Origin of the sequence: Agrobacterium burrii (assembly GCF_017313405.1) — a bacterium.
Classification (GTDB): domain Bacteria; phylum Pseudomonadota; class Alphaproteobacteria; order Rhizobiales; family Rhizobiaceae; genus Agrobacterium; species Agrobacterium burrii.
Window position 1 is genome coordinate 1 of record NZ_JAFLNA010000018.1, and the last position, 111,970, is coordinate 111,970.

General features: G+C 57.1%; 115 protein-coding genes, 8 pseudogenes and 1 riboswitch. Of the genes and pseudogenes, 61 read left to right on the forward strand and 62 right to left on the reverse strand.

The window, feature by feature from the left end:
• A pseudogene (locus tag JZX89_RS25205) lies at positions 1–1,404 on the forward strand (AAA family ATPase); the annotation flags it as partial.
• Positions 1,405–1,661: 257 nt separating this feature from the next.
• On the opposite strand, the pseudogene JZX89_RS25210 reads toward JZX89_RS25205, so the two are convergent.
• Positions 1,662–2,296 (reverse strand): annotated as a pseudogene (locus tag JZX89_RS25210) (IS110 family RNA-guided transposase); the annotation flags it as partial.
• Positions 2,297–2,595: 299 nt separating this feature from the next.
• Positions 2,596–3,501, reverse strand: coding sequence for a LysR family transcriptional regulator (locus JZX89_RS25215; protein WP_207135707.1), 906 nt, complete (start codon positions 3,499–3,501; stop codon positions 2,596–2,598).
• A 227-nt stretch (positions 3,502–3,728) separates the two neighbouring features.
• On the opposite strand from JZX89_RS25215, the gene JZX89_RS25220 reads away from it, so the two are divergent.
• Genes JZX89_RS25220 through JZX89_RS25250 form a run of 7 tightly spaced genes read left to right on the forward strand, consistent with a single transcriptional unit; the run spans position 3,729 to position 9,047 of the window.
• Positions 3,729–4,910, forward strand: a complete 1,182-nt coding sequence (locus tag JZX89_RS25220; protein ID WP_207135708.1) for a molybdopterin-dependent oxidoreductase — start codon at positions 3,729–3,731, stop codon at positions 4,908–4,910.
• Positions 4,907–5,239 carry a cytochrome c gene (locus JZX89_RS25225; RefSeq protein WP_207135709.1) on the forward strand — a complete coding sequence of 111 codons (333 nt, stop codon included), beginning with the start codon at positions 4,907–4,909 and terminating at the stop codon, positions 5,237–5,239. The genes JZX89_RS25220 and JZX89_RS25225 overlap by 4 nt, the downstream gene beginning before the upstream one ends.
• Positions 5,236–5,757 (forward strand): c-type cytochrome, encoded by a 522-nt coding sequence (locus JZX89_RS25230; protein WP_207135710.1) that lies wholly within the window; start codon positions 5,236–5,238, stop codon positions 5,755–5,757. Before JZX89_RS25225 ends, JZX89_RS25230 begins: the two co-directional genes overlap by 4 nt.
• Complete coding sequence (locus tag JZX89_RS25235; protein ID WP_207135711.1) at positions 5,754–7,211, forward strand: cbb3-type cytochrome c oxidase subunit I; 1,458 nt, start codon at positions 5,754–5,756, stop codon at positions 7,209–7,211. The genes JZX89_RS25230 and JZX89_RS25235 overlap by 4 nt, the downstream gene beginning before the upstream one ends.
• 2 nt (positions 7,212–7,213) lie before the next feature.
• Positions 7,214–8,467, forward strand: coding sequence for a cbb3-type cytochrome c oxidase subunit II (locus JZX89_RS25240; protein ID WP_207135712.1), 1,254 nt, complete (start codon positions 7,214–7,216; stop codon positions 8,465–8,467).
• A 1-nt stretch (position 8,468) separates the two neighbouring features.
• The gene (locus JZX89_RS25245; RefSeq protein ID WP_207135713.1) at positions 8,469–8,615 is read left to right on the forward strand and encodes a hypothetical protein; all 147 of its coding nucleotides are present in this window, start codon (positions 8,469–8,471) and stop codon (positions 8,613–8,615) included.
• Positions 8,616–8,624: 9 nt separating this feature from the next.
• Positions 8,625–9,047, forward strand: a complete 423-nt coding sequence (locus JZX89_RS25250) for an SLAC1 family transporter (protein ID WP_207135714.1) — start codon at positions 8,625–8,627, stop codon at positions 9,045–9,047.
• A gap of 257 nt (positions 9,048–9,304) precedes the next feature.
• On the opposite strand, the pseudogene JZX89_RS28685 reads toward JZX89_RS25250, so the two are convergent.
• A pseudogene (locus JZX89_RS28685) lies at positions 9,305–9,793 on the reverse strand (DsbA family protein).
• A gap of 156 nt (positions 9,794–9,949) precedes the next feature.
• Between JZX89_RS28685 and JZX89_RS25265 the strand changes: the two are divergent.
• Positions 9,950–10,552 (forward strand): annotated as a pseudogene (locus JZX89_RS25265) (Tn3 family transposase); the annotation flags it as partial.
• Here the strand turns inward: JZX89_RS25265 and JZX89_RS25270 are convergent.
• Entirely contained in the window at positions 10,536–10,733 is a 198-nt protein-coding gene (locus JZX89_RS25270; protein WP_369809606.1) for a DUF6429 family protein, read from the reverse strand. The pseudogene JZX89_RS25265 and the gene JZX89_RS25270 overlap by 17 nt on opposite strands.
• Before the next feature lie 263 nt (positions 10,734–10,996).
• On the opposite strand from JZX89_RS25270, the gene JZX89_RS25275 reads away from it, so the two are divergent.
• From JZX89_RS25275 to JZX89_RS25285, 3 genes are read left to right on the forward strand one after another with little or no spacing between them, the layout of a single operon-like run.
• Positions 10,997–11,419 carry a nuclear transport factor 2-like protein gene (locus JZX89_RS25275; protein ID WP_207135715.1) on the forward strand — a complete coding sequence of 141 codons (423 nt, stop codon included), beginning with the start codon at positions 10,997–10,999 and terminating at the stop codon, positions 11,417–11,419.
• A gap of 57 nt (positions 11,420–11,476) precedes the next feature.
• Entirely contained in the window at positions 11,477–11,983 is a 507-nt protein-coding gene (locus JZX89_RS25280; RefSeq protein WP_042617877.1) for a sigma-70 family RNA polymerase sigma factor, read from the forward strand.
• Positions 11,980–12,759 carry an anti-sigma factor family protein gene (locus tag JZX89_RS25285; protein WP_207135716.1) on the forward strand — a complete coding sequence of 260 codons (780 nt, stop codon included), beginning with the start codon at positions 11,980–11,982 and terminating at the stop codon, positions 12,757–12,759. Before JZX89_RS25280 ends, JZX89_RS25285 begins: the two co-directional genes overlap by 4 nt.
• Before the next feature lie 99 nt (positions 12,760–12,858).
• Here JZX89_RS25285 and JZX89_RS25290 read toward each other — a convergent pair whose 3' ends face one another.
• The 6 genes from JZX89_RS25290 to JZX89_RS25315 all read right to left on the reverse strand — a co-directional run bounded on the left by JZX89_RS25290 (position 12,859) and on the right by JZX89_RS25315 (position 18,456).
• A complete protein-coding gene (locus JZX89_RS25290) occupies positions 12,859–14,235 on the reverse strand; it encodes a YncE family protein (RefSeq protein WP_207135717.1) in 1,377 nt (458 codons plus the stop codon).
• Positions 14,232–14,633 (reverse strand): DUF305 domain-containing protein, encoded by a 402-nt coding sequence (locus JZX89_RS25295; RefSeq protein ID WP_062450614.1) that lies wholly within the window; start codon positions 14,631–14,633, stop codon positions 14,232–14,234. The genes JZX89_RS25290 and JZX89_RS25295 overlap by 4 nt, the downstream gene beginning before the upstream one ends.
• Positions 14,634–15,055: 422 nt before the next feature.
• The gene (locus JZX89_RS25300) at positions 15,056–15,676 is read right to left on the reverse strand and encodes a DsbA family protein (RefSeq protein ID WP_207135718.1); all 621 of its coding nucleotides are present in this window, start codon (positions 15,674–15,676) and stop codon (positions 15,056–15,058) included.
• Between the two features lie 63 nt (positions 15,677–15,739).
• Entirely contained in the window at positions 15,740–16,882 is a 1,143-nt protein-coding gene (locus JZX89_RS25305; RefSeq protein ID WP_207135719.1) for a TDT family transporter, read from the reverse strand.
• Between the two features lie 63 nt (positions 16,883–16,945).
• Complete coding sequence (locus JZX89_RS25310) at positions 16,946–17,572, reverse strand: uracil-DNA glycosylase (RefSeq protein ID WP_207135720.1); 627 nt, start codon at positions 17,570–17,572, stop codon at positions 16,946–16,948.
• Between the two features lie 5 nt (positions 17,573–17,577).
• The gene (locus JZX89_RS25315) at positions 17,578–18,456 is read right to left on the reverse strand and encodes a LysR family transcriptional regulator (protein WP_207135721.1); all 879 of its coding nucleotides are present in this window, start codon (positions 18,454–18,456) and stop codon (positions 17,578–17,580) included.
• Positions 18,457–18,583: 127 nt separating this feature from the next.
• Here JZX89_RS25315 and JZX89_RS25320 point away from each other — a divergent pair, with 127 nt between their 5' ends.
• Both JZX89_RS25320 and JZX89_RS25325 read left to right on the forward strand, forming a co-directional pair.
• The gene (locus tag JZX89_RS25320; protein ID WP_207135722.1) at positions 18,584–19,345 is read left to right on the forward strand and encodes a substrate-binding domain-containing protein; all 762 of its coding nucleotides are present in this window, start codon (positions 18,584–18,586) and stop codon (positions 19,343–19,345) included.
• Between the two features lie 24 nt (positions 19,346–19,369).
• The gene (locus JZX89_RS25325) at positions 19,370–20,347 is read left to right on the forward strand and encodes a malate dehydrogenase (RefSeq protein ID WP_246746795.1); all 978 of its coding nucleotides are present in this window, start codon (positions 19,370–19,372) and stop codon (positions 20,345–20,347) included.
• Between the two features lie 924 nt (positions 20,348–21,271).
• Here JZX89_RS25325 and JZX89_RS25330 read toward each other — a convergent pair.
• The 7 genes and pseudogenes from JZX89_RS25330 to JZX89_RS25360 form a co-directional block, all read right to left on the reverse strand.
• Positions 21,272–21,709 (reverse strand): EamA family transporter, encoded by a 438-nt coding sequence (locus JZX89_RS25330; RefSeq protein ID WP_207135723.1) that lies wholly within the window; start codon positions 21,707–21,709, stop codon positions 21,272–21,274.
• The gene (crcB, locus tag JZX89_RS25335; protein ID WP_207135724.1) at positions 21,706–22,095 is read right to left on the reverse strand and encodes a fluoride efflux transporter CrcB; all 390 of its coding nucleotides are present in this window, start codon (positions 22,093–22,095) and stop codon (positions 21,706–21,708) included. The genes JZX89_RS25330 and crcB overlap by 4 nt, the downstream gene beginning before the upstream one ends.
• Before the next feature lie 13 nt (positions 22,096–22,108).
• The gene (locus JZX89_RS25340) at positions 22,109–23,926 is read right to left on the reverse strand and encodes a voltage-gated chloride channel family protein (RefSeq protein WP_207135725.1); all 1,818 of its coding nucleotides are present in this window, start codon (positions 23,924–23,926) and stop codon (positions 22,109–22,111) included.
• Positions 23,927–24,012: 86 nt separating this feature from the next.
• Positions 24,013–24,089: riboswitch (Fluoride riboswitch) on the reverse strand.
• Between the two features lie 187 nt (positions 24,090–24,276).
• Positions 24,277–25,470: a Na+/H+ antiporter NhaA gene (gene nhaA, locus JZX89_RS25345; RefSeq protein ID WP_207135726.1), complete on the reverse strand. Its 1,194-nt coding sequence runs from the start codon at positions 25,468–25,470 to the stop codon at positions 24,277–24,279.
• Positions 25,471–25,556: 86 nt separating this feature from the next.
• Positions 25,557–26,438: a TniQ family protein gene (locus JZX89_RS25350; RefSeq protein ID WP_207135727.1), complete on the reverse strand. Its 882-nt coding sequence runs from the start codon at positions 26,436–26,438 to the stop codon at positions 25,557–25,559.
• On the reverse strand, positions 26,435–27,313 hold the full coding sequence (locus JZX89_RS25355) for a TniB family NTP-binding protein (protein WP_207135728.1): 879 nt from the start codon (positions 27,311–27,313) through the stop codon (positions 26,435–26,437). Before JZX89_RS25355 ends, JZX89_RS25350 begins: the two co-directional genes overlap by 4 nt.
• Before the next feature lie 6 nt (positions 27,314–27,319).
• A pseudogene (locus tag JZX89_RS25360) lies at positions 27,320–28,971 on the reverse strand (TnsB C-terminal domain-containing protein).
• Positions 28,972–29,060: 89 nt separating this feature from the next.
• On the opposite strand from JZX89_RS25360, the gene JZX89_RS25365 reads away from it, so the two are divergent.
• Both JZX89_RS25365 and JZX89_RS25370 read left to right on the forward strand, forming a co-directional pair.
• A complete protein-coding gene (locus JZX89_RS25365; RefSeq protein ID WP_207135790.1) occupies positions 29,061–30,152 on the forward strand; it encodes an RHE_PE00001 family protein in 1,092 nt (363 codons plus the stop codon).
• Between the two features lie 358 nt (positions 30,153–30,510).
• Entirely contained in the window at positions 30,511–31,335 is an 825-nt protein-coding gene (locus JZX89_RS25370) for a hypothetical protein (protein WP_207135729.1), read from the forward strand.
• A 22-nt stretch (positions 31,336–31,357) separates the two neighbouring features.
• On the opposite strand, the gene JZX89_RS25375 is transcribed toward JZX89_RS25370, so the two are convergent.
• Together JZX89_RS25375 and JZX89_RS25380 are read right to left on the reverse strand one after the other, a co-directional pair.
• Positions 31,358–32,218 carry a hypothetical protein gene (locus JZX89_RS25375; RefSeq protein WP_207135730.1) on the reverse strand — a complete coding sequence of 287 codons (861 nt, stop codon included), beginning with the start codon at positions 32,216–32,218 and terminating at the stop codon, positions 31,358–31,360.
• A 146-nt stretch (positions 32,219–32,364) separates the two neighbouring features.
• Entirely contained in the window at positions 32,365–32,622 is a 258-nt protein-coding gene (locus JZX89_RS25380; RefSeq protein ID WP_207135731.1) for a hypothetical protein, read from the reverse strand.
• 113 nt (positions 32,623–32,735) lie between these two features.
• On the opposite strand from JZX89_RS25380, the gene JZX89_RS25385 reads away from it, so the two are divergent.
• From JZX89_RS25385 to JZX89_RS25395, 3 genes are all read left to right on the forward strand, one after another.
• A complete protein-coding gene (locus tag JZX89_RS25385) occupies positions 32,736–35,609 on the forward strand; it encodes an HsdM family class I SAM-dependent methyltransferase (protein WP_207135732.1) in 2,874 nt (957 codons plus the stop codon).
• Between the two features lies 1 nt (position 35,610).
• Positions 35,611–36,327, forward strand: a complete 717-nt coding sequence (locus tag JZX89_RS25390) for a hypothetical protein (protein ID WP_207135733.1) — start codon at positions 35,611–35,613, stop codon at positions 36,325–36,327.
• A 155-nt stretch (positions 36,328–36,482) separates the two neighbouring features.
• A complete protein-coding gene (locus tag JZX89_RS25395) occupies positions 36,483–38,030 on the forward strand; it encodes a hypothetical protein (RefSeq protein ID WP_207135734.1) in 1,548 nt (515 codons plus the stop codon).
• Between the two features lie 456 nt (positions 38,031–38,486).
• Here the strand turns inward: JZX89_RS25395 and JZX89_RS25405 are convergent, their stop codons facing one another.
• The 3 genes from JZX89_RS25405 to JZX89_RS25415 form a co-directional block, all read right to left on the reverse strand.
• Positions 38,487–38,963, reverse strand: a complete 477-nt coding sequence (locus JZX89_RS25405) for a helix-turn-helix transcriptional regulator (RefSeq protein ID WP_207135735.1) — start codon at positions 38,961–38,963, stop codon at positions 38,487–38,489.
• A gap of 619 nt (positions 38,964–39,582) precedes the next feature.
• The gene (locus JZX89_RS28690) at positions 39,583–40,053 is read right to left on the reverse strand and encodes a hypothetical protein (protein ID WP_246746796.1); all 471 of its coding nucleotides are present in this window, start codon (positions 40,051–40,053) and stop codon (positions 39,583–39,585) included.
• Positions 40,054–40,057: 4 nt separating this feature from the next.
• A complete protein-coding gene (locus JZX89_RS25415) occupies positions 40,058–40,759 on the reverse strand; it encodes a ParA family protein (RefSeq protein ID WP_207135736.1) in 702 nt (233 codons plus the stop codon).
• 727 nt (positions 40,760–41,486) lie between these two features.
• On the opposite strand from JZX89_RS25415, the gene JZX89_RS25420 reads away from it, so the two are divergent.
• Positions 41,487–41,888, forward strand: coding sequence for a plasmid mobilization protein (locus JZX89_RS25420; protein WP_207135791.1), 402 nt, complete (start codon positions 41,487–41,489; stop codon positions 41,886–41,888).
• Positions 41,889–41,890: 2 nt separating this feature from the next.
• Complete coding sequence (locus JZX89_RS25425; RefSeq protein WP_207135737.1) at positions 41,891–44,413, forward strand: relaxase/mobilization nuclease domain-containing protein; 2,523 nt, start codon at positions 41,891–41,893, stop codon at positions 44,411–44,413.
• 273 nt (positions 44,414–44,686) lie between these two features.
• On the opposite strand, the gene JZX89_RS25430 is transcribed toward JZX89_RS25425, so the two are convergent.
• Genes JZX89_RS25430 through JZX89_RS25485 form a run of 13 tightly spaced genes read right to left on the reverse strand, consistent with a single transcriptional unit; the run spans position 44,687 to position 57,670 of the window.
• Positions 44,687–46,789 (reverse strand): type IV secretory system conjugative DNA transfer family protein, encoded by a 2,103-nt coding sequence (locus tag JZX89_RS25430; protein WP_207135738.1) that lies wholly within the window; start codon positions 46,787–46,789, stop codon positions 44,687–44,689.
• The gene (gene virB11 / locus JZX89_RS25435) at positions 46,786–47,808 is read right to left on the reverse strand and encodes a P-type DNA transfer ATPase VirB11 (protein ID WP_207135739.1); all 1,023 of its coding nucleotides are present in this window, start codon (positions 47,806–47,808) and stop codon (positions 46,786–46,788) included. The genes JZX89_RS25430 and virB11 overlap by 4 nt, the downstream gene beginning before the upstream one ends.
• On the reverse strand, positions 47,789–49,003 hold the full coding sequence (gene virB10 / locus JZX89_RS25440; protein WP_207135740.1) for a type IV secretion system protein VirB10: 1,215 nt from the start codon (positions 49,001–49,003) through the stop codon (positions 47,789–47,791). The genes virB11 and virB10 overlap by 20 nt, the downstream gene beginning before the upstream one ends.
• Complete coding sequence (locus tag JZX89_RS25445; protein ID WP_207135741.1) at positions 49,003–49,812, reverse strand: TrbG/VirB9 family P-type conjugative transfer protein; 810 nt, start codon at positions 49,810–49,812, stop codon at positions 49,003–49,005. The genes virB10 and JZX89_RS25445 overlap by 1 nt, the downstream gene beginning before the upstream one ends.
• On the reverse strand, positions 49,809–50,501 hold the full coding sequence (locus tag JZX89_RS25450) for a VirB8 family type IV secretion system protein (protein WP_132665713.1): 693 nt from the start codon (positions 50,499–50,501) through the stop codon (positions 49,809–49,811). Before JZX89_RS25450 ends, JZX89_RS25445 begins: the two co-directional genes overlap by 4 nt.
• A 35-nt stretch (positions 50,502–50,536) precedes the next feature.
• On the reverse strand, positions 50,537–51,565 hold the full coding sequence (locus JZX89_RS25455; protein ID WP_174010459.1) for a TrbL/VirB6 family protein: 1,029 nt from the start codon (positions 51,563–51,565) through the stop codon (positions 50,537–50,539).
• A gap of 12 nt (positions 51,566–51,577) precedes the next feature.
• On the reverse strand, positions 51,578–51,805 hold the full coding sequence (locus JZX89_RS28920; protein ID WP_229002349.1) for a hypothetical protein: 228 nt from the start codon (positions 51,803–51,805) through the stop codon (positions 51,578–51,580).
• Positions 51,798–52,496 (reverse strand): type IV secretion system protein, encoded by a 699-nt coding sequence (locus JZX89_RS25460; RefSeq protein ID WP_132665710.1) that lies wholly within the window; start codon positions 52,494–52,496, stop codon positions 51,798–51,800. The genes JZX89_RS28920 and JZX89_RS25460 overlap by 8 nt, the downstream gene beginning before the upstream one ends.
• Positions 52,497–52,508: 12 nt before the next feature.
• Positions 52,509–53,597 carry a lytic transglycosylase domain-containing protein gene (locus tag JZX89_RS25465; RefSeq protein ID WP_207135742.1) on the reverse strand — a complete coding sequence of 363 codons (1,089 nt, stop codon included), beginning with the start codon at positions 53,595–53,597 and terminating at the stop codon, positions 52,509–52,511.
• Positions 53,594–56,053 carry a VirB4 family type IV secretion/conjugal transfer ATPase gene (locus JZX89_RS25470; protein ID WP_174152998.1) on the reverse strand — a complete coding sequence of 820 codons (2,460 nt, stop codon included), beginning with the start codon at positions 56,051–56,053 and terminating at the stop codon, positions 53,594–53,596. Before JZX89_RS25470 ends, JZX89_RS25465 begins: the two co-directional genes overlap by 4 nt.
• 2 nt (positions 56,054–56,055) lie before the next feature.
• Complete coding sequence (locus JZX89_RS25475) at positions 56,056–56,355, reverse strand: VirB3 family type IV secretion system protein (RefSeq protein ID WP_174152999.1); 300 nt, start codon at positions 56,353–56,355, stop codon at positions 56,056–56,058.
• A gap of 1 nt (position 56,356) precedes the next feature.
• Positions 56,357–56,707, reverse strand: a complete 351-nt coding sequence (locus JZX89_RS25480) for a TrbC/VirB2 family type IV secretion system protein (RefSeq protein ID WP_132665707.1) — start codon at positions 56,705–56,707, stop codon at positions 56,357–56,359.
• Positions 56,708–56,719: 12 nt separating this feature from the next.
• Positions 56,720–57,670 (reverse strand): lytic transglycosylase domain-containing protein, encoded by a 951-nt coding sequence (locus tag JZX89_RS25485; protein WP_246746797.1) that lies wholly within the window; start codon positions 57,668–57,670, stop codon positions 56,720–56,722.
• A 175-nt stretch (positions 57,671–57,845) separates the two neighbouring features.
• On the opposite strand from JZX89_RS25485, the gene JZX89_RS25490 reads away from it, so the two are divergent.
• The 5 genes from JZX89_RS25490 to JZX89_RS25510 are packed head-to-tail and all read left to right on the forward strand — an operon-like array spanning position 57,846 to position 60,682.
• Entirely contained in the window at positions 57,846–58,454 is a 609-nt protein-coding gene (locus JZX89_RS25490) for a hypothetical protein (protein ID WP_207135744.1), read from the forward strand.
• The gene (locus JZX89_RS25495; protein ID WP_173994606.1) at positions 58,451–58,990 is read left to right on the forward strand and encodes a thermonuclease family protein; all 540 of its coding nucleotides are present in this window, start codon (positions 58,451–58,453) and stop codon (positions 58,988–58,990) included. Before JZX89_RS25490 ends, JZX89_RS25495 begins: the two co-directional genes overlap by 4 nt.
• Complete coding sequence (locus tag JZX89_RS25500) at positions 58,987–59,691, forward strand: thermonuclease family protein (protein WP_207135745.1); 705 nt, start codon at positions 58,987–58,989, stop codon at positions 59,689–59,691. Before JZX89_RS25495 ends, JZX89_RS25500 begins: the two co-directional genes overlap by 4 nt.
• Positions 59,692–60,072, forward strand: a complete 381-nt coding sequence (locus tag JZX89_RS25505; RefSeq protein ID WP_234900252.1) for a hypothetical protein — start codon at positions 59,692–59,694, stop codon at positions 60,070–60,072.
• A 22-nt stretch (positions 60,073–60,094) separates the two neighbouring features.
• Entirely contained in the window at positions 60,095–60,682 is a 588-nt protein-coding gene (locus tag JZX89_RS25510; RefSeq protein WP_173994605.1) for a hypothetical protein, read from the forward strand.
• A 69-nt stretch (positions 60,683–60,751) separates the two neighbouring features.
• Here the strand turns inward: JZX89_RS25510 and JZX89_RS25515 are convergent, their stop codons facing one another.
• From JZX89_RS25515 to JZX89_RS25530, 4 genes are all read right to left on the reverse strand, one after another.
• Positions 60,752–61,504, reverse strand: coding sequence for a VWA domain-containing protein (locus JZX89_RS25515; protein ID WP_207135746.1), 753 nt, complete (start codon positions 61,502–61,504; stop codon positions 60,752–60,754).
• A 13-nt stretch (positions 61,505–61,517) separates the two neighbouring features.
• Complete coding sequence (locus JZX89_RS25520) at positions 61,518–62,372, reverse strand: hypothetical protein (protein ID WP_236777169.1); 855 nt, start codon at positions 62,370–62,372, stop codon at positions 61,518–61,520.
• Between the two features lie 229 nt (positions 62,373–62,601).
• On the reverse strand, positions 62,602–63,261 hold the full coding sequence (locus JZX89_RS25525) for a TerD family protein (protein ID WP_113493512.1): 660 nt from the start codon (positions 63,259–63,261) through the stop codon (positions 62,602–62,604).
• 63 nt (positions 63,262–63,324) lie between these two features.
• On the reverse strand, positions 63,325–64,500 hold the full coding sequence (locus JZX89_RS25530) for a hypothetical protein (protein ID WP_174153002.1): 1,176 nt from the start codon (positions 64,498–64,500) through the stop codon (positions 63,325–63,327).
• 487 nt (positions 64,501–64,987) lie between these two features.
• Between JZX89_RS25530 and JZX89_RS28975 the strand changes: the two are divergent.
• The 11 genes and pseudogenes from JZX89_RS28975 to JZX89_RS25580 form a co-directional block, all read left to right on the forward strand.
• Positions 64,988–65,162: pseudogene (locus JZX89_RS28975) on the forward strand (TFIIB-type zinc ribbon-containing protein); the annotation flags it as partial.
• A gap of 212 nt (positions 65,163–65,374) precedes the next feature.
• Complete coding sequence (locus JZX89_RS25540) at positions 65,375–66,292, forward strand: cation diffusion facilitator family transporter (RefSeq protein ID WP_113493514.1); 918 nt, start codon at positions 65,375–65,377, stop codon at positions 66,290–66,292.
• 58 nt (positions 66,293–66,350) lie between these two features.
• Complete coding sequence (locus tag JZX89_RS25545; RefSeq protein ID WP_173994602.1) at positions 66,351–66,722, forward strand: hypothetical protein; 372 nt, start codon at positions 66,351–66,353, stop codon at positions 66,720–66,722.
• A gap of 76 nt (positions 66,723–66,798) precedes the next feature.
• On the forward strand, positions 66,799–69,420 hold the full coding sequence (locus tag JZX89_RS25550) for a heavy metal translocating P-type ATPase (RefSeq protein WP_173994601.1): 2,622 nt from the start codon (positions 66,799–66,801) through the stop codon (positions 69,418–69,420).
• Positions 69,421–69,448: 28 nt separating this feature from the next.
• Positions 69,449–70,153 carry a L,D-transpeptidase gene (locus JZX89_RS25555; RefSeq protein ID WP_173994600.1) on the forward strand — a complete coding sequence of 235 codons (705 nt, stop codon included), beginning with the start codon at positions 69,449–69,451 and terminating at the stop codon, positions 70,151–70,153.
• Positions 70,154–70,176: 23 nt separating this feature from the next.
• A pseudogene (locus JZX89_RS28695) lies at positions 70,177–70,281 on the forward strand (ubiquinol oxidase subunit II); the annotation flags it as partial.
• Between the two features lie 181 nt (positions 70,282–70,462).
• Positions 70,463–70,969, forward strand: a complete 507-nt coding sequence (locus tag JZX89_RS25560; RefSeq protein ID WP_207135747.1) for a copper chaperone PCu(A)C — start codon at positions 70,463–70,465, stop codon at positions 70,967–70,969.
• 480 nt (positions 70,970–71,449) lie between these two features.
• Positions 71,450–71,680, forward strand: a complete 231-nt coding sequence (locus tag JZX89_RS28925) for a signal peptidase II (RefSeq protein WP_173994598.1) — start codon at positions 71,450–71,452, stop codon at positions 71,678–71,680.
• Positions 71,681–72,000: 320 nt separating this feature from the next.
• On the forward strand, positions 72,001–73,653 hold the full coding sequence (locus JZX89_RS25570; RefSeq protein ID WP_173994597.1) for a phosphoethanolamine transferase: 1,653 nt from the start codon (positions 72,001–72,003) through the stop codon (positions 73,651–73,653).
• A 730-nt stretch (positions 73,654–74,383) separates the two neighbouring features.
• Positions 74,384–74,668, forward strand: coding sequence for a hypothetical protein (locus JZX89_RS25575; protein ID WP_173994527.1), 285 nt, complete (start codon positions 74,384–74,386; stop codon positions 74,666–74,668).
• A gap of 125 nt (positions 74,669–74,793) precedes the next feature.
• The gene (locus JZX89_RS25580; RefSeq protein WP_173994596.1) at positions 74,794–75,300 is read left to right on the forward strand and encodes a copper chaperone PCu(A)C; all 507 of its coding nucleotides are present in this window, start codon (positions 74,794–74,796) and stop codon (positions 75,298–75,300) included.
• Between the two features lie 270 nt (positions 75,301–75,570).
• Here JZX89_RS25580 and JZX89_RS25585 read toward each other — a convergent pair whose 3' ends face one another.
• The gene (locus tag JZX89_RS25585) at positions 75,571–77,331 is read right to left on the reverse strand and encodes a peptidoglycan D,D-transpeptidase FtsI family protein (RefSeq protein ID WP_173994595.1); all 1,761 of its coding nucleotides are present in this window, start codon (positions 77,329–77,331) and stop codon (positions 75,571–75,573) included.
• 425 nt (positions 77,332–77,756) lie between these two features.
• Here JZX89_RS25585 and JZX89_RS25590 point away from each other — a divergent pair, with 425 nt between their 5' ends.
• Positions 77,757–79,082, forward strand: coding sequence for an Nramp family divalent metal transporter (locus tag JZX89_RS25590; RefSeq protein ID WP_173994594.1), 1,326 nt, complete (start codon positions 77,757–77,759; stop codon positions 79,080–79,082).
• A 71-nt stretch (positions 79,083–79,153) separates the two neighbouring features.
• Here the strand turns inward: JZX89_RS25590 and JZX89_RS25595 are convergent, their stop codons facing one another.
• Together JZX89_RS25595 and JZX89_RS25600 are read right to left on the reverse strand one after the other, a co-directional pair.
• On the reverse strand, positions 79,154–79,570 hold the full coding sequence (locus JZX89_RS25595) for a MerR family transcriptional regulator (RefSeq protein WP_113493521.1): 417 nt from the start codon (positions 79,568–79,570) through the stop codon (positions 79,154–79,156).
• A gap of 129 nt (positions 79,571–79,699) precedes the next feature.
• Positions 79,700–79,924 carry a hypothetical protein gene (locus tag JZX89_RS25600; RefSeq protein ID WP_173994593.1) on the reverse strand — a complete coding sequence of 75 codons (225 nt, stop codon included), beginning with the start codon at positions 79,922–79,924 and terminating at the stop codon, positions 79,700–79,702.
• A gap of 278 nt (positions 79,925–80,202) precedes the next feature.
• Here JZX89_RS25600 and JZX89_RS25605 point away from each other — a divergent pair, with 278 nt between their 5' ends.
• The 3 genes from JZX89_RS25605 to JZX89_RS25615 are packed head-to-tail and all read left to right on the forward strand — an operon-like array spanning position 80,203 to position 82,553.
• Positions 80,203–81,291 (forward strand): L,D-transpeptidase family protein, encoded by a 1,089-nt coding sequence (locus tag JZX89_RS25605; protein ID WP_234900267.1) that lies wholly within the window; start codon positions 80,203–80,205, stop codon positions 81,289–81,291.
• Between the two features lie 2 nt (positions 81,292–81,293).
• Positions 81,294–81,458, forward strand: a complete 165-nt coding sequence (locus tag JZX89_RS25610; protein ID WP_173994592.1) for a hypothetical protein — start codon at positions 81,294–81,296, stop codon at positions 81,456–81,458.
• A gap of 30 nt (positions 81,459–81,488) precedes the next feature.
• Positions 81,489–82,553 (forward strand): flavin-containing monooxygenase, encoded by a 1,065-nt coding sequence (locus tag JZX89_RS25615; RefSeq protein ID WP_207135748.1) that lies wholly within the window; start codon positions 81,489–81,491, stop codon positions 82,551–82,553.
• 4 nt (positions 82,554–82,557) lie between these two features.
• Here the strand turns inward: JZX89_RS25615 and JZX89_RS25620 are convergent, their stop codons facing one another.
• The 3 genes from JZX89_RS25620 to JZX89_RS25630 are packed head-to-tail and all read right to left on the reverse strand — an operon-like array spanning position 82,558 to position 84,618.
• Positions 82,558–83,481: a cation diffusion facilitator family transporter gene (locus JZX89_RS25620; protein WP_174043531.1), complete on the reverse strand. Its 924-nt coding sequence runs from the start codon at positions 83,479–83,481 to the stop codon at positions 82,558–82,560.
• Positions 83,482–83,512: 31 nt separating this feature from the next.
• The gene (locus tag JZX89_RS25625) at positions 83,513–84,181 is read right to left on the reverse strand and encodes a DsbA family protein (protein ID WP_174153005.1); all 669 of its coding nucleotides are present in this window, start codon (positions 84,179–84,181) and stop codon (positions 83,513–83,515) included.
• Positions 84,178–84,618 (reverse strand): disulfide bond formation protein B, encoded by a 441-nt coding sequence (locus JZX89_RS25630; RefSeq protein WP_174153006.1) that lies wholly within the window; start codon positions 84,616–84,618, stop codon positions 84,178–84,180. The genes JZX89_RS25625 and JZX89_RS25630 overlap by 4 nt, the downstream gene beginning before the upstream one ends.
• A 245-nt stretch (positions 84,619–84,863) precedes the next feature.
• On the opposite strand from JZX89_RS25630, the gene JZX89_RS25635 reads away from it, so the two are divergent.
• From JZX89_RS25635 to JZX89_RS28805, 5 genes are all read left to right on the forward strand, one after another.
• Positions 84,864–85,484, forward strand: coding sequence for an SCO family protein (locus JZX89_RS25635; protein WP_174153007.1), 621 nt, complete (start codon positions 84,864–84,866; stop codon positions 85,482–85,484).
• Positions 85,485–85,567: 83 nt separating this feature from the next.
• Positions 85,568–86,236: a L,D-transpeptidase gene (locus tag JZX89_RS25640; RefSeq protein ID WP_173994586.1), complete on the forward strand. Its 669-nt coding sequence runs from the start codon at positions 85,568–85,570 to the stop codon at positions 86,234–86,236.
• Positions 86,237–86,338: 102 nt separating this feature from the next.
• A complete protein-coding gene (locus JZX89_RS25645) occupies positions 86,339–86,719 on the forward strand; it encodes an ArsR/SmtB family transcription factor (protein ID WP_207135792.1) in 381 nt (126 codons plus the stop codon).
• A gap of 4 nt (positions 86,720–86,723) precedes the next feature.
• Entirely contained in the window at positions 86,724–87,698 is a 975-nt protein-coding gene (locus JZX89_RS25650) for an arsenic resistance protein (RefSeq protein WP_246746798.1), read from the forward strand.
• Between the two features lie 3 nt (positions 87,699–87,701).
• Positions 87,702–87,824 (forward strand): hypothetical protein, encoded by a 123-nt coding sequence (locus JZX89_RS28805; protein WP_256438158.1) that lies wholly within the window; start codon positions 87,702–87,704, stop codon positions 87,822–87,824.
• A gap of 53 nt (positions 87,825–87,877) precedes the next feature.
• Here JZX89_RS28805 and arsK read toward each other — a convergent pair whose 3' ends face one another.
• From arsK to JZX89_RS25685, 7 genes and pseudogenes are all read right to left on the reverse strand, one after another.
• A complete protein-coding gene (gene arsK, locus JZX89_RS25660; protein WP_174153009.1) occupies positions 87,878–89,080 on the reverse strand; it encodes an arsenite efflux MFS transporter ArsK in 1,203 nt (400 codons plus the stop codon).
• Positions 89,077–89,820, reverse strand: coding sequence for an arsenical resistance protein ArsH (gene arsH / locus JZX89_RS25665; RefSeq protein ID WP_207135750.1), 744 nt, complete (start codon positions 89,818–89,820; stop codon positions 89,077–89,079). Before arsH ends, arsK begins: the two co-directional genes overlap by 4 nt.
• Positions 89,777–90,205 carry an arsenate reductase (glutaredoxin) gene (gene arsC, locus JZX89_RS25670; protein WP_246746804.1) on the reverse strand — a complete coding sequence of 143 codons (429 nt, stop codon included), beginning with the start codon at positions 90,203–90,205 and terminating at the stop codon, positions 89,777–89,779. The genes arsH and arsC overlap by 44 nt, the downstream gene beginning before the upstream one ends.
• A complete protein-coding gene (arsB, locus tag JZX89_RS25675; protein ID WP_207135752.1) occupies positions 90,202–91,275 on the reverse strand; it encodes an ACR3 family arsenite efflux transporter in 1,074 nt (357 codons plus the stop codon). Before arsB ends, arsC begins: the two co-directional genes overlap by 4 nt.
• Positions 91,276–91,280: 5 nt before the next feature.
• Complete coding sequence (gene arsN2, locus JZX89_RS28700) at positions 91,281–91,739, reverse strand: arsenic resistance N-acetyltransferase ArsN2 (RefSeq protein ID WP_369809615.1); 459 nt, start codon at positions 91,737–91,739, stop codon at positions 91,281–91,283.
• Positions 91,713–92,222, reverse strand: a pseudogene (locus JZX89_RS28705) (arsenate reductase ArsC); the annotation flags it as partial. The gene arsN2 and the pseudogene JZX89_RS28705, both read right to left, overlap by 27 nt.
• Positions 92,219–92,575, reverse strand: coding sequence for an ArsR/SmtB family transcription factor (locus JZX89_RS25685; protein ID WP_207135754.1), 357 nt, complete (start codon positions 92,573–92,575; stop codon positions 92,219–92,221). The pseudogene JZX89_RS28705 and the gene JZX89_RS25685, both read right to left, overlap by 4 nt.
• A 42-nt stretch (positions 92,576–92,617) precedes the next feature.
• On the opposite strand from JZX89_RS25685, the gene JZX89_RS25690 reads away from it, so the two are divergent.
• Positions 92,618–93,139, forward strand: coding sequence for a DUF6428 family protein (locus tag JZX89_RS25690; protein WP_207135755.1), 522 nt, complete (start codon positions 92,618–92,620; stop codon positions 93,137–93,139).
• Positions 93,140–93,290: 151 nt separating this feature from the next.
• Here JZX89_RS25690 and JZX89_RS25695 read toward each other — a convergent pair whose 3' ends face one another.
• Complete coding sequence (locus JZX89_RS25695) at positions 93,291–94,103, reverse strand: sulfite exporter TauE/SafE family protein (protein ID WP_207135756.1); 813 nt, start codon at positions 94,101–94,103, stop codon at positions 93,291–93,293.
• 345 nt (positions 94,104–94,448) lie between these two features.
• On the opposite strand from JZX89_RS25695, the gene JZX89_RS25700 reads away from it, so the two are divergent.
• Positions 94,449–96,890, forward strand: a complete 2,442-nt coding sequence (locus JZX89_RS25700) for an SIR2 family protein (RefSeq protein ID WP_207135757.1) — start codon at positions 94,449–94,451, stop codon at positions 96,888–96,890.
• Between the two features lie 232 nt (positions 96,891–97,122).
• On the opposite strand, the gene JZX89_RS25705 is transcribed toward JZX89_RS25700, so the two are convergent.
• From JZX89_RS25705 to JZX89_RS25720, 4 genes are all read right to left on the reverse strand, one after another.
• Entirely contained in the window at positions 97,123–98,394 is a 1,272-nt protein-coding gene (locus JZX89_RS25705) for a Y-family DNA polymerase (protein ID WP_207135758.1), read from the reverse strand.
• The gene (locus JZX89_RS25710; protein ID WP_207135759.1) at positions 98,391–98,822 is read right to left on the reverse strand and encodes a LexA family protein; all 432 of its coding nucleotides are present in this window, start codon (positions 98,820–98,822) and stop codon (positions 98,391–98,393) included. The genes JZX89_RS25705 and JZX89_RS25710 overlap by 4 nt, the downstream gene beginning before the upstream one ends.
• A gap of 151 nt (positions 98,823–98,973) precedes the next feature.
• On the reverse strand, positions 98,974–99,231 hold the full coding sequence (locus JZX89_RS25715) for a hypothetical protein (protein ID WP_207135760.1): 258 nt from the start codon (positions 99,229–99,231) through the stop codon (positions 98,974–98,976).
• A gap of 278 nt (positions 99,232–99,509) precedes the next feature.
• Positions 99,510–99,986, reverse strand: a complete 477-nt coding sequence (locus JZX89_RS25720) for a helix-turn-helix domain-containing protein (RefSeq protein WP_207135761.1) — start codon at positions 99,984–99,986, stop codon at positions 99,510–99,512.
• Between the two features lie 384 nt (positions 99,987–100,370).
• On the opposite strand from JZX89_RS25720, the gene JZX89_RS25725 reads away from it, so the two are divergent.
• The 6 genes from JZX89_RS25725 to JZX89_RS25750 all read left to right on the forward strand — a co-directional run bounded on the left by JZX89_RS25725 (position 100,371) and on the right by JZX89_RS25750 (position 103,594).
• Positions 100,371–100,934: a hypothetical protein gene (locus tag JZX89_RS25725; RefSeq protein WP_207135762.1), complete on the forward strand. Its 564-nt coding sequence runs from the start codon at positions 100,371–100,373 to the stop codon at positions 100,932–100,934.
• Between the two features lie 28 nt (positions 100,935–100,962).
• Positions 100,963–101,421: a DUF3846 domain-containing protein gene (locus JZX89_RS25730; RefSeq protein ID WP_246746800.1), complete on the forward strand. Its 459-nt coding sequence runs from the start codon at positions 100,963–100,965 to the stop codon at positions 101,419–101,421.
• Positions 101,418–102,434 (forward strand): DUF8626 domain-containing protein, encoded by a 1,017-nt coding sequence (locus JZX89_RS25735; protein WP_246746801.1) that lies wholly within the window; start codon positions 101,418–101,420, stop codon positions 102,432–102,434. Before JZX89_RS25730 ends, JZX89_RS25735 begins: the two co-directional genes overlap by 4 nt.
• 101 nt (positions 102,435–102,535) lie before the next feature.
• Positions 102,536–102,802, forward strand: a complete 267-nt coding sequence (locus JZX89_RS25740) for a hypothetical protein (protein ID WP_207135764.1) — start codon at positions 102,536–102,538, stop codon at positions 102,800–102,802.
• Between the two features lie 102 nt (positions 102,803–102,904).
• Complete coding sequence (locus JZX89_RS25745; protein ID WP_207135765.1) at positions 102,905–103,240, forward strand: hypothetical protein; 336 nt, start codon at positions 102,905–102,907, stop codon at positions 103,238–103,240.
• A gap of 48 nt (positions 103,241–103,288) precedes the next feature.
• On the forward strand, positions 103,289–103,594 hold the full coding sequence (locus tag JZX89_RS25750; RefSeq protein ID WP_207135766.1) for a hypothetical protein: 306 nt from the start codon (positions 103,289–103,291) through the stop codon (positions 103,592–103,594).
• A gap of 147 nt (positions 103,595–103,741) precedes the next feature.
• Here the strand turns inward: JZX89_RS25750 and JZX89_RS25755 are convergent, their stop codons facing one another.
• Positions 103,742–103,924 (reverse strand): hypothetical protein, encoded by a 183-nt coding sequence (locus JZX89_RS25755; RefSeq protein ID WP_207135767.1) that lies wholly within the window; start codon positions 103,922–103,924, stop codon positions 103,742–103,744.
• Between the two features lie 210 nt (positions 103,925–104,134).
• On the opposite strand from JZX89_RS25755, the gene JZX89_RS25760 reads away from it, so the two are divergent.
• The 3 genes from JZX89_RS25760 to JZX89_RS25770 are packed head-to-tail and all read left to right on the forward strand — an operon-like array spanning position 104,135 to position 105,135.
• Positions 104,135–104,374 carry a type II toxin-antitoxin system VapB family antitoxin gene (locus tag JZX89_RS25760; protein WP_207135768.1) on the forward strand — a complete coding sequence of 80 codons (240 nt, stop codon included), beginning with the start codon at positions 104,135–104,137 and terminating at the stop codon, positions 104,372–104,374.
• On the forward strand, positions 104,374–104,808 hold the full coding sequence (locus JZX89_RS25765) for a type II toxin-antitoxin system VapC family toxin (protein ID WP_207135769.1): 435 nt from the start codon (positions 104,374–104,376) through the stop codon (positions 104,806–104,808). Before JZX89_RS25760 ends, JZX89_RS25765 begins: the two co-directional genes overlap by 1 nt.
• Positions 104,809–104,835: 27 nt before the next feature.
• Entirely contained in the window at positions 104,836–105,135 is a 300-nt protein-coding gene (locus JZX89_RS25770) for a hypothetical protein (protein ID WP_207135770.1), read from the forward strand.
• A gap of 2 nt (positions 105,136–105,137) precedes the next feature.
• On the opposite strand, the gene JZX89_RS25775 is transcribed toward JZX89_RS25770, so the two are convergent.
• Positions 105,138–105,488: a hypothetical protein gene (locus JZX89_RS25775; RefSeq protein ID WP_207135771.1), complete on the reverse strand. Its 351-nt coding sequence runs from the start codon at positions 105,486–105,488 to the stop codon at positions 105,138–105,140.
• Between the two features lie 114 nt (positions 105,489–105,602).
• On the opposite strand from JZX89_RS25775, the gene JZX89_RS25780 reads away from it, so the two are divergent.
• Both JZX89_RS25780 and JZX89_RS25785 read left to right on the forward strand, forming a co-directional pair.
• The gene (locus JZX89_RS25780) at positions 105,603–107,192 is read left to right on the forward strand and encodes an RcgA family putative transporter (protein ID WP_207135772.1); all 1,590 of its coding nucleotides are present in this window, start codon (positions 105,603–105,605) and stop codon (positions 107,190–107,192) included.
• A complete protein-coding gene (locus tag JZX89_RS25785) occupies positions 107,182–108,183 on the forward strand; it encodes an alpha/beta fold hydrolase (protein ID WP_207135773.1) in 1,002 nt (333 codons plus the stop codon). The genes JZX89_RS25780 and JZX89_RS25785 overlap by 11 nt, the downstream gene beginning before the upstream one ends.
• A 57-nt stretch (positions 108,184–108,240) precedes the next feature.
• Here the strand turns inward: JZX89_RS25785 and JZX89_RS25790 are convergent, their stop codons facing one another.
• The 3 genes from JZX89_RS25790 to JZX89_RS25800 form a co-directional block, all read right to left on the reverse strand.
• Complete coding sequence (locus JZX89_RS25790) at positions 108,241–108,774, reverse strand: hypothetical protein (RefSeq protein WP_207135774.1); 534 nt, start codon at positions 108,772–108,774, stop codon at positions 108,241–108,243.
• Positions 108,775–108,838: 64 nt separating this feature from the next.
• A complete protein-coding gene (locus JZX89_RS25795) occupies positions 108,839–109,288 on the reverse strand; it encodes a protein NO VEIN domain-containing protein (protein ID WP_071207569.1) in 450 nt (149 codons plus the stop codon).
• Positions 109,289–109,294: 6 nt separating this feature from the next.
• Positions 109,295–109,519, reverse strand: coding sequence for a hypothetical protein (locus JZX89_RS25800; RefSeq protein WP_071207568.1), 225 nt, complete (start codon positions 109,517–109,519; stop codon positions 109,295–109,297).
• 37 nt (positions 109,520–109,556) lie between these two features.
• Here JZX89_RS25800 and ligD point away from each other — a divergent pair, with 37 nt between their 5' ends.
• Both ligD and JZX89_RS25810 read left to right on the forward strand, forming a co-directional pair.
• The gene (ligD, locus tag JZX89_RS25805) at positions 109,557–110,603 is read left to right on the forward strand and encodes a non-homologous end-joining DNA ligase (RefSeq protein ID WP_207135775.1); all 1,047 of its coding nucleotides are present in this window, start codon (positions 109,557–109,559) and stop codon (positions 110,601–110,603) included.
• 236 nt (positions 110,604–110,839) lie between these two features.
• Positions 110,840–111,331: a hypothetical protein gene (locus JZX89_RS25810; protein WP_207135776.1), complete on the forward strand. Its 492-nt coding sequence runs from the start codon at positions 110,840–110,842 to the stop codon at positions 111,329–111,331.
• Positions 111,332–111,970: the final 639 nt, after the last annotated feature.

Sequence of the window (111,970 nt, forward strand, 5' to 3'; positions counted from 1 at the left end):
TGGGCCGATTGGGCCTTGTCGGGCAAGGCGGCCGAGGGGTTGGAGGAACCAGAGCCGCACGCTCGCGTCCTATGAATATCGTTGGCGGAACCCACGTGGTGGGGACCGCTCCAGCACACTCGCCCGCGGTGACGTGTTCGTCATCGACGAGGCGGGCATGATCGAGCCGGCAGCTCTCCCGGTTCGTCAACGAGGCGGAGGCGCGCGGGGCGAAGATCGTCCTTGTCGGTGATCATGAGCAGTTGCAGGCGATCGGGGCCGGCACACCGTTCCGCGCCAATACTGAGCAGATCGGCCATGCCGAGCTTTCCGAGATTCGTCGGCAGCGCGTCGACTGGCAGCGGGAGGCATCCGTCTCCTTCGCCACACATCGCACGGCCGAGGGCCTGGCTGCCTATCGCGAGCATGGCGATATCCGGCTTAGCGAGACGCGGAGGGTGCGCGAGGCGAGCTCATGCGCGATTACCTTGCCGATCGACACGAGCGGCCAGACGGCACGCGCGTTGCAATGGCGTACCGCCGCGCCGATGTCCGCGCCATCAACGACGCGATCAGATCGGCCCTGCAGGACAGCCATCGGCTGGCACGCGGCGAGGAGGGGCACGCCCCCTCGGGCGCGAACTGACATTTCAGACCAATGACGGCAAGCGATCGTTCGCGCCGGGCGACCGGGTCGTGTTTCTGGAGAATGACCGCGATCTTAGCGTTAAGAACGGGATGCTTGGCACGGTCGAGAGCGTCGAGCCTGGTAGGATCGTCGCGCAGCTCGGTGGCCCCGTAGGAAAGGGCAGGGCGACAGCATCAGCGTGCCGACGAGCGACTACGGGCTTTTTTCGACCACGGTTATGCGACGACGATCCACAAGAACCAGGGCGCGACGGTGGACCGCGCCTTTGTAAGGGGGTCGGGCACGATGGACCGGCATCTGACCTATGTCGCCATGACCCGGCATCGCGACGGCGCGCAGCTCTATGCCGGCATGGACGAGTTTGCCGGCCGCAACGCCGACCAAATGTTGGCCCAGGCCGCCTGGTCGAGCACGGGGCCGCGCCTTATCAGAACGACCCGAACAATCGCGACAGCTATTTCGTCACGCTGGAAAACGATCGCGGCCAGAAATATACGGTTTGGGGTGTGGACCTCGAGCGGGCCATGAACGAGGCCGCGCCGGAGATCGGGGACAAGATCGGCCTTGATCATCGCGGATCGGAGACGGTGCGGCTTCCAGATGGCACCACAGCCGAGCGCAATGCGTGGAAGGTGCATGAGGGCGGCGAGCTGGCCTATTCCCAACTTGAAAACCGGCTCAGCCGCTCAGGCGTGAAGGAAACGACGCTCGATTACACCCGCGATTTTGCCGAGCGGCGCGGGATCGCGGAGCAGATGGGGGTTCGCAGCGAGATCCCCGTTTTTGCAAGTGGAAAAAGTAAGGTTCGGTGCGGTCGGGTGCAGCCATGTGTCCGGCCTCGATATGCGGCGCACATATGGCCGCGGGCCTTGATGAAGTCCGCAGATTGGGTCCCAATCACCTCTACGCGCACGAAGCGCTTGGCTCGGAAGGGTTGTCCCAATCCCCGGTTCGACCGGTTCGTCATCAATACTCAGTCCTCATGCAAACCACTTCGAAAAGGCATGCCTCGAATGTGGATAAGCGGTTCCTTCCCGCCGCTGCTATGCGATTTGGGCGTTAAGCCAAGCCAAGCGGCAAATTGGCGCGATGACTTGAAAAGTGTTGCATCCGGAACCGCTGCAACAATCGCGCTGGCAGTTATGGGCCCGATACCCGGGATTGTCGCAAGACGCTGGCTGACTTCATTCGCGCGGTGCCAGTCTTTGATCTTGGTTTCGATCTTATCGATCTCAATCCTAACGCTGTGCAGTTGATCAGCCAGGCCGTTGAGAGCTTGTCCAACAGGTCGCGGACCTTATGGAGCATCAAGACAGCTTGTTGCTCAACGGATTTGACCGCAACAAACCGCATCGTTGGGCGCGTCACTGCTTCCGCGATAGCCTCCGCATCAGCCGCATCCGTTTGGCCGCGTTTGACATACGGCTTAACATAGGCAGGCGGCATGAGCTTTACATTGTGGCCAAGCTTTAACAGCTCACGGCCCCAATAATGGGCAGTGCCACATGCCTCGATACCGATCAGGCACGTCGGAACCCTGGTGAAAAACTTCAAAACTTCGCTTCGTCGAAGCTGGCGTTTAATGATGACAGTCCCGACACCATCGACGCAGTGCACCTGAAAAACGTTCTTCGCCAAATCAAGCCCGATCGTAGCAATCGTTTCCATGGACAGCTCTCCCAATGTGAGCGTTTCAAAACGACCACACTTTGCCACAAAACTCAGGGGGTGGGGCCGTCCACCACATCACCTCTGCTCATCGGTATTTGTTCTCACGTCGGCGTGAGGCGATGGAAAACCCCGCTCAAATCTGCGCTATTTACCCGTACGGCTCATATTTGGACGCCGGGGTAACATCCTCAATATCTCAGTGGTGTCGCAATGCTCAATCCGCTTGCTGGCAAATCGATATCCGCAAGTCTGCATCTTGCGCTGCCGCATCGATTGGTTCGATGGATAGACCAGATTCAGTCAACCTCATCGAGTGAAACCTTGCGGTAGTCCGGTGAACGCTCTGGATCTGAAGCATTGATAGATCCGCATATCGCCGCGATCAACTTGTGCGGTCTTCCAGCATTCCAGACCAGATAGTTGGTCTGCGTTGACGACGGGCTGTCCGGCCATTGCACCATTCGGCTGCCGTTCAGGTCGGCAGTAATCATGGAACGTGGGATCATACCCACACCGATGTCGCACGTAATTGCCGACTTGAGAGACTCGTCCGACGGAAATGTCAGGATCTGGCCGATGCCTTGTCCCATTGCTCCAATCGTCGTTTCGAAAAATTGGCGTGAAGCCGAGCCAGCCTCTCGCACCAGCCAAACCAAAGCGGTTTGCTTGCGGCCGTTGATCCTGTGATATTCATCGGACGACGCGAATATGAATTCTTCCGATCGTGCGAATTCCACTGTGAGGTCGGGGCAATCTGGTTTTTGCTCTGTTACTCCAATATCGATTAGGCCATCCTTGATGCAACGGACGATCTCCGCGTCTTCCTTGAGAGCGAGCTCGATTTCGATGTTCGGGTGACGTTCCTTGAAGCGACAGATTTCGGTCGTAAGCCAGTAATTGCCGATCCGTGGGGCGGCGGCGATCCGAACTCTCGGATTGCCGCCAGCCAGCTCGTTCAGGACGCTTTCAGCCACCTTTGCGCGCGCCGTTACGCTTTTCGCCTCCCGCAGGAAAATTTTGCCAGCGCTCGTCAGTGCGATCCGTCGCTTGAGGCGGTCGAAAAGCTGGACCCCATATCTTTTCTCCAGAGCAGCAACTGCCGCGCTGGTAGCAGACTGGGTCATGTTGAGCTGATCTGCCGCTCGTGTAACGTGCTCAAGCTCGGCAACAGCGATAAAAATTCGCAACTGATCAAGCGTCATCGCCAGACCCTCCAATGGCATTTGCGAGCATTTTACCGGGTGAGATAAATCTCATCCAACGAATAGTATCGCTACTTCCATTCGATATCTTCGATTGATTTGGCGCAACCCAGTCTTTTTGCCGCGGTCAGCGATCCAGTCGATCAAGTCACAGGTATACATCGCTGAAATGTGTTGGACGGCCATTTCGCCCGAACGTAGCCTATTTGGCAGTCACGGAGCCGTTCATGAAAATACCTGTCGACAGACGCGGGCTTCTCAAATGGGGAGCAACCGCCGCGATATCCACGATTCTCCCGCGGATGACGCTTGCAGCCGATACGCGGATGCGATCGCGATTTCCCGAAAAGGCGGATCTCATCCTTTTGACAGATCGGCCGCCGCAGCTCGAAACGCCGCTTCACTATTTCCGTCAGGATCTGACACCAAACGAAGCCTATTTCGTGCGTTGGCATTTGGCCGGGGTGCCGACCCGCGTTGATCTTGGGTCTTTTCGCCTGCGCGTGGACGGTGCCGTCTCGAAACCCTTGTCGCTCTCGATCGACAATTTAAAGAATGACTTCGAGGCCATGGAGCTGGTCGCTCTCAACCAATGTTCCGGCAACTCCCGAAGCTTTTTTGAACCGCGTGTCGCCGGCAGTCAGTGGAAGCACGGAGCAATGGGCAACGCCCGCTGGACGGGCGTAAGGCTGAAAGACATACTGGATCGTGCCGGCCTCAATTCCGGAGCGGCGTGCATCGGTTTGTCCGGTCTCGACAAGTCGCCAATGCCAACACTTCCCGACATGCGCAAGTCGATCGAGGTCGATCATGCGCTTGATGGCAATGTCATGGTGGCCTACCTGATGAACGGCGAGCCTTTGCCGCTTATCAACGGGTTTCCCTGCCGGCTTGTCGTGCCGGGATGGTATGCGACCTACTGGATAAAGTCGCTCGCTCACATCGAGGCCCTTCCGAGCCCGCTCCACGACATCTGGATGGATACGGCATACCGGGTTCCCAACAATCCAACCGCTGTCGAAAGCGAAAAAGATCTGGCAAAGGACACCGTGCCGATCAACCGGTTCAGCATCCATTCCATTTTTGTGCGCCCGGAGCCAGATGAGGTTCTGAAGGTCGGCCAGCCCTATCAGCTTGAGGGCCTCGCCATGGACAGCGGTTACGGCATCAACGGCGTCGACGTCTCGGTCAACGGAGGCGCCTCCTGGCAGGCAGCTAAGCTTGATCCTTCGCTTGGGAATTTTTCGTGGCGGCGCTGGAGACTGGATTGGACGCCTTTGGTGCGTGGGCCCTTCAGTCTGAAGGTCAAGGCGACCAACACGGCCGGTGAGCAGCAGTTACAAGAACAATGGAACCACGGCGGCTACGCGCGCCGAGTGATCGAGGAAACCAGGGGGATGGTCGTATGATTGCCCTTCGCCTTGGCTTTTCGATCCTGTTGCTTGTGATGATCGTATCGCCAGCCGCCCTGGCCGAAGACCAGCAGAGATCCATCGTCCTGACCACTCAGCCTCCCTACCTGCCTCCCGGTCCCGGAAAGGAGGCGTTTGTGAGCAACTGTCTGACCTGTCATTCGCCACGCTACGTGACCAATCAGCCGCAGTTTCCGAGGAAGACATGGGAAGCCGAGGTCAACAAGATGATCAAGGTCTACGGCGCGCCGATCGCGCAGGGCGATGTGAAAGCCATCACCGACTACCTGGTCCATTTCAACGGTCGGGAGACAGGTGAGCCATGAGCATCGACGAGGATAAGGGCACGGATGACCTCAACCAGACCGACGCGATGGCGCAAAGCGCGCGGCACGACTCGGGTATTCGCCCTCCGGCCGTTGCAATGGCCGTCGGGGCGTTGATTCTGGGAAGTGTCGCGGCCTATTTCATCGTGAAGCAGCCTGCCGTTTCATCGATCGCAGGCATCTTCCAGCCGGCGAGCTCTGCCGCGATCGATAAGGGCACATCAACGGGCATAACAGGCGACCCCGAACATGGGGCATCCCTGGCAACACAACAATGTTCCGGATGTCATGCACTATCCGGTCGGCTAATTGGACCATCCTGGCGGGAAGTTGCCGCACGCTACAGTGATGGAAAGCCTCAGGAGACCTGCCTTCCGCAACTCGTCTCGGCTGTCACGCATCCAGCCCCCGGATGGCCAGGCTATCCGCGAGGGCCGGCGCAATCCTTGTCGCTCGAGGACAAGCAGAACCTTGCCGCATTTATCTTGAGCAAAAAGCCTTCCGGAGCCAGCAAATGACGCCAACCGGCCATCAAGCGGTATCGCCAAATGATGACGAACTGCCCCGCGTCGACTACGATCTGATCAAGTGGCACGGCTTTGCTGCGCTGATCACGCTGTTTATATCGGCGATCTTCGGGACGCTTGTTGCGATCAAGTTTACCTATCCCGAGTTCTTGGGCTCAACGCCCTGGCTGACCTGGGGGCGTCTACGCTACGATCACACGCAGGGCATCCTGTTCGGCTGGCTGGGGAATGCGTTTCTAGCTTTCCTGTACCACGCGGTTCCCCGCCTATGCGATCGTCCAGTTCTGAGCCGAGGCCTTGGATGGGTGCTTTTCCTGGTCTGGAATTTTGTCGTTCTGCTGCCGGGCTGGGCGCTCGTCCTTGCAGCTCCGTCCCATTGGCTTTTCGCATCCCAGCCGCTGGAATGGGCCGAATTTCCGATCTCGGTCGACGTCTTCGCCACCGTCGGGCTTTTGCTGATCGTTTTGCAATTCGTCGTGCCGATCGTTCGCTCGCGCGTGCCGGGCGGGCTTTACGTGTCGGGCTGGTATATAGTTGGCGGCGCCGTTTTTACGCTGTTTGCCTATCCTGTCGGAAACCTCGTGCCGGAGTTTTTGCCCGGAGCCGTGGGCGCTGCCTTCAGCGGCCTTTGGATTCACGACGCCGTTGGTCTCTACATAACACCGTTCGCCGTTGCGATCGCCTATTACGTCATCCCAGCCGTCACCGGCCGGCCGATCTACAGCCACTTTCTTTCGATGGTCGGCTTTTGGCTGCTGTTCTTCGTCTATCCCCTGAATGGCACACATCACTACGTCTACTCCGCGCTGCCTATGGATGCGCAAAAAGCCGCCATTGTCGCCTCAGCCTATCTCGGCATGGATGTCATCCTTGTCGTCTTCAACCAGTTGATGTCCCTTCGCGGGCAGGGTGGAAAGGTCGGTGAAGATCTGCCCCTCAGGTTCGTATTCACCGGCACGGTCTTTTATCTCATCGTCAGCCTGCAGGGTTCGCTCCAGGCCTCGATGCCGGTCAACCGGCTCACCCATTTCAGCGACTGGGTCATCGGACACTCTCATCTCGCAATGCTGGGCTTCGCGACCTTCACGGCCGCAGGTGGTCTCATGCACATCTGGCGCTCGTTGCCGGCCACCCGGTATAATCCGGCGGCTGTCACCGCCGCCTACTGGCTGCTGCTGACAGGACTTCTGCTGATGGTGGTTGACCTGACCGCCGCAGGACTAGTGCAGGGCGAACTTTGGGGCACGTCGGCGCCATGGATCGAATCTATTCGTGCGTCCTCAGGATACTGGATCGTTCGTACGCTCTCCGCAGCCCCGCTCCTTGCCGGCTTCATCGCTCTTCTGGTCGCCATATCGACCGGACCGCGCTCAATGGCGGCTGGCTATATATCTCCCATTGCACGTGACCCTTCGCGCGGTTCCGTTCCAGTTCAGGCGGAGTAGCCATGAAAGTTCATCACAACAGCGAGTCCAAATCCCGCTGGTTCTCCTATGCGATGTGGATCGCGTTCCTTGCCGGCTTCGGGTTCTTTGCACTTTCCTTTGTTGCCCTGGGCATTTTGCCGGGGCGCCAGCTCGCGTCCCTAGTGAAAGAACAAGCACCGGTCAACATGGCGGCTTATACACCCGAACAGGAGCGGGGCCGGCAGATTTATGCCAGAGAGGGCTGTGCGTACTGTCATACCCAGCAGGTTCGCTTTACCCCAGAGGACGTGGCGCGCTTCGGAGCGCCAACCGAGGCCTGGGAGACAAAGTACGACGCGCCGCAGCTCTGGGGCACCCGCCGGATCGGTCCGGACCTCGCGCGTGAGGCGGCTGTGCGTTCCGACGACTGGCAATTGACCCACCTCTACAATCCGCGCCTGACGGTTGCTGACTCGGTGATGCCCGGATATCCATGGCTATTCGACGGCAAGGCCTCAGTGCCCACTCAGGATGCGACCGATCTTCTTGCCTATCTTCAGGTGCTCGGCCGGCCACGCATTGACTCAGGTTATGCAGCAGCACCACCATCCATGGACGATCCAGCCATGGCCGGATTACATGGCGAGGATCTCGTGCCCGCGGCAATTGCCAATGCGGTCGCGGCCGATCCGGCAAACCTCACCGCACCGGTCGTCGCGACTAGTAGCAGTTTCAACCTGTCTCGTGGCAAGGAACTGTTCGCAAGCAACTGCGCCAGTTGTCACGGAGCAAACGGCGATGGTCAATCGTCTGCAGCGGCAAGCCTGCTTCCCAGGCCTGCCGACCTGACCGCAAATCATTACGCCCCGCAGCGGGTGGCCACAGCACTGTGGAATGGCGTCGCCGGGAGCGCGATGCCTGCTTGGCGGGATCTTCCGCAGCGCGACCTGCAGGCCTTGACGTCTTTCGTCGTATCTCTCAATCAGGATCGCGTCACAGAAGCCAATGCAGGTGCTCAGTTCGTCGCGAAAGGCAGCCAGATATTCGCCGTCAATTGCACGACTTGCCACGGGCTTCAAGGGGAGGGTGACGGACCAGCGGCCGCTGCCATCCAGCCTCATCCCACAAATTTCCATATCGAGCGTCCGACCGAGGCTCACGCTTTAAGCGCCATCACGGACGGGATACCCGGAACCTCCATGCCGAGCTGGAAAACCAAGCTCGATGACCAGGATCGGCGCGCTGTCGTCGCCTATTTGCGATCGCTCTCAGCCGCCCCTATGGAAGGAGAATGAAATGTTTGCCGGCATCGTCATCGCATCGACCGGGATTGTCCTCGCGCTTTCTGTGGTCTGGTTGAGGAACCCGGCGTTCAGACGCTGGATCGAGGCTCCGAAATATCAGATCCTCGCGCAGGAAAAGCGTTTCGACAGATCGCGATAGAGGGGCACCATGTTATCAGTGGAAAACCTATGGTCCGGCGTTGCGCCGTTGAAGGATCTTCGGCGACCGCTGGAGCTGATACGGCAGTTCACTCCAAACTGGTTTGCGGCCGTCATGGGGACCAGAATCGTGGCTCTCGCCCTGAACGAGTTTGTTTTGACAGTACCTGCGCTCCGGAACATTGCATTCGGGCTCTGGCTGCTGAACTCCGTGGTCTTCATTCCCATGCTTGTCATCTACGCCGCGCGCTGGATCCTGTTTTTCCAGGAGGCCAAACAAATCTTCGATCATTCTGTCGTAACGATGTATTTCGGGTGCATTCCCATGGCGCTCGCAACCGTGATCAACGGGTTATCTTTGCCACTCCCGCGATTGGCACTCACCCGTGGACGCATGCTTGGCCTTGCTTTGAGCCCAGGCGGTTGCGAATGACAAGGGAACCAGTAGTGCAAGTTCAATCGTCGGGGCCAGCCATCGGGGTCCGATCGAAAAATCGTTGAACCGCAAGAACTGGAGGGCTGCAACGACGACCACGGCACCGCGAGCCAACCAGAAATCAAACGCGTGTGATTGGGGATCTCGCCGGTGCTGCGGTTCGTGTGCATCCAGATCTTGCATCTCTAGCCTTCGGAGAGCGAAGTTGCATCTGGTCCGATATGCTCTGGCCTCTTACTATGGGCAAACACTGATCAGTGTGCTGCGCGCTCCACGGCATCAGCAACTTCCTCAAAGCTGCGTTTCACTTCGACCTGCTCACCATTGACGAAGAACGACGGTGTGCCGTCGACACCAAATTTCTGAATGGCCTCCGTCGTCGCGGCATTGAGCTTGTCCAGATACGCCTGATCGGCAACAGCGCGATCGAAGCCCGCACGGTCGATGCCAATGCTAGCAGCAATCTAGCGCAGCGCCACCTCGGCGTTGGAGGCAGCAGCGATCTCGTCGAACTTCGACATGAAGGATACCGTCTCGTCGAATTTGTCCTGGCCCCGCGCATTCGCCAGCATGAAGATAACGGCATCCACCGAGTTTCGCACGAAGGGCCGGTAAACGATCTTCAACTTACCCGATGCGACATATGTATCCTGCAGTTTCGGCAGGTCTCGTTCATGGAAGTCGATGCAGTGGCTGCACGTCGGGGAGGAATAGACGGGGTCGGTTCCGGCTGGGGGCGGAATCCTACGTTAGCGATTTGAAAGGGCGGATCATGATTGCCCGAGCCGTATAATTCGCTCGGCGATGGTTCTGAGCACGTTTTGCGCAACGATCTGGCTTTGGGGTGGCAGGGCTGACGAGCGGAACATCTCGACCAGATGCTGCAAATCCACGGCCCATTGCCGTCGGAGCGGCTGTATGTCTTCAACCCGGCTGGCACGCCCAACGAACTGCGCGGTCTCGTCGGGGGCAGGATCAGGGAAGACCTCATCGTCTCGAATTGGCCCGATATCTTGCGCGCCGCTGCGACCATGGTCGCCGGCATCATGCCGCCCAGCCAGTTGCTACGTAAATTCGCCGCCTATCCGCGGCAGCACGATCTCGCTCTCGCCCTGCGCGAGGTCGGCCGCATCGAGCGCACGCTCTTCATCATCGAATGGATCCTGGATGCCCACATGCAATGACGCGCCAGGATCGGTCTCAACAAGGGCGAGGCCCATCATGCGCTTAAGAACGCCTTGCGCATAGGCAGGCAGGGCGAAATCCGCGACCGAACGAGTGAGGGCCAGCATTACCGTTTGGCGGGCCTCAATCTGCTCGCCGCCATTGTCATCTATTGGAACACGCTGCATCTTGGCCAAGCCGTCGCAAAGCGCCAGAAGGCAGGCCTGGACACGCCGCCGGAACTACTCGCCCACATCTCGCCGCTCGGCTGGGCGCACATGCTGCTGACCGGCGAATGGCCCAAAAGCAGCGGCAAACCGCTTACTTCGGGGAAGTGAACAACATCTGGAAAAGCTCCTCCGCCCGTTTCAGACCCTTATCTGTCAGCACGACAGATTTCGCCTTGCTGACCGGATCGCCTATCAGTCCCTTGCGATGGAGACAATCCAGCGCATCCCAGTCATGACCCTTCCACGCTCGCTGCCCGTTATGCAGCGTCAGCCAAAACAGCTTCGTCAATCTTGTCGGCATCACCGTCCATGCCGCTAAGACTACTACAAACTGATCAAATCGTCTGCTACCGATCCAAATTCAAAACTCAAGCCCTTAACGTAGGATTCCGCCTCAGCCGGAACCGACCCCATGAGGGCACGGCCTTTCAGCTAAAGGCGGTTCCATATACTTGAGCGCGGTGAATGAGGAAAAAATTATTTTGCTGCCGGGTGGAATAACGCGTGATTGCCAGCGTCTCTCTCCTGTCATTTCAACAAGGAGATTATACTATGCGCAAAACAGTTCTGATGGCTCTGCCGCTCGCTTTTCTCATGTGCACCGGTGCAGCCCTTGCTGGCCCTGCCATGGACATGGCCAAAACCCGTATCGAAGCGATCGCCAAGGGCGATGTCGCGACAATCACCAAGGACTACGGTAAGGATCCTTCCCTTGCCTGGATTGGTGGTCCGCTCGACGGCACATATGCGTCGGAAAAGGCGATAGCTGAAGTCTGGACCAAATTCTCGACGGGACAGGGCGAACAGACCGCCACAGTCGGCGAAGTCTGGGAGGCAGCCAATCCGAAGGGCGCGACCGTTGCAGCAAATGTTGTCTTTGCCGGCAAGAACAAGGTTCCCGTTCTCTATATCATGACCTATCGTGACGGAAAACTTGTCGACGAAATCTGGCAGGTTAACCCGCCTGCAAAGTAAGCCGAATGGTGGCCATGCCAGCATCCCCGGTATGGCCACCGATCCGAAGGGCTGATGATGTCGACAATGGCGATGCGACTGGAGGCGGAAATACCGGCATTGCGACGCTATGCCTTCGCGCTTCTGCGCGATCACAACCGCGCCGACGATCTCGTGCAGGATTGCCTCGAGCGTGCGATATCACGCTGGTATCTGCGTCGGACCGATGGTGACCTGCGGGCATGGCTGTTTACCATCATGCGAAACCTGCACATTTCGGCTGGACGCCAATCCCAGCGACGGGGGCCACACCACGAGCTCGATACCGTCACACTCCCCGGATCGCCCGCCGATCAGGATCATGGCATCGCCGTACGCGATATACTCGAAGCACTCGATAGGCTTTCCGACGATCAAAAATCGCTTCTGCTTCTAGTTGGCGTCGAGGATCTGTCCTATGAGCAGGCTGCCGCCGTCATTGGTGTTCCGGTAGGAACCGTGATGTCGCGGCTGTCGCGCGCCAGGCAGAAATTCCGATCCATTCTCGACAACAAGACGCCCGTGACCTTGCGAAGGGTAAAATGATGAACACCGGTTCGCCGATTGGCGAAGATGATCTTCAGGCTTACATCGACGGAAAGCTGACGCCTGACCGGCAGGCGCTTGTCGACGCCTATCTTGCTGGTCATCCTGAAGCGAGCGCAAGGGTCACGCAACAGCTTGCGGATCGGGAAGCCTTGCGTGTGCGGCTGTCTGAGAAATTCTCGGAGCCCATTCCAGCGCGGCTGCGCATCGCCAACCTTCAGTCCAATGCAGCTTTGCGAAGACAAGGTTGGTATCGCTCCGCCATGGCCGCTTGCATCTTCTTGGGAATGGGCCTGGCCGGTGGCTGGTGGCTAAAGCCTGAAGGCGTGCAAATCAACGCAGCGCGATTGTCCGAGGCGGGTTTCGCCGCGAACGCATCTGACGCCTATCGGACCTTCGTGGTCGAAGTAGTCCATCCGGTCGAAGTTGGAGCGGATGACGAGGCACATCTGGTCACATGGCTGTCGAAGCGATCCGGCCGGGCACTGACGCCACCGAACCTTTCGGCATTCGGGTATAAGCTGCTCGGCGGACGCGTCCTTCCGGGCGGTGGCGCTGCGGCTGCACAACTCATGTACGAGGATGAGAAAGGCGAGAGATTGGCCGTCTATCTGCGCGCCGGCCAATCAGCGCAGACAGCGTTCACGTTCGAAGAAAAGAACGGCGTGTCCAGCTTTGTCTGGGTGGATCAGGGGTTCGATTTCGCGGTATCCGCCTCGGTCGATCGGGCAAAGCTCCTTCCGATCGCAACTGCGATCTATCAAGGAATGATTTGAATCCGGTCAATGTCAGTGCGGTGTCAAAAATGACTGCGGCATTGTAAGAACGCCGCAGTCAACTTGTTTTGGGGTTGCCCATAACAGGTAGCCAAACTGTTAGTTGCTCTGCAAGACCGCATTTGCTGACGGTTCTGTTCCCTCAACGAGGATAACCTTAGGTGTCTTGGAGGCTTCGCCCGGTTTGACGATGGAGCGGGTCGGACTGGTGGCAGATGCCATCGCGGCACCTTTGGCATCCGTCTTGAACGCCACGATCGGTTCCGGCTGACCTTCGAACAACAGCGCATAAGCCGTGTCTGGCTTCAATTTCGAAACGCTGAGATCTACGATATCGATCAGGCCAAGATTGCGCGAGACGACCATTCCGCCGCCTTGCGCATCTGCGGCAGGCTTCAGCATAAGTGTGATGTTCTCCGGCATGTCCTTGCGTGGTTCAAGGTTTTGGCGGCCATCGCCTATCGGGACCGCATCCGGAACGTAGATCAGCGCTTGTGGGGCCTGGCCTGAGGGGATATGGGCGATCTTCTCATTCTTCTGCGTGTCGATCACGTCCACCGCGTCGCCATTTTCGAGGCCAACAAAGACGCGGCTGCCGTCGCCCGAACCCCAGACACCGTGCGGCAAGGCACCGACGGGAATGGTGGCTATCAGCTTGGCCTCGTCGTTCAGCGTGTAGACTTTTACGACGTTCTCGCCGCCGATGGTCACATAAGCCAATGTTCCGGCGGATGTTTTGGCGAACGCCAGATGGTTGGTGATCGGACCGCTATCGATCACGCCCTTGACTTTCAATGTCTTGGTATCAATCCGCGTCACCTTGCCGACATCCTTGTGGGTTAGCCAAGCTTCCTTTCCATCTGGCGTCACCTGAATGAAAGGCGAGAATGGCGAGACCACCGGAATGGATGCAAGCAGCTTTTTCGACGCGACATCGAACACCTGAACGACCGGATTGAAGCTGTTGGCCACAAAGGCGCGCTTGCCGTCTGGCGTAAAGATCGTCATGCCGGGACCGCTCTCGGTCTTGATGCGATCGGTCTCCTTGAATGTCTTCGCATCAATGACCGAAAGGTAATCCTCGCCACGCACGGTTGCCCAGACGTGTTTGCCATCCGGCGTGAAGAAGGCCTCGTGCGGGTTGCGGCCGATATAGGCGACACCTTTGATCTTGTTTGTCGCGGTATCGATGAAGGTCACGGAATTGGTCACCGTCGAGACGGCGACGATGGTACGGTGATCCGGCGAGAAGCCAAGGCCGTGGACGTTGACCTCACCCTTGTAAAGCGGGCTCAAGACATTCGGGCGTGGGTCGCCGAGCTTGATCAGGCCGAGAAGCGTGTTGGTCGATGGGTCGATGACAGATACGGTGTTGCTGTTCTGGTCAGCAGCATAGACCCGGTCCTTGGATTCGGGCAGGGCAAAGGCTGGCGTGCTCGCCATCAAGGCGATCAGCAGGGCTGCGGAACGTTTCATTTCGAAGTCTCCGGATTGGCGGCGACGGAGCCGCGCTGTTGTGTGAGCATCGAATTCATCAACTGAATTTCGTAAGCCTGCTCTGTGATGATCGACTGGGCGAGGTTTCGGATTTGCGGATCTTGGGTGGTGAGCAACACTGCCTTGGCCATGTCGATGGCGCCTTGGTGATGCGGGATCATTTGCGCCAGAAAATCGTAGTCTGGATTGCCTGTTTCGGGTACCGCCATCATGCCGGTATGCATTTTGTCCATGGCCACTTTCATGCTTTTGGAGAACGCAGTTGAAGGGCCGCTATCCTCCATGCTCATCGCCGGTTGGTGGTCGTGGAACTGCTCAGCAGTTGCACTTCCCACAATGGCAAAACTGGCAACAAGTATGAAACTGTAAACGCGCATGGCGGAATCCTTTTGGCTTTAGTGGATAAGAACGCTGTGGGTCGCCGTTTATTCCACTGCTCATCCGTATTTGTTCTCACGTCGGCGTGAGCGGTTGGCACGCGCGGTGCTATGCCGGTCTGCGCGAAGAACGACGGAACGCGGATGGTGACTCGAGGCGTGCCGAAATACGGCTTGTTCATATGCCGCCAAGAGGATCACGCGCGCTGGATCCAATCTGCCTGTGAACGATGTCTGAAGGACGATACTCGCAGCGGATTGCGGTATGGAGAATGAACGGCCGGTTGGAACAGGGCGAAAAAGCAGACATTCTAAGCCGTTCGACGACGGCGCCCAGTCGTCTGTCTTTTCAGAGGAAAACCAGCCTGGTCGATCGTAGGAAAACTTCCTACAGGGAATTCCGCCACTCTCAGATTTTGGTTTCACTCCAGGCTGGCGGTGGCTTTCATGACTGCTTTGGCGACCTCGTTGAAACTCATTTTAATCCGAACCTGTTGGCCGTTGACGAAAAACGATGGCGTGCCGGCGACTCCGAATTTTTTGTTCGCTTCGGTTGTCGCAGCATTGAGCTTGTCGAGATAGGCCTGATCGGCGACAGCGCGATCGAAACCCGCGCGGTCGATGCCCATGCTACCGGCGATCTCGCGCAATGCATCCTCGGCATTGGCGGCGCCGGCAATCTCATCGAATTTCGTCATGAAGGACGATACCGTCTCGTCGAATTTGTCTCGGCCCCGCGCATTCGCCAGCATGAAGATGACGGCATCCACCGAGTTTCGCACGAAGGGCCGGTACGCGATCTTCAACTTACCCGATGCGACATATGTATCCAGCAGTTTCGGCAGGTCTCGTTCATGGAAGTCGACGCAGTGGCTGCAGGTTGGGGAGGAATAGACGACCAGCGTGACTGGAGCGGTCTTCTGCCCAACGAAGCTGTCCTGGAATACGGCCGGGGTCATCAAATCCTGCACGGGTTCGGCCTCGGCCGATGTCACGCATCCTAAGGCAATGCCGACGATCACGGCCATCATACGAAACGTCATGTCTTCTCCTGTTCGGTTACAAAAAAACACTCCGCCATGAGCACTGCCGGAGTGTTTCGATCATCAGTCGGCCTTGAGGCAGGGCGAGACGAAGAGCGAGCGGTCGAGAGTGCCCTTGATCGTCTTGGCCGCGACCAGCAGCCACATGCAGACAAGTGCTATAACAAGAACCGCGCCAAGGATTGCGATAGACGACATCGGCACCATCGTTGAGAGACGAAGCGTGGCGACGGCAAACACGCCAAGCGGGAAGGTATAGCCCCACCAGCCGATATTGAATGGCAGGCCCTCGCGAAGGTAGCGCAGGGTGATCAGGACAGCAGTCGCCAGCCACCAGATGCCGTAGCCCCACAGGAGGATCGCGCCGAGGAAGCTGGCGCCACCGAAGGCCGGAGCAACGCTCGCCAATCCATTCGCCGACAACACGGCGGGTCCGGTCTGGCTCATGACGAGAAGACCAAGGGCACCGGTTCCGATCGGGCCGAGAGCCAGCCAACTCGAGGCGGCCATGTTGACATGCGGAAGCTTGTGGACCGCCATGCGCAGGAAAAGGATCACAAGCACGCTCATGGCCAGCGGAACCGAGCAGGCCCATAGCACCAGGCTGGTCATCAGCACCGTCAACTGCGTTTGAGCGTCGGCGATGTGGGGCAAAAGCAGGCCACCGCTGACGGCCGCCACCTCGCTCGCCACGATCGGCAGCAGCCATACCGCCGTCATTTGGTCGATCGAGTGCGATTGGCGCGTGAACATCATGAACGGGATTGCAAGACCGCAGGCCAGCGACAGTGTGACGTCGATCCACCACAGCGTCGTTGCGATTGCCACCGCCGTGTCGCCGATATGCGGGATGCCATAGATCAGGAAGCCATTGATGATCGTGGCCAATCCCATCGGAATGCAGCCGAAGAACATCGACACGACGGAATGGGAAAAGACCCGTCTTGCCTCTTGGAAATAGAGCAGCCAGCGTGCCGCGTAGAGCGTTGTGCAGGTTGCAAACAGCAGGATATTGAAGAGCCAAAGCGCCTGACCCATCGCGAAAAGCCCCGGATGCCCAGGAAACTGTGCGAAGGCGACCGAAAGGATGCCGGTGCCCATAGTGGTCGCGAACCAATTTGGCGTAAAGTTGCGTATGACATAACCTTGCATAGGAACATCCGGGGCTGGCGCTACCGGCTTCTTGAAGGCAACAATCTTGTGCATCGAATTTCTCCTGATCGTTGAGGAGAAAATACGGGGGTACATCGATTAGTTCCAACGCATAGTTCAGGATGTTTCAATCGCCGTTTCCGATTGATCTAGTTTTGCGGCGGCAGCTTCGAAAGCCGCGTGAAGGCGGTCGCGCAGCGTCCGCGAGGTATTGATCAGCGTCGGGCTCGGATGGGGGCAGAGGATCACCTCGATGCCGGCATCCACCAGTACCTCTTCAGCACCACTCGCCACCGCGCCCGCCAGGACGGCGACACGTAGGTTCGGCAGCAGCGGCAGAAGGCCTGCAAGTCCCTTGATGCCCTCGCGCCGCTCGCTGGCCACGATCGAGCTTCGGGTTGCGCGGACCCACGGGACCGTATTCCACAGAACGATGTCTCGGCGCGATATCCCTGCGCCAGTCAATGCCTTGCGCAGGTTCTTCGCCGTGCCGGTCGGGTTATCGATCGAAACGAAACGCTGGCCGCGTTCAACCGGACTTGGTCCAGGCGTCTCCAAAAGGATCAGCAGTCTTGCGCTGATACCGCCATCGTATGGATCGAAGTTCGGCATATCCCGGTCGGAGTTGAGCTGAAGGTGCTCCCGGAAGGCGTTCAATGGCTGCATATGCTCACTGTCAAGCGCGGCCAACCGCTCCTCGCGTCGATGCTCGTGCCAGAGCGTATCAGGTCCGCGATAGGTCATCGTGTCTATTCCGACAACAGTGCTTCGAACGCATCGGCCGCCTTGGAGCGATACCGTTCCTTATGCCGGAGCAGGAAGAATGGGCGCGGAAGCGGAGAAGCATTGGCCTCGACCAGCAGGCCGCTGTTGAGTTCGGTCTGGGCAGCACTTCGCGATGTCAGTGTTGCCCCCATGCCGGCCTCGACTGCGCCGAGCACGGCCTCGTTTCCGGGCAGGACAATTGCAACGTTCAACGCCTGCAACTTCAATTTCTCTTCCGCAATCATCGTCTCAAAGGCGAGCCGTGTTCCTGATCCGGGTTCGCGAAGAACCCATGTCGCGTCTTCAAAATCGGCCTTACCGAGCTTTTTGCCTCTGGCCCAGGGATGAGTTGGCGACACGACGAGGATCATCTCATCCGTGGCGATCATGCGCGACGACAAGGCCGGTCTGTCGACCGCGCCCTCTACAACGCCGAGCTCAACCCGCCCGGCCTCAACCGCGTCGCCTACCGCCTCGGTATTGCCGATCCCGACGTCGAGACCGAGACCAGGATAGCGTGTGTGAAACTTCGCTAGCCTGGAGGGCAGCCAATAGGCGCCAACAGTCTGGCTCGCCATAACCGACAATTCCCCGCGCAAAAGTCCCGCCAGGTCGCTTAGTGCAGACTCGGCGGCTTTCGCTTCGGCCAAGACCTGAAGTGCATGTTCGAGAAAGATCGTTCCGGTTTGGTTTAGGACGATCGAACGTCCGATCCGGTCGAACAAAGCCACGCCGTGGCGCTCCTCAAGCGCGATGACCGCAGCACTGACGGCCGACTGCGTCATGTTCATCGCTTTGGCAGCCTTGGTGATATGCTGTTGGCGGGCGACTTCGGCGAAGATGCGCAACTGGTCGAGGGTCATGAGGATAGCAGCCTTGAATTTGCTCCGAGTTATAATCGATTTTTCCGAATGTTCGTAGCAAAATTATGCGATGGAACTGATGCAGGATGCCGCTAGTTTCCTTCCAACCAGACACGGAGGAAATACCATGCTGAAATCCATCATCACCGGCGCGGCGATGCTTTTCGCCACGACAGCACCAACGCTTGCCGCCGATATCCACGTCTATGGTCCCGGTGGACCATTCCCTGCCATGAAGGAGGCGGCAGCCGCCTTCGAGAAAAGCTCCGGCAACAAGGTCATCGTCACCGCCGGCCCGACGCCGCAATGGATCGGCAACGCTAAAGACAACTCTGACCTGATCTTCAGCGGCTCCGAGACGATGATGTCGGATTTCGTGAAGGCGATGGACGGCCAGATCAAGGACGCCGATGTCGTACCGCTCTACTTGCGTCCTTCCGCTATCCTGGTGCGTCCGGGGAACCCGGAGAAGATCACCGGCCTCGCTGATCTGTTCAAGCCCGGCCACAAAGTGCTTGTCGTCAATGGTGCCGGGCAGAACGGTCTTTGGGAAGACATGGCCGGCCGGACCGGTGACATCGAGAAGGTGAAGGCCCTTCGCGCCAACATCAGGACCTTTGCCGCCAACAGTGCCGAAGCCAAGAAGGCCTGGACCGAGGACAAGTCCTTCGATGCCTGGATCATCTGGAATATCTGGCAGGTCGCCAACCCAGAACTCGCAGACGTCGTCGAGGTCGAACCGGACTATCGCATCTACCGAGACACCGGGATCGTGCTGACCGAGCGCGGAGGCAAGAATGCCGACGCCAAGGCGTTTTCGCAATTCCTTCAGGGCACCGAGGCCAAGGCGATCTTTGCCAAGGCCGGCTGGACCACGCCCTCGAAATAACCCTATCCCGTCTCAGGAAAGATAATGACAATGCAATCCACTCCCAAAAAGATCGCCGTGACCGGTGCTGCCGGCCAGATCTGCTATTCCCTGCTGTTTCGATTGGCGAATGGTGACCTTTATGGCAAGTCGCAGCCGATCGAACTGCGGCTGCTCGATTTGCCTCAAGCCCAGGACGCCGTACGCGGCGTCGTCATGGAACTGGAAGACTGCGCCTTTCCGCTGCTGCACAGCATCGTCACGACCGACGATCCTCGGCAAGCGTTTGACGGTGTCGACGCAGCGTTTTTGGTCGGGTCCCGGCCGCGGTCAAAGGGAATGGAACGGCGAGACCTGCTTGCAGCGAATGCAGAGATCTTTAAGGTGCAGAGCAGGGCGATCAACGAGGTCGCCGGACGACAAGCTAGAATTCTGGTCGTTGGCAATCCGGCCAACACCAACGCTTCCATCCTGATCGCCAATGCGCCAGACTTTAACCCAAGGCAGGTCAGCTCGATGATCCGGCTTGATCACAACAGGGCGTTGACCCAACTGGCGCGCAAGGCCGGCTGTGGCGTCGGCGACATCGACAGGCTCGTGGTCTGGGGCAATCACTCGCCGACCATGTTTGCCGACTGGACCTACGCAACGGCTGCCGGCAGGCCCTTATCCGAGATCATCGGCGACGACCATTGGTACAAGGAGGTGCTGATCCCTGAGGTCGCAAGGCGGGGCACTACGATCATAGAGGCGCGCGGCGCGTCCTCTGCAGCATCTGCCGCCAATGCAGCGATCGATCAGATGCATGATTGGATGCGTGGTACAGACGGGCGCTGGACATCGATGGCTGTTATATCGCAGGGGCAGTATGGCATACCGGAAGGGCTGGTGTGTGGCGTACCTGTGATGTGCAAGGACGGTGACTATAGCGTCGTTGAAGGTCTCGATCTGGACGGGTTTCAGAAAAGTATGCTGGACAAAACGATAGAAGAGCTTGTCGGCGAGCGCGACGCTTTATCCTGATATCGCGGGATGCGAGGCTGGCACAAAAGATGTGCGGCGATTGCACGCCTATTCTCCGCCTAATTTTGGAGAATAGGCGCCGGCCTCAGAAGAGGCGAATGCCACCACGACGATCAGCGAGCTGCAGTTTGAGGGGCCGGTTCAATTTTATCTTTCATGATCCGCTTTGACCGCCGAATGGGAAGGACGAAGCCCTCATCCAGATAGGCGTCGTCGGGAATGAAGCGCTCGAGCAAGCGTATCCGGCTGGAAACCGAGTCGGTAGAACTGCGATCAAATCTCGTCGCCAAGGCCATTTCGGCGGATTGTTCGTCGCAAGGATATTCGCCACTGTACCGATAGAACGATTGATTATCTGTTCAAAGTATCGCGCTTCAATTGTCACCGGCACCTTGGACGCCCGCCGCAGGTCATAAGCGCAAGAGGTGCAGACATGCTGGACGACAAGCCGTGTCTGAGCGAAGGCAGTAATTCCGCGGTGGCACGATGGGCAACGGTCGCGTAATCCGCACCCGTGGATAAAGCAGGAGATTCTAGTCGCGTGTCGCCATCGCCTCCGAAAAATATGGGGGCTGATCAGAACCGAGGCACGCAGGACAGAATTGCAGCCACGTCGAAGCAGCACGACGGGCTTTGATGACCAGTGGTAGCGGCATGTGTCTGTAATCACATGGCTGCAAGGCCATTGACGACAATCGGTCTCTCGCAAATCCAATGAGGCGTGGCCGTAAACAGCCATATTTTCCTGGCGGCGAATCTCACATTAAGTGCCAAAGAGAAGCCAGAGTCTCAAATTAAATGCCAAGTCTCAAATTAAGTGCCGGGCTATCTTACTGAAACTGTTAGGACTGGAATCTCACGATTAAATGCAAAACGACACCTTCAACATCGTGCATTCCTCCCCCTTGAAGTTTTTTGACGGTCTTAAGCCCTGTAGGCGACGAGCACGGCTCCTCGCGCGATCATCACGACACCGAGCCAGTTCGGCAGGGTCAGACGTTCACCGAGGAACAGCACAGCGAAAATGGACACGAACACCACGGACAGCTTGTCGATCGGCGCGACGCGGGCGGCGTCACCAAGCTTCAGCGCCCGGAAGTAGCAAATCCAGGATGCGCCCGTGGCAAAACCGGAAAGTACAAGAAATAGCCAGCTTCTGGTCGAGACCGTCGACGGCTCCTGCCAATTTCCGGTGATATAGACCATCGCGCCAGCGGCCAGCAGGATGACGATGGTGCGAATGAAGGTGGCGAAGTCGGAATTGACGTTTTCGACGCCGATCTTGGCGAAGATCGCCGTCAGGGCTGCAAAGCCGGCCGAAAGGAGGGCCCAGAACGGCCAGCTTGTAAGGAAGATTTTCATGCGGCTTGTCCATGTCCGGCCATCCGGATCAGCATGAGGCCGACAAAAAGTCCCGCCATCGACAGGACCAGCGAAAGAGCGACATATCCGGCAGCAACATCCGATTGCCCGCGTTCCCACAGGGTCACGGCATCTAGCGAGAAAGTCGAAAAGGTGGTGAATCCGCCAAGCAGCCCGGTTGTCAGAAACAGGCGCAACTCCTGCGGCAGGCCAGAGCGAAACACGAAAAATTCCGTGAGCAGGCCCATGACGACGGAGCCGACAACATTGACGGTGAGTGTGCCGTAGGGAAAGCCGAAGCCGAACAGGCGCGCCGCTCCCATGTTGACGGCGTGCCGGAAAACACCACCGATACCTGCGCCAAGGAAAACGATCAGATAAACCAAGATCGCGCCTCCTTCAGGATGTCGTGACCTTGAGCGCTTCTGCCGCCTCAACGTCGTGATGGACGACATCCCACTGTTCCAGGTGCTTGTAGACGATCACCTTGTGTTTCAGCAGCGCGCCATGGGTCCGGCAGAATTCCTCAAGCTGGTCGCGTGATGCAATCATCTCGACGCACATAGTCAGATCCGGATTGGGGATCTCGAAGCCCTCGTCCTGAAGCTTACCGCTGTTCGAATAGCCAAAATGCGTATGGTGCGCGACGGCATTCATGATGCCGGCCGACTTCGCCTGCAGGACCAATTCCCGGTAAAGAGGCTTCGATCCGAACCAACCGCCCTTGCCGGGCGCCTTCTCACGCGGCTTCATGTAGATACGGACCATGCCGATTTCGGTAGAATGCAGCTTGTGTTGCGTCACGACGGCGGGCCTTTCATTGAGTGTTGCGGTGGTAGCAAGTGACCGTAGACGGACCTTTCCGACGAGATCGCCGAGGCTCTGAGTCTGCATGTCACGCATGTGGCGAACCGAGATGTCGGGAGGAATATCGTTGGCGGCAGCCGTTTTCGGAACGCCGACGCGCTGCGACAGGTAGATGCTGGAATGGCCACTGCACAGATAGGCAACGAAGCAGGCGACAGCGAGGTAGACCGAATAGGTGGCGCCGAAGAGCTCAATCCCCATGATCATGCAAGCCAGCGGCGTATTAGTGGCGCCGGCGAAGACGGCCACGAAGCCAAGCGCCGCAAAAAGATCGACCGGTGCGCCGAGAACACCGGCCAGCGCACTGCCGAGACCTGCGCCGATGAAGAACAGCGGTGTGACCTCGCCGCCCTTGAAACCGGCGCTTAATGTGACGATCGTGAACAGCGCCTTCCAGGCCCAGCTCCAGTAATCCACGTGATCGGGAAGGAAAAAGCCAAGGATCGTCGCATCGTCGGGATTGGGCGACCAGACACCCAGACCGAGATATTCCCGCGTACCGAGCATGTAGACAAGGCCCAGCAATATCGCGCTGGCGAGCACCGGACGCAGCGGCGCATAGGGCAAGATCGCCTTGTAAGCTGATGATGCCAAATGGGAAAGCTCGGCGAAGAAATGCGCGGCCAGACCAAAAGCCACGCCGGCAATGACCACCTTGAGCAGTAGGACCGCATCGAGGTGGAAGCCGACAGCTTCGCCAACGCCGCCGAGATAGGCGATGGCATAATGGGTGTGGCCGATCCCCCAGGCATGACAGGTCCAGTCGGCAACAATGGCGGCAAGCAAGGCGGGCAACAAAGCCTCGTACTGCATGCGTCCGATGGTCAGCACCTCCAGCGCAAAGATCGCGCCGGCGATCGGCGTGCCGAAGACAGCGCCGAAGCCTGCGGCAATCCCTGCCATCAAGAGGATACGCACGTCGCCGGGCGCCAGTTTGAAGACTTTGCCAAAGGCGCTGGCAAGGCTGCCGCCGAGCTGGACTGCCGTGCCCTCGCGACCGGCCGAGCCGCCGACCAAATGGGTGAGCACCGTGGTCACAAGGATGAAGGGCGCCATGCGCAGCGGCACACCACCGCCCGGCTCGTGGATCTGGTCTACAATCAGGTTGTTGCCGGCTTCAGCCGACTTGCCGAATTTCTGGTAGGCCCAGACCATCGCAAAGCCTGCGACCGGCATGCCATAGATCAGCCAGGGAAACTCAAAGCGAAGCTCCGTTGCCCGGTCGAGGCTCCAGAGGAAAAGCGCGACGAGTGACCCGACCGCCATTGCCATGGGCACGACAATCATGATCCATTTCGCTAGACTGCGGACCTGGCTGATACGAAGACCAAAAAATGCAGAGAACGCCATCAGTTGGACGCTCCCGCAGATATACATTTCATTTTGGAAGACAGGTAAAGAATTCTAGGCACGACTCTACTCCTTCGCGTGTAGCGCGTTGAGTAGGAGTCATCAGCTTCGTCGGGGAAGCGGTTCGGCGTAATGCCCGGCAGAATCCATTACCGTTGCAACTTTAATACTCAGTCAAAATGAGCACTGTCAATCCCGCTCACCATGGAGAGCGGGATTGCTTGGCACCTTGCCACATTTTTCATCCTGAATGCAGTTCGAGAAGGGGTGCCGTTTATCTTGGCATCCATCAGCGCGATGTTCCGCATGCGTGCGGAATTGGGAGAAGTTGGCGGAAAAGCCATTGCCACTCAGGCTGCACGCCTCGCTCGCCGCCCCGAAACAGTCAGAAAGACCGCACCCAAAAGACCGGACACAAGCGACCCCATCAGGATCCCGATCTTGACGTGATCCTGGACAACTGGATCGCTGAACGCTAGCAGACCGATGAAAAGGGACATGGTGAACCCGATTCCACACAACAGGGCTACGCCTGTCATCTGACCCCAACTAGCGCTCGCAGGAAGATCGGCCAATCCCAGTCTTACCAGAACTGCCACCGTTCCCAGAACGCCGACCAGTTTTCCGAGCATTAGACCTGCCGCTACGCCCATTGTGAGCGGCTCTTCGAAGACCGACATCGATAAACCGGCAAACGAAACACCTGCGTTGGCAAAAACGAAGATCGGCACGATCGCGAAGGCGACCAGCTTGTGCAGCAGGTGTTCGAACCTGTGCAGAGGTGATTCATCGTGTGTGGCCTCCGGCGTCCCCGGCGTCAGCTTCAGCGGTATCGTCAACGCCAGCAAGACACCTGCAAGGGTCGCATGCACGCCTGATGCGAAAACCAACACCCAAAGGACCGCGCCGAGGGCGAGATAGGGCCAGAGGGCCTTCACGCCCATGCGATTGAAGATGATCAGATTTCCAACGACGAGGCCCGCGCCAGCCAAAGCGAGCAGGTTCAGTTCCGCAGTATAGAAGAGAGCGATAACCACAACGGCGCCGAGATCGTCGATGATGGCCAGCGCCGCCAGAAATATCTTCAGCGATGCGGGAACACGATTACCGAAAAGTGAAAGGACCCCAAGAGCGAAGGCGATATGGGTCGCGGTCGGGATTGCCCAGCCACGGATAACTGTCGGGTCGCTCCAGTTGAAGTAAAGGTAAAACAGTGCCGGAAACAGCATGCCTCCTGCAGCAGCCGCGCCTGGCAAGATGCGCCGGCTCCAGCTTGAAAGCTGGCCGTCGAGCATCTCGCGTTTGATCTCCAGGCCAACGAGTAGGAGGAAGACGGCCATCAAGGCGTCGTTGATCCAGTGCTGGATGCTCAGCGGGCCGACATAGACGTGCAGCACACGGAAGTAGCTCTCTGCCAGCGGCGAGTTCGCCGTGGCAATTGCCAGAGCAGCAACTGCCATCAGGATGATGCCACCCGATGCTTCATTGTCGAGGAACTGACGGAGAGTGGATTGAATACGGCCCTTGGAAAATGTCGAAGACATGGGTTCGCGCTCCTTGTGAGAGGTTGATCGAAGTCTCCGTCAATTTCGGGGGAAGCACGCAGCGCACGCAGCACGCACTGTAAGCTTTAAACTAGGGTATTTGCTCGACGATTTCCAGCAGATTCGGCCCTATAAGGACTTGGCCAAACAGGATTACCGTCATCAAGCATTATTCGTTCGCAAACATGATCTGCAAGCTTTTCGAAGCATCGGATGCGCACCGGGCTGGAGAAGTTGAGCAGCGAGCCGGAAGTGTGGGTCATCACCAGCGTGGGGATTTGCAGCAATCGTGCAAGGAAAACGCGCCGATGTTCGGGAGTGACACTCGCTCTGCGACACATCTGATCAATGCGACAATCCACCAGGTGCGCTGCAACGCTGATGATGACCCTTGACGCCTTGCGCAAATCGAAACCGCAGTGGACGCAAAAATGCTGGGGGACAAGCTTGCTTTGACGGTAGGCTTCGATACGTCTTTGGCAGGATGGGCACCGGTCGCGCAAGCCGCAGCGGTGGTGGCGGCAAGATACTTTGGTCGCCAAACGCCAGCTGCGGCGAAAATATGGATGTTCATCGTTAGCCAGGCATTGGGGGCAAAACTGCAGCCAGGTTGAAGTCCCCCGCCGACCGCTGCTTCGTAACGGCAGCAAGAGCTCCGTCGGGATGCCACTCGCCAGGGTCATTGCCACGATCTGAGCGTGGGATACACCGGCATTTGCGCGAAGCAGGTTTTCGATGTCGCTCGAGGGTCTGAAATCGATGGCTGGTGACCACATGCCAGATCCAAGTCCGAAGACGCGCGCGAATCCACGCGGTGCAACGCCGTTGGCATAAGCAAGACGGTGCAGCCAACTCGACAGCAATTCATCGGGTTGCGGTAAGACGTTGACGGGCCATCGGTCGGAAACGATGTGACGGTATCTCCGTTGTATGCTGATTGCCGGGATACCAGCGTTGCCCATCGTCATAACAGGTTGTCCCGTAAAGCCGGTTGGCGCCGCTGCGATATTGGGGTGTACCGTAGTTCGATGATGCCCGCCTTGGTGATGCGTTCGGTTCCGGATTGCACCGCCGCGACGGCCGCCTTTGTGATGATGGTGACGGTCTCGCCTATCAAACCCTCCGATAACCTGAAGACAAGACGAGCCAACGGCTCGCTGGACAGATCCGAGATCCTGGCAAGAGGCAACGCTGCTTCGAGGCTATCGAGCAACATCAGATAGGGCTCATCGTATTGCCATCGCGGGACTGCGACCAGATCAAAACGGGTTGCCATCTCGCTGGTGGCGTTGAGGAAGTCGTAGACGGATACGTCCCCGATCAGAACCGGGGCGATGTCATACTGACGGCCGATCCGTCGCAGGAATGCAAAAATCGCCTCGATGTCGCGCGCCCGTCCGCGCAATGCGTTGTGAAACTCGTCGAAGATCAACACCTTTGGCTTGAGACTTGCCAGCAAGTGATCCAGCTGTTCCGCCTTGCGGCTGACATTCCAAATGTCGCCCCCAGGAGCGTGGAGCGCCTGGAGAATGCTCGCGTAGAAATGGCCAAGGCCCGCGCCCTCTCGCGTCTGGACCATCCAAAGCTTCTGCTGGACAGATGTTCGCAGGTGTTCGACGGCAAACCGCTCCGCAATCATCGTCTTGCCATTGGCATAGGGGCCGACCAGCATCAGGCCCTGGGTTCGTAATGACGGCGGTCTTGAGAGTAGCTCGGTGAGCCGTATATGGCTGTCTTGAGCAACCTGATGTCCGATCCATCGTGGGGCACGGATGTAGGCGATCCGCTCATCCTGGTCGCGTTCAAGGTAGGATCGGACATGGTCGAGCAGATGGTCCGACATGCCATGCTACCAGTCTTCGACCGGTAGTCGGCTTTTCTGACGGGTGGGATGAGGTGAGGCAACGCGCGCCTGTTCCTGCATAGCCGCATAAGGCTTCTGCGACGCGCCCGCGTGGATACCGCGGACAGCAGTTCACAACTGGCGTCTGGGTTGTTTCGCAGTCCCGACGATAGCAGCGATTTCGCGGCGAAACTCCACCCTTGCAACACTTGAGCGATGGTTTGCATCGCGCCGGCGGGCGCGCTCAGCCTCATGTTCCCATAGCGTCAGCGACGTAAGCCTGCCATCGCGCCGTTCGACGGGTCGGAAGTGTCTGCCTTCCGGATCCCGGACATAGATATGGCTGATGTCTCGAGGGTCATATCTTACTTCCAGCTTTCCCAGCCGGTCGCGCTGCGGAATGAGGCCGCCAAGCCATGACGCGTAATAATGTACGGCAAACATGCTGATCCCCTGCGGCGACAATCTTCTTTCCGTACCCGGCAGAAACGACAATAGAACGGTGTGTGGATCGTCATTGAAGCGCGGTAAAGCTGCGTTGTTGCGCTGCCACTCCGTATTCGGCACATTCAGTGTCTTGGTGTTTTCCTGCCGGTTGTGATCGAGGATGGCCAGCGCAACGCACCGCTCCAGGTCCGCGAATCCGAGACAGGCGCGCCGTTCCGAGGGATATTCATCGCGATCAACCACAGACCTTCCGGTCGAACCGCGATAGGTGGCGAGGATAGCGTTGAGTTTGCCCAGCAGTCGTTCGACCACGCCGCCTTGATGCACTCTTCCGCGGTCACGATATCGAATGCGGATGCCATAATCGTCGCAGCCACGCTGGAAAGCGTGCCCCTTGAATTCCATCGCCGAGTCGGTGACGAGTACCCGAGGCCTGCCAAATGTCGACCAGGCATGAGCAAGGCTACGGTTGGCAAGCCATTCGTCCTTCGCGCACATCGCATGGGCAAGGCAAAGTCCGACCGACAGAACAGATGGTTTCTCCAAAGTCAGGCAGAAACCTAAAATAACGCGTGATGCCACATCGGTCACGATCGTGAGATAAGGCCGACCCACAAACACGCCAGTTCCGTCAACGACCTCCACGAAATTGATATCAGCCGGAGTGTGATCGATCTGACAGACGTCGAGCGGGTGAGTTGCGTGAATATATCCTGGTCGTGGCCTCAGCCGGAGCAGGTGTTTCGGATTGGCTGACCGTTTCTTGGCGATCTCTTCAGCGCTAAACAGCATCGGGATACGTCGGGCAACCGTAACGTATGACGGCAAGGTCAGCCCGGCTTCCTCGCAACGAGCGCGGATTTCAGCCACGACCGGGGCAAGGGGCGGAGCTTCCAGTGTCAGCCATTGCTCGCGCAGTGTTGTCGCTATGATTGCTTCAAGTTTTTCTGACAGCCGCTTGCGGCGGCTTTTTGCGGTGCGCGGGAGTAAGGCTGTCACCTTCCTGTCCATGCGATAGCGGACGAGGAGATTGTAGATTTGTCGCCGCGTTAGCCGCAACTCGGCCGCCGCGCGCGAAACGGCCACCTGCTTCGGCCCGATGCCATCAAGGATCTTGTCCAGTTCGCGGGCATGCGGAGCGCGACTGACCAATGCTCATCTGAGATCGCGCGTGTCGCCGGCAATCCCTGATCATGCAATTGCTTTGGCATGGGCAGACCTCGCTGAAATCCTTAGCGAAAAATCTACTGAAATTTATCGCCTAACCCTTACGTCCGTATGACAATTTCCGAGTTGAAAAATTAAACTAAAACCCACAGCCGGCATCGCTCTGACGCGCCTCGACGAGCGCCTCGCCCGCTCGCCGGTCGGCGGCGGCTTCCTCGAGCGCATCCAATTCACCGATGCCTGTGCCTCGCTCTGGATAGACGGCGAACTCGTCCATCTCGAAGACCTCGTCCTCCATGACGCTACCCGCGACATTCGCACACCCACCCACGAGCTGACAATCGCCCGCGACGTCCTGCGCACTCGTCGGCGTATTGCCGCCCAACCACCTGGCTGGGCGCTGTCGGCCGATGGCATTCGGATCCTGCGCAAAAACGCGGAGATCACGCAGGCCGACACGGATGAGGCGGCGGCCCCCGACGCCATCCGGCGTGCGGTCGCGAACGATCCGGAAGGGGCGGGGGACGAAGATGCCGACATCGGAAATCTCCCTGGCGTCGACTATGCCGCCATCGATGCGATGCTCGCCCGATCGGAGGCCGCGATCGAGAACGCAACGCGGCCTGGCCGGAGTAGCGCGGCGGATCGAGACGCACTGGTCTACGATCTCGACTGGGACGAGGATTCCAGGCTAGACGAATGGCGGAGCGTGCTGCGGCAGGCAGAAAACCTGCCGGCGGTCCTGCAGGCGATCGTCGCGCTCGATGCCTGGAACGAACTGTCCGTCCTGCAGCATGCGCCGTGGCTCGGTCGCCTCCTGGCCGCGTCGATCTTGCGCCAGGCCGGCATCACCACCGGCGCTCATCTCGCCGCCATCAATCTCGGTCTCAAAACCATTCCCGTCGATCGGCGGCGTCATCGCGACCGGGAGATCCGGCTTCTAGCCATCGCCCACAGCCTGATCGCGGCCGCCGATATGGGCATGAAGGAACATGACAGGCTGGTGCTGGCGCGCACCCTGTTCGAGCGAAAGCTGGAAGGGCGCCGGGCGTCTTCGAAATTGTCGGAGTTGGTCGAGCTGGTGATGGCAAAGCCGTTGGTGTCGGCCGGGATGGTGGCGAAGACGCTCGACGTCACGCCGCAGGCGGCGCGGCGGATAGTTTTGGAGCTGGGCCTCAGGGAGATGACGGGGAGGGGGAGGTTTCGGGCGTGGGGGATTTTATAGTACTCGGTCACATTCAACCGTCCGCATCAACCTAGCGGCAAGAAGCGACCACGGTGTTGTTTAAACCACGTGGCCTCTCCGACATCATCGGCCTGAGACACATTGCAGGACTGCGCGGCAAGAAAATGTTACTGGCCCCAGCACAGCCGACGCCAGGGGGTACCGCTCACCTCTTAACGCCCAACAAATTCCTGGAACAGTTTGGGCTCAATAAGCTTGATGCTTGCCTGAACTCGAAGTTATCGAGAAGGCTAGTATCTTGCGCACAGACGAATAAACGGGCCACGATGCTTCTTGGAGCGGTGGTCTTTGAGCAGTATGCCGAGGATCACGAGACCCGGACCGGATGGGAATTTAGATGAAGACGGAAAAGGTCAAGCGCCTTGAACCTACCCCTGCTACGATCAAGAAGCTGTTTGCCTACAGCGGTAACCAGTGCGCGATCCCGAACTGCAAAGATTTTCTGGTCGACGAGACTGGCGCAATGCTCGGCAAGATAGCACACATCCATGCCGCTGAAAAAGGCGGACCGAGGTTTCTTGCGTCGATGACGAACGAGCAGCGGCGCGGGCTCGACAATCTCATGCTGGTGTGCGGCAAGCATCACGACATCATCGACTATCCCGGAAATGTCGAGGTTTACAACGACGTGGCGCTTCGGAAATTCAAAGCGGAGCATGAGGGCAGGTTCAGAGGTGCGGAACGCCAGCTAATCGAACAAGTTAGCGACACGACTCAGGCGACGCTGCCGACCTATCCTAAGACGTTGAAGCGTCTGGGCGAGGTGTTTGGCGTGACCGAAATGATGGACCACGAGGAAGAGGTCGAAGGCGTCAGAATCTTCATCGATAAACTGAAGGTTCTGCCGCTTGAGCAACGCGCATTCGCTGTCGAAGTAGCCAGGCGCATGCGTTTGCTGGATGCCGAGAAGCTCCTCGTAGAGGATGTCACCGGCGCGTTTCACATCGGCAGCACCAAATTGAAGAACCATATGCGCGTACTGGAGCGCCATGTGCTCGGCTGCATCAACGAGGGCCATAACTATCAGGAGTATTTTGTGGAGTTATTTGATCGTAAGCCCGGGGGGAATCCGTGGATCGAGATGCTAGACTTTTGCGACAGGGTAGGAGTTAGCATTGATACCCTCGTCTACGATCTGGATTTCTCGCAGTATGACGAGTAGCAAGCCGTTGACCAGCCAGCTCCTATGGCCGCTGCGTCATTCGACCTGTTGCAATCGCATGCTTTTCCAAGGCGTCGAACAGAACTTCCTCTGTTGCTGGATCGGTCAGACGCCTTAGGGCGACAGCGCAGGCCTTCGCCCGGCGGTCTTCGGACAGCAGATCCCCGAAGAAGGAGGCGATCAATGCATATTCCATGTCGAATTCGTCATTTGCCAGAGTCTTCGGCTTGGCATCGTCAAGTCCGCCGTTCAGCCAGAACTCCTGGTACCAAAGCGAAGCGTACACAAACCTGGTAGTTAGGAAGTCGGCTACTCTGAGTGCGCCGGTTACATTGCCGAAATGCCTCTGGCAGACCTCCTCCCCGCGAAGCTTGAGCAGGCCTAGCCGAGCGTCCTCACTCATCCGCCCGCTTCGAATTTCGCGAGTAAGGCGTTCTCCGTTCGCGCCCTTGAGCAACGCGAGGTTCGCCACCAGCTTTGCCTTTACCTGATCGGGCTCGGCGCGTTCTCCTAGGATATCGCGGCGGGCAGCAACAACGCGCAATCTGGACGCTTCTGCCGACGTGCCCTGCCCCAAGATGGCGGTGATCATGGCGCGAGCACCAACGGTCAACTCAGGGGGTAAGAGTTGCTTCCGGCTGATTGGTGTCAGGTGTTCGAGTTCATATCGTAACAGTTCTCCGATGCTGGCCGAAAAAAACGTGCGATGCATTGCGGATGCCATGATGCGAAAGGATTGCTGAATGGTGGCTTCCCATTTCGGGAGTCGAACCATCTCCTCCAAAGCACAATCTGGTACGATTAATTGGATGTTGCTGTTCCCGACAAGCAGCTCCCGCAACTGCGGCTTTCGCATGAAGTTCTGGTCGACGACGAAATGCATGGTGACACCGTGGGTTCGGTCCGGATTGGCTCTTGCCTGAGCAGGCAGATCAACCTATCCGAAAACGAGGCCGCACGCTGCAAAAAGCTCGTCGCGATGCTTGATGAGGGCAGGGCGTAGGCTATGCTCGGCTGATCCGCTATCCGCTATCCGCATTTCTGCCTTTCTGTATTTAAGGATTTCTGGCTTTCGGGATTGCAAGAAAGACAGAAATCTGTATCCTTCGCTGCGCCACCGGGGAAATCGTCGTTGGGCCAAAGGGAGGCGAAGTTGTCCATTAGGCAAAGCGAAAGCAGCGACGAAAGCAGCGCGCCGGAGAGCGAAAAGGAATCGCTCAATTTCAAGGTCAGCTCCCAGTTTAAGAAGGCGTTTAAAGGCTTCGCCGTGTCGGAGGGGATCAGCATGACCGATCTCCTCAAGGAAGGTTTCGTACTCTCGAAAAAGAAGCGGCAGAAATGACTGCGCGCACCCAATCAATCCAACCTTTCCGAGAGCCTGAGTGGCGCAGGTGCCACTGATGACGTTAGACGAGACAGAGCGACCGCGTACCGAGGCGGAGTGGCTATTCGTCATTGGGGAAAGGCGAGGCTTTCCGATTGTCGATGGACTGGTTCCGGTCGAAGGCTATGAAACCTCAGGGTGCCCGCCCGAGGAAGTAGCAGTCATGGAGAAAGCACGTGACTACGGCGCGCGTGCTGTATTCTTTGAGGCCGGGCGGCACGGTCGTGCCCCGGTCGCGCAAGCTTTTGTATTCGATGCCAATACCGCGGGGGATGACGAGGCCTTTGCCCAACTCCACAAGCGGCTTTGGAGCTGGGGTGGTGTGCCTCTTGTCTATCGCGCTATGCCGGGGAGCATCCAGCTGTTTCGCTGTGCGCACCAACCAGACTTTGTCGGTGCGGACGACACCCCGGTTTGCCGCCCCATCCGAACCTTGGCTCTCGGTGCGGATATCACGGCAGCCGATGTTTGGTGGAATGCGGCACGCATCCGCAACGGAACTATCTGGGATGATCCGATCGCATGTGATCTCATGCTCTCGGCACAAAAATCGGCGCACAGGATGCTCGTTGAGGAGGTCCGCGCATTAGCCAAACAACTAACCGAAAGCCGCTTGCTTGAGCCGCGGCTGCGCCGTCGACTGCTCATCCTCGCCCTGCTCATAGCTTACCTCGAAGAACGCTTGGTGTTGCTACCCAAGGATTTCGAACGCGCACACAAGGGTGCGACCCGTTTCTTCCAAGTGTTAGGCGATGGTGCCGCTGTAGTGAAATTGCTTGAGACGCTGGAAGAGCGTTTCAACGGCCACATATTCCGCCTGACCATAGAAGAGCGTGCGGCGCTTCTTTCGAGCAGCGAACTTGCAAACTACGCTCGGCTTGTCGAGGGACGTGAAGATGCTACCGGCCAGCTGAGCCTGTGGCGGCTCTATTCGTTCCGTGATCTGCCGGTGGAACTGATTAGCAATATCTACCAGCTTTTCGTCAAGGACACCGCGAGTTCGATCTACACTCCGCCAGCGCTGGTCCGCCTAATGCTGGAAGAGACGCTGAGTTGGGACCGGCTGGACAAACTGATGGCCGGTGATGGCGTCATTCTTGATCCAGCTTGCGGATCGGGCGTTTTCCTCGTTGAAGCCTATAAGCGCTTAGTATTGCACTGGCGCCTTCGCAACGACTGGGCGCGTCCGGGTATTGACGATCTGCGCCCGCTGCTGCAGCGGGTGCACGGTATCGACCTCGAAGAAGGGGCAATCGAACTCGCGGCATTCAGCCTGTGCCTCAGCCTCTGCGATGCGCTTCAGCCCGAAGAGATACGCGCCAGCGTGAAGCTTTTCCCTCCCTTGGCGAACGAGACCTTGCACTGGAGTTGCTTCTTCGAGGCCAAGGAGCAGAGGCTCATCAAGGTGCCGGTCGCAGTGCTCGTTGGCAATCCTCCATTCGAATCGACGCTGACCACTGAGGGCGCCAAGCGGAGCTACGCGCGCTATACCAAAACGCACGGCCTGCTCGCCGACATGCAGCTTGCATACCTCTTCCTGCATGAGGCGTTGGAGCTTCTCACACCTAATGGGATCGTTGCCTTTGTCGAGCCAGCCGGTTTTCTCTACAACCAGAACGTCGCTCCGTTCCGAACTAGCATCTTCACCCGTTGGACTGTGCGCGAGATCCTCGACTTCGTCTCGGTAAGGGGTTTGTTCAAAAAGGGGGAGGCTGATCCCAAAGTTGTCGTAATACTTGTGGAAGCGGCGGAACCTGTTCCTGACGGACGTATCCTGCACGCCGTTTTTCGTCGCAACGGCAGAGCTACAGCTGAGCAAGGGTTCGATATCGATTATTACGATCTCCACTGGGTGAAGAACACTGAAGCGAGTGAGTCTGCCGACGTATGGCGCTCGAACCTCCTGGGCGGCCAACGCGTACGCGATTTGGTTGCTCGCCTTCGTCAATATCCAACGCTGCGAGATATGGCGATACGTCACAACTGGGACTTTGGTGAAGGTTACATCGCAGGTGGCAGGGCCGTTTCTCGGTCTGCGGAGCACTTGATTGGTCAGCCGCTGCTCCCCACAGAAGCGCTTTCGGAGACGGGACTTGACCCCACCCATCTGCAGATGGTGCCGGACCAGCCGATTGAGGGTCCTAGGTCCGCGAAGCGGTTCACTCCTCCATTCCTGTTGGTCAAAGAAAACGAGGATCTTCACCACGGGCTCTGGAACGGTCACTATCTGGCCTACAAACACCGCATTATGGGTTTTGCGGCAAAGGAATATGATCTTTTCCGGTTGCTGGCCGTCGAAGCGTGGTTGCAAAAGGAACGAACCGTTCTCAGAGCTTATGTGGCGGGGATTAGCGCCAGCCTATTTGTGCAGCGTGCCAGTGCAATCCTGCAAGCAGACATCCTAGCCCTACCGTATCCAGACAACGAGGACCTGGACCTGAGCGACAACGAACGCATCGTCGCTCAGGACATTGTTGACTATCAGCGAGAGTTCATCCGGAGAGGCACGGGATCAGCACTGATGCGCGTGGCGCCTAAGGAAGCGCTCGGAGCGTTCGACGACACTTTCGCTGCACAGATCAACGCCGTTTATTCGCGCACGCCGCTCCGCGCCCTCGGTCGTTATCATTGGGCCGGTGCCATTTGTGCGGCGTACGCGTTTGGAGATGGGGTTGTCGATTGGTCTGATGCAGATGCGTTAAGGTCCAAGCTGGATGCATTGCTGAAGGAGCGTCGCGGCTCCAGCCTCACGATTACTCGCATCACTCGGCTATACGACCAAGGTTTTATTTTTCTTCTCAAGCCAGATCGGCATCGGTTTTGGACCCGCTCAATCGCCTTACGCGATGCTGATGACGTCCTCTCCGATCTTAGGGGGCAGGGTTTCTAACGTGCTGGCGGATCAAGAAGAAGCCTCCGTGCAGGCCGGCACACTCAGCGCAGACATCCATCTTCCGGGTGAGTGGTTTTCGTCGCTGGTTGGGTTCATCGCCGGAACACTTCCTGGTTGGCGCGATGACCCGGCGAGGCCGGTCCAGACCAGCGAAACCGGATTGACGGCGCAGCTCTGCGCACGACTGAACAGCGTCAGCCGGCACTCGGCTGGCTGGGACTTCCTACAGTTTCGACGCGAAGAACCTGACGATGTCAAAGCGGGGCGCTCTATCGATCTTGTCGTCGCACCCAGTGGCGCGCTCATCTGGATTGCCGGTCGCGAGTATAGCGAGTACCGCACGCTCTTGCCCATAGAATGCAAACGGCTTCCGACCCCAAGCGGTAAGGATCGAGACGAGCGCGAATATTTGTTCAGCCAATTCAACTCTACCGGCGGCGTCCAGCGATTCAAGGCGGGGCATCATGGTGCGGCACACGCTCGCGCGGCCATGATTGGGTACGTTCAGGATCGCGATATCAGCTATTGGCGCGCGCAACTTGACGCATGGATCGAAGGGTTGATCGCAACCCCCGTTCGAGGATGGACTGCAGACGACAGGTTGGAATTGGCCTTGCATCACGCGGAAACGCGGGTTGCATCTCTGCAATCAACCCATCAACGGAACGGCGGCCTTGCGCCGGTGTCGATTGACCATCTCTGGATCGAGATGTAATCGATGGCGCCGTTCCGGTGGCACATATGCTTTGCAGATATCCTCGCCACCTGGCACGACAAGACGATCAGGTCGTGCCTGTATGAAGTCATCGCTCTAGCGCTGAGATATCTTGATCGCCGCATGAAGGAGCTTGCACTATTGAAAGCAGTCCCATGAAGCCGGAGTCAGGAACGAGAGGTCAGAACGAATTTTCCGGCTGGTGCGAGCCTGAGCAATTTCATGTGCAGCGATCCGACCCGGACCGTCTCGGCTGGGACTTTATGCTCGAAGCCGATCCCGATCGACCCGCTGATATTCCTCTCGACCAGCAGAACGAACTTCCGAAATTTCTCGTTCAGGTCAAAGCGACCGAACATACGACGGCAATCCCGCGCATTAAGCTCTCAGCGCTGAAACACCTAGTCGACGCTGACTTGCCTGCGGCGATCGCGATCCTCTTTTATTCCAAGGGTGGACGACGTTCCGTCCGCCGTCTGATCGTCCCCGTCGATGAAGCTGTGATCGAGGACACCTTGCGCCGAGTGCGCGAGCAAGAGGCGCAGGGCAACCGCTCTATCCATACCATAAAGGTGCCGATCCCTACCGAACGCGCCGTGGAAATCGGACGTGACGGGGAGGGGTTGTCGGCTGCCTTGCATGCCATGCTGAACGGTCCTTTTAGCGACTACGTCGCGAGGAAAAGCCATTTCCGAAGTACCTGCGGTTTTGATGATGCGCCAACAGTCGGCCGCTTCGTCCTCCCGGGCCTTGATGGCAAGCACAGGCTGGGTGAGCTCTTCCTCGGAGGACGACGGGAGCTTGACGTGAACCATCTGACGATTGAGCGGCGGCGCTTCGGCATCACGCTCGGCAACGACCAGCTCTATTTTCGCGACGCCATCCTCGAAATGGATGCGCCGCCGCTCCTTTACGCGTCGATCGAGCTCGAGTCGGACGCCGGCGAATGGATAGCCGTGCCTGTCGACGTCTTTGTGGTTCCGCCCTTCTTGGATGACCGAGAACACTCCCCGATCCGGCTGGCAAATCGGTTCTTCGAGGTCGTCCTTGATTTCGAGCAGGAATGGGCCGGGATCACCTTCGACTATGCCGGCGATCGCGAGGTCGACATTGAAGAGGCGATATCGATCGTGCAGGTTGGCGCCATCCTCGCTCGACCGAACAAGACCCTAACCATTCACTTCAAAGATGCACACATGGTGCTTCCCGCTGCTGACGAGCAGGGCCCGTTCAGCCACTGGATACCGGTGGCGCCGACACTGCGCCGAATCTGCTCCGCGATCGGTCGATCAGCGCGCCAGCCGCAAAGGCCGCTTCGGCTGGCGACGTTTTTTGACTGGGTGGAAGAACATCAAGAAGTCCTGGCACTATGCTCGACCCCCGGCGTCAATCTGTTCTTCCCGCGCTGGTTAGAGGATGGCATGGTCAACGAGCAGGACACCATCTTGGTTCCGATGTCTGTTGAGTTGACGGGCCTGCAATACACTGCACTCGTCGAAATTCCCATCGTTTCGGCGAGCAGCCAAGAGACGGAAATCAAGATCGTTGGCGGCCAACCGCAAGTGGTCGACGACGTCATCCGCCCTCCAGGTGCCGATACCACCGATTTCCTCGACTTGGCCGTGGAGGCCTCCAAGCGCCGCCGCAACATCATTGGACCCGCCCTTGTCGCGGGCGGCATCGTGCCGGCAAAGTCCGTATAATAGGCACCCTGAGTTGATGCTGACGCTCCGTGGCGTCAATTTTTTTCGACTGATTGCAAAAAATCCTGGTCTCCAGCTGCAAATCGGCGCGGGCATCTGCCTCGGCGAAAGCCTGCGCGATGGTATGACGGCCGTGAAGATCAAACCGCGGTGGCGCTTTGCCGTCGTCGGTTCGTCAACCTATTTCGAGCATCATGCGCTTCCCAGAACTCCGGATGATCCGCGTCACCATGTCTGCATCCGTAATATCTATCCAAGCGGCAAGCCCTATGCCTGGGAGTTCAGCCGGACTGGAAAGATCATCGAATACGAGCCAACCGGGTCTCTGTCGCTTGATGACCATGAAGTAATGGTCGAAGGCGCACTTTCAGGCGTGGGGCTGGCTTATGTCTGGGAGGAAAGGGCGCGTCCCCATGAAATGGAGGCGCCGCCGGTGGTTCAGATCCTTTCAGACCTTCAGTCTTTTTCCGACCTGTCTTCGGGCGTCATCCGAGCGATAATCCCGATAAGGTTTCTCACAGCTTCTTGCGGGAGCCTTCGCGTCAGGTGAGATAGCTCAAGGTAATCATTCGCTTCTTCCGGTGTTCGTCCATAGAGATGAGGTGCAACTGCAAACAGCATGTCGATTGGTTGGAAACCAAGAAGTTCGCAGAGGTGGATCATCCGTGTAACCGTCATCCGCGAAAACGCGCGTTCGTAGCGACCGTAGACGGCTGTCGAGAGACCGACCATGGAAGCAAATTCTTCTCTGGTCAGCTTTTCGTCTTCGCGAGCTTTGCGCAGGAACGCAGCAAGTCTCTCGTCCATCTCGTTGAAACTCACGATACCTTCGAACCCTGGTCGGCGATATAGTGGGCGGTCCACCTCTTCATCAGTGGTCTCAACGAGGCCCTTTGAACTCTTATATTTGAATAGGTCCCGCGTTTCCGACATCACCCTCAACCTCCCACAACTCTGCTTTCTCAGCGGTATAATGAACCAAGTGAACGAGTTGGGTATCGCTCAGTTCCAAGAATCAACCGATCTCTTTTTGTATCAATTTGGGGGTAAAGATAACAATGGGCGACAAGTTGCAAAGTTAGCCAATTTGGCGGAGTTGACAGTCGAATATTTACAGTGCCAACCGACGCAATATAGCGTCATGTTCGAGAATATCCAGCTATTTAGTTTTCATCGAAACTAGAGACCAATTGTCATCTTTGCTGGCGAAAACACCCTTCAATACGGTATCATCTTCGATCCACCCAAAATTTTGCAGTCATCTCACACGCGATAGCGTTTCCGGATATCCTAATACAGTTTGCAACGTGAACTGACGACTGAGCGCCAAAGCTTTTTTATCCCATTTGGATAAGGAAAACACTTGCTCCTTGGCCGCTTGTTCCGTGGGCCAGTCACCCTTATCGGTTACATTCTTCTTATTCATCATTCGCATCAAAATGGAGTTTTCAGTCGGGGAAGGTCAATACCGACTGACGCCGCTTGCGGGACAAAAAAACAACTCCGAGCGCGCCGCCCAATGCAACGCCACAAAGGAATATTGGATCAAGGATCAATACCCGTTGTCCCGCAAGTATTGGTCTATAGCCGTCTTGATGATAACCGTCATTTTGATTTCATTCTCGACTGCCGCTCGGGCGAGCCGTTGTTTGGTATCGAAGTCTAGAGGGCAATTTACGAAGTGCTTGCTTTCCCTCGCTTTGGACTGTTTTAGGTCCTGTAAGCGCAGTCTGGACGCCTCTTGGCGCAGAGCTCGTGTTGTGGTTCGCTCCCGGCGAACGTCCTCATCGGCGGAAATCAGCCTCCCGGTTTTTGGGTTCGGACTTGCTTTCGCGTCGGCTTGAGGAGCGGGAGCGCTCGCATTCGTGTCCGTCGGGTCTATGTGCGCGGCGTTCTTGTGAACCACGATCTCAGGAGCAGCCGGATCGGCCTGCGGAGACGCAGGCTGGCCGACTTGTGGCTCCTGGCGCGGCTTGCGAGGCGCAACCGCGAAATCTGTTACGCTAGTATCGCGCTTAACCATGGCATTAACCCCTTGCGTTTGTGTGGAGATAGCCTTCGACTTCGTGCTTGAATGCTAGAGCTTCTACACGGGCCTTTTTCACGGGTTCCGTGAGTTCGAGCATCTGCAGTGTTCCATAGCCAGTTCGAATCTCTCGATAGGGATTCCGTTCAACAAGTTCGGTTTCGAGCAGGTGCGAATTGTAGCCGCCCTCTTGCAGGTTGGCGACAAACGGACGGATCAGACGATACTCTTCAAGGGCCCGGTTCGGCATGCTAATCCGCGTCCTGTATATGAGGTGTGGAATCTGTCGCCCTACCTGATCGCTCATTTCGGCAACGTCGTTGGCGGCTTGTCCTGCGGCCACGATCTCGTCCTGCGCTGGTTGAATTGGCGTAACTACCACGTGAGAACCCGCAATGATCGTATCTCTCGTAACGGTGTCCTGGCCGGGAGAGTCCATGATCACTACATCATAGTTTGCGGCCTCGCGTTCGAGGATTTGCCGAATGCCAGCGTCCTGAGCCGCCGTAACAAGCGTTATGCCGTCCGGTTGATAGTTCTTATCGGTCGACCGCTGGAACCACGTCGAGAGATTTTGCCGACCATCCGCATCAATGAGCAGGACGGTTTTGCCTTCGAGAGCAAATTCCCCGGCCAGCAGGATGACAGCAGTCGTTTTTCCTGCACCGCCTTTACCGCTCACTGCGGACATACAAATCGTCATCGCTATTCCTTTGTCGCCCCAAAGATATTTCTCAAGCCCTAAAAACTTGGAGCGCACCCCTGCGTCGAAATCTTGCTTACGCTCCTCTCAACCGGTGAGCCTACATCGGGACGCAGGGATGTTGAGATCTAAACAACGGCAGCGAAACACGGTGCCATCCCACGAGGGAAAGGTGATCCACGAACGCATCGTGTGAAAATAAGGTGCTGCAACACGGTTCGTCAATACATTGGTTAAGATCGAAACAACGTTATCACCACACGACACGAACACACGACACGTATTTACCTAATGGCTGCGCCGTGTTGGCCCACCGTCGTAGATCAGTGATTGGATAAGACACATTGCAAGACCATACGGCTCGTTCGTGTGGCGGCGTCGTGTGTTCAATCCGAGTGGTGAAACCCGGAGCCGCGTGAAGGCCGACTTTGGTAGGCGCACGGAAACCGCACGGGCGTAGAGCGAAGCGTCCCTTGCGAGTGAGTACGGCTGCCATACCAAGGGCTTCTTAGCGGTGTTGGCGGTGAACCCTGGTGAGCGTTTTAATGCTTTGAAGCCGATGCGCAAGCGTCGGAATCAGTGGGCGAGGGGATGGGTGAAATGGGTCGGTATTTTTTGATGCTTAAGGGTGGCAGGATACGTAAAAATGTTTTACATTTTGATCGCTACTACTATCGAGGGACTGGCCCTCGATGCCTTCGCTTTGCTCTGGAAAGGCCTTCGGCTGATGAGTGAAAACAGTTTGGTGACGTCTGCGACTAAAGCCCGCAAAGACCGGCTCGTAAACGTGCGCGTTACGGATACCGAACATGAAAAAATCGAGGAGGCAGCCAAAGCGGCTGATATGAGCGTGTCGGCATTTTTCCGTTCGCTTCTGCTTGAGGGCGCAGGCGTTCGGCCGATATTGACGCGTGATGACCGCCTTATCATGGCGGCTCTGCTGGAAGATATGCGCAAGATCGGCGTGAACTTGAACCAGGTCGCCCGAGCCTTGAACAGCGGTAAGGCCGTTCATCCGAGCGAACTGGATATAAATTTCGCCAACGTCCAGTCCATTCAGGCTGCTGTAATGCTTGAGCTTCGATCGCTTTCAAGGCGTGCTGGCTATCAGCGGCGTGGGGAGGAATAGCGTTGGAGTTCTTCTTCGGAGCGTTCACAAGCGAATGGGAGCAGAAGCGCGCGGCGCTTCTGCACGAAATGTCACTTGGGGGAAAGGCTCAGCAATCCGAAGAAAACCTCTTCAAGTACGTTCATCAGATAAAGGAAATTAGGCGCGGGGGAGGCGGACCCAAGGCTAAGCCTATGCGGATGCCGCGCATGCAGTTTCCCCGGATCTCCATGCCTTCTGGTATCGCGGCGGCTTCCAACCGTGCGATGGAGGCGCGTCTTACCAGCGTTGCGAAGGGTAGTCAGCCAGCTGTTGTGAAAATGGCCTCCTATGGCGGCGGTGCACGCGTTGGATCGATGCTCAACTACGTCTCGCGTGGCGGTGAGTTGAAGGTAGAGAATGAAAACGGCGAGAAACTGGAAGGCCGTGAAGATCTTGCTCGTGTTCGGGGCGACTGGAACCATCTCTTTCAGAACCGGACCGAGAGCCGTGATATCGGAAGCTTCTCGGTGGAGGTCGCGGCGAGTGCGGATGGAGAGGATTTGCACGGGCGGGTGCGAGATATCCTGTCGAGCGGTTTTGGCGACCGCCGGTATGCTTATGCCGTCGCAGAGCGCGGTGATGGCTCATTGACGATTGATGGCCTTGTCGTTTTACGCAGCGGGCAGGGTGAGAGGCTTACAGCCGACGCCAAGGCCGCCGGGATCGTACAGCAACGTTTTGACGCTAGCGCCGTCGCAGGTCAGGGCGCTGCAAGGTTTTCCATCGGCGGCTATGGAAACGGTGTCGAATACGGCACCACGAAGGTTCGGGAGCTGATCGAGGACAGTGCTGAGGTTCGGGACGATCGCGGTCGCTTAATAGCAGACGGTAAGGCGGCCGGGGATCTCGTTCAAAAAGAATGGCGCGAAGAGCTTCATAGCCGCAAAAGCCGTGATTTGATGCATGTCATCATGTCGGCCCGTGCCGGAACCGATGCGGGAGCCTTTGAAGGCGCTGTTCGAGATTTCCTCGCTGACCAGTTTGCTGGACATCGGTACGTCTTTGCGATGCACGACCCAGAAACCGACACCAAGGAAGCAGGGGAGGGGGGCAAGCGTCCGCATGTCCATGCTCATGCTATCGTCACGATGCGATCAGAAGCCGGGGACCGCATCGAGACAACGCCGGCAACCTTCCGCCAATGGCGTGAAGTGATGGCCGAGAAGGCGCGTGATCACGGCATCAATATGGAAATGACAGATCGACGGGAGTTTGCCTCAGCGCCTGCGTATACGCGTAACCAGGTCAGGGCCGTAAACCGCGACGGTAGGACCGAGCACGTTGGAACAAGTGAGCCCGCTCAGGCTCGTTACGATGCCAAGCGATCAGGGCGACGCACTGTCGCGTCAAGTGATCGCAGCCGGCAGTACACGGTCAAGGCTCAGGAGACGTGGCAAAAGATAGCTGCTGTTTCCGGTGATAGGCGGACTGTAGCATTTGCAGCTGAACATCGTGATGTCATTGAGACGGGGCTCAGAGAGCTCGAATCTGCAAACAACTCAACAGTTGTTCACTCGGATTTCGGCGGCGATTTCCGTACAAATATGATATCATTGCAGAAGATGCTTTTGGAGGTAGAGAACATGCGCGAGCAGACACGCCAGGAGTTTGAATCATACGAAAAGACTGTCGAAACGGCTCTGTTCAGACTTGAGCGAAGCGCTGGACCCGATGACAGGGCCGGTTTCGATGAGGTTGCAACTACGGCCCGCGAAATTATGGATCTCCGCCGCGAAATGCTCGAGCTCACCGAGCGCGTTGGCGACAGACAGATTGGCAACGAGGCCGATCGGGAACCACTTGCTGACGCCATGGACCAGCGTGGGGGAGCGGATGAACGTAGTGGAGCCGTCCCCACTGACGCTGTCCGCGATGACGCCCAACGCCTCGCCAACGAGGCTGACGAGGTCAGCAAGAAGTGGAATGAGGCTGTTGCCAAGCATGGCGAAGCGGTTGTTGAGGCTGGCAATGATGCGATGATCGATGTCGAGCATTTCAGAGAAGGTATCGCGCTGGTTCAGTCGGGCGAGTTTTCTGAAGAAGACCTCGAAATGTTCGAGACCGGGCTCAGGTCAGCGCTTCGGCGTGCCGCCGAGCTCGCCGCCGACGGAAACGCCTACCTTCATGACGTCGCTGTCGAGGATCCCGAGCTTCGCAGCGAAGTCGAAAAAATCGACCGCGAAGACGGTCGGACAGACGAAAGCACGACCAACAAAACCGCATCCACGTCGGATGTTCCTGACGATCGTCAGCGCGACCTTCAGCTTGATGCGGAAGAGGAGCGGGGCCAATTGCCAAACGAGCGCGAGGCGCACGAGCTGGCCGACACAATCGAGGCTACAAACAGGCAACAAGATCGTGTAAAACAGGAGCGTGAGGCTGGACAGAAAGCAGGAGAAACTACGCGAACTGACCCTGCGCAGCAGCACGTGCCTCGTCTTGAAGAACTTGAGCGGGAGCAAAACGAACAGAGGGACCGCGATCGAGACGATCGTGAGCGGTGATAGGCCATGACAAACCGATACGTAATCCAGACTGAGAACAGAAAGTCGGACGAAGCCGTAGGAAAAGGCATCGTCGCGATCTTTGGCTTTGTTGCTGCTCTTGCTGCTATCGGCTTTGCGTATCAGACAGTCGTCGGATGGTATGACGCGACCGCGATCTGGCTTGGAGACATTGGCCAGTATCTCGCTAGCTTTTGGCCATTTTAGGCCTTCTACCCGAGCAAGTAGATTCTTACCGGCCCTAAGAGCGAAACTCTTAGGGCCTTTTCATATTCAGGCTGTCTCTGGGTCTGGAACGGTTGCAGCGAACACGTCCATGATATTCTTTCGCTTAGTCGGGTTCTTTCCGACGCTGTTTTTCTCGACCTGTTCGCGAAGCCTCTGTGTTGCAAGGGAATGCAGTGCTTCAATCTCGTTTCGCCGTGCGATGTCATCCGACGCTGCGCTATTGCGCTTCCGTGGGGCTTTGGGTCGGGCTGCGGGTGTGGATTTGGCTTTCGAGGTCAATGCTGCTGGATTGACGATACGCTTCGCTGGAATGGCGACCGGCGCTGTTACTTCCGTGGGCCTTAGCGACTCCGTTGCAGGAAGCTGCTTTTCCGGCTCTTTTTGCGCGGGACCGGCTTCCGGCATGTTCGTTTGGACTGCAGCCGAAGGCTCAGCTACCGGGGCTGTGTTTCCAGCATTCTCATATTCTGCAGTCGTCGCCGGGACCGGCTTCGATGGAAGGTACTCGATATCCGGGACACTTGGGATGTGAGCCTGGGCATAGGCCTCAGCTGCCTTGAACGGCTGGGTATTAAAGAACCGAAGCTTTTCAGCAAAAATCGGACGCTGGCCCTCTACCAATAGGATCATTCTGTTTTCTGGCATTTGCCGGACTTCCTGAGACATCATGAGGTCCCGCTCCCGAATTTGCTCGACCTTCGTCCGCCGTGGAAGTCCCATGATCTCGATTGTGCGAGACTCCGACGAGTAGCGAATGGTCCTCTTGCCGAGAGCTCGTGACGCATAGTCGGCCGTCGCTTGATCATTTGCACCAAGGATCAACTGGTAGCCGCAATTCCCCAAGAGCGAGTGCCGAGAGGTTTCTCCATATATCTCATCGAGGTTTTTCAGGTCCTGGATAATAAATGCGAGCTTGATCTTGTAACCGGCCACGTAAGGCAGCTTCGTCATGATCTCGTCCATGCGTTTCAGCTGGCGAAATTCATCGAGCAGGAGATAGACAGGAAGGGAGTTTGGATCGTGCTCGAGAGTGAGAATATCCATGACCTGTTGGACAAACAGGGTCAGCAAGGGCCTGAGAAGCGTGATGTCAGTGATGTTCGGAGCGAGGTAGATTGTTATAGGCCGCCGCTTCATGGATCGAAGATCCATGTCCGTGAAGTTCGTTGCGGCGACAACACGTTCGTTCTTGAAAGGCCGCATAGCCTTCTGGATATCGAGAAGGGCTGATGCAGCGGCTCGATCAGACAGTGAAAGATATGAGTTGAAACTCTCGACGGTAAATTTCGAGAGGTAGGGCTCTTTCTCCTTGATGTGCTTCATCAAGGCCTGGAGGTCTACGCCGCTGTTGAAGAAGGAGTTGATTTCGCCGAGATTGCGGCGGTCCCGGTAGAAGGGGCTTTCGAGAATGTAGCTTATCGCGCCGGCGAGGACCTGCTGCGCGGTGGCCTGCCATACCGAATTCTCAGACTCCGTGTTCTCCGGAACAAGAATGCTTGCAATGTTCTGAATGTCGGTTGTTCGATTGCCCCGTTCCGGTCGCACAAAATCGAGAGGATTATAGCTGTTCGTGCGCTCGGAGCCCGGTGCAAAAATGAAAACCTGGCTGCCATTCTTCTTCCGATAGCCGGCCGTCGCCTTGAAGACCTCTCCCTTTAGGTCGGTAACGATCATCGAGCCTTCATGCATGAGAGCATTCGGAATGACGTAACCGGCACCTTTACCGGACCTTGTCGGCCCGATGATCAGGTGATGGCGATCGTCCTGCGCCCGGAGGACCTTGCCTCCAAAACGACCGAAAATATGCCCCTTCTTGCCGAACCATTTCCCCGTCCGCAAACCCGCGATGTCCTGAAAAGCGGCGTCCCCTAATGGGCTCGTGACTGGTCTAAGGCCGAGATAGGCAGTAATTGCGGCGATCACGAAGGCAGGCACCAACGACCCCAGGGCGACCTTCTGCAGGGTAGGATTATCGCTGTAAGCCCAGAACTGTTGGATTGGCGCGAAAGGATTGCTTCGTATCGTTGTATCGAGGATTCTGCCGTCGCCGTAAAACAGGTGGAGGCCAGCGCCATATCCAAGCATCCAAGCCGCAAAGGCAACCGCGAGGCAAAACGCTAGATAGACGGCTTTGAAGCCTTTCGTCATGCTTCATCTCTTGCAAAGAAGATCTCCGAAACGCCGCGCTTGCCCCCTTCGCGGCGGAGCTGGATGACGATCGGGATCACCATTTGAATGTAGGACATTAAGTCCTGCTTCGAGTAGCCCGCCGACATTCCAGATTGCTGCATCATCATGGCAAGTTGCTCATATGCCCCCATAGGGGTGTCCGCATGAACTGTGGACATGCTACCCGGATGACCGGTGTTGATGGCGCGCAGGAAAGAGAAAGCTTCAGCGCCTCTGATCTCGCCCACGAAAAGGCGGTCAGGACGCATGCGCAGTGCCGACTCGAGCAGGTTTTGAATGGTCACATTGGACGTGCCTTGCCCACCTTTGGAAGCAACCAAGTGGACTGCGTTTTTCTGTGGCGGAAAAAGTTCCCGCGTGTCTTCGAGCGTCAAGATGCGCTCGTTCAGGTCAACTGAGTTGAGGCAGGCGTTTAAGAATGTCGTTTTGCCCGAGGACGTGCCGCCGCTGATAAGGATCGAAACCCGCTTCGTGATTGCAGTATGGATGAAGTCGTAGATCTTTTCTTCGCGCAGATATCGAATGAGCTCGCGATCGACGTCGCTCAATCCCCCCACGGCAACCGACACCTTATCCAGCGATCCGTTATCCCTGTAGTCTTCGAGCGAGAAATTCTGGACGACCTGCTTTCGGATCGTAATGGATCCTCCGTCAGGAGCTGCGGGGGGTAAAACGACCTGAATGCGCTCACCAGTCGGCAACGCCGCGCTCAGGATTGGATTGGCCTGATTCAAGAACTGCTTTGTTGAGGCGGCGACGCGCTCTCCGATGTTCTCAATCTCTTGCGCGGTAAGAACATCGATACGATGATGCTCCATATGATCTGCGCCAAACCGTTCCACGTAAACGTGGCCCGGCTTGTTTATCGCGATTTCGACAACCTTTGGGTCGTCAAGAAACGGCCTGATGGGCTCCAACGAACGGGTCAGGAAATAGTGGGGATCATGAACCAGTGGATTACCTGCCGGTGCGTTCACGTTTGATCTCCTTCATCGCTTCTGTAACCGGATCGTCGTACATGTCGCTGAAATCGAGGTCTTGGCGCACGAAGATGAAGATGCGTTCGCCCTGTGGGACGCTGATCGTTGGAGGGATACGAAGATTTTCCGAAAGCACGGTGTTTGCCATGTCGCTAAACGTCTGTGCGATCGTCTCGCGAGCGAGATCCGCGCCACGCTGCGCATCGTCATTGTTGGAACCTGAACTCTGTTCGCTTCCATATCCCGTCAGATAGCTTGCGCCGCCACTAACGATCGAGAGAAGGATAGACGCGCCGAAGCGTTCCCGGAACTTGTTATCAACGTGACCTGTCAATCCAGATCTACCGAGGCTATCGGCTCCGATGGAGTTCAGCCTCACGCTGGCACCATCGTCACGGATCAGGCGTGTCCACACGACAAAAATACGCTTCTGTCCACGCGTAACCTCGGACTGGTATTCGCCGATCAAGCGGGTGCCCGTAGGGATGATCACACGACGACCGTCGAAAGAATAGACATCTTGGGACGTGATAGCGCGGATTTGCCCGGGCAGATCACTGACGATTGCCGTTTCCAGAATGCCTGCAATAAGGGTGCCCTCGGGGACTAACGCATCGAGGCGCTTCAGCTGTTTAGCCTTGGCGCTGCGATCCCCGATCGCGCTCGCCGAGGAAAGATACTGGCTATTCTTATCTTCGCCGGCAACCGTCAGCGGCGTGCCGTTGGCTGAACTGTCGAGTGAACCGTTCGAGTTGCCTCCTAGATTCTGGTCCATCGTGATCAGCTTGGACTTGAATCTTTCCGGAAATTGTTCAACCGGCTCCACCTTCGGCGTCGCTTCCACGACCTCTGGCGGTGGCGGAACGTTAAATGGGGTTGTGTCGGCGGGTTTCTCCTCTTCAACGACCTCTGGCGGCGGTGGTAGTATAACGACCTGCTCAGGTTCTGACTTCGGCTTTTCTTCATCACGGACAAAGCCAGGGGGACGGAACGTCGTCGTGCGAAACTCTTCGTCTGACTGAGAATTGTCCCGGGGTTCATCTTTCGAGGTCGCAAGAACCATGTACGCGGCGACAACGCCAAAAATCACCAGCGCGGCCATCCCGGCCGTCTGGTTCCGTTTCGTGTTTTTGTTGCTGACATCAGTTTCGTCAGCATGCGCCATGGCTTCAAGTTCGGGGCTGCGCTTCATTAGTTGCCGCTCCTTCTACGCGTGCTTGCGTCCAGATCGCGTTGAGGTGCCATGATGTCGGGGTCTGGTGCGGCAACATCCGGTTTGCGGAGGTTGAAAATGCAGGTCCACTGGTTGCCGTCTCGGAGGGTGTATTGTGTCGCCGTGCCATCAACGACGATGTACTCGCCTTCTTTTCTGAAATTCCGAAGGGTCTCAGAGAAGTCAGATTGGACCGCAAAAATAGCAGGTACGCGCCCCTTGAACTTGAAGAACGTCTTCTTCCCATCATCGAAGACCATCGACGGCTTCAAAGCGGAGTCACCCGAGAATGAGTAGTCGATGTTGACGTTTGCCTTGTCGATATTGCTGATGTTCGGATTCGCTGCTCGAAACTCTGCCTCTTTTCGCAGAGATGCGTTCAAATCCTTCTCGGGATATACGAAACGGATGCCGAAAACCTTCCGTTCGTCTGTCGGCGCGTAGTCATTCAGCTCCAAGAAGTAGATGCGCTTGGATGTCACGACATTCATGTTCGTAGAAACACCTTTCGCAATTGGTTTTACGAATAGGATGTTGCCTTTCTCAGACGGTGCGACCTGCCAGCTATCGGTGTCGCCAAGCGAGATCGTCTCGAACTTTTCATCTTCATCAAAAATGATCATCGTTGAGATGCCGTAGGTTGCAGAGACCTTCACCACGTTATTCGGCTGGTAGACAACACTCGTAACGCGTGAATCCAACGTGCCAGGTCTAGGCTGCTGTGCGCCGAAGGCGTGACTCATCGTCACGGCCATGAAGGCCGCAGTGACAAATAGTCTAACTTTCATCCTGCTGCTCCCGGCGTAACCGTTTCCTGATCGCGTCGGTAGTTGTACACTTGGAAGCCAAGCGGATTTTCAAAGCGCCAATCGTTGCGCTCCGGCGTATCCGTGTATCGGAAGCGGACCACAGAGATGTAGTGCCGTGTGATGTTATCGCTCTCAGAGCTTTCGGTGGTCGAGAAGCGGACCAGCGCGGTGCTAGCGTTCGAGAACGTGACCGACTTAACGTCCACGGTGATTTTCTTGTTTCTGCCCAAGCGCCTGCCTGGGTTGTTCGGATTGGCCGCGCTCCATTCGTCTTGGAGCTCCTTAGCGGCGTCTGCCGTTGATAGGAGGGCGGCAATTCCGAAGTTTTGCTGTATCGCAAACGGGTCATAACCCTCGCGCGAGCGGATATAACGGACCACATTGGCCTGAGTAACGGCCTGCTGGTCGGTGAGGTTCGCAGAGCGCGTGAGCCCGGTTTTAACCTCAATGTAGCCGGTGTTTTTGTCGACCTCAACGATGTAAGGTTCGAAGCTCTTGAGCGGCACCAACATCACCAATGTCCCGAGCGACATAAGGGTGATGGCGCTCATTATCATGGCAACGAACCAAGCAAATGTCCTTGAGCGATTAGCCTTCTTTACGATCTCCTGTTCCCATTTATCGCCATCTTGAAAATAGCTCCTGAGAGCTTCGTTTGAATCTGCCATGGTCTAGCCCTTAAACCCCTCTGAACAGCCTGCGTTTAGCGCGGCACGCTGTTGCTACTGATGCGATTTTGCATCGCACTCGCACTTGCATTTCGAATATTTTCCCGCATGCCGGCTTGTGTCCGCTCGCGTGCCTCCATGCCGAGTCGGCCAGCTGTGCCGGAGGCACTACGCGCGCCGGTTAGCATTGCAGCTGGAGCACTGAAGCCTGTCAGGCCCCCGACAGTTCGCGCCACTTGACCGATTCCGGCCGCGACGCCGCCCGTGATCCCCTGAGCAAGCGTCTGAATGTTGAAGAGGACAAAGGCACCGGCAGCACACAAAAGAAGGAAAGCCGCGACATCATCGAGTTGAAGCCTGCGCTGGTCGGCCGCCGCAGTGACCTTCGTCAACTCTGGATCCATTGCGGAGATCAGGAACGCAGCAACCACGTAAACGAACAACGGAATAAGCGCGTACATCAGCACACTTTGGAACCACGCCATTCCGTAGCTTCGGGTGGATTGAAACAACAAACATGCGATGAAAATTGGCGCGGTTCCTAGCAGCACCCACATCATGACTTTAGCGAGCAGAAGGATCGCGAGAGCGACGGCAATAAACACGCCGACGAAAAACATGATGAGGAAACCGACCATTGCCGGGAGAACGGAAAAATATCCGGCCTGCTCGGCAAAGGCCCCCGCCGCTTTATTGGCCGTTTCCCAGATCATCGACAGGCCGTTCGTCGGCTCCGTGATGCCTGTGTTGCTGACAGCTAGAATGGCGCGGCCAACATCTTCCGGCGTATCGCTCAGCCAGGTGTAGAAGAATGTGTTGAAGTTACCCCATGAGTTTATGAAAGCAACGATCAGCGTCATCCTGACCACGCGGCTGATGACCTCGCCGACACTGACCCGAGCCGTCCCCATGATCAGTTGAAGACCGTAGTAGGCGACGTAGGCGATCAGTAGCACGGTTAGAAGCGGCGCGACTTCGCTGCCAACCACCCCATAGGCGCTTTGCGTGAAGCTAGCGCCTGTCTGTTCAATCCGATCCAAAAGCCCACCGAGGAAATCCTCCATCGCCCAACGCCCCTATTCAGTTGCTAATGTGTCGATGGCCGCGAGAGCGGCTGATGGATCACCGTTGACGTTCGTCATCGGGCCACAGTCGTGACGCGGATCCTCAACGAAAGACGTCATGTTGGCCGGTCTTTTGCAGGGTGCTGTTTTCTCTTTCGCAGCCGTTCCACAGCCGGCAAGCCCGGCCGTGAACGTCGCGATTAGAAGCACTTTTCCAGCTGTTTCGAATGCCTTAATCACCGTAGGTCATCGCCTTTTTCGAGTTCGACATATCGACAAGACGCTGCTGATTTTGGGCATTAAGCGACTGAACGGTGCCATTCATGACGCCAATCATTTCGTTCAGCACCAGCCCCGATTGAACTTGGAGCTGCGTGTTCTGATCGATCGAGCCCTTGATATCCTCAGCCTTGCCGATCTGCTGACCCGCTTGCTGGAAGGATTGCGTACGCTGCTGCACAGCCTGATTTGATCCAGTCACCAGAGCAGCTACGCCAAGGACCGTATTCATCACTTCCTCATACGACTTATCGCCTGAGAACGTGCTATCGGCCTTTCCCGAAAGGTTCTTCACCAGCTGCAGCCCGTTGATGAATGTGGAGGCTACTTTGCCGATATCGCCGCCCATGCTTCCGAAATTCGGTACGCCACCGCTCATCAAGCTGTCGAAGGACGGCATCTGGGAAACACTGAAGCCATTGCCGATAGCAAGGTTCTGCATAGGGCTTTGCACGCTTCCACGGTCACCCGTTACGGCTTTAAGTGTTTCTTCGACCGTCTTAAGCACCTCCTTGTTGGTATCGAGAATGTCGGTCGTTGTTTTCGATGTTTCCTGAGCAACCTTCAGGTTAGCATTGTCGATTGTGGGGACCTGAGCGTACGCTGTCGAAGCTAGAGCCAGCGAAAACGCCGTTGCGATCGTCTTTTTCATGGCAGTTCTCCTTTATTGTGTACTCAACATCAGTTTCATTTCGGACGCCCGTTCCCGTTTCTGGACGCACGCTTGTTCCGTCTCATTCCATTCAACGTTCAGCGCCGGATCACAGAGCTTTATCGTTTCGGGGTCTTTATCTTCGTTGTCTTTGACCGAAACTGTCTGTGAAGCCCCCGAACGACTGCTAAGATCAAGTGAGTTCTTGGAGTTCATCAGGTCCGCCATCGCTGATCCAAGACGAATGACCTGGTTCATCATTTCGAGATTGGCGTTGCGGGCTCCTGAGTTCTGGTCCCAGCTGTCCTGGATCGTGCCGGTTTGCATCTGCCCAAGTTGCTGCAACCATGAACTGACGTTGCCACTACTCTCAGTGATGGACTGGCTCGTTGCCATTGCTCTGATCGAGCTGTCACGAGCGCCCGTAAACGCGCTTGTGCCCCCTCCATAATTCACCGGAATATTCGATGTGTCTGACCCGCCAAACTGCGGCATCCATTTTTTCGTAATGCTCGCAACGTAGCCTTGGGTTTCCTTGAAGGGAGGTATGCCGCCATACTTCTGGACGTTCCCGGGACCGGCATTGTAGGCGGCCAGAGCTAGGTTCGTATTCCCGTTGAAACGCTTGAGCTGTTGCTTCAGATACCGCGCGCCACCCCGGAGATTGCCTTCGATGTTGTTTGGATCAACGCCGAGGTCCTTCGCAGTTCCCGGCATAAGCTGCGACAGTCCTGTTGCACCTACAGGAGATTTCGCGCAGGGGTTAAAGCGGCTCTCTTGATAGACAAGCGACATGAATAGCGTTTCGTCTACGCCCTCTTCCTGGGCAACGCGCTTTACGAGGCCGACGGTTTCCGGATTAGCTTGCGCAGCGGCGGGCGCATCGCCTCCCTTGCCCTTTTTGTACATCGAGCACGTCACGCTCGTGCTGACAGTGTGACGTTTCTTGTCTGTTTCCCTGATGTCGTCGGTTGTTTTCTCCCTTACTGTATCGTCGTCCGTTAGAGCTTCGTCGGTGATCGGAACCTGCGTAAAGGCCGCGTTGGGAGCGCCAATCGACATGGCTGCAGCAAGCAGCACCAGAGTGGGACTTTTCCTCATTCAGCATTCTCCCATCCGCAAAATTTCGCCAACCAGTTTTCCGGCTCGTCTCCGAATTGCTCCCGGAGTGCAGCGCACTCCTCAATCGTCTCCTTTCGCCCGGACAGGACTTTCACCAGATCAGGCATGCTCGACAGGTCGAGCCTGGCTATGACGGAGTCGTTGCCGTGCTTGATCAGGAAGGTTCGCTTCTCTGGCGGGGTGTTCTTGATGAAGTTGAATTCCTTCACCGTTAGACCGAAGCGCTTGATGTAGCTTTCCTCGTCTGCACGCGGATTTGGGAAGTGAATGTTCGTGGCAGACTGCTCAATGATCGTATGAGAGACCTTCGATTTGGCAATATCGGCGGCCGACTGTGTGCCAAAGCCCACGATGCCGTTGAGCTTACGAATGGTCTTCATTTTGTCGACAATGAACGCGCTGAAAGTGTCGTCCAGGAGCAACTGCCAGCCCTCGTCCATGAAGAACATGACGGGGTTGCCATCCAGCAGTTCATCAAGCCGATGGTATAGATACATAAGTGCGGGGGTTCGCAGCTCCTCGTTGCCAAGAATGTTGGTCATGTCGAAGCCGAATACGGTCCTGCCGGAGAAGGACAGCACATCGTGCGGAGCGTTAAAGAGCCACGCTTTCTCACCTTCGATCCAAGGACGAAGGCGGGAATAGAGATCGTTTGCGTCCGCCCGTGCACGGCCCATAAGCAGGTTGCCGAGGTTAGTGAGGTTTCGCTGTTGTGCCGGCTCTTCCATGAGGCGGACGACAGCGCGCTCGATGATATCTTCATCTTCCTGGGTGAAGTCGCGGCGATCACGTCCACCGAGCATTGCCTTGAGAAGGCGCTGAAGAAATTCTCTGTTTGGTCCGGTGTTCTCCAACTGGAGCGGATTGAATCCAGTTGGTGTCCCCGGGGAAAGGATCTCGTAAGATCCGCCGATGGCTCGAACGAAGATTTCGGCTCCGCGGTCCTTATCAAAGAAGACGGCGCGCGGCGTTGGCGAAACTCGCATGGCCTGCGCGAGCAGGAAGCTCAAACCGACAGTTTTACCCGAGCCTGTCGGTCCTGTGACGGTAAAATGCCCGATATCGCGGCGGTGGAAATTGAACCAATAGGGCGTCTGCGATGTCGTCTCAAGGATAGTGATGGGAAGGCCCCAATGCGTACGTTCCGCCTGACCACTGGCGAAATTGTGCATTGATGACAGGCCCGAGAAGTTCGAGCTGGAGAGCATCGCCTTTCTAGCAATATAGGAGTGGTTGCCGGGCAACTGCGCCCAAAACGCTGCCTCAAGATTCAGATCTTCACGCAGCCAGTTGATGTTCATGTCCGTGAGGCACGCACCAAGTTCCGAAACGCAGCGGCTCAAGCCTTCGAGGTCCCGGGAAATGCAAAGTAGCGAAAAATGGTGGAAGCCAAATACGGCTTCCTGATTCAGCATGCTGTCGAGAGCAAAATTGATGTCAGATTCTACAGACGTCCCAGCTTCGTCCGAGGCACGGATTTGTCTCTGAAGGCGCGTTATGCGCTCCTGCGCAATCGGCTTGTCGGCAAGGGTAAACGACTGCGTCAGGATAAACTCGTGGTTCACCTGTAACAGTCCGTCCAACATGCCGGGTCCAGTGAAAGGAGGGTATTCCTTGATGGACAGCAGTGCGCCATACCGCGAATCTTCGTCTACGGCGGCATGCGCGTGCAAAGCGCGCTTGGCGAAGTGGAGACGAGATGTTCCAATGAAGTTGCGAATGCCCATACGCGGCAGTCGCATCTTCCGAGACACACTACCCGTGAGGATAGAATTGAAGAATTCGCAGGGCTCGGAATACGGTTCGCCCTTGGTCTCTTCCTCCTGCCCCTCAATCTTTGCAGTATCGTCGGACTTCTTCCGGTAGGTTATGCCGAGCGAGCGGGCTCCGTATTTACTCAGTTCACGGACGATATTGCCGATCAGTTCCTCTAGGTCCATTACCTCTTCGCGAGTGGCCTGTGTTTTTGCGTCCTTGTTAGACTGCGTAAAAATCCGCTTGAGCGTGTCGCCAACACCAAGCGCCCCGCGCATGCCCGAACGGACGATCGTCAAGTAGATCTCGTTTGTGAACATGCGCTTCTTGCGAAGCTGACCCATGTATCGCGTATTCAGGATGTCGCAGAATGATTGATCAAACGTTCCGCCGATCTCGGTCTCGACCTCGCGACGGATCACGGTTGACCATAGGGAAAACCGGCTTGAGCCGAGCGCGCGGATCATCGTGTTCTGGACGACTGATCGCATATTCAATTCGGCCTGGTCTTCGGTCTGGAAAAACAAGCCGTCGAGCTTGATGACGCTTGCGAGCGATCCATTCTCGAGACCTATCACCGTGTCCGAGACATGCCGCATGTAGGGAATATGAATGGACATAGGCCGCTCGTTTCCGGCGACCTTCCCAAATCCTAGCTCTTCTTTGACGACTTTCAGCATGATTATGGTCCGTACGAGTTGGTGCCCCAAAAGCGCTTATTGGGAGTGCGGGGGGTCTTGCGTGACGAAACCTGAAGCACGTCGAGAATTTTCGCGTCCCATGTGCAAAGCGAGAAAAGGACGAGGTAGCCAACAGGCGCGAGCAGAAGTGCCGCGAAATGGTTTGACGCAAGCCAGCCGATGATGGTGAGGCCGATGATCAGCACCACCGCCATGTATGGCACGCCCCATAGGGTAGGTGATCGGGTCAGACCGATCACCAAAGGCGTAAGCGCCGGCTTCTCATCCGAGAACTCGCTCAACTTACTGCCCGCCCACCGAAGAAATCATCTGATCAACAATGGCCGGAGCGCCGAAGACGAGCCCGATGCCAATAACGACCGCGCCGGCAGTAAACCAAGACAAACGACCGGCAAATGCCATGAAGCCCAAGGCGATAACGGCGATGATCGCCAACAACCGGCCAAATGGGCCAGTGATGAAATCCACGATCATCTGCACGGCGGTCTGGATAGGGCCGAAAGCACCGCTACCGCCCCCGCCTGCCCCTTGCGCAAACGCCAGCTCTGCGCCGACGATCTGTACCGCCGCAACCACGCCAAGAAGCGCGATCACCTTAACCGCCTGGGATTGACCCAACTTCACACTTTTCATCTGACTCTCTCCTTAGAAGTGCATCACGCCGCCGACAAATTTGCCGGTCTTCTCAACGGCAATGACCCCGCTACCGTTGGCCGTATTCGTCGCCGCTGCCTCGCGGACGACATTTCCGGCCTTCCGCTTGCCCGTCGGCATCGGAAGGCCAAGCTGAAAATTGATGACCTTTGCTACGTACCCGACCGTCTCCTGAAAGGGCGGTACGCCGCCGTATTCATAGATCCGGTTCTCGCCGCTGTTGTATGCGGCGGCTACGAGCAGAGGATTTTGAAACTCATCGAGCAGGAATCGGAGATACTTGATACCGCCTTCGATGTTCTGCGCCGGATCGCAGATATCAACGACACCGAACCTCGTAGCGGTGTCAGGAATTAGCTGCATAGGGCCGCGTGCACCTTTGGGAGAGTTGCGAACCACGTCAAACCGGCTTTCGGCCCATGTGATGGCCACAGCAAACCCTTCGTCAACGTGATGGCGGCGTGCGGTCTCTACAACCAAAGCTTTGATCTCGTCGGGTTTCATCGGAGATGCGCCGCACTCTTTTCCACCCATTGCAGGCGGAGCCACCGCTGTTGCTGCGCCAATTTGGGTAAGATAACCTGTCGCCTGCTGAGCAGTCTGAGAGTCGCCAATTGATCCTGTCACATCAACATAGAGGGTGTTTGTTGCGCCAATCTTAGTATCCAGTGAAGTCGCAGTTTCGGTCGTGCTGTCCTGCTTGCTCGCGTCTTTCACTACGCCATCAGCACCCAAGACAAATTCTTTCGCTGGAGCCGCTTCGCCGGCCCATCTTTCAGCGAAATTGGTCGCAAGGGACGCTGGCCCAGAGGTTTCGTTTCCGTTGTATGCGCTAGCTATTCTGGTATTTTTTACAGCATCTTGGGCATGAGCACAGTTGGCCGACCACAGCGTAATGAGAGCTGTCCCAAAAAGGACGGTGGTGCCTGAAAAGCCTGCCATGCGAGCCCTTTTTTCCATCGTCTCCGCCTGCCAAACGGTGTTGTGATTAGGAAGAAAACCGATTAAGTTGATGCTTGTATGATACCGATTTGGCTCAGACTTACAAGTTTTTGTGCCAGTGTTAAACCCCCTTTCTCAAGGGAATCCGTTGCACCAAGATGGTTAGGGCTAGAAAATGATACGGACCATCATTACCGCACTCGTAAGTTGCGCAATGGCAACGCAAGCTTTCGCCGTGCCGGCAATCAATAAGGATTACGTCAAGTCGCTTGCCGCCCCCGGTAAAACGGCTTTGGTGATCGAGTATTATGACGGCAATGGAAAGGTTGTTGACCGGAAGGGCTACGCAACAGCCTCAGGATTCAAGGCTCTCTCCGGAACCGACTTCAAAATTGATGAGAAGACAACCGTACATCTGTACGGTCTCCAGGCGTGTAAGGGGGATCTGGTCAACCGGACGGAAGACTATGCCGGAACCTGCGATGACTATGCGCTTAAACAGCTTCAGGTCATGTTGCAGAGCGCAAAAGTGGTTTTCTGCCGCGCTTTCGTCAGCGAGCAGGGGGCGCCGATGCAGAATGCGACGTGCTACGGGTACTACAATTACCCTGGTGCCATGGACTCGGTCGATAATTTCGAGGAGCAGCTTCTTTCTATCGGCGCTCTTCGTCTCGCCAAAAAGCCTGATGGGTCAGTCGAGCGGCCTGATCTTCAGGAAGCCGAGAATCTCGGCAAAAAGGGCGACTTCGGCATGTGGGCCGATCAGCGGGTAAAGTCGCAATGAAGCGAATTGCCCTTCTCATGGCGGCACTGATGCCTTCCTGGGCTCTCGCAGCCCCGGAGGGCTATTTTGATTTAAGGCCAGACGGAATAACGCTCGAGACCGGGGACACGTGGGTTTCCAATGGAGAGCGATTCCGTCTCTATGGCATCCAGTCATGTTTGCGCGGCACCAACTATACCGATGCACACGGTAATACCCGCGATTGCGGCGAAGCGTCCCTCGCCGTTCTTGCCGCGTATATCAAGGACACGCAGCCGATTTGCGCACCAGTCGCTAAGGCAAACGACATTTCGTATGTCATTTGTTACGCGACGGTAGGGAGCCAGCGGCTCGATCTTGGGCAGGTTCTCGTCAGCAGTGGGTACGCTTTCGCTGCCTTGAAGAGCGACGGGCTCCCATATCATGTCCCCTACTCTGTGGCCGAACAGATGGCACAACAGAAAAAGGCTGGGCTCTGGCAGTTCAAAGACGTCCAGCACCCGTCGATCACCCTGAGCCGAGAAGCCAATCAGCGCGCCAGGAAGGCGGAGCAATGAAACATATTTCGTTATTTAGCGTCATCATCGCTGCGATCGCCACGCCTACAGTGGCAGCAGATCTACAATATTATACCCCGCGCTACTCGGGGCGCGTTGCACCACCCGTCCATTCCGCGCCAGTCAGATTGCCGATCTTCAAAGGCGTTGTAACCGTTCTGGACGGTCGAACTCTTTGGTATGGCTCTCTCGGACGGGGCTATAAGGTCCGCTTCGCAAATATCGATGCATGCGAGCTCCCGCAATGGGCTCTTAACCCCAAGTGGGTGGATCGAACGAAGGACAAAGCGCCTATGCCGGTTCCCTGTGGACCGCTTGCGAAAGCCTGGCTTAAGCGAACCATTGGCAACAAGGTGACGGTCTGCACGACGCTTGGCTATGGGAATGATGGCATTCCTCTCGCTCAATGCACGGTCAAGGGCCGAGACGTGGCGACTGAAATGTTGCGCGTAGGTTGGGCGCGGGTGGATTCGCCTTCCGCTAACCAGCAGTACCTTTCCTATCAGCACGATGCCATGGCTGCCCGTTATGGCATGTGGGGCACCTATGTGCTCGACATGAACGAATGGCGACGCAAAGCGGTTGATAAGACCCTTGAGCGGCGACCTCTGGCGGATTTCAACCTTTTGGCAGAGCGGAAGAGCGAGATTTCGCCACCGTTTGCTGACGCACGGAACAAACCTAAGAGGAGAGATCGATAGTTGCCGGATATCACACATATCGCGACATCGTTCGCGATCGATTCGATGGCGGGTTTGTTGGTTGCCATTCCTCTCTCGCTCGGCCTGATCGTGCCCCGCGAACGGTTGTGGTGGATCCACACCCCTTGCGCTCTGATCCTCCTAGTGACCTCAGCCTTTTTCAGGCAGGGCGTCACCTCGCTTTCGACAGCTATCTTGTCGGCTTTTTCGCGTTTGCGGCGGATTGCCGGGATATCCCGAACCGCCCTCTGCTCTACCGCGTCGGAATCCTGTGGGTTCGCAGCACTCTCTTTGATCGCCCCCGTCATTTATGCGGCCTCCGACCAAACAGACTCCCCCGCGATAGAAGCCAAGATCTCACACCGGCCAATTCCGCAGTGAACGAATGAGAGAGGGAAAGCTAATGAAAGCTCTGTATTTTGTCGCCGCAGGTGTTGCGGCTTTCGGCATGACACCTGCCGCAAAGGCGCAAGATGCGTCTTGGGGGTGCCAGATCCTCCTTTGCGCGGCGTCCAAGAACCCTTCGTGGCAAGGCGTTGGATATTGTGTGCCGCCGATGCAGAAATTGATTTCGGCGATGAAAAAGCCCGGCTTCTCGTGGCCGATCTGCGAAGAAGCTAAGGCCGGCAAACCCGGCCACGAGCCTTTCGAGGATTGCCCCGCCGGTTTTCAAGCCGGGCGGGCATCTTTTGGTCGCGACAACGATTCCCTCTTTGGCGGTGGGGAGGCAAATGTTTGCACAAAGACAGTCAACCAGTGCAGCAACCGCGGCGCTTTTCGGACGCTCTATGGGAACGACCGCGCAAACAAGCAGGCGGGCATCACAATGCGCGAACTCGATTCACACAATAACGACAATGGCTTTGGCGGTGGCAATAGCTGCCAAGTAGTTATCACACAGCCAAGGCCAATGAGGGCTGACCCGTATTACTTCGACATTCCGAACGATAAAGGCGTGAAAGAACGCCATTGGTTCAACCTCAATCTGTAGGCGTCGCTATGAACCAGAAGATTATACTCGTAATAGCTGCCAGCTCCCATATCGCATTTGCATCCAATGTCAGGATCGGAGCCATTGTAGCAATTCGGGTCCGAGAAGCCGCGCGTTCAATTGTTCGTCTGAGAGTTCAACGAAGCTGTCAAGGTCACGTACGATGACGACGCCAGTGTTCTTGAAACGTTTGGCGATCGTTTCGAGGAACCTGAATTCCACGGTATGCTCGCAGGCACCCATGAACAGGAAATACACCTGGTCGCCCCGTCTTTCCGATTCCTCCAGAACGCGCATGGTCCGCTGTTCATCCGAAGGGTCGTTCTCGCCGTCGGTGACAAATATCACGACCGACCGTTTCTTCGCCGCAATTGGTGCCTCTTTGGCATCCCCGCCGAAGAACCGGCTAAAGAAGCCCTCGCGTTCCTTTTCGCGCGGCAACCAGCCGAAATGCTGCAGATTGCGCTCCAGAACATAGCTGTAGGTTGTTCCGCCCTTCCAGCCGGGCACCTTGTCGATCACGTTGCGAACAATATAATTCTCGCAATCGTCCGACGTAACTGTCCCGACATGGTGAACGTGGCCCTTGCCGTTGCTAAAGCTGAAGACGTCAACCTTTCCGTCGGGGTCGAGCACGAGGCCGTAGGGCACCAGCCGTGCGACGAGCTTGCTTGTAGTGCCTTCCTCGTGTTCGTGCTCAAAAGAGCCCGAAACGTCCATGTCGAAGATCAGTTCGGCCTTGATGTCCGCCGCGACACCCGCCTTGTCGAGAGAAAGACGCAGCGTTTCCGCCGACTTTTTGAGGTTGAGTTGCAGTGCCATGGCCGATCTGTCCTCACTCTTTGAGTTGCTGAAGGATGTTCCGAAGCTGATATGAAAGTTCGCCGGCTTCGGTCGGTGTCAGCTTGCGGCTGTTCTCCAGCATCGTCGTCAGCGACGCCATGCTTCCCAAAAAGCCTGGAACCATGACGAGAGCAACATTCTGGATCGCCCTGATGAGCCGGAGCGGCTGTTCGATCTGCACGTCGCGCATCGAGGCACCGCTCCGGATCTGCGCCACGGTTTGCGTAAGGCTCATGGCCCGCTCTAGGAAACGTTGCGAGATCGGCGGCCGGCTCACGCGCAAATGGTCCGACAGAAAGGATGCTGCGAGCGCCGAGGCCTCGGCTTCGTCCCCCATGCCCTCGATCCGGCGGGCGTGCTGTTCCAGCGTCTCCTTGAATGACAAGAGTAGCTCAAGCGCCTCGCCCATCAGCCGGACCAGTTGGTCGAGTTCGATGCGCGCCGCTTGGAGCTCGCCGGCTGTGTCAATCCTACTATTCGCCTTCTTGAAATACTCTCCGAAAATTCCAGCCGCTGAAGGGGCATCGCACACGGCCTTGATGTCGATCGCGCCAAGGATGTCGGTCATTCGTCCGATATATCCCGTCGCCTTCTGCAGCACATCGGCCTGCGAGAGTTCGAGTGAGCGCGACACCAGGCCGCTATAATCCTGCTGGAGACGATGGCCCCAAAGGACCGCCTGCCTTTCACGTGCGCTTTCGACAACGAACGACTGTGTGAGCCGCAGCGCCTGCTGCAGCACCTCAGGTCTCGTCAACGGTGACAGTTTCCGAATGTCGGAAAGCTCTACTGCGATCCGCTTGCGCTCCACGCCGGGGATCGCAGTCGGCTTTGCTACCAACGGCATCTGCGCGTAACGTCCAGTTTTCGCCGTCGCACTGTCGTTCTGGGTGCTGGCGGGTGCCACAATTGTTGGCTTGGCGGGCGCATCAGTCCCAGCCGATTCGCCTGGCTCGGCCCTTGGCGTCCGTGACCGATCAGGCGGCGGAGCGATCACCGTGGGGCGAAGCCTGCCCTGGCGATCATCCGGCACGGTACCACGCGAGGGAGGGGCTTTGTCCTGGGGCATCGCTGTCTCAGGAAAAGTGCGCGAGAACGTCGTTGAACGTGCCGGTGAAGCCTCGGCCGACGGCCGCGTATTCCCAGCCTTCGGGGCCGAGCAATATGCTGCCTAGTTGGACGACATTGAACTCTTTGAATTCGTCCGACAGCTTGTAGGCGCCGAGTTGCTTCCCACTGCCGTCCGTCAGTGTGATTGTGCAGACGTCGATGTCGCCGAAAGCCGCTTCCTCCCGCTGTTCGGCACCCTCCTCGGTCTCGTGCCTGCCTCCATGTTCGGCTTCATGGACGGTGACGAAGATCGGTATCTCGTTGACCCCCGCCGGCAGCTTGGAGCCGTCAATGACGATGGTCTCGCTGTTGTTCTGCACTCTCTTGTCACCACTATGGAACAGCCCTCCGCTAGGCGTCTGGAACGATCCTTCGGGGTTTGACGGCAAGGTGCCGCCAGTCGGGTTCATCCGCGTGGTATTGTAGGTCGACAGTACGCTGGGAAGTTCCGTCACCTTCGCGCCTTTCCCGTCATTCCGCGCCTCAAGCGCGTGAACGTCGACATCATCGGTGTGGTCGGCATCGCACATCCACTCAACCTTCACGGTGAACTGCGCTCCCTTGTTGAGGGAAAGCTTCAGCTTTGGCGTCGCGGTGCCGGGCTTTTCAAGGGAGAGGGTCAGCATGCTTGTGAAACTCCTGTAATCTGACTGCGCTTATGTTTGGGCGAGTGGAAACCGGCGAGCGCATTACTGCGATGACAGGGCGGCAAGCTCCTGACGGGCGGCGGCGAACTTCTGCCGCGCCTGCTCGAATTTTTCCTCGGTCGACTTTTTCGCCGCCGCGACGAGGCCGTGGATCTCGCTGGTGGTGGCGATGATCTGCTCGATCTGCTTTGCCTGCGCAAGGCGATTGTCGCCCGGCGCCTGCGCGGCGGTGACCGCGATGTCTTTCAGGGCGCGGCCGCGCATCTCGGTCAGCTGCTTGTCGAGCTTAGCCTGGCGGTCGGCCAGCTGCTGCACGCTCTTCACCGCGAACGCGCCATGGATTGATAGCAGCGTCATTTTGATCGACGCGAACCGCGACGCCACCGTGGTGGCGGTCTCTTGCAGAGTCGCAATGCCTGCTTGTTCGATCTGCTGAATCACCAGCTGATCGGCAGGCAGCCGCGTGTAGGTGCCTTCCAGCGCCAGCGCGCGGCTTTCGATCAGCTGCAGCTTGTCCTTGAATTCCACCATTCTGGTCTGCGCGACCGGATCGGCCGGATTTAGCTGCGCTTCCTCGTCAGCGACATAGGCGCGCGCCTTGTCGAGGAACGCGTGGGCGACAGCCGCGGCCACAGTGAAATCGCTGAAATGCGCGCCATAACTCTGCTTCAGGGCATCGAGTGCCTGCAACTCGCCGAACAGCTTCTGCATTTCGCCGGAAAGTTCGCCTTCGAGCTTCATCATCCGGTCAGCGAGCGTCTTAGTTCGCCCGGTGATAAGGTCACCGATTTCCGCCAGAAATTCCGCGGCGACCTCCTCCGGCCGCTTGCCGCGAAACCTTCCCAGCAACGAACTCAGGAAACCCTTTTTTCCGCCGTTCTGGAGTTTGTCGAGGATCTCCGGGAGATCGGCATCCTCGACGCCCTGTTCGAGACGGCCGAACAACTCGAATACGGCGGCCGCGCTGTTCTTGTCAAACCGCGCCAAGAAGCCGTCCAGCGTCCGCTGCAACGCCTGCTCGGCCTCCAGGCCTATCCTGATGACCTCGCCCGATTGCATGGCGCGAAAGTCCAACGCCGCAAGCATTTTCTCGGCTTCTTGTACCTGCAGCTCGCTAAGTACAATGGCGCCCGTGTTAATCGGTATCGCTGGAACGTTACCTTGCAGGGGTACGCCGGTGAGGAGGCGGGGAGAAGAGCCGATGGTTGTCGGTTTCATAACATATCCTCCTCAACATAACATTGCTTGCGCGGACGTGATGGGAATCTTTATAGCTGTAGTGTCTAAATCGCAAGTCGATACGATTCTGGGGGTTAAGCTGCCAGCGCTACGTCTATGGCCGTCAAGGTGATGCCGGCACAGCGAGATCGTCAGCGATGCTCTTCAAACATACGTGATGTGTGGGCCTCTCCGCCACCGCGGACCCATGCCATCTGGTTGTCTGTCAATGATTAGAGCAATCCTTGATTTGCGCTCCGTGGCAGTGCCTGGTGGATCCGCTCCAGCTCTGTCTCTATGTAGGTGCATCACGCATGCAGGCACGCTTCACTTCCAGAAAGCGAAATCGCTCTCCTGCCGGCCGTTGGACGATCGGTAACAATAGTGAAGCGTGCCCCTTGAACCTCTAGGTACTCGAGATCCCATATTCTCTTTTGCCCTCGCCAATCCCCTTGGCGGATAACTTCGAAAAAATCAGGAGACGACGATGAACGATGTTGCGACCCCGGACGTGAAGGACAGAGCACAGGGATTGCTTTGCCCTTCCAGCAGGGTCAATCATCGTCATGAGCGAGCGTCAGTTGATCGAAATCGACTATTGCCCGGACTGTAAGGGCGTCTGGCTGGACAGAGGAGAACTCGACAAGATTATCGATTGCAGCCTTACCCGGAACCCCCGGTTGCTCAGCATTCGAGGATCGCGAAGCTGCAGCCGTTCGCGCCGCACAATCCCGCTGAGGATTATCGTGACGGCGGCCATGGTTCTGGCCTATTACCCACGTGCAGAACCGCCGTCACGGATCGTTCTGGGGCGGCTCTCAGACTAGATGGAATAGGCCTCAATCGCGTGTTCAAAAAAACAAGGAGCTATCATATGGGCGCTGGCCATTCTCACACGGCGGCACGTCCCACGGGCACATCTGCTGGGCGGCACAAGAGCAGGCTGGCGACAGCTCTGGGATTGACGGTAGCGTTCATGCTGGTCGAGGTCGTCGGCGGTCTATGGACGGGCAGCTTGGCGCTTTTGGCAGATGCGGCCCATATGCTGACGGATGCCGGTGGGCTGGCTCTGGCGCTGATCGCTATCCGATTTTCAGAGCGACCCGCGACGCCGCAAAAGACCTATGGCTATGTCCGCATGGAGGTTCTCTCAGCGCTGGCAAACGCAGTGGTTCTCCTGTTGCTGACGATTTACATCTTTTATGAGGCCTATGAGCGGTTTGTCGACCCGCCACAAATTCTCGGCGGTCCTATGCTGATCGTCGCAGTCATTGGCCTGACGGTCAACCTGATTAGCATGAAGCTGCTTTCCCCCGGATCGTCCGAAAGCTTGAATGTCAAAGGGGCATATTTCGAGGTGCTCGGCGATATGCTGGGATCGCTCGGCGTCATCGTTGCCGCCGGGGTGGTGATGTTCACCGGTTGGTCGCTTGCCGATCCGATCATCGGTGCAGTGATCGGGCTGTTCATCCTTCCTCGGACATGGATTCTCCTCAAGCAGGCCATTCATATCCTCATGGAAGGTACGCCGCCGGAAATAGACATATTGCTGTTGGACAAGAAGCTCATGAGCATCCCGGGCGTTGATGCCGTCCACGATTTGCATGTGTGGACAATCACATCTGGGATGGATGCCATGAGCTGTCACATCGTCGTTACCGATATGGCTGAGGCCCGTTCTATCCTCTCCAGCGCACGCAGGGTTATGGAAGAAAGCTTCGGCTTGTCGCACGTTACTATCCAGGTGGAGGATCAGGCTACGCGCGAGGCGGAAGGCGAGATGAAAATCTAGTGTTGCCGATCTCTTCGGCCAAGCGCACAACTCAATCAACCGAGCTAAGGGCGTCGACATGTATGAACGCGACAGAAGCACGAGGCAATCCGGCCCGCCTTGGCAGCCAACGAAAGCCGGTCGGCTGGTGGCCTGGTTCGACATTCTTATAGGGCTCGCCCTCCGGTCGCTCCTGGCCTGGATCGGCTATGTCTCTGCCGATGGAATCCTGAACTGGATCGCGGGCAATGCTGGTGCCGTCATCGAAAACGGCAAAACCATCGCCGGGCGGGGGGTCGGTAAAGATGCCATCATCCTCATCTGGGCGATCGCTGCATTGGTGCTGGTGGCTATCTTCCTGACCCTGGCGAAAGCAGGGCGGTTTTTTGGTCGGCTTGCGCCGCTGATCCTGCAGACGGTCTTCGTGCGATCGGCTCGCCAATATAGTTGAACAGGAACAGATTTTCCGCTTGTAGCTCTAGTTGCTTGAGGTCCTATAGTGGCAGCCTTGAACTCAAGGATATCCCATGACCGAGCCAGTAAAGACCCGATTCAGAGTGAGTGGTATGGATTGCGCATCCTGCGCGACGAAGATCGATACGGCTGTCAGGCGTATGCCTGGCGTCGAGGACGTATCGGTTTCGGTGACCGCCGGCACTATGACGGTGACGCATGACGAAAGCAGTGACCTGACGGCGATCGGAAAGAAGGTCTCCGGGCTCGGATACAGTGTGGTTCCTATCGCGGATAAAGCCACTGCTGCTCCGGCTCCAAACGCTGCGCATGTGCATGGCCCGGGCTGTAGCCATGACCACACCGCCGGTTCGCACGATCGCGTGGATCATGACCATGACGGCCACGAGCACAATGGTCATGACGACCACGATCATGCAGGTCATGATCATAGTCAAACAGGCAAGAGCCTTGTTACTCCGCTTGTCGACGCGTCGCAGATACGATTCCGGGTCGGGGGCATGGATTGCGCGTCCTGCGCGACGAAGATCGACACGGCCGTCAGGCGGATGCCCGGTGTCGAGGATGTATCGGTTTCTGTCACAGCCGGTACGATGACGGTGAAGCATGACGGGACTAGCGATCTCGAAGCAATCGGCAAGAAGGTCGCCGGGCTTGGCTATACGGTCGCGCAGTTGGTTTCCGATGAAAAGAAAATGAGAGCCGCGTCTGCAGGTGTGCATGACAACGGTGAGCATGCCGATCATGACCATAGCAAGGCCGGCGGCGACGAACCGGAAAGCCTGCACGGGCATGACCATGGACCGATGAATGGCCCGTGGTGGAAGAGTAAAAAGGGGCGATTGACGATCGTTGCCGGTGGTGCGCTGGTTGTAGCCTATGGGATAGGCCATTTTTTTCCGGCCATTGCCGCCTTTGCCTTTACGGCTGCGATGCTCGTCGGTCTCGTTCCAATCGCACGACGCGCCGTGATGGCGGCGTTGGCCGGAACGCCGTTTTCCATTGAAATGCTAATGACGATCGCAGCTGTCGGTGCGCTGTTCATCAATGCAACCGAGGAGGCTGCTGCGGTCGTGTTCCTGTTTCTGGTCGGCGAACTTCTGGAGGGTGTTGCTGCCAGCAAGGCACGCGCGAGCATCCAATCCCTGACGGAACTGGTTCCCAAGAATGCACTGCTTGAAGAGAATGGGCAGACGCGGGAGGTGCCGGCAGAAAGCCTCGCGGTTGGCGCTACTATTCTCGTGCGTCCGGGTGACCGGATCTCGGCCGACGGCGTAATCGTCTCCGGCGAAAGCTCGATTGACGAAGCGCCGGTGACGGGCGAAAGCACACCTGTGGCCAAGGGTGTGGATGACAAGGTCTTTGCAGGCACGGTCAATGGAGATGCGGCACTTCGTGTCCGAGTCACGGCTGCCGCCGCCGACAACACTATTGCTCGCGTGGTAAAGCTCGTCGAGGAAGCGCAGGAGTCGAAGGCGCCCACGGAACGGTTCATCGACAGCTTTTCCCGCTACTATACGCCAGCTGTCGTCGCGGTTGCCGCCCTCGTAGCAACCATTCCGCCGCTGTTAACGGGCGGCGTCTGGTCGGAATGGGTCTACAAGGGCCTTGCCATTCTGCTGATCGGTTGCCCTTGCGCTTTGGTCATATCGACGCCTGCGGCCATCGCCGCCTCGCTTTCCGCCGGGGCGAGGCGCGGGCTTCTTCTCAAGGGTGGCGCGGTTCTCGAAACCCTCGGAAAGCTGACGGCCATTGCGCTAGACAAAACGGGTACTTTGACCGAAGGCAAGCCGAAGGTCACCGACGTGATCGCCTTCGACCGTAATGAAGCCGATGTGCTACGCTTTGCCGCAGCGCTCGAAACCGGATCAAGCCATCCGCTGGCCATGGCCATTCTCGGCAAGGCTGTGGACGAAAAAGTTCAGATTCCCGCAGCAGAAAAAGCCAAAGCTCTCGGTGGCAAAGGTGTGACCGGGACTGTCGAGGGTCTCGAGATTTTCCTCGGATCACCGAAATCGGCAGCCGATCGCATGCCGTTGTCGAACGACCAATTGACGCTCATCGCCAGGCTGAATGATGAGGGCAAAACAGTCTCGGTGCTGATTGTCGGCGATTTGCTTGCCGGTGCCATCGCCATGCGGGACGAGCCACGGGCAGATGCAAAGGCCGGACTGAAGGCGCTGACCGATGCCGGCATCAAGACCGTGATGCTGACGGGCGACAACGCACGTACGGCGAAGGCGATCGGCGCTCAGCTTGGCATCGAAGTTCGAGCCGAGCTAATGCCAGAAGACAAGCAGCGCATCGTGGGTGAACTTCAGAAGCAAGGCTACGTCGTCGGCAAGATCGGCGACGGCATCAACGATGCGCCGGCGCTCGCGGCCGCCGATGTCGGCATCGCCATGGGTGGCGGCACGGATGTGGCGCTTGAAACCGCCGATGCCGCTATCCTGCATGGCCGTGTCGGCGACATTGCTGAGATGGTAGAGATCTCGAAAAGAACCATGCGCAACATACTCCAGAACATTACGCTTTCGCTAGGATTGAAGGCAGTGTTTCTCGTGACCACGATCATGGGCATAACCGGCTTGTGGCCGGCGATTTTGGCGGATACCGGCGCAACCGTGCTGGTGACGATCAACGCGCTACGTCTCCTTCGCCCGATAAAATCATAAACATTTCAAATCGGATTCAATTACTCTCATGACGCTCGAAACCAATCTTTCACGACGCGGCTTTCTTATTGTCTCTGCGTCGTCTGTTGCAATGCTGACGGGTTGCGCAACCTCATCACCCGAAGGCCGCATTGCCCCCATGCCGGCACTGGTCAAACGGCCCGTCGGCCCGCCAACCTCAGCTGAACTTGAAGCTATGTACGGGCCGCTTCAGGATGGTGGTTTTCTCATTCCCGCAACGCCATATCAGCAGATCGACCCGATATTCTATCGCCAGCGGGTTATCGATCCGACGGGAGAGGCGCCCGGAACCGTCATCGTCGATACGCCTTCACGTTTCCTCTATGTCGTAGAGCCGGGCGGAACCGCGATGCGATATGGCGTTGGCATCGGGCGCGATGGTTTTGCCTGGCAGGGAGATGGCGTCATACACTGGCGCCAGACTTGGCCGCGCTGGAAGCCACCGAACGAAATGGTTGCACGTCAACCTGAACTCAAACAATATTCAATAGAAAATGGCGGAATGGCAGGCGGTCTCGACAATCCGCTTGGGGCACGTGCGCTTTATATTTTCCAGAACGGACAAGACACACTCTATCGCCTCCACGGCAACAAGGATTGGCGCTCGGTCGGCAAGGCGGTGTCATCGGGCTGCGTGCGTCTGATCAACCAGGACGTCATTGATCTTTATGCCCGTGTCCCATTTAAGGCGAAGATTGTCGTCATGCAATGACGACCCGCAGGCACTGGCGGATCCTGCTTGGCGGCACTGTCGTTCTCATCCCGATTATCATTGCTTACGCAAGTTACGCTTACTGCGTCTTCCACGGAAAGGTTGACCCAGAGGAGGGCTATCATTGATGTTTGTTCGTATGCGCGCGCGGCAGTTGGGCTGGTTTGTCATCCTTTGGGCTTGCGGTGTTCTCAGGGTCGGATTGATGGGACTTGCAATCAAAATCTGGCTGGGAGCGTGAAGATGCCCTCCCACCCCCGTCGATCGCTCGAACACGTAATCACTCAGACTGTCGGCCCGTGCCAAACCATGATCTTCACATCAAGCCATCGCTTCTGGGTTGTCGGTTGTTTTGCCGGTGTCCTAGGGTTTGGCGCGCCACTTCTTGCTTCGCAACAAGCGGATCATGGAATCGATTACAAAACGCTGACGATCGAACACGCGGAGGTTATCAGGGGCATGAAAGGAATGCCCGATGTCGCCTATCTCACTATTTTCAATGGCAGTATCTCGGACAAGAGACTGACGCGGGTATCAATTCCTGGCTACAAAAATGCAATCCTGATGCAGAGGACGGACGGTGCTGGCACGGCTCGGCCGACGCCACTTACGCAGGCTTTCGTTGTCATACCGAAGCAGGCGGAGTTGTTCATGGGCCCTGATACGCTCTTCTTCGAACTCGAAGCCATGCTTGGTTTCCCTCAAGGCATGAGCATCGAAGCCGAATTCGATGATGGCAGCAGCCTTGTCGCGTCTTTGACGATCCGTGCGCCCGGTTCCAACCGCACCGATCATCATCATGGCGACGGAGATTGAAGTAACTGAGCGTAGGCCACTGAGCTGTTTCTTGAACAGAAGGAGCTTTCGATATTCATTACTTAACCAGATTTGATCTGCGTCATAATGCTCTGCTGTCATACTTACCGGGCGTTGACGTGTGTGGTTCACGTTTGACAAAATGAGAGTGTGAACGGGAAAAAATGGGCAAACGTTGCCGGTAAAGAGTTTCGGTTCGATCATGCAGACCATTTCGAAGAGACAGGCAAATACGCGATCAGGACGGCGCTGGGTCTTAAGTCATGGCTGAAAAAACTCCGGTCGTTGCTACAAGTGCAGTCAGCGTTTCGGATCTTAACTGATTTTCGCATTCTGCGGTTCGTTTCAACTTTGTGCGATACGTTGGCCGAAACTTCTGCCGCAATATACGAAACCGGAATTCTTCACATGCAAAATGCAAGTTATAAAATCTGTCTTGCCTCAGTCTCATTCTAACCCTGTCTTTCGTCATTCAGTCTCGTGCTTGTCTACAACAATGGCACGAGCTTTGGGATGGTTGCGGAACAATCCATCGTCGTTGCCGGATTGCTGCTACAGGCGTATCGGACGCCGATCATGCCAGAGGCAATTGCGGTGTGCACGAGTGCCGGTGGTGCAGCGGGAAATATTGCCAACCGTCTTTTGAACGGCGCCGTGACCAACTGTCTCGATTTTTATACAGGTGTATGGCACTCTTCGACGTTGCATTAGTCGCCGGAGCGGCGGCACTTGTATTCTTGTACTTCGCGCAACCGAAACCAGCGCGGAACGCATCGCCGCTTGAGAGCCGGGAAATTGCTGCCCATGGACGTCGGCTTGTGAGAAAGAACGCCGCAGATATCCGGGCCGCTCTTTACGACAATCGATCTTCCCGATTCTACGCCCTAGTGAATTATTTACTTGCACCTCTAGCCGCTAGAGCCTGTAAACCGGTTCGGCAGCGACTTTGCTGATGGTAATTTGCTGGAACGGCACCAACCGTTTCAGGCCCTCGTGGAAACGCAAAAATTCGAAATAGGATATGTTAGAGCATGAGGTTCGGGAAAACAGACGGCAGAAAATCAGCGTTTTACAGGCCGCAACTGGGCAGTGTCACGCTGAGTGTGTGTGTTGCCCTCTTCCTGCTTTTCACGAGCAACAGAACGTTCTGGTCGAAGGTCCATACCTATTTGGCACAAGAACCTACCTCCATTTTTACGCTCTACATTGCCATGATTGCCTTGTTCACTGCAGCGTTGACGGTGATCTCTACCAAATACGTGATTAAACCGTTTTTCATTTTTTTCGTCATGGCGTCCGCTGCGGCGTCCTGGTTCATGGATCAGTTTGGTGTCGTTATTGACAGCGATATGATGCGCAACGCTTATCAGACAACACCTGCCGAAGCACAGCATCTCATCACATGGGGCTTTGTGGGACATCTTGCCCTATTCGCATTTTTACCGATGGGTCTTATTCTTTGGGTTCGCGTGGTTCACAGGCCAATATTGGGGAAGATCGCTCACAATTGCGCTGTCATTGCGGGTTGTATGCTTGTCTTCACCGGCGCAGCAGTGTCCTATTCCGCGACCTACACTGCGGCTGTTCGTGAGCATCGAGATATCGCCAGGGCCTTGAACCCCGTGACGCCTCTCGTGAGTGTTGTAAAACTATTCACACAGGTCCAGGCCGAAGCTAAAATAGTTGCCCAACCGCTTGGACATGACGCGAAAGTCGTTCCACCGGTGAATGGCTCCCGCAAACCCCGAGTAACCGTTATTGTTGCAGGTGAAACAGCGCGTGCCCAGAATTTCTCGTTGGGTGGCTATCAACGTGAAACGAACCCGCTTCTCGCGAAACAGGACATCATTTACTTCCCGGAAACTTACAGTTGCGGGACAGCGACAGCGACGTCCTTGCCTTGCATGTTCTCCAAGTTCAAGCGAGTCGACTACACGCACGAAAAGGGTCTCGAAACCGAAACACTGGTCGATGTAATCGAGAATTCCGGTATCAAAGTTGAATGGTGGGACAACAGCACAGGCAGCAAGGGAATTGCCGACAGAATACCCTTCGTCAACCTGTCGGCATCGAACGATACACGTTACTGCAAGTTGGGCGAGTGTCAAGATGGCGTTTTTTTGGACAAGCTCGAGGCCTGGCTCCGCAATGTCAAACAGGACAGCGTCCTGGTTCTTCATCAAATGGGCAGTCATGGCCCCGCTTATTATCTACGCTATCCCGATGCCTTCCGGCGTTTCACTCCAGATTGCCGCACCGCCGAACTTGGAAACTGCAAGCCGGACGAAATCGTAAACACATACGACAATACAATCCTGTATACGGATTTCATACTCTCTAGTATCATAGAAGGATTGAAAGCGAGTTCAGAACGCGTCCAAGGGAGCATGATATATATGTCGGATCATGGCGAATCTCTAGGCGAGCAGGGGCTATACCTCCATGGTGCGCCCTATATGCTGGCACCGGATGTCCAAACCAAGATTCCCTTCGTGCTGTGGATGGATCGGCAGTTTGAGGAGTCAATGGGTGTTGACAGGGTTTGCTTGTCAAGCAACAGGAATTCCCCGCAGTCGCATGACAATCTTTTCAACAGTGTCCTGAGCATGATGAACATCAGTTCCAGCATCTACGATCGGTCACTCGATATCTTTGCTGAGTGCAAGCGATTCAATCCATCCTAGGAGCATCTACGCGACTGTGCGGGACGCCTCGAAAGTAAAGAAAAATGCGATTTATTGATTTGGTTGAGGATCGCACCAATTCCCGAGACTGCTTCCCATCCCGCATCAACGAGCGTGCAGCCTAGCGAAAATGAGAAAGGATCGTCGTGGTCTTTAGGTCGTTGGACAGGGCCCTGTCCTTCTGCGGACTGCCTCCGATAAGGAGTGGGACAGATTAAGACAGGCAACGTGTCTGATTACGGAGTTAGTACCCGGAGGCTTCAAAGGCCTTTTGTGATCACGAAACAACCAGTCCCCGAAGATGCCAGAATTTCGCTCCACACAAATACGAAGCGCTTAATAGAAAAATTTTGGCTGCGTTTCAGCTAGAGCGTTAGCGTATCAATGCGCTGACTGGAGACGCCTGCGATAAGTTAGCGCGATTGGGATCCACGCTCACTGATATTCAGAGAAGCGCTCCGAGTTTGTGAATACGTAAATACTGGGAAAATGCCTGACACCGCCCATCGACGTAGCCGGACTGCGTACAAAAACAGCTTTTTTCTAATCTCGGTGTTCGGGCATGTCATTAAGCTGATCTTTTTGTCCAAGTCGTGACCGCGTGGACATCGCCGCTTCGTCCCGCATGAAGTAAGAGGCACGCTGACTGGCTTCGCTCCAATCCCAAGGCCGCCCCCACGTCTATAACCTCAATCGATGCCAGCGTATGTCAGATCATGAAGGTTTCGCCATGGCCAAAAAGCCGAAGCCTTACGAGCCATCGAAGGTAAGATTCGGGCAGCTATGTCCCCGATTTGCTGCACCTGGGCACATGCTCGCTGATCGCGAACGGTACTCCAGTGTGTCACTCGAGACAACTGGCAGTCGAGAAGTCATCGGCGTGCGGATGGGCAGGCAGTCTTTGGTCACGACCATCATTGGTGTCACCGGGCTGTGGCCAGCAGTTCTTGCCGACACTGGAGCGACGGTGCTCGTCACCATGAACGCGCTGCGCCTGCTGCGCCCATTTCATTGAGTAAGAGGGTTTTCAGACGATATTTGCCGGGATATACCGCTCAGAGCCAGCGCCAAGGGTCTTTGGCACCAGGTGGAACTGTTTTAGCAAGAGCGCGGGTAGGCTCGCGAGAACGGAGTATACTTATGAATCTAAGGGTCGCTGCTTCTGGCGTGTTCGTGGCTCTCATTGCCGCGACAGGCGTTCCCGTCTCCTCCGACGCACATGACTTCAAGGCGGGCAGCCTTGAACTTAAACACCCTTGGTCGGCCAAGGCACCTCCGGTTGCACCCGTACTTGGCGCATATCTCGTGATCGTCAACACCGGAGAGGAAGCCGATCGGCTTGTTGGCGGCAGCACGCCCGCCGCCGAACGTCTGGAGCTACACGAGTCGACACTGGTCGATGGGGTCGCGCGCATGCGACCCGCGACGCAGGGCATCGAGATCCAAGCTGGGGAGACCGTGAAACTGCAACCGGGCGGAGCACACATCATGCTTGTGAACCCCAGGCAGCGCCCAGGCGAAGGAGAGAAATTCAAGGCTACTCTGCAGTTCGAGAGGGCGGGTCCCGTCGAGGTCGAGTTCGTGGTTCAGTCAAAGGCGGAGGCGCCGTCGGCTTCCCAAGACCATGGTGCCCACACCAAGCCGTGAATTAGCGCGAAAGCGGAGGTCGTCCGGGTCTGAATGTCTGAAGGTGTCTGCTGGGAACAGGACGGGCGCCTTCGTCAATTTCAAGATGGCGTTCATCGCGTGACCGATCCGCGGACAGGTGGCAGCGGCACACCCAAGGCCAGAGCCATAGCCATAGCCTGTTTTTCACTTCACGGCGTATCTGAGCAAACTAGCGTTTGTCCGATGGCGGTGATGAGATAGCTTCCCGCTCGTCGCCGAACCATTCATGGACGATGATCCCATGACCAATCAGTAGTTGACCAGCATCTGAGGGCCGGTTTCACCTCCGAACCGGGGCTTCACATCAAGCAAGGCGGCTGTTCTCTCGATGATCTCTTTGGTCATCGGAGCCGCGGTGGAAGCCGCGGTCCTTCCTCCGTTCACACCTGTTTTCGGCGCATCGATGATTGTCAGCACGACGTATCTCGGCTTGTCCATCGGAAAGCCCGCGACAAATGCGTTGAAGTTGATGTCGCTGGCATACCTGCCATTTATGACCTTGTCGGCAGTCCCGGTCTTTCCGCCCACATGAAAGCCTTCGACCTGGGCGCCTCGGCCAGAACCCTTGAGGCCGTTCCAGTTGTAGAGGAACCGCATGTCCGCACTGGTCTTCTCTTTGATGACGGCGCGGGAAACCAATGCTGCATCGTCTTTCGAACGTGGAAGGAAGGTGGGGTTCATCAGGTTGCCGCCGTTGATCAGAGCCGCGGCAGCAACGGCGGTCTGCAGTGGGGTGGTGGCTACGCCGTGACCGAACGAGATCGTGACGGAATTGATCTTCTTCCACGTTCGGGGTTGGGTAGGGGTCGCTACGCCGGGCATCTCCGTGTCCATCTTGGAAAGCAGCCCCAGTCTCGTAAGAAACTCCTTATGCCCCTCTATCCCGACCCTGTCGGCAACAGCCGCCGTTCCGATGTTCGATGAATACTGAAAAACCTCAGGGATCGATAGCGGTCGGTTCTTTCCCTTGAAGTCCTTGATCGTGAACCCACCCATACGGATGGGGCGGGACGCATCCACGACGGAATTCAAGGTGATCTTCTCCGCGTCCAGACCCATGGCAAGCGTAAAGCTTTTAAATGTTGAGCCCATCTCAAATGTGGCGTTGCTGATCCGGTTGAACCAGCCTTTTTCGTATTCCTTGTCGACCGAGCCATCGGGGAGGGTGCGCGAAGGCTGGTTCGGATCGTAGTCAGGAACGGAAGCCATAGCGATGACCTCTCCAGTTTCCACGTCGAGAATGACGGCACCAGCAGCTTCTGCCTGATAATTCGTAATCGCGCGCGCCGCGATTTCGCGAACGATATGCTGGACGCGGACGTCGATCGAAAGCCTCACAGGCTCGAGCCGCGTATCGTTCGTCAGGCCCGTCGCTCGAAGGTCGGCATACCCTTGCTGATCGATGTACCTCTCCATACCGGCAAGACCGAGGTTGTCGACATTGACATGGCCGACAATATGGGAGGCGGTGGCAGCACCCGGATAGAAGCGTCGCTTCTCCGGACGGAAACCTATGCCGGGAATCCCAAGCGCAAGAATATCAGACTGCTGCCGGGGCGTGAGCTGGCGGCGCAACCACTGAAAGCCGGAACCGGATCGGAGCTTCCTGTGCGTGTCGCTCCAGTCAAGGTTTGGCAGCACGGTTGCAAGTTTCTCCACAACCTCATCAGCGTCGACAATACGTCGCGGTTCCGCATAGAGCGACACGGTGTTGATATCAGTCGCTAGAAGCTCGCCGTTACGATCGAGAATGTCCGGGCGCGTTGCGACGGCATTGGCGCTGGGATGAATGGATCCCGTCACCACCGGGTCGGTCAGGCCATACTGGACGAGACGTGCGCCGACGACAATGTACATCACCGCAAAGCCTGCAATCAGGAAGGTCAGTCTTTGTCGACTGTCACGCTTGCGGCGTTCGGATGTACCGACAAAGGCTTTAGTAACAGGCTTAACCCTAGATTCCACACTGAAATGGGCGCGGCGGTTAAGCCGTACGATAAAACCTATCATATCTAACCGTCATCTCCGAAAGCATTGACCATGAGCAGCCCAGAACGTCCGCCGATGTGTAGTTTGCACCTGGCGGGTCTGAAACCAATCGAGGATTTGGCACGACACCAACCGCAATGAAGTTTGAATTAATATACACTTAAAATTGCATAAAACTGATTAACGTTTCGTTATCCTCGCCCGTCGTGGATGTTGATACGCAGCCCGTCGCGGAGCGGGAGAGACTGTCAAACGCAACACGATGTTTTCTGGAGGACTTCCAAATCCGGTCTTCGATCTGACCGGGGAAAGTGGATCATCACCAGCGAATTCAGGAAAATACCAGCGCTCAAGGCACCAAAGGATACCGTCTTGCCAACGCCGTCGATTAATGCGAATGATTTGCAATTGCAATATAGCAAGGGCTATGAAGGCGAGGCGGGGCTATGGACAAACCGATCAAAGGCTGGCGGCGGACCGTGGGTGAGGCATCTCTATCGGATGTTCACCGTTCCATCGGAGTTGCTGCGGGATCAGGAACCTTCCGCAGGGCAATGGCCTTTTTCGGCCCCGGCTATCTAGTTGCAGTTGGATACATGGATCCGGGCAACTGGGCGACGTCGCTGGCTGGTGGATCGAGGTTCGGATATGCGCTGCTCACTGTGGCACTTGTTTCGAACATTATGGCGATTGTCCTGCAGTCGCTCTGTGCGCGGCTTGCCATTGGCTCCGGGCGGGATCTGGCGCAGGCGTGTCGGGACGCTTTCCCCAAGCCAGTGGCTATGGTTTTGTGGCTGCTGGCCGAGATCGCCATCATCGCGACAGACATCGCCGAGGTGATCGGCACCGCGATCGGCCTCAACCTCATCTTCGGCATCCCGCTGGAACTAGGGGTGATCATCACCGCACTGGACGTTTTCCTGATCCTGTACCTTCAGAAGCTGGGCTTCCGTTGGGTCGAAGCGCTCGTCATAACGCTGCTCGGGGTGATCGCTGTCTGCTTCACCATCCAGATCGTGCTTGCCGATCCGGATTGGGGTCAGGTGATTCTCGGATTCGCGCCCACCACCGAGATCATCACCAACCCAGACATGCTCTATCTTGCGCTGGGCATCCTCGGCGCGACCGTCATGCCGCACAACCTCTATCTCCATTCTGGAATTGTGCAGACCCGCGACTACGGCCACACGCTGCCCGAGAAGCGCGAAGCTTTGAAGTTCGCGACGATCGACTCCACCGTCGCACTGATGTTCGCTTTGCTCGTCAACGCCTCCATCCTCATCCTTGCCGCGGCGACTTTCCACAAGACCGGACAGACGTCCGTTGCGGAACTGGGCGAAGCCCATAATCTGCTGGCTCCACTGCTGGGCCTTGCCATCGCTCCGACGCTGTTCGGGATCGCGCTTTTGTGCTGCGGCATCAATTCGACCGTGACCGCGACCCTTGCTGGCCAGATCGTCATGGAGGGGTTCCTCAAGATACAGCTAGCGCCGTGGCTTCGCCGCCTGATCACACGGGGGATAGCGATCATTCCCGCCGCAGGCGTCACCATCGCATTCGGAGACAGCGGCACCGGACAGCTACTGATCCTCACCCAGGTCGTCCTCAGTCTCCAGCTTTCCTTCGCAGTATTTCCGCTCGTGATGTTTACTTCTGATCGCGCGAAGATGGGGGAACTCAAGGCACCGCTTTGGCTCACGTCATTTGCCTGGCTCATTGCCGTGGTGATCGCCTTGCTGAACATCAAGCTGCTGTACGACTTCGTCGCGTAGTAGACATGAGTGGCGACTACGCGATCATCTCACCGTGAGTAAGTGGACGCTGTCCATCATCGTTTCGGTTTTCAATCGTGATCCGTGGTGCACATGTCATGATTGGCCAGCGCCCGGATCACGTAGCAGTCGCGCACCTGGTTGGAGTGGCAGTGTGTCGAAATCCGCTCGAGTTCTGCCTCTAGCTTCCTCAGCCGTTCGATCTTCTGTCGGACGGCGATGAGCTGTTTTGCCGCGATCCTGTCAGCCTCTTCGCATGGTTTCTCCGGATGCTGGCTGAGATCGATCAGTTCACGGATCGCTTCTATTGTCAGACCGAGATCGCGCGCATGCCGGATGAACGAGAGGCGTTCCTGCTCAGTTCTGGAATAGCGGCGTTGGTTGCCCTCCGAGCGCTCCGGCGGCGACAGAAGCCCCATCTGCTCGTAATATCTGATGGTTGGCACTTTCACACCGGTCGTCTTCGACAGGTCTCCAATAGTGAGCATCGATCCTCCATGCGGCACGAACAGGGCCGCGATATTGCAAAATGAGGATTTCCCCATGGTAAATCAAGTGAGTCCTTCGTGTCCGGCACAGCATGGTCCACCGTTGTCATCGGTAGGTCCCTACAATCATCATGTCGAGGGAGAACCGAGCTTCCTCGCACGCCAGTCCCTGAGCCATAGGAACGTCTCGATCCCGATCGCCACACCAAGTGCGATCGACGCGATCGAACCGACGATCGCTTCCAGCAGGTCGTGGCCCGTCACCCAGCAGACAACCGCGAGCGTAAGCTTCACAAAGGTGTAGCCCGCTACCGAGAAGACCGCGATACAGGATGCGGCGCAGGCGAATTTCATGGTCCGGTTTCTCATCGGGCAAAAATAGAACCCGGAGCACTGGATGGAAAATCAAGTTGTCGTGCAGTTCGTCCTCGAAACGATGCATTTTCGAGGGGCAGCCCTCTTGCACCTCAAGCAGCTAGAGGTCCTATGATTGCGGCGAATCGGTCAGTGGATGGGTGCTCGAGCATTCTCACTCGATAATGGAATCGTATTTAACCGGGAACACCGTCCTCGAACACGCTTGCCGGACGCAGTTCCCATGAACCAGGGCATAGAAACGCCGCATGACTTCGATGTCCAAGATGATCCGGGTACCTGGAGCATGTCTCATCCGCGCCGTTATCCGCCGAGTGGCTGCACTAGCCGTCGTCGGCGCTGCCCTGTCGGGTTGCGTCGTCTCCGACATGGCTCTCGACGACCTCTCTCAGGCGGCACCTCAGATTTCCGGGAAGCTGCTGACGGAGATGTCGAAGATGGGAATGAAACCCGAAAGCCCTGTGCTCGTCAGGATATTCAAGCAGGAGAGTGAGCTTGAGGTCTGGAAGATCAACGGGACCGGTCGCTATGCTCTGCTCAAGACCTACCCGATGTGCAGATGGTCTGGAAAGCTGGGTCCTAAGACTGCCAACGGCGACCGTCAGGCACCGGAAGGCTTCTACCACGTGTCCAGAGGGATGCTGAACCCCAAGTCCCAGTACTATGTATCCTTCAATCTCGGCTACCCGAACAGGCTGGAGGCCGCACTCGGCTACACGGGAGAAGCGCTCATGGTCCATGGTGCCTGCTCTTCCTCCGGATGCTATGCGTTGACCGATCAGGGCGTGGGTGAGATCTATGCAGTCGTCTCCAAGGCCCTCTCGTCCGGACAGGATCGTTTCCAGGTCCAGGCCTATCCTTATCGCATGACTGCTGAAAACATGGCGCTGCACAAGGATGACGAGAACCTGCCGTTCTGGCGGACGCTCAAGGAAGGCTACGATGCCTTCGAACTGACGAAGCAGCAGCCCAAGGTTTCAGTATGCGGTCGCCGCTACATGTTCAACACTGAGTTTGTCGGGGGCGAACCGCGTGATCCTCTGGCTGCTTGCCCGGTTGTCTCGGCCCCACAGGATCCGCAGCTCGTAGCGCGAATGGCTGTGGAGAAGAAGAAGGTCGATGCCGCAATGGCGGAGCGAGGCTCTGCGGTATCCGCGTACGTCGACGGCGGAATGCATCCCAGCTTCCGTGCGCTTCTCAAGAAGGACGGTGCCGAAAAGCTTGCGGCCCGCATATCGGGGATAAACTATCCGGTCAGCAGGCCAGACGCAGCGCTGGCCGATCCCTTCAAGGAAGTGCGGAAGCGTTCCGAGGCAGCGACGGCGACAGAGACGGGTGGAGATTGAACGTGGCCAAGCCCGATGATCGGATGCGCAGGGTGAAACGCAACAACTGGATCATGCTAGCGATCCTGGCGACATTCGTCGTAGCCGTTTTCTCCTACAGCTTCCTCCACATAGGTCGGGAGGCAAGGCCGGAGGGCGCAGGTGCTGTCACCTCGGCACGGCCGTGACCGGGTGTTGCGATGTCCATGGATAGCAGCATGGGGCTGCGAGCCGACATTCTGATCATCGGCGCAGGGCAGGCCGGGCTTGCCGCCGCCAATGCTCTGAAGACGGCAGGGCTGAGCTTTCTGATTGTCGATGCCGGACAAGCGATCGGCGATAGCTGGAGGAACCGATACGACACCCTCACGCTCTTTACGCCGCGCCGCATCAGCAGTCTCCCTGGCATCCCGCTGATCGGTGATCCCGATGGTTACGCCACCAAGGATGAATTTTCAGACTATCTTGAGCGGTACGCCGCGAGCAACGGCTACCCGATTATCAGATCGGCGAAGGTCGTCAGGCTTGAAAAGGTGGACGGGTTATTCCTCGCTTATCTGGAGGGCGGCGGACGCTTGATCAGTCAGGCGGTGATCGTCGCCACGGGTGCGTTTTCCACGACCCGAACACCCGAAATCTCCTATTCACCCCCATCCGACATTCAACAGATGCACGTCGCGGATTTCCGCAATGCGGGCTCGATCACGAGTGGCCCTGTTCTGGTCGTCGGAGATGGTGCAAGTGGAAGGGACGTGGCGATGGAACTGGCGGCTTCGCATCGGGCACTACTGGCACGCGGAAGACAGCGGAAGCTGCTACCGGAGAATATTCTCGGCCGCAGTATATGGTGGTGGCTTGAGCGGCTCGGTTTTCTGCGGGTTTCCGCTTACGGGCTGATCGGAAGACGGATGCGAGAGGCAGATCCATTTCCCACGCGCGGCAACGATGATGCTTCTCTCATCCGGAGTGGCGTTAGCCTCAAGTCCAGACTGGTCGCTCTCGACGGTAGGCGGGCTAAATTCGAGGATGGGACGAGCGAGGACATCGGTTCGATCATATGGGCGACAGGATATGCCGAAGACTTTCGCTGGATCGATATCGAAGGGGCGGTCGGCAGCCGACATGAAGCGGTCCATCGCGAAGGCATTTCCCCCGTCGCGGGCCTCTACTATGTCGGACGACCATGGCAGCGAAACCGTGCTTCAGGTCTTATCGCTGGCGTTGCAGACGATGCGGCATTCGTCGTCGACCATCTTTGCCGATTGCGTGCCCAGAGGACCTAAAAAGCTAGGTTTCGTCGACCACATGGCCGATGACCTTCACAGCCGCTTCGCGACCATCCTCGACGGTCTCTATCTCCAGTGTGCAGTGACCGATACCGTGCCTGTCCAGCAGCATCTTGCGCACGGCGCGCTTGACCCCAGCGATTTCTGCGAGAGACAAGTCCTTGATTACGAGATGGGCTTCGAGAGCATTGTGTTCTTCGTCGACAGGCCAGATGTGGACGTGGTGCACGTCATTCACCCCGTCGACGGAGCGCAAGTCCGCGACGACCTTCTTCACATCGACCCCCTCGGGTGTCGCCATCATCAGGACACGGATCGATCCACCGATCTCGGTGAAAGCCTGCCATAGAATGTAGCCTGCGATCATGAGGGTGATCGCCGGGTCGATCCAGGTCCAGCCATAGATGAGAACGAGTGTGCCAGCGATGATGACACCCACGGATCCGAGCGCGTCCGAGACATTGTGCAGGAACGCGGCGCGGATGTTCATGCTGGTCTTCGAAAGGGCGTAGGTAAGCATGGCCGTGACCACGTCGATCACGAGTGCGATGCTCGCGATAATGACGACAGTCCATCCCTCAATCGGTTCCGGCGTGATAATCCGCAAGACGGCCTCGTAGACGAGATAGATGCCGATGACGATCAGCGTCGTATAGTTGATCAGCGCCGCTACGATCTCTGCCCGGACGTAGCCGAACGTCATCGTATCGTCGGCGGGACGGCGTGCGATCCTACGCGCGCCGTAGGCGATCACGAGGGAAGCGGCGTCGCTGAAATTGTGGATTGCATCCGCTATCAAAGACAGACTGCCGGAGACGATGCCTCCGGCGATCTGGGCAAACGTGAGAAGCACGTTGACGAGGATCGCCCACCAGATGCGCTTGTCGCCGGCATCGGCTCCGTGATCGTGGTGGTGTCCGCTCATGCGCTCAGGCTCCTATATCTCAAGTCAGGATTCAGGAACCTGTCTTGCTCGCATCGATTTCGGCCTTGACGAGGTTCAGGAGACCCTGGGGGCTGAATTCGGTAAGAGGCTTCCCGTTGACGAAGAATGTCGGTGTCTGTTTGACGTTGTTGGCTTTAACATCGGCCATGTCCTGAGCGAGAACTTTATCGACCGACGTCGATGCCGCGTCCTGGCGTCCCTGGTCGATATCGAGCCCTGCCGATGCAGCGATCTGCCACGCCTTCTCCAGATCCGGCTTTCCGTGATCAGCCCAGACAGGCTGCTGATCCAGTATGGCCTCGAGAACGGGCTGGAAGCGGTTCTGCTTGCGGGCGGCTTCCAGTATCCGCACGGCATCGTCGGATCCCTCATGGAACGCAGTGTAGCGCAACACGAGGCGGACGTCGGATCCCGTCTGCGCCATCATCTGCTTGACGATCGGATAGAAGGCCCGGCAGGCCTCGCAGGACGGATCGAAGAACTCGACGATGGTGACGGGAGCGGACACCGGTCCCATGACAGGCGAATGCATCCTGACCAGGGTGTTGTTCCCCGACACGGGGACTGGTGCAGGTGCAGGTGTCGGCTCGGTGGTGTTGCCGTTATAGAGGGCAGCGCCTCCGGCGAACACGACAATAGCGGCCGATGCCGATGCGAGGACGAGGGTGCGTCTGTTCATGCTGATGTTCTCCGGCGCACGATAAGAAGTAGGATGATGATTGCGGTGAATGCTGCAAGAGAGAGGAGGGGTATGGGAAGCGCCCCGAACAGCATCATCCCGTCGCCCGAGCAGGAGGGGCCCTGACCGCATGGTTTGATGGCGGTCGGGATGACCTTGAAATAAAGGAGATTGTGGAACGCAGCAATCAGCCATCCGATGGCGGCCAGCGGCGCTGCATAGAACCACGCCCGGCCATCCGACCGAAACGCTGCCACAGCCAGCAGGACAGCCAATGGGAACATGAAGGCGCGCTGGTGCCAGCAGAGGTCGCAAGGAGCCTGGCCCATGACTTCCCCGATGAACAGCGCACCCAAAGTCGAAGTCAGAGCGACCATCCAAGCCCCGAAGGTCGGCAGCCACGCCCTGTCTTCCGATTGCACTGTCGCCTTACGCATTCTCTGCCCTCAATCTCTGCCCTCAATGGATTCGCTCCCATTGTGAGACCTCTAGTAGCTTGAGGGTCAAGACCAGTTGCGGAAGAAATAGGTGTCCCGGCAAAAATCGAAACCTGGCTCGGTGCGTCACTTCAGCGCAGAACCGACAAAGGGTGTCAGAATGCTCTTGAACCTCAGGCTACTAGAGGGATTACGGCTTTCCCACGAATGATTCCCGATGACATGGGACAGTGGTGGGAGGTTTGATGAAAGGTGTGAGGATTTTCCGGATCGTGATCTGGTGCCTAGTCGCGGTGGTCGCAACAGGGCTGTTGATCCTAGGCCGTGATCTGAATGTGCGTCCGGGTAATGTGGCGGATGCGTCGAACTCATCTTCCCCCGCCATCGGCAAGCCATTTCGCCTCGTTTCGCATAAGGGTCAGATAGTCGATAACGGCGTTTTGGATGGAAATCCGTATCTGGCATTCTTCGGCTTCACGCACTGCCCGGACATCTGCCCCACGACGCTCTTCGAGCTGACCGACCTCATGGCAGAGCTCGGCTCTACTGCGGACAAGTTCAATGTCATCTTCATCAGCGTGGATCCCGAGCGCGACACCGAGACGATGCTGAATGGCTACATGACTTCCTTCGATCCGCGGATCATGGCGCTCAGGGGTACGCCCGAACAGACGGCCACCGCAGTGAAGGCATTCGCAGCCTACTCCCGCAAAGTGCCGACCGATGGTGGGAACTACACCATGGACCATACCGCGGGCGTCTATCTCATGGACGCAGATGGCAGCTTCAAAGGGACACTCGACATGCATGAGCCCCGCGAAGTCCGGTTGCAGAAGATCCGCAAACTCGTAGCGGGATCAGCGTGATCAGCCCGGATGTTCACCGGGCTTAATTTCAATACTCAAGAGGATATAAAGTGCAGCCAGGAAGTTTGACACGACGCGGATTCATGATGGGCGGGGTAGGGGTCGCAACGGTAGCTCTGACAGGCTGTTCCGCGACGACAGCCGAAAAGGAGCGACCCGCATCCATTCCGGTCGAAAGTCCCGCTCTCGCCACGATATACGGGCCGATGCCAGAAGAGCAATTCCCGCTTCCTGCGATCCCCTACCAGAAGATCAGCAAGCGCTTCCACCGCCAGATGGTGAGCGATCCCACGGGTGAGCGGCCCGGCACACTGGTCGTCGATACGGCGAACTATTTCCTGTACCTCACATACGAGGGCGGACAGGCGATGCGTTACGGTGTTGGTCTTGGTCGGCAGGGATTCGAATGGTCAGGACAGGGTGTCATCCAGTACAAGCGCCAGTGGCCGCGCTGGACGCCGCCTGACGAGATGGTCGCCCGGCAGCCTGAACTGGTGCCGTACAGCATCGCAAACGGCGGCATGGCCCCCGGCCTGAAGAATCCGCTCGGTGCGCGGGCGCTCTACATTTTCCAGAACGGCGAGGACACGCTGTACCGGATTCATGGTTCCCCAGAATGGAATAGCATCGGAAAATCCGTGTCGTCGGGTTGTGTGCGGATGATTAATCAAGATGTGGTAGACCTCTATGGCCGGGTACCGGACAAGGCTCCGATCGTCGTCACCAGTCTACCTCGATTATCGGCGGTGTAGGTACCGTCGAGCGGGTTCCGCACAGTCCTTACTTGACATGGCGACACCATCGCACCCGACACATGCCTTGACATTTAAATGATTATGGAATTGTTTAAATGTATGGAAGAAAAACTAGCCCTTGCTGCGTTTGCCGCCATCGCACAGGAAACACGGCTGCGGATTATTCGCCTGCTCGTTACCGCGGGCGCTGATGGAATGGCGGCGGGTGCGATAACGCAAGCCCTGGAGACCGCGTCGGCTCCCAGGGTTTCATTCCATCTCAACCACCTTGAACACGCCGGTCTGATTGAAAGCCGCCGTGAAGGGCGCAGTATCATCTACAGTGCGATCTTCCCGGCGCTCTCCGACCTCGTCGCATTCCTGATGAAGGACTGCTGTTCAGGTCATTGCGAAGTCTGTGATCGGGCGATCGATCTCTTCGCGAAATGCACCGGGCGACCGCAGAAGGTTGTCGAGCCCAAACCCATCGTATGCGAGTGAGAGAATGAGCGAACTGCGTGACATTCTGGAGACCCGGCAGGTCGGCATCTATTTTGCGGCCGTGGTTCTCGCCGCCACCGCCGCAGGCATCGTGTCCGGAACGACGTCACTGGAAGTGGCGATCAATCCCGCACTGGCCTTCATGCTCTTTGTCACCTTCCTCCAGGTTCCGCTCGCCGATCTCGGGAGGGCATTCCTACAGATACGGTTTCTCGGTGCTCTGCTCGTTACGAACTTCGTTGCCGTTCCGATCCTCGTGTTCGGTCTCGTGCATCTTCTCCCGGCTGACCCGATGATCCGTATCGGGGTCCTTCTGGTGCTCCTAACACCATGCATCGACTACGTCGTGACTTTCGCGCATCTGGGCCGGGCTGATGCCAAACTCCTTCTCGCATCGACCCCGGTGCTCCTGATTGCGCAGATGGTCCTGCTTCCGTTTTATCTCAAGGTTTTTCTCAGCGACGAGGCTGGCAATCTCGTGCAGATCGAACCGTTCATCCGCGCCTTCGTCTGGCTGATCGTGTTTCCACTGTTTGGGGCCGCGCTGATACAGTTCTCTGCTGCACGGCTCGGCTTCATGTCCAGGGTTTCGAGCGCGCTCGGACTGCTTCCCGTCCCAGCGACGGCTGCCGTGCTCTTCATCGTTGTTGCTGCAGTCGTTCCGCAGCTTGGTCTCGCTCTCGATGGAGCGTTGCAAACATTGCCAGTCTACATAGCTTTCGCGGTCATCGCCCCCTTCATCGGCTGGATGGTCGCGAGGAGTTTTCGCGTAGCGGTACCGGGTGCCAGGGCCATCGCTTTCAGCGCGTCCACCCGCAATTCGTTGGTGGTGCTTCCTTTGGCATTTGCGGTGCCTAATGCGATGCCGCTTCTGCCTGCGATCATCGTGACGCAGACCCTCGTCGAACTGGTTAGCGAGATGATCTATATCCGCGTGATCTCAAGGTTCGGATCGCAGAAGACCGAGATACAAGCCTAGAAGTTGACAGACACCAGTCGCCTGATGAGCGGTTATTTCAAGCTTGCCGCTGTCGTCGCCAAGGCACATGCCGAGAACGAGCAATTCGCAAGCGACATCGCACTTTATCTCGCTGACCTCGAATGAGATCGCTATGATCTGGGAGGGGCCCCCAGTTTTAAAACCCCTCGGGCTACACCTCAACCAAGGTCATCTCGTCGGTCATGCATCAGCCGACCGATCCCAGCGAACGCCAGAACCGCTAGTGCGCCAAGCCCCGTTGTGGTCGCGAGCGACCAGGTCGCACCGATATGGGCCATGGCAAATGCCAGGGCGAACGGTGCGGTCGCAGAGACGATCAGCCTCGCGGCCATGACCTTGCCCTGAAGCCTGCCGTATCCCTCGCTGCCAAACAGCATCAACGGCAGAGTGCCGGTGACGATGCTGAACAGGCCATTGCCCAGACCGAACACAATGGCAAAAGCCATCGCGCCGGTCACAGAGGGCGCCGTGACGATCAAGATCAGCACGCCACCGGGGATCAGCACGGCGGCGATCGTCGCCAGAACCAGTGGCGGCAGATTGCCGCCAAGCACCATATTGGTGAAGCGGCTCAACACCTGCGACGGGCCGAACAGTGTGCCGACGATGGCCGCCGTGGCACCTAGACCGAGCCCGGATAGCAGCGGCACCATATGGACCAACACTGCCGCGCTGACGAGGGACTGCAACGAGAAGCCAGCCACCATCAGTATGAAGGCAACGCGCCTGACGTTCGGGTCAAGAACCCCTTCTACCACGTGCCCCGACCCGGTCTGTTCCTGTCGACGACCCTTGGAAAGGCCGTACGACAGCCAGACGTGGAGAGGCAGACAGATCAGGAGATTGAGCCCGGCGAACACAAGATAGATGTTCTGCCACGAGAGGTGGGCATGCAGCGCCGTGGTAATAGGCCAGAAGATTGTCGAAGCGAACCCCGCAATCAGCGTCAGATAGGTAATGCTGCGTTGAGCGGTCTGCGGCCGGATTTGTACGAGCAGCGCGAAGGCTGCGCCATATTGCACCAGGTTCGCCGCGACTTCGATGACGATCAACGCTACGACGAACGCAGTCTTGCCGGGAGCGAAGGCGCAAGCAACAAGTGCTGCGGCGGCGATCGCCGAGCCGGCCGTCATGACGCGACCCGCGCCAAAATGGTCAATTGCCCTTCCGAGCCATGGTGCACTCAGTCCGCCCAGGAGAAGTGCCGCCGAAAGCGCACCGAAGATCCATTCCGTCGACCAGTTCAGATCTCGTGCCATGTCTGGCGCGAGAATGCTGAAGCTGTAATAGAGAGTCCCGTAGCCGATGATCTGTGTGAGGCCCAAGGCAAGGATGGCGGCGATCGGCGGACGTTCGGTCATATGGATTTGAGGCTCACGCGCTGCTCAAGCTTTTCGGCCTCTTCCTTCCGCTCACTGTAGCGATCGGTGAGATAGGAAGACGCATCCCGTGTCAGCAGGGTGAACTTCACCAGTTCCTCGCAGACGTCGACGACGCGATCGTAATAGGAAGATGGCTTCATCCGCCCGTCCGCATCGAACTCCTGGAAGGCTTTGGCCACCGACGACTGGTTCGGAATCGTGATCATCCGCATCCAGCGGCCGAGAACGCGAAGCTGGTTGATGGCATTGAACGACTGCGATCCGCCAGACACCTGCATCACCGCCAAAGTTTTGCCCTGGGTCGGACGAACAGACCCGATCGACAATGGAATCCAGTCAATCTGCGCCTTCATAATCCCTGTCATCGCCCCATGGCGTTCGGGGCTGACCCAGACCTGACCCTCCGACCAGGCCGATAGCTCGCGCAGTTCTTGCACCTTCGGATGGCTCACCGGTTCGGCGTCAGGCAGAGGCAGACCGTCCGGATTGAAGATCCTTACCTCGCAGCCGAAGTGTTCGAGCAGCCGACCCGCCTCGAGCGCCAGGAACCGGCTATAGGAGATGGTCCGCAGGGAGCCGTAAAGGATCAGGATGCGCGGCTTATGGGTTGAGAACGCTGGACGCAGCGCGCTCAAGTCCGGCTGGCGCAGATGCTCCAGCGATGCAGCAGGCAAATCAACCAATGCGCTTACCCTCGCTGTCGAGTACCTGTTCACCATCCTCCTTGGTGAAGGCGCCTTTGTGCGTCTCGGGAAGGATTTCCAGGACCACCTCCGACGGACGCGCGAGCCTCGTGCCAAGCGGCGTAACAACGAACGGCCGGTTGATCAGTATCGGGTCCTTCAGCATGGCGTCGAGCAGCTGATCGTCGGTCAATGACAAGTCGTCCAGGCCCAATTCCGTATAGGGCGTTCCCTTTTCACGGATCGCCTCGCGCACTGTCAGACCGGCGTCAGTGATCATCTTCGCAAGCTGTTCGCGAGACGGCGGGTTGTTAAGGTACTCGATCACCGTGGGTTCGATACCGGCATTCCGGATCATTTCCAGCGTGTTGCGCGATGTGCCGCAATCCGGATTGTGATAGATGAGGGCGTCCATGGTCAGACCCTTTCAATGGCGTCGGGTTTGGAATGAGAGGTTGCCTGCACGGCGGCGCCGCGCTCGTACCAGCCCTTGCTGCGGTTGACGATCCAGACGACTGACAGCATCACCGGAACCTCAATAAGGACACCGACGACGGTCGCGAGTGCGGCGCCCGAGTTGAAGCCGAACAGGCTGATTGCTGCGGCGACCGCCAGTTCGAAGAAGTTCGAGGCGCCGATCAAGGCCGACGGACCGGCGACGCAATGTTGCTCGCCCGATATCCGGTTGAGCAGATAGGCGAGGCCGGAGTTGAAGTAGACCTGGATCAGGATGGGCACCGCCAGCAAGGCGATGATGGTCGGCTGGGCGATGATCTGCTCGCCCTGGAAGCCGAACAGCAGCACCAGCGTGGCAAGGAGCGCCACCAACGATAGTGGCTGGAGTGTTTTCAGCAGACGGTCGAGGGATGCCGATGATCCGGAAGCAAGCAGACTTCGGCGCAGGATCTGGGCGGCTATCACCGGCAGAATAATGTAGAGCACGACCGAGAACACCAGTGTCGCCCACGGCACGGTAATGGCGGAAAGACCGAGCAGCACGCCAACGATCGGCGCAAATGCCACCACCATGATGGCGTCATTCAGTGCGACCTGCGACAGCGTGAAGAGTGGCTCGCCCTTGGTCAGGTTTGACCAGACGAACACCATCGCCGTGCAGGGCGCCGCGGCAAGGATGATCAATCCGGCGATATAGGAATCGATCTGCACCTCTGGCAGCATTGGACGGAACAGATAGCCGATGAACAGCCAGCCGAGCAGCGCCATCGAGAAGGGCTTGACCGCCCAGTTGATGAAGAGGGTCACGCCAATACCGCGCCAGTGACGACCGACCTGGCTCAAAGAAGCAAAGTCGATCTTGATCAGCATCGGGATAATCATCAGCCAGATCAGCACGGCGACAGGAATATTGACCTTGGCAATTTCAGCCGCGCCGATCACCTGGAAGACATCCGGCATCAGGTGGCCGAGGGCAATGCCGGCGAGGATGCACAATAACACCCACCACGTGAGATAGCGTTCAAAAGCGGACATCGTTGTTATCCCTGCAGTGGTTTGGCGAGCAGTGCTGCCGAAGCCGGACAGAGACTGGCCGCCTGACGGGTCTGCAAGATCGCGGCCGGCGCCGTCGTACGGTCTATCGGCCTGAAGCCGAGGGTTTCGAAGAAGGGAGCGGCGTTCGTGGTTAGAAGGTAGCCAGTGCGTGCGCCCTCCGAATAAGCCCGTCGCAGGAGGAGGTCGGTAGCCCGGCGGCCAAGGCCCTTGTGACGGTTGGCAGGCGTGATCACTACAGATCGCAGCAGCGCATTGTCGCCATACAGCTCATATCCACCGTAGCCCACCGTGTCGACGCCACGGGCAATCCGAAAGAATGTTCGCCCTGCGTCATCAAGATCATCCGTTGTAAGGTCGGCGTTTTCGAGCGCGCTGCGGAGCTCGTCTTCATGGCCGGTGATCGGGAGGAGCGCCAGCGAGGTAGCGCCTTCCGTCGCGCCGATCTCACGAAGCTTGGTTTCGAGCGCCAGCTTGTCGATCGAGGTGATCGGCAAATTGATGAAGAGGGTAATGCGGTTCTTGAGGTAGCGTGCCGCCAGGGCAAAGGCCCGGCCAATCTCCACATCAGAACCCTCGATGGAAGCAGGGTCTTCGACACCCCAATGGGCGGTCATCGGATGGCCAAGCCAGACCGGGCAGGCCTCGCCCGCCGCGTTGTCACAGACAGTGAAGATGAAGTCCATCTGCGGAGCGCCCGCCTCGGCAAAAACGTCCCAGCTTTTCGAGCTGAACCCGGTCGCGGGATAGCCAAGCGCGTCCAGAGTTTTCAGCGCCCAGGGATGGACCTGTCCCTTCGGGTGGCTGCCAGCCGAGAAGGCGCGAAAGCGGCCTTTCCCCTCGGCATTGAGGATGGATTCCGCCAGGATCGAGCGTGCGGAATTGCCCGTGCAGAGAAAGAGCACATTATAAACGCGGTCGGCAGTCATTGCAGGTTCTCCTTGGCTGTCGGAGCGCAGCAGGCGGCAACCTCGGCGGCCGGCGCGCAGATTTCGGGATGTCCGGAGCAGCAGTCTTCCATCAGGAAGCGAACGAGGCCGCCCAAAGATTCATAGTTGGCGGTGTAGATGATCGAGCGGGATTGTCGCTGCGCGGCAATCAAGCCGGAATGCTCAAGCTCCTTCAGATGGAAGGAGATGTTCGATGGTGAGACCTCGACTTTCTCGGCCAACGCACCGGCCGCCATGCCGTCGGGGCCGGCAACCACGAGGATGCGGACGATCTGCAAACGTGTCTCCTGAGAGAGAGCGGCGAAGGCACCGAGAGCTTGACGTTGATCCATATTTCAATCATCCTTGAATCATTGAAACGAGGATTACCGCAAATGAACGCGATCGACAACAGCAAAATCTCATCTGAAGATATCAGCCTTGGTTTGCTTCTCGACACGCTGACTGGCGCCCGGGATCTACCGCTGGTGTTCCACTACGATGGGCACCCAGTGAAGACGGGCTACCATGTGACGGAGGTCAAGGCCGGACATTTTTCGGCGCTCGATTGCGGTGCAAATCCCGAAGCGTGGTCGGAGATTTTCGTCCAACTGTGGGACATCGATGAGGACGGCCGAACGCATATGCCGGGCGGCAAGTTCTCGGCCATCATCCGCAAGGTCTCGGAACATGTGAAGCTGGACGGATCCGCGAAGCTGACATTCGAAGTCAGCGACGGCGTGAGGCCCATGTCGCTGTATTGCTCAGCCATGCCGACGCTTCGAGACGGCGCCTTGCACGTCGAACTGTCCCCGCGGCCCGCCAGCTGCAAACCGCGTGATCGCTGGCTCTCCGAGCAGCAAACGCAGTCCAGCTGCTGCGCGCCGTCGGCAACTGGGCAGGCCTGTTGCGGCTGACGACGGCAGAAGGGAAACTGGCCAAGGAAAAGGCCGCGTTCAATGGGCTGATCAGGGACGAGCCGCCCCACTTGGGCGGCTTAGAGAACTGGTTTTCAGCAGGAAGCCGATGCAATGTCGATATCGGTAGTCGCGCCAATACCGGCCATTATCAGGTGTGTCGCCATACCTTAACCGCTGAGATCAGCAGGATTGCGGCCAGCGCCGGAAGGAGGAACTCATTTGGCACTATGCCAAGCAAGAGGCCCCCGACGAAGGTGCCAACGATCGAGCCTGCCGCCATGACCAGTAGGAAGGTCTTGTTGCGCCCGAGGACCGAGAAGCTTTGATCGCGGCTGTAACGCGTGAACCCCACCAGCATCGTTGGCAGGCTCACGGCAAGGGATAGGCTTCCGGCCAGTTTGATATCTGCCCCAAAAAGCAGGACCAGCGTTGGGATCAGCAGCTCTCCGCCCGCCACGCCGAGCAGGGATGCCACGATCCCGATAATGAAGCCCGCCACTACGCCTGCGATCATCTGGGCTACACCCGTTAGAAGAGGCTGACCTGCTGTCGCGTCGTGGCCGATCATTAGGACGACGGCGATCACGACCAGCATCGCGGCGATGACCTTGTAGAGCGTTTCCGACTTCAGGCGCGTCGCCCATCCAGCCCCAAACCATGCTCCGAGCAGGCTTCCGGCCAGCAGATTGACCACGATCGGCCAATTTTCAGCGATTGTGCTGAAAGGCACGGTCGAAGCACGGAACGGGAGTGCTGTAGCGACGACAACCAAGCTCATGGCTTTGTTCAGGATAACAGCCTCAAGGGCCGCAAAATTGAACAGGCCGATTAGCAGAGGTAGCCGGAATTCCGCACCCCCAAGGCCGATCAACCCGCCGAGGGCACCGATAATTCCTCCGCCTGCAAAGGCCATGGGGAGATTCTGAGAGGCAGGCGATGACGTGGGGGAGTTCTGAGACATCGATATAGTCCGTTAAAGATATCGATCCTTAGCGGACATATGGCTCGCTAGCAAAGTGCGCTAGGGCCGATACAGTCCTTTTGCTTGACTGTCAGGATAACGCGCCGAGCTGCGTAACGCCGTCTACCAGGACGAGCGCCAGTGGATCCTCAACGAGCTTGAAGCAGCTGAACGGCAGCTTGGGCAAGAAGGGGCTGCATTTGACGCGCAGCTGAAGCCGGTGCCGCCCGAGTAGGGGCGGACTAATGAATAGAACCGGGTAGGCTATGATCGAAAACGCAACTATTGCATCAACGTACAGAGATATGCTCTGTGTAACGCACATATTAGGGTCATGGGGGCACGATGACACTTCCCGCAGCATCTACTATCGAGGCCGGTACATCCATACTCTTTTTGGGAGCAGGATTTTCGGCTGAAGCAACCAATACCAATGATGAAGATATCAAAGACGTTTCAGGTTTAATTGCCGATCTGCTCGGCAAAGTCGGCATCACTTCTGTCAACGGTTATGATCTTGATACCGCAGCGGAGGAGTTTCAGGAGTCTCACGGAGACGAGGCCATCATTAAGGCGCTGCACACAAACTTCCGAACAAAGACTTACACTGCGGATCAAGCTACGATCGTCACCCAGCCCTGGCGAAGGATCTATACGACAAACTATGACGACGTGATTGAGACGATTTGCTCGGATAACCGCAAGCCTTTGACCAAGCATGGAGTCCATGACCCTGTGAGCGAGCCCATGCCAGGGTCAACTCAACTCCTGCATATCTACGGTGATATTGGTAAAGCCTCGGCTACCGAATTCGCGAAGTCTTTCTTGCTTTCGGAGCGTCAGAGGGACAACTCGCCGTTCATTAAGTCGCCGTGGATGAGAGCGTTCCAAAACGATATGCTCGCAGCATCGAGTGTCGTCTTCGTCGGCTTTTCTCTTTCAGATATCGACATCCGTCGGCTTTTGGGCTCATTGCCGCCCGAAGTCCTACAGAAGATTCACTTCATCGCTCATCCCGACGAAAAGCGTCCAGTGCTTACACGTTTAAGCAAAAATGGCACCGCCTACCCCATTGGATTAGCTGCATTTGCTTTGCACCTCGGTGCTAAGCGCCCTGGTGCGCCAATTACTTCGTACACCACGCTACCGATCTCTATGCAAGAAATGTTCTTCTCGCCAAAAATGGTAGCATCGATATCTCCTACAGATATTGAGAGGCTTTTCATCTCTGGTGCTCCAGATCCGGACAAGCTCGCGCACTCAGACATTTCCGCCGAGCCAGGATCATACACGATTTCTCGTAGCCGTTATGCATACGAACGTGCTGGTAATAACGCGACTGGTGCCAGGCCAATCTTGGTCAACAGCGATATCGGCAATGGTAAGACTATTTTCGCCGATCAGATCGGGTATCTATACGCCCAGAAAAACTTTCGGGTTTTCAAGTTCCAGCGGGAGCCGGAGAACATTGGTACCGTGTTGGCATACCTTCAATCACTCGAAGAATCCGCGTTAATGATTTTCGACGATGTGATGCGTTTTCGCAAGCTGCCGACGGCAATCCTAGAGCTACAGAAAAGCAATCTGATCATTCTCGCCACCGTACGGACCAGCTTTCTTGAAACCTCTCTGTCAGCTGTTAAGTCCCGCCTTGGGAATGTTACGACCATTGACATAGACCTGGACAGCCCGATGAGAGAGGAAGCATCTCGCATCGTCGGTTACTTATCGGTGAATGGCCTGCTCGGGCAATACGCCGACCTAACTGATCCCGAAAAGCTACATTTCGTTGAGAAAAAATGCGGAGGACAACTACGCGATATCGTGCTGAGCCTATACGAAACTGGAAGACTCCACGAGAAGGTCGAAGATCTTCTAATCAGTATCCAGAAGTTGGACAAAGGTGCGCAGGATTTGATCATCTTCAGCGCGGTCTTAACCCAGGCTGGATATCAGGATCTCTCTGAGGTTTGGCTGCTCACCGAATTGCTTGACTACTCCGGTGCCTTTGAAGATCTGCGCACGACGCTGCGGGAGCACGGCCTTGGCGGCCTTGTTAGGATCGACGATGGCGATCTGAGCATACGATCGCCGGCACTTGCTGAGTTTATTTTGAAACGTGTCTTCAACATAGAGACAATTCTCGATGTTGTGAAACGCGGATTATTTTCTGTCGACAGATTTTTCCGCGACGAAAGCGATCTGATCAAAATGGCGAAGGGACTCCTGAAGTTTTCAGTTTACGGTCGCATAATCCGTAATGATCGACAAAACGCGATAATCGAGACATTTTATAATGACTGCCGCTTGCTGTCTTTTGCAGCTGAAGATCCCCTGTTCTGGGTCCAGAGATCCATCTGCACAATGAACGATCGCCAGTTCGGTATCTCATTTAAATTCATTGAAAATGCCGAGGGACTTGCGAGAGCTCGCCGTGGTTTCGATACCTATCAAATCGACAATCACAAGGCGCGGGTTCTGTTAACCCAAGCGCGCGAGGAAGGGGTCAGTCCAGACGGCAGTCTTGAGCGAGATGCGATATCTCTTCTCCGTGCAGTGCTGGCAAGAAAAAATGACGACCTCTATCATCCGCTATCGGTCATGCGACTTTACGCAGAAATTGTTGATAGACATGTCCATGGCTTGTCTCCGGAACAGAGAGCGTCTTTAAGAGGCTCAATCGAAATCGGTATTCAGAGCATTTCCAAGTTCAAGCACACTGGGCGATTTCGGAATCTTACCGAGCTCCGCAACCGCCTTGCCGCTGCTGCGAAAGCGTTGGCCTGAAGAGACTACGGGAGCCCGTTTTGGCCCATTAGCGTTCCGAGACGCCTGACTGTCAGGATAACGGGCTGAGCTGCGTAACGCCGTGTATCGGGACGAGCGCCAGTGGATCCTCAACGAAATTGCAGCGGCGGAAGCGCAGCTTGCGGAGGAAGATGCCGCATATGATGCAATGGTTCTCGCAGACCCGCCCCATTAGGGCGGCTCTCAAATAGCGAACGATCCTGGTCACGATCTACCTTGCCATCGCTATTGGCAGCTCCTTGATGTTGGTCGTGTAGCGGGGAGACCGACTGTCGAACTTCGTTTGCCATTCGCGCTTGATGCCGGCCGAGGCGGGAATGAGAGCGCCACGGCCAAACTTCTTATTCACCGCATCGAGGGCGGTCATTAGCCGGTCGGACTGGTCGCGATCGCGGGCGTCAAAGAGCGGGCGCTGTTGCGACTGCGCCGGCACAAGATCATTCATAATGATGCCGGCTTTCGCGTAGCGATGGCCGTCCCTGAAAATCTTGCGCGCTCCGCTCTGAGCCACATGGATCAGATCGAAGGTGTCGTTTGACGCTTCGGGCAAGTGCACTGTTGTCTGCGCAGAGTAGGGTCGATCCTTCTCGTTAAAACGCGACGTGTGCATGAAGACCGCCATATGGGTGGCCTCAAGGCCGTAGCGGCGCAGCTTTTCTCCTGCCCTCGTCGCATAGGCCGCAACCGCTTCCAGTATGCCGGCAAGGTCCGTAACCGGCGCTCCGAAGGAACGCGTCACCGCGCAGCCCTTGCGTTGCGGCGGCACGTCTTCCAGCGGCAGGCATGACAGGCCCTGCAATTCCAGCACGGTGCGTTCCCCGACCACACTCAGAAGTTTGCGGGCCAAGCGCGCGTCCATGCGCGCCAGGTCGCCGGCCGTCTCCACCCCGAGGCCAAACAGTTTGCGTCCCGAGGCCGCACCGACGCCCCACACCTCGCCAACCTCGATCCGATCGAGCCAGCTTTGCCGCAAGGCTGCATCCGTCAGATCGCAGACCCCGCCAAGCTCAGGATTCTTTTTCGCGACGTGATTGGCGAATTTAGCGAGCGTCTTTGTGGGGCCAATGCCGACGCATGTCGGAATCCCTGTCCAACGCTGGACCGTCGATCGCAGATCGCGACCGAATACTTGCCGGTCAACCGGCCGGATGTCGGTCATATCGAGGAAGCTCTCATCGATCGAATAAACTTCCACGTCCAGCGACCATTGCCGGTAAATCGCGTTCAGGCGTGCGCTCATGTCGCCGTAAAGTGTGTAATTGCTGGAATACACAGCGACATTGTTAGTCCGACAGAGGTCCCGGATCTTGAAGAAGGGCTCGCCCATCCCAATGCCAAGAGCCTTTGCCTCCGCCGTTCTGGCAACAGCGCAGCCATCATTGTTCGACAGGACAATGACGGGCCGCTTTTCAATGGAGGGGTCGAAAACCCGCTCGCAGGAACAGTAGAACGAATTTCCATCAATCAGCGCAAAGGAAGTCATCTCCGCTTCCTGGGTCTGAGCCAGTGGACGTTGCACATGGCGACGCCCCAAATCTCGACTTCCGCGATTTCGGGCAGGTCGAATAACGGCATATCGCTATTCTCAAACAGGAGCCGCGGTCGATCGCCATTCATTCGCAGACGCTTCAATGACCGCTCGCCGTGGACCGTTGCCACGACAATATCGCCATCGACCGCGGTCACGCTCCTGTCCACAACGATCAGGTCGCCGTGGAAAATGCCGGCATCCCGCATGGAATTGCCGTCAACCTTCCAGAGGAAGGTCGCAGGCGGGTTGCGGATCAACAACCGAGTCAGGTCGATGGATTCATCAATGTAGTCATCTGCGGGAGACGGGAAGCCGGCGCAAAGCCCGTGCAGCAGTAGCGGAACGTAAACCTCCGCTTGGATTTTCAGGCCGGCAAGCATTCTAAAAGCACCCTTCACGAGATACGAGCGAAAGGAACAAATAGGGAACATAGACGGCGGCAGAATGCAATATAGAGGATTACGCGATGATTATTTTACGCTCGCCTAATAAGAGAAAATTACGTCACCCGGTACGGTAGCGACCAACGGCTCACCAGCGGGGCCGGTCCTCGTCAGGTGACCCATGCTGCCATTCATCAAGATACCTGAAGACGGTCTCCTGCCCGGATTTCAGTAGCGCAGGATCACTCCAGAGGATCCAGCCGGCGATAATCAGGGTCGCTATCACGACCATTCCGACGATCTTCCTGATGAAAAATATTACGATGAAGATAGCGATGAGCGCGCCAACGCCAGTCCTCAGTACTGGAGGGATGTTTTCGAGAATATAGGCGTCGAGCATGTTCATATCGTCGCCTTATATGCGTTGACGTCGCTCCTTCGCCTTCGGCCGGAGCAGCCGTCGCAACAGCAGAGCGGCCGCAAGCGCAAGCGCGGCCGCAAGGATCATCATCTCAAGGGGCTGCATGCAGCCCGGCCCTACGGACGCCTGCGGCGACTTTCACTTCTATAATCTGTTCGATATTGCCAAGCCTCAATCAACCTTTGCCGCTCCCGTCGCGGCCCTCAACCAAATCCAACCCAATGAGACCGAAATAGAGGCGCGGCTTGCGCCGCGCCTCTATCTCAGCGGCCCGCCGTGGGTGTCGGTTTCTTCGCCATCGAGACAACAAGCTTGAAAATCCGCTCAAGACCTTCCGTGTCGAGCTGTCGGATTTCTGAGATCGTATTTTGCAGGAGCCGGGAATGTTCCTGATTTTCGCCCCATAGATGCGGAGCGGCAGGGGCTAGAATTTCCTCTGGCGTGGCGTCCAGAACTTCGCAGAGATGAATTAGCCGGGAGACGGTCAGTCGGGAAACACTCGTTTCGTACCGATGATAGACCGCGTTACTCAAGCCAAGCAGGGGAGCGATTTTGGAACGTGACAAGGACCGTTTATCGCGGGCCTCCCGAATACTCGTACTGATTTTGTCGTCCAGTTCCGCATTCAGATGGACTTTGCCGTGATAGGGCTTCCGATAGACCGGCTTTTCAAGATCAGGATCCTGGACCAGCTGTAGGCCGAGTTGTTCAACCCAGTTTTCTATCGTTGGACCTGCCATGGTGTTACCGCGCTGTAATTTCTAAGCCTGATTATTTGTTACCGAATTGGCTACGTGATAGGAACCCTGAAACATAGGTTTTCGACTAAATTTGGCGCATCGCTTCGCGACCCCGCTCTATGCCTTCGGCACGGAGCCGCTGGAAAAGCGTCTCCGCCCTGCGGGTAACGATCGCTTGCGCAGCGCGGCGGTCGCCGCGAAACAAATAATGATTTGCGCCATATTGGGCTATTCACTGGCATTTACAGTTTGATCGCAAGATACCATATTGCATCAAACCGAGGTCAGGTTGTGACAGGACACTAGCCCGTTCTGCCATGCCGGCAGGGGGCCGCTCTGCCTCGAAACAGGGCGGCCCCTTTTTATTTCTGGGGTATCATCGTCGTGGATATTTTCATTCCAGCAGTCATCGCTTTGGCCGGTTACGTATGGCTCCTGTTGAGAGCGAACCGAACCTTCCACGCCATTCGCAAGGAGCGGTTCGAGCACACAAATGCCGCTGGCGTTCTGCAATTCGACACCTACGAAGAGTTGCGCAAATTCGAGAGCCGCGAAGCCAGCAATCAATTCTGGATCAACGTCGCCGCCGTGCCTGGCGGCGTCATTCCGCTCGCCGCCCTTTTAGCCATCATAGCCTCGATCGCTGAGATGCCTCCTGAACAGCAATTCGGCGTGGGTAGATCAACGGTGACACCTTCGGTGTCCTGCTTGCTGGATGAGGGAAAGAGGAGCGCTGCCCTCTCTCCCTCGCAAGCGAAAAAACGGTATCCCCGTCCTTCCTTCGCGCTTTGCGCTCCGTGCAGGATCGCCGCTTACGCGCCGACCCTCTGTCTTTGCCTCCGGGCGGGCGAACCCCCTCCGTTTTATTCCCTTGCCACCCTCTCTCCCGCTGCTCCGCGCGAACTCGGGAGCAGGAGCGGGGCTCCTGCCCACGAGGGGCATGAGTGACCGCTTCGCGGAAATGGAAGGGCCAGACATGACCAAAACAGCAACCGTTTACCTGCTGGACCCGGAGGCGGGGACCATTCAAACCGTCGAGATCGATGCGCGCAGCGCCTTTGCTCAAACCTACACCTTGATTGGATGCGAACTGGTTCAGGTGGTGCCGTTCGATAGCCACCATGTGCTTGTCATCGATGAGGACGGGTTACAGGACGGACTAACATCCTTCACCATCGCAGATGGATACCCGCAGCCATTGGCCGGGAAAATTGTCCTTGTCGGTGCGCAAAACGGAGAACACTTCACGCCTCTCCAAATCACCATCGAGGACGCCGCCAAACGGTTCACCGTCTGCAAGCCGGTGCTTGTTCCGGTTTTTGCGTCAATCGATGAGACGACCATGAATGGGGTTATCCTTGCCGGTTTTCTGACCGGCCTGCAAACGCGGATCACTCGCACCATGCCCACCGTCATGGCGGGAGTGAAGAAATGAGCATCACCGTTGCATTCTTCGAGCGGGAAGCCGCCGACCGTGTTCTAGAAATCTTAGCAGACACCTTCGCCGCCAAGATCGCGGCGAAGGACATCGAGCATAATTTCAGCTGGCTCACCCACTCGCCCGAACGTCGCGCAGACCGCGAACTTGAGGCGCTGGCCCAGCGGCTGAACGATTTTGCCAACTATGCCATGGACCTTTGGACGGAGGCTGCGACCCCTATCCCCGGTCCCGAAATCGAGGCTTTCACGCGACGGCACATTGACGTCACTCGCAAATATTGGGCAGCGGAAAGCCGTTGCGCCAACTGGATGATAACCGGCCCTGCCCGCTTTCCCGTTGCTCGCAACGAAAAGCGCATGCGGGTTTCCGACGCCCGCCGCGCCGATATATCGGCCCATGCGGAAAATGCCCGTAAGGCAATCAGGCGCAAGGCATACCCGCACGGAGCAGACGGTGAGCCGATCCGGGCCGGCGATCCCGAAGCGTTGCAGCGGATCGCATCACGCATCGAAGACCTGGCCTTGTCCATCGACAGGATGAAACGAGCCAACGCCATTATTCGCCGGATGGAAAAGGACCATGCCAGCGAAGCCGACATATTGGCTCGCGTGGTGTCGGAAACAGGCTTGCAGGAAGAGCAGGCGGCACGGGGCATCACAATTGCGCCGTGGCAGAGCCGACGCGGGTTTTGCACGACCAACACCCGCGCCGAGCTTCGCCGCATGCAGCAGCGCTTAGCGCGCCTCGCGGCGATGAAGAAGCGCGGCGACAGGTCGGAGGAAGTCGAGACGGAAGCGGGAGCTGTGGAGGTGAAGGAAAACACCGAAATAGCCCGCATCCAGATGATTTTCCTCGGCAAGCCCGACGAGGAAGCCCGCCGCATCCTCAAATCCCATGGCTTCCGTTGGTCGCCCTCGCAAGGCGCGTGGCAGCGTCACCTTAACGAGGCGGGACGCTATGCCGTCAAAACCGTCTTGAGCAAGATCAGCGGCGCTAGCGCCGCTTGATCCTCCCAACCCATCGAGGATTCGAGGTATGACCGAGCAGATTTTTTCGTCTTGGAGTTTTGCGGAAAGGGCGACCCGATGTTTGGAGGCAATGCCGCCGATTGGGGCCTCTACATGACCGAGGACAGGAGCCACGCGTTCATGAGCGCCGCGATCTGGTCAAAGCCTATTTCCCGACCGAAAAGGAAGGAAAGGCGGCTGGTGACGTTGCAAGCAAACGATACGGACTGATTTCCGTGCTGCTTGTGCCACTTGACCCGCGCATTCCCGTTGCGCAGCTTCGCTGGATCGTCGGGAATATGCACGTTGGCACAAGCGACGAGGAACTAACCGCCGATATCTCGCCCGTTCGGAAGGCTGGCCGCTAGGCCAGTACGGGGATTACGTGGCTCAGGCCTGCGCCTATGGGCTTGCCAGCCACAGAGCCAATCAGGGGCTATATGCCCACTTCCGGTTCTAGGGGGGTAACGATGAAGCACTCTGTTTGCAAACGCTGTGGTGGCAGCTTCTGGGAAAGCGAGAAAGACGCACGGGAGGAAGACCTTTGCGAGGAATGCGAGGGAAAGCCAGCGCCCAAGCGGGCGGCCCGCCGCGACGTCGAGGTGTTCGATATTCCGTCCGGTCTTGGCGGGAGCCATACCGTCGAGATTGTCAGGGAGCTGCAAGGCGGTAAGGAGCGGTTGCGCGTCTGGTACGGGCGCGCAACCGCCACAGGCTGGGAACCGTGGAAGGATTGGGACGGCTACCGTTTCGACGCCGACCGCGCCGAGTTGAAAAACAAGCGGACAATGCCGCTTTTCAAATAGCCCCCTGGCCGCGCCGATCGCGCGGCCCGTCCATCAGGAGGACCGACATTGAGCCGATATCCCATCACCGTAAAATCAGAGCTTCAGACCGATGAAAACGCCGTAATCGGTTTCGACCCGCCGTTGCGCACGTACTTTCTGCAGGCGTTTCCCGACGAGGCGACGGACGCTTGCGCGCTATGGCTTGGAGGCTTTCTTGAAGAGTATCCGAGCCTTGAATCAATCATCAATGCGGCTCGCGCCGAGGGATATGACGTTCACGGGCTGACCCATGATGTCATAATAGCCTTGACTAAGGAGAGCGGGACGCCGACGCCGCCGAGCATTGCCGAGCGGCTTGGCATCGTTCGCTAACCCACCAATCGAAGATTATGTTCTGGGGCCGGTTTTACAGACTGGCCCCATATCCGTTTTCGCAGGTCGGACCCATGCCGCATCGAGCGGCCCAGGTCCGAACGAGGGGAGCCCTTGCCCCTCCCCTCGCGCTCCCCTCCCGCCCCGTCAGGTCTGGGCCGCGTAGAAGAGAGCAAAATTGACCGCCAGCATAACGACCAGCATTCCGATGGAAGCCAGAAGGAAAACCCCGAGCTTTTTCAGCGTGCTTTGCGGCTGCTTCTTGCGGCTGAAAGCAACGACGCCCGCCGCACCGAGGGAAATGCCAATGATGGCTGGGAGTGACATCATGTCATGGACCTTTCAGATGGTCGCACGACCTGCTTGTGCGGGAGTCCGTGCTTAATTACGATGTAGTTCGAGACGTTCTTTAAAGTTGCGCGGCGGAACCCCTGCAAGGTCGCGCAAGAGGCATAGCGACTATTTCCCAGGAAAAGATATGAGACCATTGCGAGCATATGCAATTAGGGATATTATAATATCCTCGAAAGGATATGTATCATGCCGCTCTACATCAAAGATCCGGAAGTCGATACGCTCACCGAAGAGCTGATCCGCTTGACCAAGACATCCAAGGTCGATGCCGTGAAGACGGCCCTCCGGCACGAGATCGCCAGCCGCAAGGGCAGCTTGCCAATGCGCGAGCGCCTGGCCAAGTCCCTTGCGATGGCGCGGGACGCCGGTCCCTTTGCGCCGGGGGATCACAAACGCGAAACTGACGAAATGTGGGGCGAAGACTGATGCTATTCGTTGACGCTTCCGTGGCCGTCGCAATCCTTGCCGGCGAAGACGACGCCGGCGAGCTGATGAACAGGCTTGAACAGCATGACGGCCCCTTTTACGTGTCGGCGGTGGTTCGCATGGAAGCCTCGCTTTCGCTGACGCGGCGTATGGCCGAGGCGACAGGCCGCGACCGTCCCGCTACGCCTGACATGCTCGCTAAGGCGCGAAGGATGGTCGATCAGTTCTTCGCGGACCTAGAAGCCAAGGAGGCCATGATCTCGGGAGATGTGGGGACCAAGGCGCTGGATGCTGCACAGCAGTTCGGGAAGATCGTCAATCACCCGGCAAAACTGAATATGGGCGATTGCTTCACCTATGCCTGCGCCAGAGCTTACCGCACGAAGATCGCTTACAAGGGCAACGACTTTGCCGAAACCGATCTCGGCTGGTGACCGTCAATTACAACGCGCGAGGTAGTCATGTCCGGAGATGTATCGCAGATTTTCTACACATATTCTCCATGCCGTTGGACCGAAGGCGAACGACGCTGGAAAGATGACGACGCCGGCTTTGATATCTTCGACACATACGAAGCTGCGAAGGAGGACGCGCTGAAGCTCCGTGAAGACATTTTGGGTCAGGGAGAGACACCCTGGACCCCTGTCCAGATCGAGAACCTTGTCATTGCCCCCATGAACAGGGAAAATTTGCTGCTTCTTTCCAATTCGGGCTTTGAGGCCGCTGTCATCGAGCACGAGGTGTTGGACGTGATCGATTAAGGTCAGCCACGACGAGCGGGATTTTCACATCCGGCGTGGGCTCCGAGGAGCAAATCCATTTCCTGCGGCGTCAGAACTTTGCCGGTTTTGAGAATGTAAGCTGCGGCATAGGTCAGCTTCTCATTCACCTCGTTCTCACCCTGCGGCCGGTATTGGAGGATTGCCTGTCGGGCTTCCGCTTCTTCTCTCATCAGAGCGTCGTCAAACTGAGCGCCGTCTGCCATCGCATGGAGCGTGGCGATGTGCTGATCAATCAACTCCTCAAGGCAAGTCTCAATGTTCTCCTTACAAACGAGCGCTTTGTGCGTGCGATGACGGGATGAGCGTGGATCGGATGACGACAAATCTATCATGGCTGAACAACTCACTGATCTATGAGCGTCCTAGCGTAGACCACTGCTTGCGGTTGAAGGCACGATACACTACGAAGTTCCACGAAACGAAACGAAATCAGCGCCGGTAAGCCTTTGGAGAAGAACGGAAAGTTTTTCATCGCGCCCCCTAAGGATGGGCGGGGTTTCAAGGAACTGTTTAAGCACCTCGCCGCTGCGGGGGCTGGACGCCGCTTGGACAGCGACGGGTTTCCGTCGGGTCCGTGGACGCCAGAGCTTCTGTCCGAAGCCATTTCGCAGATAGATTCCAACCGTGTCGGCGTCGATTTGCGAACGGTCCAGCTGTGGTTTCAGGAGAACGACAAGGGTGTGAGCGCGGCCAACATTCGCTGGCTCGCGAGAATATTCGGGTGCGATGATCCGTTAGCCACAAGCGAATGGCAGATGGAGCTTATCGCGGCTCAGTCCCGGTTGGCCGCAAAGAGGCGAGGTTCGAGAAAGCCGGAAAACCGTCCCAATCGGATTCCGGATCTTCCGCTTGCCGAGACCGAGCCCGTTGAGATCGTCTATGCGGCGCAAGGCGATGCGCAGACCCAAAAGCCGCGCTTCAGTCTCGGACGAATGTCGGAGGCGGTCTTCACACGCGGCTCGCCCCTGAACCTGCCCGCTTCGGTCTTCGCAGGCGCGTCGGCTCTCGGGTTCTTGGCGTATATCTTGGGCATTCACAGCGCGATCTACACCCGGGCCGATGGCATTGTTAAGCAGGTCGGGTTCCTTTGGGCACCCAACTGGACCTTTTTGTTTATGGTCCTCCTGCCCGTGTTTTTCGTGCTGGTAACGGAGCTTCTGGTTTACTGGAAAAACAATGGCCGGATGGTGCTGGCGGGCCATGGCGACAGGCTCCAGAGCGGCCGCGATTGGGAACATCACCTGAAGGCCTATTCCTACTCTTATTGGGCCGTTTTCGTCATCTGCATTCCCTTCGCGGGTATCTTCCAGTGGATTGCGGTGGATCTGATGCCGCTGCTGAAGGGAAAAGGCGACTATGCGATAAGTTGGGGCACGTTGGCGCTCATTCGGCCCGAGGTGGTCTCGGTGCCAATGTCGATCGTCTTCACAGGCCTTGCATATCTCTACATGTGCCTCTGCTTCTATCTTCTGTTCGCAGGGCTGATCCTGCTCCATACGATCCTTCATGACCTCTGGACAATTGAGGGTGCCACACAGTTGCGTCCGGATGAGTTTCAGCGGGAAGCCGGCGCGATTGCCCTAAGAGTGATGGAGGTAATATTCCGGTGCACCACGGTTGGTATTCTGGTCGCCATTTGCATGAAGCTGCAAAGCGCCTACCTCGCCTCGAACGGCAAGGACATCGTGACGTGGCTCGTGAACGATAGCTCCGTTGTCATTGACGGCTATGCCAACGGCCGAAATGGCTTCCGCTATAGAATGCCAACGCATTTCAGCAGTCTGTTGGTGGCGATCTCGTCCTGTGTAGGCTTCCTGTTCGGGTCCGTTCGGTTTGCAAGACGCTTCCACATGCCGCTATGGCGGATGTCGGCGGTCGTCGCGTTGCTCTTCGCAACCTACATGCTGATCGATGCCTTTGACGGTTTCTCGATCCTCCTTGGTATCGCAACCCTGCTTGCGACATACGCCCTCTTCGATCCGGAGTTCGGGCGGCGGCGCGCAGACGAGATAGAAAGCGATCAACGTGTTTCATAGCTGGCTTGATGGTTGGGACGAGCGGCGCGCGCAGCGCGGTGACGAGGCCAAGAAGACAACGCCTTTCGTGATCGACGCCGATCGCGCCTTTGCCGGCGCACAGAATACCGCGTCTCTGGAAGAATTTTGTCTGCTTGCAGACAAGGCCGCTTCCGATCCGGGTTTTTTCGAGCGACCGAGCGGGAGCGTTGACGGCTTTGACCTAACAGACGGATGGCTCAAGTTCCCGTCCGACATCGCGACGGACGTTGACGAGAACAATATCGTGTGGGCAAAAATCACGGAAAGCGCGTCCAGCAAAAAGGCATTGGTGATCTTCCACCACTGGAATGCTGACGCCCGCAACGCCCAGATCGCGACATTGTTTTCGAGGCGCGGCATCACCGTGATCGAGATCGCGATGCCCTATCATTTCGAGCGCAGCCGTCCCGGCTCGCTTTATGCCGACTACATCCTCAGTACCAATCTCGGGCGAACGCTCCAGTCCATGAGGCAAGCGGTTTGCGATGGCCGGAAAGTCATTGGCTGGCTGAAAAGCGAAGGCTATCGCGAGATTTCGGTTCTCGGCATGAGCCTGGGCTCTTGGGTCGCAGGATTGATCGCGGCGCACGAGCCCGCCGTGTCGAAAGCCTCGCTGTTTCTGACAGCCGGTAGCCTTGCGGATATGGTTTGGACAGGACGCGCGACACGATCCATCCACGAGAGCCTTGCGCCCCATATCGAGCTGAACGATCTCAGAAGAGCGTGGGGACCGCTCAATCTGGAGAACTACGCGCAAAACCTAGCGCGACCGGACTTGAGGCTTCACATCGTCCTCGCGAAACGAGACACAGTCGTTTTGCCCGATCTCTCAGCCCGATTTATGCAGAGGCTCGAGAGTGTCGGCGCTTCGCCCCACATCCTGGAACTGAACTGCGGGCATTATTCACTCGGTATTCCGCCTTACATCCTGCTGGCTGGCCTGAGCTTGAACAGGTTCCTGTCGCGCTGATCAGTTCTGCCATCATGTCTGCGGCGCGCGCCCGCCGAGTGCCGAGTATTATTAACCTCAGAAGGCCATCTTGATCGTACGAGGATCCGCACCTTTCAGCAGTGCTTGTCGTGCCTCCGTAGCTTGAGCAATTACATCTTCAGGGAAGTCCCTCACGAGATACGGCAGCTTAATTCCCCGACGATTGGCATTCATCACGCCGTCGGCCTCAATCCAGACGATATCATAGTCGGGTGCGAACTTCAGGCGAGCCGGATCCGGGTGAGGGGTGATGCAGTGCAACTTCGTCTGGGACAGGATAACCGAATGCAAATAAAATATGCCATTCCGTTTCCACCAACCCGATATATGACGGCTTTCCCCTGAAGGATCGAGCTTCGCGTATGCTGCCGCGTTCTGATGGCAGCGCTGTGGTTCCATCTTCATGTATCTCAACTGAGCGTCAGGCACTCGGTCGAACTCGTAAAATTCCAGAGCGCGGATTTCCTCGTTGAGCGCATCTTCCTCTGGGGACGTGGGAGCCATCAGCCGTTCCAGCTCACAAAGCATTGCCAACCGCAGCTTTTCTCGTCCCTTTTTCGCTTCCCCCACACCACTCTCCTCACATCTGTTCTCGGGTTACTCGCCGCGCGCGCTGGTGATATAGAACCCGAAATCACAGATTCGTCGAGATGACTTCATCAACTTCTGGGTGTCCGGCTGACATGAGCGTAGTGAAATCGTTCGGCTTGATCGTCCGACGAACTTCCGGCGGATAGCAATTTCCGCCCCCGGTGTAGTCCCTGAAAGTCGCACGGGCTTGCTCGTTGGTCAGGACATAGAACGTCGGGGCCATCGTTCTCAGATCGAGTTCGATAAAGACGAAGAAATCCGCATCGCCTTTCTTGTCCCACTCGACAGGCCAACGCGTAATTTCGGTCGGTCGCTTCAGGAACTGCCGCGTCTTAACCTCTATCGATTTCGGCATGCCATCCACCACGACGATAACATCGTGTCCAGGTGCGCCCTCCGGACTCATGTAAGCTGCCAGCCCCATGGTATTTAGCTTGGCAACTGTCAGCAGCTCGCCCAGAGTGCCGGATTGTGGGGATGATAGCTTCTGCAAGTTCAATTACTCCGGCAACTTTTTAAGCATCAACAGTCGATTGCCGGGGACATAGGTTATGATCTTGTCCTGCTCAAGCGCATCCAGCACGGCCATCGTTTCTTCCTGACTGAAGCCAGCCGCAACCATAGGCACGCCGATGTCGTAAAGATTAATCGACATCTCCGGCGCGGCCTTGAGGGAGCGTAGCCGCTCAAGCAGGGCGGCTTCTGTCTCTGAAAATCTGCTCATGTAAGCTTCTTAACGTTTTTCCGGCTCAATTGTCTCCATGACAAAGCCGCCGCGTTCAAAACCTCTTCTGCGAGATGCCGAGGCACCCTTACAGTCGAAGCCTCGGCGCCGCCGTGATCCGGCACAGCCGAACCTTCTCCTCGACCCTATGCCGACCCGGGTGGAGCCGTGCCTGGCACTCCTGAAGTCGAAGCCACCCGAAGGCGATGACTGGGCTTATGAAATCAAGTGGGATGGCTATCGGCTGGCGATCCACATCGAGCCGACCGGAATCCGCATCCTCACGAAAGCCGGCCACGACTGGACATCGCGCTTTCCAGAAATAGAGAAGGGCGCGCGGGATCTGGGTGTGGCTTCCGCGATCATAGACGGCGAGGCGATCATGTACGACCAACAGGGGAGGAGCGATTTCAATCTCCTTCAGTCATCGCTTGGCGGCCGAGCTGGCAAGAAGACATCTCCGGCGCAGTTTGTGGCGTTCGATCTCCTGTATCTGGACGGTCACAACATCCAAAGCACAGAGCTTCGAGTGCGCCGCCATCTTCTGCAAGATCTGATCGGAAACCACGAGGGATCTAGCATCAAGTTTTCTGAAGCCTTCGACACCGACGGTGCGACCTTGTTCCAGGCATCCTGCGATCACGGTCTCGAAGGAATCATCGCAAAGCATCTGGATAGCCCATATCGGTCCGGCCGCCTTGGCGACTGGATAAAGGTCAAGTGCATTCAGTCCGAGAGCTTCTTCGTGGTCGGATACGAGCCTTCGGCAACAGGCGGCTTCAGATCGTTGTTGCTGGGTGCTTATCGCGGCAATCAGGTCGTCTATGTCGGGAGTGTCGGAACTGGCTTCAAAGAGGCAACGTCTCGTCAGCTCCGATCCATGATGGCCAAGCTGCCGTGGAAGAAGACAGCTCCTCCTGTCCTATATTCCGCTACGAGCAGCGTGACATGGCTGCAGCCCACTTTGATTGCCGAGATTGAGTATCGCGGATGGACTTCGGACGGCAAGCTGCGGCATTCCAGCTTCAAGGGTTTGCGCGAGATCCAGGACAACGCAGAGGTCTACACAATCGAAGCTCCATAGTGGCTTTTGCCGCCAGCCGACATCACCACTCCATGATCGCGTTCACAAGTCGGGATCTTCTCCTCATTGTAAATTGCGTATATGTCGCCGAAGTCCGCTGGATCGTGGCCAACGAGTGGTTTGGATCGTGCACAGCGAGTGTTAGCTGTGATTCGTAGCCATCGGTGATTTTCGGTAGCGTCGGATTGCTTAGAACCCACCCGAAGGACACCACCGTTGACCGGGAGGACCGCAGAATGTTGATTGAACTCGAATCCCACCAGAAGCGCCAGTACGACAAGTTCCGCATCTCCATCATGGACATAGCCCATGCTTTGCAGTGTGCGCGTTTCCTCATCAAGAAAGGCTGGCACTCGCACGAGTGGGAGCGGCGCGGCACCATCTACCTGCAGCAGTCCGCATTCACCACCTCGCTGGTGGTTTCCTACGCCCGGCCGTTCACCCCTGCCCGCGGCCTTTCCGGTCTGCAAGCGCGGCTTATCAAGTGGACTGTTGAGGAAAAGGCGCTGCACGACCGGATTCTGACGCTGCGGAATGAGGTCTACGCGCATTCTGATGGGGCGTCCTATTCCTTCCAGCCATGGCAGGCTGAGGGGCTGACCACGGTCATTGAAATGTGGCCGCAGAGGCGTCTGTCCAAGGAGGACACCTTGGCGTTCGAGGCCATGGCCACTCGTATCTTGGCGGCACTGCGCGAGCGCATGCGGCGCATCTTTCCAGCGCATTGAGATCAACGCTAGGGGACCGCAATTTCCCTAGAAATGCTTTTGCGGTATGGTCAAAATTGATCTCACTTCACGGAGGAATATTCGGACATCCTTAAAGCGGTCCGCCAAGCAGGGGCGCATCCCCTCATGCATCAGGGGACTCTCACTATCGCGTACAATATGCTCTAAAGCACACGGCAGGAGATCGGCGGATTAACGATGACTTCAATAGCGCAACTAATGGTTAAAGTGCATGACATCGCTGATCCCTGCGAAGAACTCCGGCAGGGGTTTCGTGCGTTGGCAGTTGACCCCTCAACACCCTCAGATGTACAGCAGCCTCTCTCGATCTGGCTGACGCTATCGAGAAGGTCTTTCTGATAGCGCACTACATCATGAAAAGAGAAACGTCAGCTTCAGGTCATTGAGAGCGATGCGGTGCGTTTATGCCGGAGGAAGTCGGTCCCGGCTTCCGCTTCGCGGCGCAAGCTAAGCCTCCTGCGGCTTCCTTTCTCCCGGCAAAACCGCCTCGAGAATTCCTGCTTTCCCGGCCTGAAGAATGGCCGTCGCGATGCTGAAAGCTCCGATACTCTTCATTGTTCGTTTGGCTCATGGCCTTGGCCACTTGCTCGATGGAACTAGCTGACGTTCAAAACCTTC

Excerpts from the sequence above, each read along its gene's own strand:
- JZX89_RS25605 (WP_234900267.1), top strand. The coding sequence starts at position 80,203 with ATGTCCAAGATGATCCGGGTACCTGGAGCATGTCTCATCCGCGCCGTT.
- JZX89_RS25485 (WP_246746797.1), bottom strand. The coding sequence starts at position 57,670 with ATGGCAGGCTTTTCAGGCACCACCGTCCTTTTTGGGACAGCTCTCATT.
- JZX89_RS25525 (WP_113493512.1), bottom strand. The coding sequence starts at position 63,261 with ATGCTGACCCTCTCCCTTGAAAAGCCCGGCACCGCGACGCCAAAGCTG.
- JZX89_RS25375 (WP_207135730.1), bottom strand. The coding sequence starts at position 32,218 with ATGCATTTCGTCGTCGACCAGAACTTCATGCGAAAGCCGCAGTTGCGG.
- JZX89_RS25450 (WP_132665713.1), bottom strand. The coding sequence starts at position 50,501 with ATGGCAGATTCAAACGAAGCTCTCAGGAGCTATTTTCAAGATGGCGAT.
- JZX89_RS25385 (WP_207135732.1), top strand. The coding sequence starts at position 32,736 with ATGACGTTAGACGAGACAGAGCGACCGCGTACCGAGGCGGAGTGGCTA.
- JZX89_RS25465 (WP_207135742.1), bottom strand. The coding sequence starts at position 53,597 with ATGAGGAAAAGTCCCACTCTGGTGCTGCTTGCTGCAGCCATGTCGATT.
- JZX89_RS25380 (WP_207135731.1), bottom strand. The coding sequence starts at position 32,622 with ATGCTGATCCCCTCCGACACGGCGAAGCCTTTAAACGCCTTCTTAAAC.
- JZX89_RS25530 (WP_174153002.1), bottom strand. The coding sequence starts at position 64,500 with ATGAAACCGACAACCATCGGCTCTTCTCCCCGCCTCCTCACCGGCGTA.
- JZX89_RS25225 (WP_207135709.1), top strand. The coding sequence starts at position 4,907 with ATGATTGCCCTTCGCCTTGGCTTTTCGATCCTGTTGCTTGTGATGATC.
- arsH (WP_207135750.1), bottom strand. The coding sequence starts at position 89,820 with ATGGTGAACAGGTACTCGACAGCGAGGGTAAGCGCATTGGTTGATTTG.
- JZX89_RS25585 (WP_173994595.1), bottom strand. The coding sequence starts at position 77,331 with ATGATAGGTTTTATCGTACGGCTTAACCGCCGCGCCCATTTCAGTGTG.
- JZX89_RS25770 (WP_207135770.1), top strand. The coding sequence starts at position 104,836 with ATGTCCGGAGATGTATCGCAGATTTTCTACACATATTCTCCATGCCGT.
- ligD (WP_207135775.1), top strand. The coding sequence starts at position 109,557 with ATGACAAAGCCGCCGCGTTCAAAACCTCTTCTGCGAGATGCCGAGGCA.
- JZX89_RS25555 (WP_173994600.1), top strand. The coding sequence starts at position 69,449 with ATGACGCTCGAAACCAATCTTTCACGACGCGGCTTTCTTATTGTCTCT.
- virB10 (WP_207135740.1), bottom strand. The coding sequence starts at position 49,003 with ATGAAGCGCAGCCCCGAACTTGAAGCCATGGCGCATGCTGACGAAACT.
- JZX89_RS25700 (WP_207135757.1), top strand. The coding sequence starts at position 94,449 with ATGACACTTCCCGCAGCATCTACTATCGAGGCCGGTACATCCATACTC.
- JZX89_RS25715 (WP_207135760.1), bottom strand. The coding sequence starts at position 99,231 with ATGAACATGCTCGACGCCTATATTCTCGAAAACATCCCTCCAGTACTG.
- JZX89_RS25405 (WP_207135735.1), bottom strand. The coding sequence starts at position 38,963 with ATGTCGGAAACGCGGGACCTATTCAAATATAAGAGTTCAAAGGGCCTC.
- JZX89_RS25395 (WP_207135734.1), top strand. The coding sequence starts at position 36,483 with ATGAAGCCGGAGTCAGGAACGAGAGGTCAGAACGAATTTTCCGGCTGG.
- JZX89_RS25520 (WP_236777169.1), bottom strand. The coding sequence starts at position 62,372 with ATGCCGTTGGTAGCAAAGCCGACTGCGATCCCCGGCGTGGAGCGCAAG.
- arsB (WP_207135752.1), bottom strand. The coding sequence starts at position 91,275 with ATGTCCGCTTTTGAACGCTATCTCACGTGGTGGGTGTTATTGTGCATC.
- JZX89_RS25515 (WP_207135746.1), bottom strand. The coding sequence starts at position 61,504 with ATGGCACTGCAACTCAACCTCAAAAAGTCGGCGGAAACGCTGCGTCTT.
- JZX89_RS25230 (WP_207135710.1), top strand. The coding sequence starts at position 5,236 with ATGAGCATCGACGAGGATAAGGGCACGGATGACCTCAACCAGACCGAC.
- JZX89_RS25310 (WP_207135720.1), bottom strand. The coding sequence starts at position 17,572 with ATGACCTATCGCGGACCTGATACGCTCTGGCACGAGCATCGACGCGAG.
- JZX89_RS25325 (WP_246746795.1), top strand. The coding sequence starts at position 19,370 with ATGACAATGCAATCCACTCCCAAAAAGATCGCCGTGACCGGTGCTGCC.
- JZX89_RS25710 (WP_207135759.1), bottom strand. The coding sequence starts at position 98,822 with ATGCTTGCCGGCCTGAAAATCCAAGCGGAGGTTTACGTTCCGCTACTG.
- JZX89_RS25250 (WP_207135714.1), top strand. The coding sequence starts at position 8,625 with ATGTTATCAGTGGAAAACCTATGGTCCGGCGTTGCGCCGTTGAAGGAT.
- JZX89_RS25550 (WP_173994601.1), top strand. The coding sequence starts at position 66,799 with ATGACCGAGCCAGTAAAGACCCGATTCAGAGTGAGTGGTATGGATTGC.
- JZX89_RS25300 (WP_207135718.1), bottom strand. The coding sequence starts at position 15,676 with ATGACGTTTCGTATGATGGCCGTGATCGTCGGCATTGCCTTAGGATGC.
- JZX89_RS25500 (WP_207135745.1), top strand. The coding sequence starts at position 58,987 with ATGAAACATATTTCGTTATTTAGCGTCATCATCGCTGCGATCGCCACG.
- JZX89_RS25620 (WP_174043531.1), bottom strand. The coding sequence starts at position 83,481 with ATGAGCGGACACCACCACGATCACGGAGCCGATGCCGGCGACAAGCGC.
- nhaA (WP_207135726.1), bottom strand. The coding sequence starts at position 25,470 with ATGTCTTCGACATTTTCCAAGGGCCGTATTCAATCCACTCTCCGTCAG.
- JZX89_RS25355 (WP_207135728.1), bottom strand. The coding sequence starts at position 27,313 with ATGTCGGACCATCTGCTCGACCATGTCCGATCCTACCTTGAACGCGAC.
- JZX89_RS25460 (WP_132665710.1), bottom strand. The coding sequence starts at position 52,496 with ATGAAAAAGACGATCGCAACGGCGTTTTCGCTGGCTCTAGCTTCGACA.
- JZX89_RS25650 (WP_246746798.1), top strand. The coding sequence starts at position 86,724 with ATGAGCGAACTGCGTGACATTCTGGAGACCCGGCAGGTCGGCATCTAT.
- JZX89_RS25640 (WP_173994586.1), top strand. The coding sequence starts at position 85,568 with ATGATGGGCGGGGTAGGGGTCGCAACGGTAGCTCTGACAGGCTGTTCC.
- JZX89_RS25615 (WP_207135748.1), top strand. The coding sequence starts at position 81,489 with ATGGGGCTGCGAGCCGACATTCTGATCATCGGCGCAGGGCAGGCCGGG.
- JZX89_RS25275 (WP_207135715.1), top strand. The coding sequence starts at position 10,997 with ATGCGCAAAACAGTTCTGATGGCTCTGCCGCTCGCTTTTCTCATGTGC.
- JZX89_RS25320 (WP_207135722.1), top strand. The coding sequence starts at position 18,584 with ATGCTGAAATCCATCATCACCGGCGCGGCGATGCTTTTCGCCACGACA.
- JZX89_RS25595 (WP_113493521.1), bottom strand. The coding sequence starts at position 79,570 with ATGCTCACTATTGGAGACCTGTCGAAGACGACCGGTGTGAAAGTGCCA.
- JZX89_RS25280 (WP_042617877.1), top strand. The coding sequence starts at position 11,477 with ATGTCGACAATGGCGATGCGACTGGAGGCGGAAATACCGGCATTGCGA.
- JZX89_RS25235 (WP_207135711.1), top strand. The coding sequence starts at position 5,754 with ATGACGCCAACCGGCCATCAAGCGGTATCGCCAAATGATGACGAACTG.
- JZX89_RS25495 (WP_173994606.1), top strand. The coding sequence starts at position 58,451 with ATGAAGCGAATTGCCCTTCTCATGGCGGCACTGATGCCTTCCTGGGCT.
- JZX89_RS25470 (WP_174152998.1), bottom strand. The coding sequence starts at position 56,053 with ATGCTGAAAGTCGTCAAAGAAGAGCTAGGATTTGGGAAGGTCGCCGGA.
- JZX89_RS25455 (WP_174010459.1), bottom strand. The coding sequence starts at position 51,565 with ATGGAGGATTTCCTCGGTGGGCTTTTGGATCGGATTGAACAGACAGGC.
- JZX89_RS25415 (WP_207135736.1), bottom strand. The coding sequence starts at position 40,759 with ATGACGATTTGTATGTCCGCAGTGAGCGGTAAAGGCGGTGCAGGAAAA.
- JZX89_RS25685 (WP_207135754.1), bottom strand. The coding sequence starts at position 92,575 with ATGGATCAACGTCAAGCTCTCGGTGCCTTCGCCGCTCTCTCTCAGGAG.
- JZX89_RS25745 (WP_207135765.1), top strand. The coding sequence starts at position 102,905 with ATGAAGCACTCTGTTTGCAAACGCTGTGGTGGCAGCTTCTGGGAAAGC.
- JZX89_RS25590 (WP_173994594.1), top strand. The coding sequence starts at position 77,757 with ATGGACAAACCGATCAAAGGCTGGCGGCGGACCGTGGGTGAGGCATCT.
- JZX89_RS25290 (WP_207135717.1), bottom strand. The coding sequence starts at position 14,235 with ATGAAACGTTCCGCAGCCCTGCTGATCGCCTTGATGGCGAGCACGCCA.
- JZX89_RS25480 (WP_132665707.1), bottom strand. The coding sequence starts at position 56,707 with ATGAAAAGTGTGAAGTTGGGTCAATCCCAGGCGGTTAAGGTGATCGCG.
- JZX89_RS25695 (WP_207135756.1), bottom strand. The coding sequence starts at position 94,103 with ATGTCTCAGAACTCCCCCACGTCATCGCCTGCCTCTCAGAATCTCCCC.
- JZX89_RS25445 (WP_207135741.1), bottom strand. The coding sequence starts at position 49,812 with ATGAAAGTTAGACTATTTGTCACTGCGGCCTTCATGGCCGTGACGATG.
- JZX89_RS25240 (WP_207135712.1), top strand. The coding sequence starts at position 7,214 with ATGAAAGTTCATCACAACAGCGAGTCCAAATCCCGCTGGTTCTCCTAT.
- JZX89_RS25340 (WP_207135725.1), bottom strand. The coding sequence starts at position 23,926 with ATGGCGTTCTCTGCATTTTTTGGTCTTCGTATCAGCCAGGTCCGCAGT.
- JZX89_RS25810 (WP_207135776.1), top strand. The coding sequence starts at position 110,840 with ATGTTGATTGAACTCGAATCCCACCAGAAGCGCCAGTACGACAAGTTC.
- JZX89_RS25755 (WP_207135767.1), bottom strand. The coding sequence starts at position 103,924 with ATGATGTCACTCCCAGCCATCATTGGCATTTCCCTCGGTGCGGCGGGC.
- JZX89_RS25600 (WP_173994593.1), bottom strand. The coding sequence starts at position 79,924 with ATGAAATTCGCCTGCGCCGCATCCTGTATCGCGGTCTTCTCGGTAGCG.
- arsK (WP_174153009.1), bottom strand. The coding sequence starts at position 89,080 with ATGACCGAACGTCCGCCGATCGCCGCCATCCTTGCCTTGGGCCTCACA.
- JZX89_RS25735 (WP_246746801.1), top strand. The coding sequence starts at position 101,418 with ATGAGCATCACCGTTGCATTCTTCGAGCGGGAAGCCGCCGACCGTGTT.
- JZX89_RS25580 (WP_173994596.1), top strand. The coding sequence starts at position 74,794 with ATGAATCTAAGGGTCGCTGCTTCTGGCGTGTTCGTGGCTCTCATTGCC.
- JZX89_RS25720 (WP_207135761.1), bottom strand. The coding sequence starts at position 99,986 with ATGGCAGGTCCAACGATAGAAAACTGGGTTGAACAACTCGGCCTACAG.
- JZX89_RS25635 (WP_174153007.1), top strand. The coding sequence starts at position 84,864 with ATGAAAGGTGTGAGGATTTTCCGGATCGTGATCTGGTGCCTAGTCGCG.
- JZX89_RS25560 (WP_207135747.1), top strand. The coding sequence starts at position 70,463 with ATGATCTTCACATCAAGCCATCGCTTCTGGGTTGTCGGTTGTTTTGCC.
- JZX89_RS25330 (WP_207135723.1), bottom strand. The coding sequence starts at position 21,709 with ATGAAAATCTTCCTTACAAGCTGGCCGTTCTGGGCCCTCCTTTCGGCC.
- JZX89_RS25760 (WP_207135768.1), top strand. The coding sequence starts at position 104,135 with ATGCCGCTCTACATCAAAGATCCGGAAGTCGATACGCTCACCGAAGAG.
- JZX89_RS25245 (WP_207135713.1), top strand. The coding sequence starts at position 8,469 with ATGTTTGCCGGCATCGTCATCGCATCGACCGGGATTGTCCTCGCGCTT.
- JZX89_RS25315 (WP_207135721.1), bottom strand. The coding sequence starts at position 18,456 with ATGACCCTCGACCAGTTGCGCATCTTCGCCGAAGTCGCCCGCCAACAG.
- JZX89_RS25765 (WP_207135769.1), top strand. The coding sequence starts at position 104,374 with ATGCTATTCGTTGACGCTTCCGTGGCCGTCGCAATCCTTGCCGGCGAA.
- JZX89_RS25370 (WP_207135729.1), top strand. The coding sequence starts at position 30,511 with ATGAAGACGGAAAAGGTCAAGCGCCTTGAACCTACCCCTGCTACGATC.
- JZX89_RS25730 (WP_246746800.1), top strand. The coding sequence starts at position 100,963 with ATGACCAAAACAGCAACCGTTTACCTGCTGGACCCGGAGGCGGGGACC.
- JZX89_RS25420 (WP_207135791.1), top strand. The coding sequence starts at position 41,487 with ATGAGTGAAAACAGTTTGGTGACGTCTGCGACTAAAGCCCGCAAAGAC.
- JZX89_RS25645 (WP_207135792.1), top strand. The coding sequence starts at position 86,339 with ATGGAAGAAAAACTAGCCCTTGCTGCGTTTGCCGCCATCGCACAGGAA.
- JZX89_RS25215 (WP_207135707.1), bottom strand. The coding sequence starts at position 3,501 with ATGACGCTTGATCAGTTGCGAATTTTTATCGCTGTTGCCGAGCTTGAG.
- JZX89_RS25690 (WP_207135755.1), top strand. The coding sequence starts at position 92,618 with ATGAACGCGATCGACAACAGCAAAATCTCATCTGAAGATATCAGCCTT.
- JZX89_RS25430 (WP_207135738.1), bottom strand. The coding sequence starts at position 46,789 with ATGACGAAAGGCTTCAAAGCCGTCTATCTAGCGTTTTGCCTCGCGGTT.
- JZX89_RS25625 (WP_174153005.1), bottom strand. The coding sequence starts at position 84,181 with ATGAACAGACGCACCCTCGTCCTCGCATCGGCATCGGCCGCTATTGTC.
- JZX89_RS25800 (WP_071207568.1), bottom strand. The coding sequence starts at position 109,519 with ATGAGCAGATTTTCAGAGACAGAAGCCGCCCTGCTTGAGCGGCTACGC.
- JZX89_RS25350 (WP_207135727.1), bottom strand. The coding sequence starts at position 26,438 with ATGACGATGGGCAACGCTGGTATCCCGGCAATCAGCATACAACGGAGA.
- JZX89_RS25540 (WP_113493514.1), top strand. The coding sequence starts at position 65,375 with ATGGGCGCTGGCCATTCTCACACGGCGGCACGTCCCACGGGCACATCT.
- JZX89_RS25305 (WP_207135719.1), bottom strand. The coding sequence starts at position 16,882 with ATGCACAAGATTGTTGCCTTCAAGAAGCCGGTAGCGCCAGCCCCGGAT.
- JZX89_RS25630 (WP_174153006.1), bottom strand. The coding sequence starts at position 84,618 with ATGCGTAAGGCGACAGTGCAATCGGAAGACAGGGCGTGGCTGCCGACC.
- JZX89_RS25570 (WP_173994597.1), top strand. The coding sequence starts at position 72,001 with ATGAGGTTCGGGAAAACAGACGGCAGAAAATCAGCGTTTTACAGGCCG.
- JZX89_RS25295 (WP_062450614.1), bottom strand. The coding sequence starts at position 14,633 with ATGCGCGTTTACAGTTTCATACTTGTTGCCAGTTTTGCCATTGTGGGA.
- JZX89_RS25285 (WP_207135716.1), top strand. The coding sequence starts at position 11,980 with ATGATGAACACCGGTTCGCCGATTGGCGAAGATGATCTTCAGGCTTAC.
- JZX89_RS25510 (WP_173994605.1), top strand. The coding sequence starts at position 60,095 with ATGAAAGCTCTGTATTTTGTCGCCGCAGGTGTTGCGGCTTTCGGCATG.
- JZX89_RS25220 (WP_207135708.1), top strand. The coding sequence starts at position 3,729 with ATGAAAATACCTGTCGACAGACGCGGGCTTCTCAAATGGGGAGCAACC.
- JZX89_RS25545 (WP_173994602.1), top strand. The coding sequence starts at position 66,351 with ATGTATGAACGCGACAGAAGCACGAGGCAATCCGGCCCGCCTTGGCAG.
- JZX89_RS25705 (WP_207135758.1), bottom strand. The coding sequence starts at position 98,394 with ATGACTTCCTTTGCGCTGATTGATGGAAATTCGTTCTACTGTTCCTGC.
- JZX89_RS25575 (WP_173994527.1), top strand. The coding sequence starts at position 74,384 with ATGGCCAAAAAGCCGAAGCCTTACGAGCCATCGAAGGTAAGATTCGGG.
- JZX89_RS25490 (WP_207135744.1), top strand. The coding sequence starts at position 57,846 with ATGATACGGACCATCATTACCGCACTCGTAAGTTGCGCAATGGCAACG.
- JZX89_RS25775 (WP_207135771.1), bottom strand. The coding sequence starts at position 105,488 with ATGATAGATTTGTCGTCATCCGATCCACGCTCATCCCGTCATCGCACG.
- JZX89_RS28690 (WP_246746796.1), bottom strand. The coding sequence starts at position 40,053 with ATGGTTAAGCGCGATACTAGCGTAACAGATTTCGCGGTTGCGCCTCGC.